This window comes from Streptomyces sp. GL_141 (genome assembly GCF_057834385.1).
Map to the genome: position 1 here is coordinate 1 of NZ_CM174402.1, position 115,343 is coordinate 115,343.

Genomic DNA, 115,343 nt, shown 5'->3' on the forward strand with positions numbered 1-115,343 from the left:
CGGACCTGGTTCCGCTGCGCTCCACCAGAATGAGGCCGGCTTCGCCGGCCTCAGGGATCCCGCGCTCCGCGCGGGAGGCGACCCCGTTTCACGGGGTCCGGGCCTACGGCCCGGTAAGCGAGTCCGCTCCGCTCCCTCGCCTGTGGCTCAGGCAGCATCCCGTCGATCGGGGTCCGCGTTCTGTGCAGCTGCATGCCTGTCCCGGCCACGCCTCTCAATCCCGGCGAAAAACCGCGCCACGCCACGGTTCACCGCGGGCTGGATGAGCTCAGACGCCGCGCCGAGGGCCAGGGTGCCACCTGCAAGCATTCCCCAGAAGGCCACGTTTCCAAGGCCCTTCGTCTCGGCGTCACCGTAGCAGTGGGTTCCCACGAGATACCCGCAGACACCGACTGCGGCGCCCAGGAGAAGTAGCGACCACCACAAACCTCGGCGATCTCGCCGCGTACCCGCCACTCTCATCAGCCCCCTGCGTTCAGCTACCCAGCCCTAGCCCTGAGGACCGTACGGGAACGCGATCCTACGCGGGCACGGTTCGGTCCCTCCCGCCCGAGGAATCAGGCAGATCGACCAGGTGGTGGTGGCGCCGAGCTGGTCGGCTTCGTCGGCTCAGGGCTCCCGCGCGCCGCGCGGGAGGTGACTCCGTTTCACTGGGTCCGGGCCTACGGCCCGTTGGGCGTCCGCTTCGCTCCCACCCTCAGTCCTTCCGGCTCCGCCTCCAGGACCACAGCCCGCTCCGCAGGCTGCCAGCAGCAACAAAGCAGACTGGCGCTAAGGTGCGTTCAAACGCACCTTAGCCGCCTTTAACGTGCGTTCAGAGTCACCTTAGGGCCCGCTGCGCGGGCGGCTGGCAACAGGGAGTCCGGTCGGGTTCACGAAGACATCGGTCGCATGCCACGCGTACGGCTGGGGCCCACACTGCTTCTTGACCCGACCGGCATAACTGAGGTCCCGTACACCCCCCAGCCTCCCAGAAACCTCCCCGCATAACCAGTCTGCTTCAAAATGAGAGCCAGATAGATACGGGAATGATCGGGTTAGTGCGGATGTCAAGTATCTATATAGATACAGAGGACCGGCTGCGCGGAGCGGGTTCTGGGCCCCATCTCCCAGGGGAGGATGGACTCATGGCACACCTCATGGTCGTAGCGGTCTCCCCCGCTGACCTTGACCGGCTCGACGCCCTGGTCCAAGAACAGCAGACCGCCGAGACCCGCTGGCAGGCCGGCGCCGAACAGGACGCGAACCTCCTCGCGCTGCGCGGGCCCGCACTCCGCGCGGCCCGCACGCGGATCCGCGCCGAACGCGACCGACTCCGCGAGACCGGCCAGCACCGCGTCAGCAGGCTCCACGCACTCGCCCCCGCGCTCCGCACCGAACTCGAACACCGCGGCCTGCTACGGAAGTGGGACCCAATCCCCCAAGGCGCCCAGAGGGCCGGACAGACCCTAGGAGGCACCGGACCCCACTCGGGTACCGGGCTCACCGCCCGGCTCGTCGTGAGCCTCTCAGAGGCCCTCTGGACACCCCTCCACCGCGGGGTCTACTGGACCAACCAACCCCACGTCCAAGCCCTGGAAACCTGGAAGGACGTGTGGCCCACCGGAACCGCCGCACCACCCGAAGCACACACCGAACGCACCCGGATCGCAACCCGCATCACCACCACCGGACACATCCTGCGCACCGCACTCCACCACACCCTCCACGGACGCTGAAGAACCGGGCGCCGCAGGGATGCGCGCGGCCCCGTACAGCGCACCGGAGCCGTGCGGTGGGCTACTGCGGGACGCTCACGGCGCAGTCCGGCCCGCGGGCCGGTCACGGCGGTACAGCTCGATGGTCGCCTCGCGATTTGCAGCGCTAGCGCTGCTTTCGGGTGACTCGCTCGGCCGGGATGTCTACGGTGCCGAGCCGGGCGGGAGTCCCCGAGGATGGCCCCGTGCCCCGTTCGCGGGGCATTTCCCGAAACTCCCCTCCACGCACCGCACGGCCCTGGGAACGTGGCTCCATGAACACCACCACCGGCCCTCGCCCGGCCGCCGAGCAGCGGGCGCAGCCGTGGTGAGGGCAGGCCGCTCGCGGGTCTGGCTGCTCGCCGGGAAGGTACGGATCCGGGCCGACAAGGTCACCGCGGTCACCCCGGCCGACGGAAGCCTCCACCTCGATGTCACCGGCCACCCCGGCGGGCTGATCCTCCAGTTCCCGCCCGGCGCGGAGCGCATGGACCGCAGGGGCCAGCCGATCGACTGGGCGGACGAACTCCTTCGTGTCATCGAGCAGGCCGCAGCCGAGCCGGTCGGCACCCTCATCACGTTCACGGCCGACAACGACGTCCACGCCGCCGGCTTCACCGCCCGCGCACTCACCGGCGACGAGCGGGCCGTCATCCAACCGCCGCTGCACCCGGTGCCCGACATCATGCCCCCACGCCCCATCCCCGACTCATGGGCCCGCCCAATCCCCTCTGCCGGCAGGAAGCCGGGGCCGCGCGCGCCCCGCTGAGCCTGCCCCGGGGTCTACAGGTTTACCTCGATGTAGTCGATGTCGGTGAACTCCACCAGGACGCCCTGAGCACGGGCACCGTTTGTCCTTGAAGTACGCCTCTTGGAGTCCTTCCGCGGCCATCGCCTGAAGCTGCGCTTCGGACGCGTCGGCGTCCTGCGCGGCGAGCAGCCGGGCCGCGAGTTCGAAGGTGCGCGATCCGGCCGGCGCATCCGGCCGTCGCCCGACGTGCCGGTGGCCGCGATGAAACCGAACCGGACACGGGTCTCGATGACCAGACCCGTCTGCTTCGCGGCCCGCTCCCTGGCGCGCATGCGCACCAGAGGATGCCACCGGCGCCGCACTTCGACCCGACCGCAAGCCCCTGCAAGGGCCGCTTTCTCCCCACTCCCCCGCAGTCAAGGCGGCAACCGCCATTCTCAATACGTCTGCGGGACTCTCATCCAACCTGCTGCACCACAGGTCAAAAACCCCTGGCGCCGAAAACAGCCCATGCCCGACCGCCTCATCGACTCGCAGGGTCACAGGTCAGAGAGGCAGCCTGTCAGCGGCCACACCGCAACAAGAACGAGAACGCACACACAGGTCTGCGACGCCTCCCCCGGAATGACAGCGACCCTTGAACGGATGCGGATCGACGCCCGCATTGAGGAACGCAACGTCCTGCACAACCTCCGCGCCCCGCGGGTCGAGCTCATCGGCGACCGGCGCGACCTCAGCCTGGCCCTGGAGTACGTCTACGAGGCCGCCGGTGCACCCTCACGGGGTGAGATCCAGGCCGAGTGCGGAAACCGCCACGCGCTCCCCCTGAGCACCATCGGCCGGATCATCTCCCGCAAGACCACGCCGATCGACGAGCAGCAGCTGCTCGCCTTCATCCACGGCTGCGGAGTCCTGGGGCAGGACGAAGCCTGGAAGGCCGCCTGGAAGAAGGTCTCCAGCTTCACCAGTCCCGAGCCCGAGATGCACTCGGAGAGCTACATCGGGAGTCTGGCGGCCGAACTGACCGCAAGCGCGGTCGACGGGATCTGGTCGAGCATGCTTCACAGCTACCGGGCCGACACCAAGCGCTCTCCGAAAAGGGGGGCACGCTTGCGCTCGGGCGGACCATTCCTTCGCCCCCTCGCCGCCAGCCATCCGCACCTCGCCCAGCAGTGGGACGCCAGAAACCCCGTGAGCCCCTACGAGGTAACGGCCACCAGCAACCGTCCGGTGATCTGGCACTGCGACGTGAGCGGGCACCGGTATACCGCCTCCGTCCGCAACCGCGTCGCTAAGGGCAGCGGCTGCCCCGCCTGCTCCCGACTGCACTCCAAGCCCTACAAGACCCGCTAGCCGGCGTACTCCCCGCCGCCACCGCCACGAACCACTCCGACGAGCGCGGGGCCCTCCATCGAATCTGGTGGAGGGCCCCGCGCCAGGCTGGGTCCGAAAGCTGATGTTAGGGGGTCAGGACGCCCGGTCGAAGGCCAGCGTCGTGTTCGGGCAACCGGCTGCGGACCTCAGCAGCGCCTCACGCTCGGCCTGATCCACCGCCAGAGCCCACCGATGCTTGGTCGCCACCCACTCGCCCCGACTGCTGGGCGATCCAGAGTAGGACGGAGGGGACCCTCACCACCGAGGAAGGCCGAACCATGGCCGCGGAAGACCCGCGGGCGACCCCCTGCGATGCGTGCGACGCCCACAAAACCTTGGGCGGCATCAACTCGCTCATTCACACACGGCCAGTTGGGAGCACGTCGCATCCACACTGACGAGCGGCGCCAACGGGTCGACGGCCCCCCACACCGGCATCGCCAAGACCGAACAAACGAAACGGCCCGACGGAGGAACCGACGGACCGTAACGACATTTCGAGGCTAGTTTCCCGCCGCTTGAGATTCCTTGCTACTTACTCACGGGAGCGATGGCAGAATTTCCCACCACGTCTTCAAACGGGGGTCCAAATCTGCTGTCGAAATCAGCCGCGAGATCTCCAACCCGGGAGAAAGAAGATCTTTTGCAGCTCTCATAGAGCGAATGCAGGATATGTCTCGAGTGCGCCAATCTACGGACAGAATCCGAGCCTCCTCGGCCGACACGGGAAGCTCCAGGAGAAGGATTTCGATCAATTGATACGGATCGAGAATTCCCCACCTGCCGTCCGGTCGGGCCTTCTGTAGAAGGACAAGGGAGAGATTTAGGCGGCGCACCACACTCTCGTGATGGTCAATCGCTCCCGAGGCCACGGCCGTTTCAAGAGCGTACGCGTATGCCGCCGCATACGTCTCCCAATTCTCGGCTGCATCGGTGTTGAAACCATCGGCCATGTTCATCGTAATTAGCTCGACGACACCCAGCCACTCCTGCGGCTCAAGATCACCCTGAGGAGGGTTACGTGAAGACAACACATCGGAAAGTGATCTCAAATCGAGAGACACAAGGCTTTCGAAGCCACTCACCAGAACTCAACCCCAGCTTCCGAGAATGCACCCCTGCCGACTTCGAGGCTTTCAATCGAAGGCCGGAAATGGCCACTATGGTTGTTAATTTCCAAACCAAAGTAGCCGTCCCGCGCAGAGCCCGCAACACTAGCCTCACCAGCCGCCCGAACCGGTGCTCCCCTACTCAAAACGGAATGATGGATTTCTTGACCCTGCACGAATTTTGGCACGACCACCAGACTTCCATCCTCCAGGACTGCCCATTTTATCTGTCCGGTATCAATGACAGCATCGAATTCAGGAGATCCGGGCCTGACGGGTGCGACTCCGAACCTCTCAGCCACCGCGAGCTCCGCAGCAAGTTTATCCGGCATTTGATTAGGGAACAGGCACTGACTGTTATGTACCAGAATCGGCGTGTTGCCGGCCAGTACATAATAGGTATGCAGGTCAGCCACGCTCAGGTTGTATGTCCGTACATGCTGATCGTAAGTGCGGTTTGCCGTTATGCGCGCCGCTCCACCGCTACTGGTTACGAGATCATCGCCTGGTAGAAGCTCACGAGCCGCAAGCCACTGCATAGACGAGCGGCTCCAGAAGGGGTGTTCGAAGGTCGCTGTTAGATTCGCAGAACCCGCCGATGTCTCTATCGTGAGCTCGTTGAACCGCCTATCCTTCTCTGTGACGATCTTCTGAGTTACCTTCTTGGGAGCCGTAGCCCCCGACAGAGGGTCCCCAGCAGTTACTTCGTCACCTTCCTGGATTTCTTCAATGTTTCGAGTGGAGCCATCCCCCATGAGTACCTTGGTGCCCGCGGGGAAGCACTCACACCCCACCCTGAGGGCGTCAGCTAGACGCCCTGCCATGTAGCGGGCAATTCGCATCTTATTCGACATTGACGTGTCTGCGGCGAGATCAAGACACGCTTGGAGATCTCTCTTCTCGAAACAGTTGTAGAAGTTACTAAGACCGAGACCTTGTTGCACAATTTTTTCGGTCAAGGGGCCGAGATTGTCGGCTATCTCGAAGAAGAGCATGCAACCTGGCCCCTTCTTCCAGCATTCGACAGCACCTTGCTGTTCAGGCTTGCACCCCAGGCCAGCAATATTGCATTTGTACAGATGGCGGGCCTGAGGACCGGGCTCGTTGGCCTTCCGGCGGGCTTCGGCCCAAAGGTCGGCCTGATGCTCGCGAGCTTCTACGAAGGCTGCTTCGGCGACCTTGCCTGCCGCCACAGCATCGTTGTTCGCGGCGAGATAGTTCTCACGAGCCTTTGCCGCCGATGCCCACGCCGTCTCTGCAGACGAACGGGCAGATCTGGCTGAAATGCTTGCGTCTGCTGCGGACGTTGAGGCGTTCTGGGCGGACTGGATGGCTTGGCTTGCGGCCGCGCGGGCTGTCTTCGCGGATGCGGCGGCTTTGGCGGCGGAGGCTTCGGCGTCCTTGGCGGACTTGGCGGCCTGTTCCTTGTACCGGTTGGCATCAGCGGCTGAGTCTGAGGCCTGCAGGGCGTAGCCCTTGGCTTCGGCTTCGGCCTTGCGTGCGATGGCGGCTACTTCGTTGGCTTCTGCGGCGTCCTGTTGTGCGGTGGCTGCGATGCGGGCGCCTTCGGCAATGAGTTGCTGGACGCGTTGTTGGTGGGTGAGCGAGAGGAGGTCTGCGCGCTGTGCGGCGTGCTGGCCGGCTTGGATGAAGGTGTGGAGTTTGTCGGTGGGGCCGTCGAGGGCGATGCGGGCGGCGGATTTGAGTTCGGGTCCGCCGCTGTCGACGAGTTGGGCTGAACGGATGCGCTCGTCCTGGATGCGGGCGGCGTCGTATCCGGTGCGGATGAAGGCGATGTACTTGTCGAGGTTGCCGGAGGCCAGGGCTGCGTTGCCGGCTTCGGTGGTGTTGGGGCCGGCGTCAGCGATGAGCTGGGCGATGTGGACGCGGAATTCTTCCTTTCCGGCCTGGTACTGGCCGGTGGTCAGGAAGGCGGTCACGGCTGCGGCGTCGCCCTTGAGGGCCTGCTCGGCGGCTGTACGGACCGGCGCAAGAGGGCTCTCCCAGGCCAGGTACTCGACCTGGGTGCGCTGGTCCTGCTGGTCGGCTTTGGTCCATCCGGTGCGGATGTAGGCGGTGATCTCGGTGTCGTTGCCGGCGAGGGCGATTTCGGCTGCGACCTTGCTCCAGTCGCCGCGGATCTTCGCCGTCTGCAGTGCGGCCTTGCGGGCCCGGACGGCGATCGCCTTGACGTCGGCGTCGGGCTTGGCTGCGTCCGTGGCCAGCTGCTTGGCTTCGGCTTCCAGGGCCGTGGACTGCTGGGCCCTCTGGGCTGCGGCAGCCTTCTGCTCGTCTTCGCGTGTCTTGAGGTCGCGTGCCTTGGCGAGCCCGGCGTTGGTGCGGCCCAGGAGTTCCTCGGCCTCGATCTCGCGTGCGATCACGTAGACGTTCTTGATCTTGTCTACTGCCGCTGACGCGGCGATGGCGGCGTCCGTGGCCGCCTTCGCATGGGCAGTGGACTGGGCCGCGGCTATGGCCGCTTCGCCTGCGTGCTTGGCTGCTTCATCGGCCGCGATGGCGGCTTTCTCCGCGTGGTCGGCGGCCGAGTTCGCGGCGTCGCGTGCTTCGCGGGCGGCGGTGGCTGCCTTGCGGGCCAGGCGTGCGGCTTCTCCGGCGGCGCGCTTGGCCTCGTTCGCGTGGCGGCGGGCCTCCGCGGCGGCGGTGCGGGCCTGTGCGGAACTCACGCCGGCCCTGTCCGCGGAGTCGCTCGCGGAGGTGGCGGCGTCTGCGGAGATGAGGGCGTTCTCTCCGGCGCCGATGGCCGCCTCTGCGGCGTCACCGGCGGCGTTCGCGGAGCGCTCGGCCTGCTCGGCGACCTTTGCCACCTCGCGGACGGCCTTCACTGCGGCGCGGGCTTCCTCGGCGGCCAGGCGGGCATCGCCTGCCTTGGTCGCGTCGGTTGCCGCGTCCGCCGCGGCGTTGCGTGCGCGCGTGGCAGCCCTGCCCGCGCTGGCAGCCGCGTCGGCGGCCTGCGCGGCGGCGTTCGAGGCGAGTCGGGCAGCGCCGGCGGCCGCGCGTGCGGAGCCGATGGCCTTCTGGGCTGCAGCGGCGGCCCCGCGGGTTGCTTCTGCCGCGCGGCCGGCAGCGGCGGCTGCGCGTACGGAATCGGTGCGTGCCTCTTCGGTTTCCTTCGCGGCCAGTTGGGCGGCGTCCTTCGCGTCCTGGGCGGACTTGACGGCGCGGGCGGAGGATTCCTTGGCTGCTTCGGTCTCCGCGGCGGCCTGTCGGCCGGACTCCTTCACCTGCTCGAGGAGCTGGGCGATGGTGGCGTGTTCCTGGTCCCGGGCCCGGGCCACGTGCTGTCCGACGTCGAGGAAGTCGCGGATGTCGTCGGCGGTCCCGCGCAGGGCGAGTCTGCCGGCGTCGCGGATGTTGGGTCCGCCGATGCTCAGGATCTGGGCGAGCTGGATCCGTTCGTCCTGGTCCCGCTCGGTGTACTGCCCCTCATCAAGGAACGCCTTGATGACCGCCGGTGTTCCGTTCTGGAGGGCGGCGGCGCCCTTTGCCTTCACGTTGGGGGTCGCGTTGGAAATGATCTGGGCGACCTTGACCCTCTGGTCCTGCTCGTAAGGGGCCTTCCAGCCCTCGTCCAGGAAGGCCTTCATCGCGGCAGGCGTGTTGGCTGCGAGCGCCTTGCTGGCTGCGTCCTGTGTGCCCGACCCGCCCATGCTGGCTACCTGCGCGACGGCCAGCCGGTCCTCCTGGAAGGCAATGGTCGCAACCTGCTCGAGGAAGGCCTTCACCTGGGCATCCGTGCCGGTCAGGGCAACTTCCGCCGCGGCCTTGACCCCAGGGCTACCGGCCTTCCAGAAGTCGACGACCCGGCCGCGCTCGGTCGGGGGGATCACATAGCCAGGCAGGTCACCGGCAGGGGCCTCGGCTGCCGCGGCCACGGGGGCGGCGCCCAGAAGCCCTGCGACCAGCGCGAGCGGCAGCGTGCAGCGGCCCCAGGCCCGCATCACGCCGCGCGCCCTTCCGGGCGGTCTGCGGCGGGGCAGTGTTCGTATCAAAGTCAACTCGTCTCATCATCCGGGCACTCGGCGCACGGGTGGTCATCTCAGGCAGGGGCACGGCGTTCTCACGTCACGCCAGAACGGGCAGTAATAGCGAATGGGAATGAGACAAGGAGAGTTCCATTCCCGCCACATGTGCCCACCAGGGAGGCCTCACCCGGTGCGGGAATCCTGCCATACGGTCTGAAGGTCTTTCAGGCTGGGCTCTCGGCACCGTGCTTGAACTGCACTGATGGTCCATGAATCCGCATAGATGTCCACATTGAATCTCACCCGAGCCTGGTGATCATCGTCACTTTAAACTTGATTGACAATGGTTCAGATCGAAGCGATTTTTGCTATTGCATCTTTACTTGGTGTTTAGGCGTTGGGCTCCAGCCCCAATCGCCCGATTTGTTCGCGGCCGCCTTTGGGGCCGCCTTCGGAAGGACCCCGCCCGGTGCTCACCCGCGCCCGCAAACTGACCCTCGCCACGGTGCTCTTCTCCGTGCTCGCCGCCTTCGGCGCCTACACCGCCACCGCATCGGCCAGCACACCTGCCGCCGTACCGGCAGCTGCCGAGCCCCCGATGCCCTTCGCGGTCGAGGACTTCTCCTACCCCAACGCCGAACAGATCCTTGCCACTGAGGGAATCAAGCTGATCCGCGGCGACGGACTGATCCTCCTTGCCGAGTGCGACAACGCCAAGGAGCAGATCCGCGTGCACTCCTACGCGGATGAGACGGCAAACCGGAAGGGGACGTACTGCTTCACCGCGCACGCCTCCACCGGGTACCTCACTCTCGAGCTCGCACGCGTCTTCGGCATCGACGCCGATGACCACCCGGTGAGCGCCGACCTGCGCGCCGGAAGCGCCACCTCCACCGTCAACGTCGCCGAGGACGGTTACCAGAGCGTTGGTGAGGGCCTGATCGGCGGTGCCCAAAGCGTCCTGGTCGAGCTTCGCGTTACCGGCTGACCCAGGCCATCAGGCCCCCTGCGGCACCACGGCCGCAGAGGTCTGCCGCCCGCACTTCTCGAAGAACGACGCTAGGAAGACCATGACGCACATACGTCCGCGCACCCGCTGGATCGCGGCCGCCCTGACCATCGCAGGCGCCACCGCTCTCACACCCTCTGGCGCCGCCCTGGCCGCCATCGGCACCCCCGCCGCCGCCGGGCAGTACACCAATGTCGTCAGGCTCAGCATCGGAGACGAAGCCAAGAGTCGTGCCTGCTCGGCCGTGCTCGTCGACGCGAGCTGGGTTCTGAGTGCGACCAGCTGCTTCGCGAAGACTTCCGGTGCGGCGGTCGTGGCGGGGAAGCCGGAGCTGAAGACCACAGCCAAGATCGGTGTGAGCACCAGTACGTTCGATGTCGTCAGCATCGTGCCCCACGGCAACCGCGATGTCGTGCTCGCGAAGCTGTCCCGGCCCGTTACGAGCAGCAGCATCACCCCCATCAAGCTCGCCGCTGCGCAGCCCGCCGTGAATGCTGCGCTGACTGCCGCCGGGTTCGGCCGGACGAAGGCCGACTGGGTGCCCGGGAAGGTTCACACCGCCGCGTACAGCGCCACCTCCGCCGACACCACCACCCTCGCTATCGCCAGCAAGGGTACCGACGCCATCTGCCAGGGCGACTCCGGCGGCCCGCTGGTCAACAGCGCGGGCGAGCTGGTCGGCATCAGCAGCCGGTCCTGGCAGGGCGGCTGCCTGGGCACCCCCGCCACGGAAACCCGCACCGGTGCAATCGCCTCGCGTACGGACGACCTCGTGGGCTGGGTGAAGCAGGAGATCCTGGCTCAGACGAACGGCTGGAAGACGGGCACCGTCATCCAGACCGGTGTGGGCATCTACCAGGGGATGCGGCTCTCGGACGGGTCCTGGACGGCGTTCACCGACATCGAGTCCAGGGCCAGTGAGATCGGGGCCATCAAGAACGCCGCCGTGACCGCCGGTGGCGTCGGCAGTGACACCCATGTCATCGCGGTGGGTGGCATCGATGCCAACGCCGGCCACCTGTACCACACCGTCCGCTCCATCGACGGGACCTGGACCGACTTCGGCGACATCAACACGGTCGTCAGCACCCCGGCCGACATCACCGACGTCTCCACCGTCTCCATCGGCAACGACCTCCACGTCCTGGCCGTCGCGGGCGGCAAGGTCTTCCACACCATGCGCAAGGCCGACGGCAACTGGACCCAGTTCGGCGAGGTCGCAGCCGCCGCAGGCCCGATCGGCACCGTGAGCGCCGTCGCCACCGCCAGCGTCGCCGGCCAGCTCCAGGTCGCGGCCGTCAGCGGCGGCAAGGCCTTCCACACCATCCGCAACACCGCAGGCAACTGGAGCAAGTGGGGTGACGTCGCGCAGGCCGCCAACGCGACCGGTCCCATCAACTACATCGCGATGGCCGGCGTCGGCGAAGACGCCCACATCGTCACCTCCACCGACAGCGGCGCCAACCAGTACCACGCCATGCGCAAGGCCAACGGCACCTGGGACCCCTTCACCTCCCTGACCGGCGTCTTCGGCTCGATCACCACCCGCTCCGTCAGCGCCACCCACGTCGACGGTGAGCTGCATGTCGCGGTCGTCACCACCGCCAACCAGCCTCTGCACACCATCCGCCACGCAAACAAGACCTGGGCGCCGACCACACCGGTGCCTCTGACCGGCATCAAGGGCAACACCGGCAACATCACCATCACCGGCACCCTGTAGGAAAACCGGCCCCGCAGTACCGGTCCGGGGTCGCACCTCCCCATGGGGAGGTGCGACCCCGGACCCGACGGGCCGGCAGGACGGGGAAACCCGTCCGCTATCCCCGCGGCAGTGCGAGGGCCGCCGCCGAGGATGCCCGCGCCTCAGCCGGCCCTCTTCTTCTTCTCAGGTCAGACGTTCAGTTTCCCGTGGGGGTAGCTCTTCATGTCCTTCAGCCCGCCCGACTCACCACCGCCCGCGGACCCGGCCGCAGGCCCCGCACACCAGCCGATCCCTGGGTATCCGCAACCGGGTTGGAACCCTCCGCCCGTGACGCCCCGACCGCCTCGCGGACTGTCCATCGCCACGATCGTGCTGCTCTCGGTCTCCGCCGCGTACGCCCTGTCCCTCATCGGCATCGGCCTCTACGTCCGCTCAGTACTGGACAGCGGTGAGTATCCCGACGCGGGCACCGCGGACAGCTTCACCCTGCCGGACGCGCTCATGGCCTTGGCCGCCCTCGTGCAGACTCCGCTCCTCCTGGCTACGGCGGCCGTCTTCATCACCTGGTTCTACCTCGCCCACAAGACCGCCAAGGTCTTCAGGCCCGACACGGCAACCCGGGCGAGCGGCTGGGCCATCGGCGGCTGGTTCATCCCCTTCGGAAACCTGGTCATCCCCGTCCGCGTCGCCAGAGAGACCTGGCACGCGAGCCGCCAACTCGCACCCAACGGCGCCGACCAGCCCACCTCGACCTCCTTCATCACCTGGTGGTGGCTGATGTGGCTCCTGTCCCTCCTCGCCGACCGCGTATACGGAGCCGTGTACGAGAGCGCCAACGACGCGGCCGGCCTCTCCGCGACGGGCACCGCCGCCGCAGTACAAGGTGCGCTGTCGCTCGTGGCCGCCCTCCTGGCCATCCGCTTCGTTCACCGGCTAGCCGCCCTTCAAACCCTCCGAGCAGCAACGGGACCCTACGCACCCGCGTAGAGCCGTGCCCGAGGCGGGGTCACTCTGCGATGAGTACCTGATCCATATCCCCGTGGTGCTCCTCTGCCGACGTAGACCGGGTCCATGTAGCTTCAGGACCAGGGGGATGAGATGAACTTCGACGAGAACGAACCGCAGTTTGTTCGAGAGGAGCGCTTCGCCGCAGAACGGGCCGAACGCAGAGAGGCACGCAAGGCTGCGTCGCTCGACTCGCGGGGAGCCCACCTCGGCGTGGCAATCGTGACCATCGCCCTGGTCCTGCTCAGCTGGAACGGGAAGCTGGTCGCTCTGGGCATCGTCGGCGGAGTCTTTCTGCTCTGGTTCTCCGCAGTCCTCGCATGGGCCTACGCCGACGGGGACCACGGCCGACACGCACTCCAGCGCGCGTACAACGTCACTTTCGGATGGGGTGACGGGTTCTGAGAACCAAGGCCACACCAGAGGGGGCATTTTGACGTTCGAGGTGTTGACATCTGCTCTGGCCCGGGATGGCTCCATCAGCGGGCCCGCGGCCTTGGCCGCTCTGCTGTCGGGTGCGCGGTGGGACGTCCCTTCGAATACGGCCTCGGCCCGCACGTTCTGGGCGATCTGGTGCGACCGGCTGGACGTGCTGGTGGAGACCGGAGAATTTGATCCGGTCCGGCTGGAGAGCCTGGCTCAGGCTGTGGACGGGCTCCACGATGTAGGAGACACGCGGGTGTACAACCTGAACCGAGGCGGCCAGGTCTTCCGGAGTACCTGGTCCTGATCCATCCGTAAGAACGTTGGCAGTCGCGTCGCGGTGGTGACCGCGTTCAGTCGCACGTGTGTTCGCGAGAGGCCGGCTGAAGGGCGGGAGGGGAACCTCCGTGTCCGGCGGGGCCGCCTCCGGTGGTGTCGCGATCCCGGTCATCACGCGTCTTCTCCCCCTCGGCGCAGCCCGGCGAGCGTAGAAGGGCGGCCGAGCTCCGCGCAGACGAACCCTCCATCCGGGCCGCGGGGGCGGCGGCCTGAGGATGTCTCGACGGAAAAGCCCCCGGTGCGGCCATCCGGCCGCCCCAGGGGCTTTTCCGTTGAGCGGGCAGGTCAGCCCGCGACCGCCCCGGTGGCAAGGCTCGACGCGGTGCCGGACATGTGGCCGGTCCGGTAGGCCGTCACCCTCAGGGTGATCCGCTTTCCGAGCTGGGCACTGGTCAAGGTGAACGTGGTCCCGGTCGCACCGGTGATCAGCTTCCCGTCCGCGTACCACCGGTAGGCGTACGAGGTGGGTGCCGGGGTCCACGTCCCGCGGCTCGCGGTCAGCACACTGCCGACCTTGGCCGTTCCCGTGACCGAGGGGGCCTTCGTCGCCTTGGGCGCGGCTCCCTTGACGAGCACGGCCGCGCTGGTGGCCTTCGCCGCCGGGTGCCCGGCCTTGCGTGCGGTCACGACCAGGGTGAGCTGCTTGCCCTGAAGCGCCGCCGGCAGGGTGTACGAGGCGGTCGTGGCACCGGCGATCGCGGCTCCGTCCGCCTGCCACTGGTAGGCGTAGGAGTCGGCGACGGGCGACCAGGTGCCGGTCGTCGCCGTCACCGTGCCACCGACGACCGCAGTGCCGGTGACGGTGGGGGCGGCGGTGGAGCGGATCGGAGCGACTACGGTCACCGAGCCCATGCCGTACTGCATGCCGTGCGCGAACACGCTCACGGACATCGGACCGAGCGGGGCCTTCGTCAGGTCCATGACGACCGTCATGCGACGCCTGTCGGGAGTGACGGAGGTGTTCGTCGAGCGGACCTGGAAGCTGCCGCTGGTCAACTGGACCGCGCCGTCCTCGCGCAGTGCGCTGCCCGTGACGGTCATGGTGACCTTGCCCCGGCCGACCGTGGACGGACCCACCGTGGCGACGGTCCGCTCGTCGGGACCGCAGAGGTACATGGCGCACGTCGCGTCGACCCGTACCACCGTGGAGGCCTGTGCGGGCTTCTCCGGCAGACCGATCACCAGCGTGCTGGGCCGGGGTCCCCTCGGGGAGACGTTCGGGAGGGTGCAGGTGTGCCCCTCACAGCCGTCCTTCAGGGTCGACCGGTCGTACATCCAGGGTGTCGGCGTCTGATCGACGGGCCCGGCAGGCGTGAACCGCAGGGTGAAATAGTCGTCCGTGGCCGTCGGGAGTACGGCGCAGATCGCCGTCTTCTGCTCGCTGAGGGTGGCGGTCAGCGGCCCGAACCCGTAGCTGACGTTCGGGACCTTGACGCACTCGGGGGCCGGGCCGGCCGCCGTGCCGATGCGCAGTGCGTCCAGCCGGTAGGCCGGTGCGGCGGTCTTGCCCTCCGGGACCTGGATGAGGACCTGATAGCGGGTGGAGCCGGTGACGGCGCAGCCTGAGCTGAAGTAGTCGCAGACTCCGTCGCCGTTCGCCGTGTACCCGATGAGCCGGGCAGAGCCCTGCGCGTCACGGACGTTCAGGTGCAGGGTGTCGGCAGCGTCGGCCGTGGTCACCTGGTGGCACAGGAACGTCCCCGGCTTGGCCGGCACGCCTCCGGTGGACGGGCCGCCCACCGCCGTGGTGGCGGTCGGGACGCAGCCGCGCGCGGTGGCAGTGACGTCGAGGCGGGTCAGGGCGAACTCGGCGGGCACGTTCTGGCCCCGGACCAGGACGGTGTGCGAGGCCTTGGCCGTCAGCGCACAGGTGGAGAAGGTGCCGTAGGACGCGCTGATGGAGCAGACCGGCTTGCCCTTCTCGTCGAGGACGTCGACATGGGCGTCCGAGTCGCCCGAGACCCGCTGAATCTGGATCAGCTCGTGCGCGGAGTGGCTGTTGGCGGGAATGGTCAGGCAGTCGGCGAAGACCTCCGTGCTGGTCTTCACGCTCATCCGGGCCGGCTTCCCCGTGAAGTCGCCGGGCAGGAAGGTGCGGCAGGCGCTCGGCGCGTCCGTGCGGTGGACGACGAGGTGGTAGACGCTGGCCTTGTCGGACGGGTAGATCTTGGAGACGAGGGCGCGGTACGGGGCGGTGCCGCCCAGGACGCAGGTGCCGTCATCCAGTGTGTTCGCGCAGAAGGCGGCCCCCTTGGCGTCGAGGACGGTGATTTCCTCGTCGTGGCCGTCGTTGTCGGACAGGACGGCGACGTGGGCACCTTGGGGTAGCGGCAGGTTCAGGCAGTCGACCTCACTGGACGAGGCGAGCGTGCCCTTGTGGTCGCGCGCGAGCGTGACCCCGCTCTCGCAGCCCGTCGTCCCAGTACGGGACAGGATGCGTACGGCGACGTCGGTGACCAGCGTGTACGGGGCGCCGGCGGCGAGCGGGCAGTCCTGGCCGTTCGCGCAGACGGTGGAGCCGTCCGCCGCGTACACGGTGATGTGGGAGATCCTGCCGTCCGCATCGATGGCGTCCGCGTCGTAGCGGCCGGTCGCGGCCGGGGTGAACGTCCTGCAACCGGTCTGGGGGGCGGCCTGCGCGGGAGCGGATCCGTACGCGGTCATGGCGACGGGCACGCAGCCCGCGGGGTTCGACAGGCGCCGGACCTTCAGGGTGTACGCGGCGGGGAAACCTTCTCTGGGCTCACGAACCTCGGCCAGGACGCGGTAGCCGCCCACCCCAGCGGGCAGGACACAGTCGGCACTGTCGCAGATGCGCTTGCCGGTGCCGTCCGTGATCCAGTGGATGAACTCTCCGTACTCGGCGAGCCCGAAGTCGGCCGTGATCCGCTCACCTGGGGCAGCGGTGAACGCATGACAGACGATGCCCACCCGGTCCACGGCGAGCCCCGTGGCCGGGGCGGAGTCGTAGCCGGTACCGACGACGGCCGGACATCCGGAAGCGGCCATCAGCGGGACGACGGCGACCCGGATTTCCATGGGCACCCAGGAACTGTTGCCGACCGAGAGCGTGTACGTTCCGGCCGCGAGCTGGCACCAGGTGCCGTCCCTAGGGTCCCCGCAGCCGACCCGCTTCCCGCCGGAGGTGAGTGAAGTGACGGCCTCCTGGTCGGAGTCGAGGAGCCGGTGCATGCCCGGCTTCGTCACGACGACCGTAAAGCAGGCCTTGCCCTCGGGCTCGATGGTGGCGCTGCCGACCGCGCTGCCCGGATCGCCGAGGGGCGCGAGCGCGAGCGGTGCGCAGGGTTCGGCGGCCGAACCTGCCGGGACCGGCCCCCGCTCAGCGGCCTTGTCCGCGCGGACCGGGCTCGCACGGCGCTGCTGCACCGGTTCAGCCTGCGAGGCGGGTGCGGGTACGGGTACGGGTATGGACGCGGTTGCCACGCTCGTGGGAGCGGTGGCCGGCGGCGCCGCGGCGAACGCGTTCCCGGCCGGGATGACGGGCGCCAGCAGCGCCGCCAGCAGAGTGGGTATCAGCAGCCGTCTCGCGGATCTGGAGCTTGCGCGCGAACGCGCGGAGTTGAGCACTTTGTTCCCCCCGAAGCCGTGTCGCCCATGTGGACGTCCACATGGGCGTCACACTGTACGGTCAGCCGCGGACAGGCCTGGCAGGGCCACCCCTCCCGGTTGACCAGGCGAAACGCCGAGATCCGGCCAAACCGCGGCCGCTCACAGGCAGCCGAGGATGCCCGGACGACGACGCGATGAAATCAGCCGGCTGCGGACCTCGCACACGCCCTGGACGTCGCGCCCTCCGCCGGAGGCGTTCCGCGTCCTCGGTCGTGGAGGGTGTCTCCAGCCATGGCAACAACAGCGGAGCGGGTTCCCGCCCCTCGTGCTCGCCCGGATGAGCTGAGGTCGTGTGAGGTCATGCCCGCGTGCGCGGGGAGCAGGAGGCGTTCGCCTGCAGCTGGCCGGGCTGTGAGGGGTCATTCCGTGTACGGGAGCCAGGCGTTGTTGTTCTCGTTGTACCAGTAGCTGTGGCCGGTGTTCTGGGCGACCGTGCGGAACGGGCGGCCGTGGTCGTCGATGCGGGTGGTGCCCTTGCGGTCGCCACTGCTCCAGGCCAGCTCCAGGTACCAGCTGACGTCCTGACCGAGTGTGGCGGCGTCGACGTTCAGCACCTGGGGGTCGGTGGCGGAGACCTTGTACGGGAAGTCGGTCGAGGGCGTCGGCCGCTCGCCCTCCTTGCCGGGTACGGGCCTGGCCCTCGGGGAGGCGTCGTCCAGGTTCACGGCGAAGGACGCCGGCACCAGCGTGCCGCCGCAACCGGAGCCCATGGTGTACGCGTTCCAGCCGGGAGCCTTGCGGCCGCTCACGACACGGACGTACAGCGCGTGCAGGACCGTGGCCTTGTCCTCGGTGCCCTGGACGGTCAGCTGCATGCGCAGGTGCCCCGCCGGGACGGCGTCCAGGGCCCGGGCCCATCCTTCGGTCGCCTGCCCGGCGGGGGGCGGGGGGACCGTGCCGGGTGCCTTGTCCAGGGCAAACCACTGGTCGCAGGGGCTGTCCCAGTTGTCGGGCAGGACGTTGACCGTGAACGGGGCGGTGGGAGAGGCCCCCTCCTGGGCGGTGGCCGGCGAGGTGGACACGGACGTCGCCGACGGGGACGTTGCCGAGGGGGACGACGGTCCGGGGCTGGACGGGAGTGCGGAATCGGACGTGGGCGTGGGCGTGGGTGACGACGACCCGCCGGACGGCAAGGCCGGGCCCGCCGCCACCCGCTCGCGCGAGGACGGCTGGGTGGCGCCGCGGCGCGTGTCCCCGTGACCCGTGTCCCCCATGGCGGAGACGGCGGCGGCGGTCCCCACCGCGGCGGTGGCCACGGCGGCCGCCACGGCGAGCAGCAGCCGACGACGACGTCGGGCCGCCGGTACGGAGGCCCGGGCGCGACCCGGCTCGATAAGAGCGGCGGGGGCATGTGCGGGTGCCTCCGGTACAGGCGCAGGGGCGGAGGCCTCCGCCGATGCCGGTGCCGGCGCGGGAGCGGGGGTGGGCACCGGGGCAGGTGCCTCAGCAGCGGCAGTTCCGCGCGCCGGGGTGGACTCGGCCGCGGACGCCGGGGCCGGTGCGGGGTCGGTCTCCGCCTGCGGCCGGACCTGCGAAGCCTCCCCAGCCACCACCGCCGATCCAGGCGGCACCTCCGGCGTGGCGTTACCGCCCCGCGGCGCCGCGGAGTTCGCCGCCGCCGGCCCCGGGGCCTGCCCCTCCGCCACCCCCCGCCGCCGCTCCACCAGCGCCAGCAGCCACTGCCGGTGCAGTGCGACCAGTTCGTCGGCCGAGGCACCGCAGACTCGGGCGAACCGCTCCACCGGGGCGTACTCCGTGGGCACCGCCGAGCCGTTGCAATAGCGGTGCAGCGTCGAGTTGCTGGAGTGCAGACGCTTCGCGAGCGTGCCGTAGCTGCGCCCCGAGCGCTCCTTGAACCCGCGCATCAGCTCCGCGAACCGCTCCGTCTCCGTGGCCATTCCACCCTCCCCCTCATCCCGGAAGCCCGTTCCAGGCTCGCCCGATCCCCCAGGTGAGAGGGCTCGGGAGCGTTACAGGGTTCCTACTATCCCGGCCCAGACGCCACTGGAACAAAACCGGCCCCACAGTTGCGTCATCAGCCCGTCGGTCCGCCCATCGGATCGGCGGTCGGATACGGCAGTCGCAACGGGAGGGTCCCCACCCGCCCCACCGGCCGCCCTCGGCCGCCTGCAGCAGCAGCCGACCGGAACAGCAGCCCCATGTCCCACCCAACGTCTCGTCAGGCGGAAAGCGGAAAGCGAAAGCCTCCGTCTGACGACCGCACCGATACGGAGAGTTCCCCATGCGCACCTACCGACTTCGCACCACCGCCCTGGCCACCGCCACCGCCGGTCTCGCTCTGGCCCTGACCGCCTGCGGCGGCTCGGACAGCGCCGGCGGGCCGGCCGCGAACCCCGCCGCGAGCAAGAGCGCGGACAAGCAGGTCTCGACCGGGACCGTGACGCCGTCCGGGGAGGGCGCCTCCGCCGCCCCGTCCGCCGGCAAGGGCACCGGAACCGGCACGGCCGCCGCCACCCCGGCGAAGGCCGGTTCGGGCGGCAAGGGCACGGGGGACACCACCGGTGACTCCTACGCCTACACCCACCCCTGCTCGGCGCGGAACCTGACCGTCAAGGTCTCTTCCCCGGCGGGCACTCCGGCCACCGTCCGCGTCATCACCGTGACCAACAACGGTTCCACCTCCTGCGGTCTGGACTACTTCCCCACCGTCGGCTTCAGCGCCAAGGGTGCCGCGCTCGGTCTCCAGGCCACTGCCCCCGGTGGTCTGGGCGGCGCCCCGGCGTACCCGCTGCACCCCGGCGCCACCGCGTACGCGGCCGTCAACCTCAACCCGTCGGGAGGCACCGGCCCCGTGGCCGACGAGGTCAACATCCTGGCCGACAAGGAGCACATGCCGAACGCGGACGGCGTCAGCCTCCAGCTCTCCAAGCCGGGCAGCGTCGCCAACCCCAAGGTCGGCCTGTACCGCACCAACACCCGCGACGCGCTGAGCGCCTTCTGAACGGAGTTCCGGGGCCGCGGCGGCCGCGGCCCCGGCCGTCCCGCGGGGTGTGTCGCCGGGCGGGCTCACCTGTCCTCCTGTGCTAGGAAACGCTAGATAACCGCCTCGCCGAACTCAGGGCAGTCCGAGGCGAGCTCAAGCCGCCCCGCCCCGCCGCGGGCGACGGGATGTCACCCGTGCGCTTGATGTGGTCGGCGCCCAGCAGCAGCCACTGCTGGATGTCGGCCTCGGGGAGGCCGATGTCCGGTACGGGGTAGAACTCGCCGAGACGCCGGGGCAGTCGGCCGGGCGGGTTCTCCGCGTAGGTTGCGCAACATCTGTTCAGCGACCAACAGGGCCCAGGGGCGGGTGTGCCAGGTGTGGCGCAGGTAGGCGGTGAGGGTACGGCCCGTCACCCGTTCGACTCAGGGTCGTTGGTGACGAGCCCGGTCGCATCCGCAGCGAGAAGGGCATCCGTTGGGGGCGGACGTCCCCTCGCCGATGCCGCTTGACCAGCCCGGCGACCTTGCCCGGCCGGGTCCTAGCAGTAGCCGTCCACCCTGGCGCCGGCTGGAGCGAGGTTGGGCCAGGGATGTCCTGCTCTGTCGGAGGCAGCGGACCGTAGGAGGTCAAGAATCGTGCACCCCGGATAGCCCCGGAAACTCGCGTAGGTGCCCCGGTAGTAGCAGTTCCAGTAGCTCACGACCCGCCGTTGAGTGCACGCGAAGAAGGCAGGGTTGTCCACGAGGAACTGCCCGTAGGCGAGGTGGCCGCAGGTGCCGGGCGTGGCGAGATCACGGAGCTCATCGCAGATGACGACCAGGATCTCCAAGACGTACTCGCCAACCAGCTGCACGACGAAGGGGACGACCCATGGGTCCGTGGAACCAACGACCTTCTCCAGGTGGCGCTGCCTGACCATGCCGTCGCAGTGCCTTGAGTACAGGCAGTGCAGAAGCTGTTGCTGGCGCGACGAAAGCGACGCCACCCTGTCAGCCGGCGGCTCGTGTTGTTGTAGAGGCGCCCGGGGATCACAACCTGCCGGCCCTCGACAGCGACCGAGAACGAGGCGTGCGGCTGGTGCCGAGAACCAGGCATCACCGCCAGGACCGCCTCGGCATCGCTTGCAAGCTCGGCTGGGAACGCCGTGATCAACGGATTGCTGCGATCGGAAAGCGGCTGCACGAGCCGAGCATATGCGGATGCCTCGGCCAGGTAGCCGGCATTAATGGCCCCACACCCGCCCAATCCGGCGAAGGTATGCGGTCAGCGCCCTAGTGAGCACTGAGCACTCGGTCTTCCGGTAGGCGGGGTCGGGTCACGTGTTCAGGAAGTTCCAGAGGACCGCGACTTCGTCAGAGTTCACGGCGATCAGCCCGGCGTCCCAGTCGTAGCCGCTGAAAGGGGGTAAGGCTCCGGAAGGGGTGCTCATGCCTGGACCAGCCCGGGACGCTTCGTCGGTAAAGCCACAGATCCAGTCCAGACCACCGAACTCGGCGGTCCACAGGCCACCGTGCTGGTCCAGGGCACGAGCACGGTGGCGTCGCGGAACTCCGCGAGCCGTTCCCGTCCCGCTTCCGCCGTTCCTTCGACCGACCCCGTCTCGACAACGGGAACAGCCGCTACGAGCACGGGCGCCACGGTCACCGGCGCTGCGGTCACCGGCGCCTCCGGAGGTGAGGTCAAACGCGCGGCCGCCTCCGCCCGCAACTGCATTCGTGAACCTCGACGGCTCGACGGCTCGACGGCGAACCCAAAGGGGATGCCGGCTCGAACAAACCAGAGCGCAGGGACGACCAGCCTCTACGCAGACCAGGCGGCGGGTACAAGGACGGGCTACCGGCTGCCCGGCTCGACCCGGGCCAGGACCGGCACTTGGGACCAACCTGCGGTGGGAGGCTTGGGTGGAGAACTCGCCGACTCCGCACCGGACGGACGACGCCAACATCATAGAAAGTTCAACGTATTTCAGAATCCCGCAGCGGCTTCCATCACGGCCAACAAGGATGCCGGCCTCTGCGGAACGGAGTAAAATGAACCACCTCTGGGAAATGTAGGGAACCCTGCCTGGCTCCGTCGTCAAATTTTTGACTACCCATGAGTTCAGGCCGCCCCCTCGGTCCACGACCATCGGACCGTCGCACATCGCACCACGCCAGGTCGTCGTCGCCGAGGATCCATTTCTTTCACATCGCTGGGGCAGTCATCATGAAACCCTCCATCGATCCGCACGCCCAGGGACCTTACGGCAGTGGTCCACCTGTTCCTCCGTCACATACGGCAGGAGCGTCGTCCTGGTTCACCTACGACGTGACCCGGTACCTGTGCGCGGCGATGCACACCGACAGTGCGCTCGCCCGCGAAGCCGTTTCGCTGGTCCTGAACCAACCTCGCCGCGCTGCAGCCTCCTCGCCCGGCATGGACCTCGCCTGCGTTCTGAGGCACGCCTTGGCTGCGCACCGTCGGCAGCGGCGCCGGGACATCGCACTCTCGCTCCTCCTGGTTGTCCTGCTCATTGCGTTGGGCGTGCTGGTGTACCAATCATCCAAATACGTCGTTCTGCCGTCCGCCTACGGAGTGTCTCTGCTCCTGGGCTATTTCATCGCTTGGATCATCGTGGCTGTCGAAATGTTCGACACGCATTACAGGGTGATATCTCGACAGCTGAAGCGGGAAAATTTCAACCCCAGAAACGCTCCGCGACCCCGGAACAGAAAGGACGCCGAACGGATCGAAGCGATTGAACTCCGGGACCGTGGCAACGTGATGATTTCCTCGGGATTCGACCCCTTCGTCGGACACGGTGGCACCTACAGCAGTTGGTCGTTCGCGTTGAACACCGCACGGCCCGAGACGGGCAAACAGATCGTCCCGTTCACCATCCACGATCTCAACGAACACATAACGGCCCGTGTCGCCGCTCTCCGGCTACCCGGAATGGAAATTGCCGAGGTGCTTCTGATAAACGGCGGGGACTTGCTCTTCGGAATCGACAATCGAACACGTTCCGAGGTGCTACGAAATCCGGCAGGGCCGCCCGCGGCTCATGTCTCGAAGACTCTCTTGCGTGAGCTGCGTGAAGTCGGCACGGCCCGTGCACGGCCCTATCTGGCGATCCGCGTCACCGGCTGGGGCGGCGAGCTGGTCAGCACCTTGTTCTTGAGATGCGCACTGCAGCCCCACAACGAGATAGCGTTCATTGAGGGCAACAGTTGCCTCCTCACGCCCGTGAACGAGAAGTACCGGGCCGTTGACTTGAGGCTGAACTCCCCCACCCTTCGTCAGTGGTTCTCGCTCTTGGGTCTGGCTGCACTTCGCGCCCCGCTGCAGCTGGTCATTGCTCCGCTCGCTTTGCTCGGCGATATTTCCGCACGGCTCTCTCAAGGGAGTGAGCAACGGCGCCAGGCGCGTCGGATCCGCGTAAACTCCTTCAATTACGGCGCCGAGTTCAGTGTCAGGGAGGCAGCGAGCAGCCAGCTCTACTACCGCTACTTCCAGATGCTCGACCGAGAGCTGTACGCCAAGACCGTCGAGCACCGCGTGCTGGACGCCCTGGCTCAGTTCCTGGAGGGGCACAACATAGATTCCCACGAACTGATCCAGAGGCAGACCACCATCTACAACTCCGGTCTGTTCGCAGGGCGCGACATCTCTGTCACCCGTTCCAGTGTCAAGGTCGGGTCCGGCAGTGGCGCCGGACGGGGCGGAATCCCTCAGCCCGTGAAATCGGGGTAATGGCATGTCGGAGCACGGCGTAAGCCACGTCAGCGGCATTCAGGCGGGTCGCGACGTGCGGATCGAGCAGAGCACGGTCGCCGTAGGTCAGTCCACGGCGACCGGCGCTCAGGCCCCACCCGAGTACGCGGCCGCGGTTGCGGAGCTGCGCAGAGCGGCAAGCCTGCTGGTCGGCGACCTCCGTGAGAACGAGGAACAGTACGAGGACGGAGCGGAGCTTGTTGCGGCTGCCGAGCGGGTCGAGGCGGAGCTCGACCGTGACGAACCTCGTTGGAACAGCATCCAGCGGTGGCTCGGCTACATCGCACCCGGCGTGCACGCGACGGCGTCCGTCGCCACCGACGTGGAGGCGATCCAACGTGGCGTGACGACTCTTCTCGCAGCCCTGTTCTGACGTCCTGATGCAGAGATCCCACGGTAGTTCTGCGTTCACGGACTGCGGGGCCGGCCTGAGAGCCCCCGGGCCGCCGGCTCCTTGGCCCGTGTCGCCTTCGCCGACTGACGACCTCGTGCGTGGTGAGAGGTGTGGGCTCCCGCCCTGCTGCGTGCCTCCCGCAGTAGGGGATTGGACGACCGCGATGTCCCGGGCGTGGGCAACCGCTTCGGGCTCGACCCGGGGCAGGACGCGAAGGGCGTGGTACCAGCCCGCGGTGGTCAGGCTCAGGTCGAGGAACCGCCTGGCCGGTTGCTCGTCGGCGCGTGCGTCAGGCGTGAGGACCAGGACCGTTTCGGGCTGCCAGGTCTTCGGATCCTTCCGGTCCGCGTAGTCGAGACCAGCGTCCTTCACCTCGTGGAGGAGCGGGCCGTACGGGAGCTCGCCATCGACCTCGACCTCGACCTCGGCCACGGCCACGGCAGGAAGGAGGTCGGCGAAGCGGCCCAGCAGGGTGCACATCGCCTGGGGCGACCTCCTGCCGGCGCGCAAGTCCTCGAGGAGCGGGAGGAGCAGCTCGCCCGACCTCTGCGTCTCGCGGTCCGCGAGCCCCGCGGCCACGGCGATCCGGGCCAGCCAGTCCGCACGCCGCCATTCCGCCTTCTTGCTGCGGTCCGTGGGAACCACGTGCCGGCGGAGGAGGTCTTCCGCGCCTTCCGCCTCCCCCGCGCAGGCCAGGGACAAGGCCTGGTCCAGGCGGCTCTTCGCGTCGCAGCCGTGGCCGAGCTCCGCCAACCCGAAGGCCTCGTCGGCCAGCCGTTCGGCTACGACCACCCCGTCGTCGTCCTCGGCATCCACGCCGTCGGCCTGTTCGCAGCGGTCCCCCGCGCCCCCGGGGAGAGACTGCTCCAGCGGCTCCAGAAGGCGGCCGACCTGATCCTCGGGCATCCCGATGTCGGTGAGGGCCGCGGCGAGGCGAGCGAGCGTGTGACGGAAGCCGAACTCCAGGTGGAAAGTGTCCGCCGGCGAAAGCGGTTCCGTGCGGGCGAGGAGCACGCCAACGCCGAGGTCGCGCCGGCCAGTACGGAGACGTTCTCCAGCGTCGGCTCCGCCTCCCACACCGCGCGGGCGTGCTCCAGGATGCGAGTGTGGAGCCGGTCCGCAGATCTGGGAAACGATCGCGGCTGTGGACTCCGCCCGGGCAAGAGTCCAACAGGCGCATCGAGGCGCGGGTTTTTGAACTCGGAGAACCCTGAACGTCGCATCGGTCCCGAACGCGCTCCTGACGGTGGACCTGGAGTGTCTGTATGGAGCGGGGAAGAAGGCCGCTCTGTCGGTCGCTGTCCGTCCGCCGGCCCAGGTATGGCGAGTGCTCTTCGCACTCCGGGTCCTACGGCACCTACGGCCGTCTAGCGGCCTGGCAGTCCCTGGCCGCGCTCGCCGGAAGCCCAGAAGGCGCCACCGCCGACGAGGTCGAAGCACGTGTGCGGGACTGCATCTGGCACCGCTTCGGCGCCGACACGAAGTGGTTCGAGCGAGTGGCCTGGGACATCGGCCTGGCCGTGCTGGCCGCGACTGACACTGACTGACGTACCCGTGGTCCGTGCGTTGAGCCGGTAGCCGACCTCACCCGGCGGCGGCTGCCGGCTGGGGTTCACCCGTCCGCTGACCGGGGACAGGCGCGACGGGACCGAGATCGAGAACCGGCCGTACGGGTTCACGTGCGTCCAAACAGCGGCGACAGCGCCCGCCGGCATCCTGCCGCCAGACGAACCGGCCGTGCCTGAGAGAATCCGTTCTCCGGCCTTCGACGATGGAGAAACAGCGTGCGTGGCTTCATACGGGGAGTGCTGGCGCTCCTCGTCCTGTCCTCCGCAGCAGCGGGTTGCACCAGTGGGAAGACAGGAGAGGCGAGGGAGACGCGGGAGCAGGGGCGGGCGATGCTCACCTCGGCGCAACTCGCGGACGCCCTCTTGGACGGCAAGCACTCCGGGTTCACCGTCATGCCCGAGCGATGGCCCATTCTCGAGGAAGAGGACGTCGTCACGGCGTCCGATCCGGCCTGTCAGCCGCTGGCCGACGTGGTGAGCGTCAAGCCCAGGCATCAACCCACCGGGACCGTCTGGGCCGTGCTCCAGGACAAGACCGGAAACTCCGGCGGGAGCGTCGTCCTCTCCAGTTTCGCAACGGGTGGGGCGAAGGACTGGATGAGCGAGCTGCACGCGGCTCTCACCGTGTGCAAGAGCTTCTCGGCCTCCTCCCAGCGCGGCTGGTCGGACCCGGTCACCCTCGCGGCGCTGCCGTCCGCCGACGTGGGTGACGAATCCGTCTCCTACTCGGTGACCGCCGACGAAGCTCCCGCAAAGCGGCAGATCATGACGATCGTGCGAACCGGTGGGTCACTGGCCGTCTATCTCACCCCCTCGGATGGACAACGGCCTCCTACTTCCCTCATGAAGCGTCAGCACGAGCAGCTGGCGGCAGCCGGCTGAACGCACCCCGACAGGAGCCGTGCACCCAGAAGCTTCAACGGTGCTGCTCGGACTTGGTGTAGAGGCGCTGGGCGAAGGGGCCGAGGGCCGTGCCGTAGCTGACCTCCTCGTCACTGCCTGCGTTCACCGCTACGACGCGCCCGGCACGGGATGCTCAGGAGACCACCGCTCCCCGGCCCGCGCCCTGAAGGGCCTTCGCAGTGCAGGACGCGCGCGGTGTACGGGTAGCCGAAGAAGCGGGTCCGGACACGAGGCGCCACCGTGAACGAGATCTTCTGCGCACCGGTCACCTCGGAGATGCTTCGTCCATCGCTGCCGGGGTTCATCTCCAGCATGGCGACGTCGAGACCTTCGTCCTGCCCTTGCTTGGCCATGCGGACGCTCCGTACGGTGAACCCGCCGAAAGGGCGCTGGCCATCGCGGTAGCCGGGTACGAAGTAGAGCCGCTCATCCCAGGTCGCGGCTTCGGACGGCTCGCCATCGGCCGATGTCCGGACGCCGTGCACGCCCACCACCGTCGTAGTGGGCCGGCGTTGGGTTGCGGGGCCGATCTCTTGCTTAACTTACGGGTCGACCCGTAAGGTAAATGCCATGAGCTCTTCTCCGCCCTCCAGGGGGCGACCCAGGGATCCCCGGTCGCACGAGGCGATCATCGGCGCGACGGTGGAGCTGGTGGTCGAGGTCGGCTACGCCGCCACCTCGATCGGGGCGGTGGCCGCGCGGGCCGGCGTGGGCAAGGACACGATCTACCGGCGGTGGCCGGGCAAGCCCGAGTTGGTCTTCGAGGCCGTCTTCACGACGACTGATGACGCTCCGCCCCCGGACACCGGCACGCTGGCCGGGGATCTGACCGTGCTGCTCCAGGGCCTGGTCGACGAGTTCCGCGCGCCTGCCGCCGCGGCGGCTCTCCCGGGGCTGCTCGCCGACTTCGCCGCCGATCCGGAACTCAAGGCGCGCATCCGCGGCGACTTCCTGGCCCCGTCGAAGGAACGGCTGCTGATCGTCTTCGAACGCGCCGTCGGGCGCGGGGAGATCGCGGCTGAAACGCCGGTGGACCTGGTCCTGGACGCGCTGGCAGGAGCCGTGTTCTTCCACGTAGGACTGGTCGGGGAGCACCCTGACCGGCAACTGGCCGCACGGCTGGCCGCTGTCGTGGCCAAGGGAATCGAGGTCCGATGAACGGCTGGCTTCTCGCGGCGGGTATCACCGCTGTCGGCGTCGCCGCAGTGCACGTCATCGGCGGGGGCCGCGATGTGGTGCGCCCGCTGCTGTCCTCGGGGCTCGCGGACGAACCCAAGCGCGTCCTGCACGCCGTCTGGCACATGGTGAGCATCGACTTGGCGCTGTCCGGACTCGCCCTGCTCTACCTCTCCCAGAAGGACGGTACGCCGGGGACCGGCCTGCTGGCGTGGTTCGTGGCCGCGCACTTCCTCGCGTACGCAGCCGCCTTCCTCGTCATCACCCTGTCCGTCGGCTGGCCCAGGCCACTGCTCCGCCTGCCGCAGTGGATCCTGCTCCTGCCCGTCGCGGTGCTGGCGGCGGCGGGCGCCGCGTAGCGCGACCGCATCCAGGGTGCCAGCAGGTACGACGCGTCGTCATGGCGCGGCAAGCCCGTGGTGCTCGTGCCCAGCGCCGGGCACGAGGAGGAGAGGATGCTCGAACGCAGCTCGCCGTCGAGGAAGGTGCCCGGAATTGTGCACAAGACACGGACTGTGTCGGGGGCACCGCGGCGGGCGCCCTCGGCCTTCGCGGCGGCTCGGCCTCGGCAAATGATCACCATGTCCGGGCGCTGGATCAACCAGGCGGCCAGTGGCCCGGCTTCGCGGGTCGGGAGCACACCGACCACGCGATGATCTTCGACGCCGGTCAAGACGGTGGAGTAGGTCTGGCCGCGACGGATCGCGAAGTCGTCGACGCCCCGTACCCGTGGCGTGCCAGGGAGCCCGCCAGGTACCGGTTCTCAGGAAGTCCGGCAGCCGGCGCCGGAGGTCCATGAGGGGGTGGGTGACGTTGATGGACAGGTCGTCGAGTTCGACGGACAGGGCTTCGCGGTGGGTCATCTCGGGGAGACGGCCTCCGTGGTGCGCTGGCGGACGTGGCGGTGCAGCTTGGTGGTCTGCAGGGGCCACCGTCCACCGCACGTCTCCCCCAACCCCCTGCTTCATGCTCACGCCGATGAGGGCGCGGCAGTGGGGCGGCGTGGCTGCCCTCCGGGAGGTCCGTCCGGGCCAGGACCCCGCGCCGGCCCACTCGCCGGTTCCCCGGTCAGGGGGCGTCGATGAGTACCCGGCCGTCGGTCGGCACGGTTGCCGCGAGTCCGTTCGCGTACGCGTTCTGCACGCGGGACCGCTCGGTCGCGTTGGGCACGGCGTTGGTGCAGGCCGTTCCGGCGCTGGACCCGGACATCAGCTGGGAGCACGGCCCCGGCTTGGTGTCCGGGAGACCCAGGCTGTGCCCCAGCTCGTGCGCGGCGATGCGCGTCTTGTCGTACCCCTGGCTCACAGCCTGCGCGCCGAGTTCGACTCGCACCTGTCGCCCAGGGCGGACCGGTCCGAGGGTGGCCTGCGGCCAGCCGGTGGTGGCCACGATAACGATCTCGGCCCGGACCCCGGGCGCGGCCTCCACCAGCCGAACGTTGCTGACGTTCGCGTTCCAGGAAGCGACCCCGGCCGTGATGGCCGCTTCCCAGCCGCCGGCCCGGCTGTCGTCGTAACGGAGCGTCACCACCGCAGCGGAGGCGTCCGGTAAGGCTGTGGGTGCCGCGGTCGCGCCGGTTGCAGCCGCGAGAACCATTGCGGCGGCGGCGGTGCCGACCTTCAGCCAGGTGCCCAGAGACATGGTCGTCTTCCTTCATGCGTGGGGGGACCCGGCCCCTCGGTGGAGCCGGGGCACTGGAGACGCCGCCACCGCCCGTTTGTGGCCGCACGTTCGGACAGCCGCCCCTCCGGAGCCCTAAGAAGGTAGCCCCGCACCCCACCAACCCGTCATGCACCTGCCAGCCAATTCCGGCAGGCACTCCAGCCGATGCCCGGTCAGCGGGCGCCACCGTCCGGGCGGCTCTCGCGGCCGCGTGCTCGGCGAGCGGGTTACGGCCGGACGCTCCGGCGCCGCCGTACGGCTCACGAACGGCCAGGCCGCAGGAACAAGGTGCGGACAGGCACACCCATGACAGCCAGCCGCTTTCGCGATGGGTGCCTGCCGGCAGAAGCTCGGCCAACCCGTGACAGTCATGATCAATAGCGCTGCGCGGCAGGGGCAGGAGCACGGGCAGAGGCAGGTGGTCGTCCTGTCCTGGCCGGGGCGCCCATTCGGTGCCGCCGCCGCACGCGTTCGCGCTGGGTTCCATCGCGGCGGCCAGTGGGCGGATCAGTTGCTCGCATATCTCTGGCGGCAGCAGGTCCGAGCAAGGGGTGGGGGTGGCGGGCAGGTCGCAGCAACCCACTACATATGCCCGGTGTGTCCCGAAAAGGATAGATGTTGAGTTGATGTAAACAATGATCGGATCGCCCCCCGGCGCCTCCCCCAAAAAGGAGTCAGACGATGAGGCCACTGCGCCGCCCCCGCCAGGCCGCTACCTTGCTCGCCGCGCCCGCATTCGCTCTCACTTTCGCCGGCCTGGCCGCCGCCCCCGCTCACGCCGCCACCATCGACGTCGCCTGCTCCCCCGCCGCCCTCATCGAGGCCATCACCACCGCCAACAGCACCCCCACCACCTCCGACACCCTCAACCTCGCCCGCGACTGCACCTACACCTACGCCGAGCAGATCGCCGGCCCCGGACAGGCCGCGCTCCCCCAGATCACCAGCCCCATCACCATCAACGGGCGCAACGCCACCATCACCCGCGACAACAACACCGGCAACGAGTTCCGTTTCTTCACCCTCCCCCCTGTCACCGGTGCGAACCTGACCCTCCGAGACCTTGCCCTCACCAACGCCAAGGCCGGAGGAGGCGCCCAGGGTGGGGCCATCCAGCTGGGGTTCGGCACCGTTGCTTCCCTTAACAACACCCGCCTCACCGGCAACGCCTCCGGCAACGGAGGCGGCGCCATCCACAACAGCAATGGAACCCTCCGCGTCGTAGGGTCCTACTTCAAAGGCAACAGGACGGAAGCCGGCCACGGCGGTGCCATCCTGAGCAGCGGCACCACGCGCGTGGACCTCAGCGTCTTCACCAGCAACTCCACCGGCCCCGTCAGCGGTGGCAACGGCGGAGCCATCTCGCAGAGCAGCATCTCCGCACCCTTCACCGTCACGGCGAGCATCCTCACCGGCAACGAAGCAAAAGGCCTGGGCGGCGCCATCCACAACAACAGTTCCTCCGCGACGATCTCCGACAGCCAGATCCGCAGCAACGACGCCAGAACCGGCGGGGGCATCGCCAACTTCGGCACGCTCACCATCAACATGCTCACGACCATCCGCGGCAACACCGCGAGCTTCTCCGGTGGCGGTATCTACAACTTCGGAACGCTCAATACCCGCAACACCGCCATCGACAGGAACGCGGTCACTCAAGGAACCGGCGGCGGCATTCACAACCAGGGTGACGCCACGCTCACCGACTCCCGTGTCACAGGCAATACCGCGGCCTACGCCCCCGCCGGCCTCCACAACGAAGGCGGAAGCGTCACCCTCAACCACACCACCATCGCAAACAACAACCCCGGCAACTGCGATCCCTCGAACCCCGCTGTCACTAGCTGTACTCACTAGGTCCCGGTCCCCTCGGGCGCGTACACCGTGTGAGGATCGCCGGTCCAGCTTCGGAGTGCTCCCGTCAGCCAGGGGTACGCCCAGCGCCCACCCGGAACGCGTCCGCGCCCAGGCCCAGATGGGGCCCGACGCCGGTGCGTGCCTGATGTCGTGGTCGCGGTGTTCGCTCCATCGCCCGTACCGAGGCGCAGGGGACGGCTCGGCCGCACGCTGATCGCGGGCGGCATCGCCGTGGTCCTCATCAGCGGCATCACGGCCGGATGCCTCGCCGCCACGGAGCGGTTCCCCGGCGACTCCATGGACATCGCCTGGAAGACCCCGGCGGACGACAAGGCCTCCAAACAGGGCAACGGGGCCTGGCTGGCCGGCGACACCCTGGTGCGGAGCCGTTCCGACGCGGTGACCGGCTACGACGCCGGTACCGGAAAGCGGGCCTGGGAGTACCGGCCGCCCGGCCGCTCCGAGATCTGTGCAGCCGAGGCCGACCTCGACAGCTCCGTCCTGCTCGTCACCCGCGACGACGAGACCCGGCCGGCCTCGTCCAAGCGGGAGCTCTGCACCGCCGTCGCCGCCATCGACATGAAGGACGGTCGAGAGATCTGGCGCGCGCCGATCCCCGCCGACGAGGGCCGGGGCGGTTCTTTCAAGCCCAACCCGGTGGCCGCGGGAGGCGGTTTGGCCGTACTCGCCGACAAGGGTCTGCGCGCCGTCGACGTACGCACCGGTGCGTCCCGCTGGACGGCGGCCCTTCCCGCGAACTGCGTCACGGGCAAAGCCGCGCCGGCCAAACGGCACGTCGCCGCCCTCCTCGCCTGCGGCGACCCCGAGAAGCGAACGAGCACCGGCATCCCCGTAGGCGCCGAACTGCACGCGACCGCCTTCGACCCGGCCACCGGTGCGCTGCTGTGGTCCACCCCGTTCGGCGATCGTGAGCCCGTCGGCTACGACGTGACCACGTCCGTCATCTCGGCCGACCCGCTGGTCGTGGGCTACGAGGACGGGGCCTTCCACTCCTTCGGCAACGACGGCCGCCCCAATCCGCCCATCGACTACATCGGCGCGTACGGCACCCTCGACGGCAAGAATCCGCCCTGGCCGGCAACGGACGGCACCCGGCTCTACGCCCTGGCCGGCTACTACATGAAGGGCGGCACCCGTCACCGCGCGGTCGCCTTCGACCTGGCCACCGGCCGGCAGGTCTGGAAGACCGGACTCGACGACACCCAGGCTCTCGGCCTGAACCTTCACGACGGCAAGGTCACGGTGATCGTCAGGACCAGCCCGACCTCGGCGCTCGGGCACAAGGACCTGTACGTCCTCGACGCCGCCACCGGCAAGGAGCGCGACGTCCGCAGCTTCCACGACGGCGTCTCCACGGCCAGGATCTTCGAGTACAAGGACCTGTTCATCGGCGCCGGCCTGAGCGACTACGTGCCGGCGGACCCCCCGTTCACGGCGTACGAACGCTCGTGACCCCGCTCGGACGTTTTACAACGGACCATCGAGGTGGGATCCGCCGCAGGAGAGTGCGGCGGCGTCCGGCCGGCCGGCGTGGCGGGGGCGGATTGGTATCCGCGCAGCCGTTCTCCTGAGCCGAACGGGAGATAGCCGTCGGAGACGGTGAAAATCGTGCACTGATCAGCCCGTGCCCGCCGTGTGCCCCGGGCACTGGAGGAGCCCCGGAAGGTGAGGTGGCCGCGGTGGTGGAGTCGTCGCTGCGGCCGGACAGACCCTGGTGGCGTTGGTGGTCGCCCAGTTCGCGGCCCGTATCCCGCTCAGCGGTTCCTCGTACCAGTGGGCCTCGCGGCTGGCCAACCCGAGGATCGGCTGGTGGTTCGGGTGGCTGACCTTCTGTTACCTGGTGATCGGCGTGGTGGCGGTCGACAACGCGCTCGCCAGCCAGGCGTTCATGCCGCTCGTCGACATCGCGCCGAACGAGGACGCCGCGCGCCTGATCACACTGGTGGTGCTGCTCGTCCAGACCGTGCTGGCCGTGGCTTCCACGCGGATTCGTCAGTCTGATCAACACGGTCGCGGTGGGACTCGAACTGACCCTCGTAGTGGTGGTGGCGATCGCGCTCGTCATCGCCGTGGCCGTCACGGGCGACGGCGCGGTCGGCAACCTCACCTCGCGTGGTGTCGTCGAAGACACCCCCGGCCATTTCGCGGTCGGCGGCGGGCTGATGCTTGCGATGATCATGGGGCTTGCGACCCTCGTCGGCTTCGACTCGGCGGCGAACCTGGCCGAGGAGGCCAAGGACCCCTTCCGCACCGTCCCGCGCGCGATCGTGGGGTCGGTCGTGGCGGCCGGGGTTCTGGGCATGCTGGTCCTGATCACGCTCACCGTCGCGATCGACGACATCCCCCGCATCAGCGCCGAGGGCTCACCGGTCGCGGCGATCATGCGTGACCAGCTCGGCGCGGCGATGGAGAGGACGTTGCTCGTCGCGATCGCCATCGCGTTCTTCGGCGCCGGGATCGTGGTGATGGTCTCGTGCTCGCGGCTCGTCTTCGCGATGTCGCGCGACGCGCGCTTCCCCGCCCACCGGCTGTTGCGGCGGGTCAACCCCCGCACGAGGACGCCGATCCCGGCGACCGTGCTGGTCTTCGCCCTGGGCGTCGTCCTGATGGTCGCCCTGCCGGGAGCCGCGCTGCTGGAGCTGATCACGGCCTCGACCATCCTCCCCGCGGTGACCTACGGCGCGACCATCGTGCTCTCCCTGACGGTGCGCGGACGCCTGAGCCGCAAGAAGGGCGCCTTCGACCTGGGACGCTTCGAACTACCGGTCGCCATCTGCGCACGACTGTGGACGCTCATCGCGTTGTTCGTTCTGGTGACCCCGAAGGAAGCCTTCGTCTCCGTGGTGATCGTGGCAGGCCTCCTGCTGCTCGGCGGCCTGTTCTTCCTCGGCATGCTGAGGTTCGGCCGCCAGGCCCTGGACCTGACATCATCCCCTCTGCCCTAAGGGATCTCCCCCACGAGACGCCGCACGTGCAGGTGACAGGTGACAGATCAGCCCTGTTGCCGATTCGGAGTCGGGGCCGGCTCGCTCTGGAGGCCGTGTTCGGGCGTTGCGCAGGCAAGCAAGCCACCAGAAGGTGGAGGCCCAGCCGTTCAACGCCGTGCGTCCGGTGGCTGCTTCCCGGGCCGAGCTTCGTACGACGCGCAGGGGACGGGGCCCAGCAGCTGGGCCGCCCCCGTCACTGGCCGGCAACAAGGGCCAACGGCTCACAATGCGGATCACCCGCAAACTGCGCCCGGTCATCGGCGGCCAGGCCGGAGAGGCGGGGGCGCGTCGCGGACCAGTTGCGGTGGGTTTTGGTGAGGCGTCGGTGTGACCGCTGCCTTGGGCGTGTAATAACGTTGTCCCGTCGCCTTCTGAGTGAATTCCTGGTTCGGGGTGGGGGAAATCGGTGAGTGCACGCATTCTGGTCGCCGAGGACGATGAAAAGCAGTCACGGCTCGTGCGGATCTATCTGGAGCGGGAGGGAAATTCCGTCCAGGTCGTGGCCGATGGGCGCAGTGCGCTGGAAAGTGCGCGGGCCGGCCGGCCGGATCTCATCGTCCTCGACGTGATGCTGCCGTACGTCGACGGGCTCGACGTGTGCCGCATTCTGCGGGCCGAGGGCTCCGAGGTGCCGATCCTGCTGCTCACCGCCCGGAGCACCGAGGAGGACCTGCTCCTCGGCCTCGACCTCGGCGCCGACGACTATCTCACCAAGCCCTACAGTCCGCGCGAGCTCACCGCCCGGGTCCGGGCGCTGCTCCGCCGGTCCCATACGGCCGGCGCGGGCGCCGCCAGGCCGGGCCCGTTGCGGGTCGGCGCCCTCGAACTGGACCCCGCACGCTTCGAGGTGCACGTCGCCGGACGGCCGGTGGGGCTCACCGCCAAGGAGTTCGCCCTCCTGGAGGTCCTCGCCCGCGAACCGGGGCGGGTCTTCACCCGGGCCCAGCTCATCGAGCACGTCTTCAGCCTGGACCGGGGCGTCCTCGAACGGACGGTCGACGCCCATGTGATGAACCTGCGGCGGAAGCTGGAGACGGACCCGGGGCGGCCGCGGCTGCTCGAGACGGTGTACGGGCGGGGGTATCGGCTCGCCGACGGCACCGGGGCGGGCGCGTGAGCTTCCGGGTCCGGGTGTTCGCGCTCTTCCTCCTCGTCGTGGTGACCGCCACCGCCGCGACCGCGTGGCTGACACTCGCTCAGGTCACCCGTCAGGTACGGGAGTCGGCCGCCGCCGATCGGCAGGTCGTCGCGGGGATCACCGAGGAGCTGAGGCAGTACGCGCTGGGCCACGGGACCTGGGACGGTGTCGGCGGGACCGTGCGGGCACTCGCGCGGGACACCGGGCAGCGGATCCGGATCACCGACGCGACCGGCACGCAGCTCGCCGACTCCGACGTGCTGCTCGGCCGTGAGCCCCGGGCCGGCGGCACCGCGGCCCCGCTGTTCGTCGATCCGCGCCCCGAACCGGTCTTCCCCGGCGGCGGATTCGTCCCCTCGCAGCCCAAGATGACGGCCTCGGCCATCGAGCAGTACACGCAGAGCGTGACGTACGCGGCCTGTCTGACCCGGGCCGGCCGGGCCGTCACCATGAGTGTCGCCGCCCTCGGCGTACCCGACTACGCGGACGCGGGCACGGGCCCGGCCGAGAGCGGTGCGGCCTGCACCCGGCCGGCCGCCGTCGGTGACCCCGCCGAGCTGCGCGAGAACGGCGCCGCCATCGAAGCCGCCTGCGGCCGCCTGGAGGGAGCCGCGCGCACGGACTGCCTGCGCCGGATGTTCGCCGAGCGGACCGCGAAGGTCGCCCCACAGCCGCTCACCGTCCGGCTCGGCGCGCTCGACGGCACCGGGCGCTCGCTGGCCGCCGGCCCCACCGCCGCCGTCGCCGCCGCCGTCGCCGCCGCCGCGGCCTTGGGGGCGCTGCTGCTGAGCCGGGCCGTGCTCCGGCCGGTCCGGGCGCTGACCGCCGCCGCCCGCGGGCTCGGCGAGGGGGACCTGGCCCGCCGGGTGCCGGAGGCCGGAAAGGACGAGATCGCCGAGCTCGGGCGCTCCTTCAATCGCATGGCCGGCTCGCTCCAGGCCAGCGAAGAGCGGCAGCGGCGCATGGTCGGCGACATCGCGCACGAACTGCGCACGCCGCTGGCCAATCTGCGCGGCTATCTGGAGGCGTTGCGCGACGGGGTCCTGACGGCCGATCCCGAACTGCTCGACTCGCTCCACGAGGAGGTGTTGCTCCAGCAGCGGATCGTGGACGACCTGCAGGACCTGGCACTCGCGGAGGCCGGCGTCCTCACCTACCACCGTGCGGGCGTCGACGCGCGCGTGCTGGCCGAGGCGTGCCGTACGGCGCACGGCGCCCTCGCCGCGGCGGCCGGGGTGGAGCTCTCGGCGGCCGTCCCGCCGGCGCCGGTACGGCTGTACGGCGATCCGGGGCGGCTGCGACAGGCGCTCAGCAACCTGGTGGGCAACGCGGTGCGGCATACGGCTCCGGGAGGCAGCGTACGGATCGAGGTGACCGAACGGGACGGGCTGGCGCGGATCGCGGTGAGGGACACCGGCAGCGGAATCCCGGCGACCGATCTGCCCCACCTGTTCGACCGGTTCTGGCGGGCGGACGCGGCGCGCGGCCGGACCACCGGAGGCAGCGGGCTCGGGCTCTCGATCGCCCGTCAGATCGTGGCGGACCACCAGGGTGGGATCGAGGTCGAGAGCGAAGTGGGGGCGGGAACGGTGTTCACGGTCGCGCTGCCCGTGCGGGGCGGCGCGAGCCCGTGACCCGGTCGGTCCCCCGGTCACGCGACGGACCACGTGACCAGGGGACCGGGTCACGTGGTCCGTGGACCGGTCACCGGCGGGCCGAGGAACGGGGTCAGCAGCGGGAGGTGGCTCCCCAGCCGTTCAGCAGGCTGTCCTTGATCCAGCCCTGGTACCCGGTCGCGTAGTTCCTGATGTGCGACCAGGTGCCGTTCTCACCGTCCACCCAGCAGTCGTAGCGCAGGCTGTGGCTCATCTGGGCCTGGCCGAGGGCAGTACAGCCGGTGGACGGACCGGAGCGGATGTTCACCGCGTTGGAGTTGGTGCCGCCGGTGCTGCCGTCCTTGACGCTCCAACCGGGAGTGCTGCACGCGGTCGCGCCGGAGGGCGCGGCGACGGCAGTGGCGGGCAGGACCATACCGCCGGTGGCTGCGGCGATACCGATGGCCGCCGCGGCGACCTTCATCCGAAGATTCATTCTGTCTCCCTGAACTCGTGGATTTTCCGCCGAGCTGGTGCGCCGGGCGGTCAGTTCGTTCGGGTACAGGAAGAAGAGTTGCCGTGAGGCGCGCTTTGTTCAATGCCTCACGATGCGCCCGGTCGCTTTTCAGAAATGTCCGGTGCGTATCATTCCGGGGGCCGCCGAAGGAGTCCGGCCATAGTGGCCAATTCTCTGTGGAATTCCGGTTGGGGCGATCCCCGGCACCCCTGGGCGAGAGCGGAACGATCCGCTTCTCAGGACCCTTCCGTTCCGGGCGGCGAAGGGCGGAATCGGGACGGCAGACGGTTCCCAGGGCATGTTGGCCGCTTCCGGACCGAGGTGGGGCCGGTTCCGCACGAGGGTGGGACGTTCCGTGTGACGGTGGGATGGGTTTCGTACGAGGGCGGGGTCCCGGCGGGCGGCCTCCGGGGCCGGGCGGGCGGCCCGGGACAACGGCCAGGTGCCGGACAGCGGTCAGGTGCCGGACAGGGCCTCTGTCGGGGCGAGCCGGCTGGCCCGTACCGCCGGATAGAGCCCCGCGATCATCCCGATCACCAGCGTCGCGGCGACGCCCGTGCCCGTCGCCCACACCGGCACCACCGTCGGCCAGCCCCGCGAGAGCGCGTACGCGGCCGTGATCACCGTTCCCAGGACGGTGCCGCCGAGGCCGCCGAGCAGCGAGAGCAGCAGCGACTCGGTCACGAACTGGATGCGGATCTGGCCCTTGGTCGCGCCGAGCGCGCGGCGCAGGCCGATCTCGGGACGACGCTCCAGGACGGAGATGACCATGGTGTTGCCGACCCCGACTCCGCCGACGAGGAGCGCCACCCCGCCGAGGCCGAGGAGCAGTCCGGTCAGCGCGGACTCGGTGGCCTCGCGGGCCGCGAGCGCGTCGGAGGGGCGGGAAACCTGCACCTCGCCCGAGGCCGCGGGGTTGGCGGTGGCCGCGAGCACCGACCGTACGGCCCCGATCTGCTGGTCCTCGGCCCTTACGTACACGGTGGACGGGTGGCCGTCGAAGCGCAGGTACGTGCGTGCGGCCGGCCAGCCGACGAGTGCGGCGCCGTCCAGCTCGGGGGCCAGCGGGACCGGATCGAGAACGCCGACCAGCGAGAACCAGTGGCCGCCCAGCCATACCCGGGTACCCGGGGTGTACACGTCGAGGCGCTGGGCGGCGGTCGCGCCGAGGACCACGGCCGGGTACTGCTCGGTCGTGGCGTCCAGCCAGCGGCCCCGGTCGAGCCGCCCGCCGACCACCGGGAGCAGCTCGCGCCCGGCGGCGAGCACGGTGAGCGACCCGGTGCGGCCGACGGCGATCCGCTCGTTGCGGTAGACGTGGGCATCGGTCGAGCCGGTGGCGGCGACGCTCTGCACGGGCGGGATCCGCCCCATCATGGCGGTCGCCTCCTGCGGCAGCCGCGTCGTGCCGCCCCCGAGCCGGCTGCCCGGGGTGACCCGCAGGAGATTGGTCCCGAGCGCGTCGAGCCGCCGGTCCACCTCGGCCTGCCCGGACCCGGAGATCCCGACCACGGCGATCATGGCGGCGACCCCGATGGCGATCCCGAGCGCGGACAGGAACACCCGCAGCGGCCTGGTCCGCAGCCCGGTGCTGCCGAGTCGCACGACGTCGGCGGGGCGCAGGCGTGCCGCCTGCAACCGCGCGCCACCGCGCCGTGCCGGAGGGGGAAGGAGCGTCATGGGGTCGCCTCGGGGCTGAGGGGCGCGAGCGGGCCGGAGGGCGCGTGCGCCTCTGAGGGCGGGTGGGTGGCTGAGGGCGGGTGGGTGTCGGGATGGGGGTCAGCGTCCGGGGCGTACGGGGCGGGCTCCGGGGCCGGATCCCGGGCGGGAGCGGCGGCCCCGCGGGCAGGTCCCGAGTCCGCGACCACGCGGCCGTCGCGCATTTCGATGCGGCGGGGAAGCCCGGCGGCGATCTCACGGTCATGGGTGATGATCACCACGGTCGTGCCGGCCCTGTGCAGTTCGCGCAGCAGGTCGAGTACGGCGGCGCCGGAGGCCGAGTCGAGGTTTCCGGTCGGTTCGTCGGCGAGCAGGACCGCGGGGTCGCCGACCACCGCCCGCGCCACGGCCACCCGCTGGCGTTCGCCGCCGGACAGCTGGTGAGGAAGGTGGTGGACGCGGTGGCTGAGGCCCACCCGGTCGAGGGCCGCCGCCGCGATCGCCCTGCGGCGGCGCGCCGGGACGCCCGTGTACAGCAGGCCGTCGGCCACCGCTTCCAGGACGGGCACGCCGATCGCCAGGTGGAACTGCTGGAAGACGAAGCCGATCCGGGTCGCCCGCAGCGCCGACACCTCGCGGTCCGACAGCGCCGCGACATCGTGGCCGTCGACCAGGACCCGGCCCGCGGTGGGCCGGTCCAGGCTGCCCATCAGGTTGAGCACGCTGGACTTGCCAGAGCCCGACGGGCCGACGATCGCGATGAATTCGCCGCGTCCGATGGTCAGGCTGACGTCCCGAACCGCCGCCACCCCGCCCGGGTACGTCTTGGAGACCGCGTCGAAGCGCACGACCTCCTCGGGGCGGTCCTCGGGAGGTTCCGGGCTCACTCGGGGAACCTCACCTTCATGCCCTCGCGCACGGCGGGCCCGGAGACCTCCACCTTGCCGTCGGCGAACAGGCCCGTCTGCACCGCTACGAACCTGCCGTCGGGGGTCTCCAGACCGTGGCCGCCCTCCGCGAGCGCGACGAGCGCGGCGACCGGGACGGCGAGGACGCCTCGGCGCTCCTTTCCCACGTACGAGACGCCGACCGGGCCGCTCTCCAGGCGGCCCAGGGCCTCTTGGTCGGCGATGACGACGGTCACCGGGACGGTCGCGCGCGCCGCATCGGTGCCGCCGCCCTGTCCGCCGCCTCCGTCCCCGCCACCTCCACCCCCGCTGTCGGGACCCGCGGTCGCGCTGGTGCCCACCGACGCCACCTCGCCCGGGGCCTCGCGCCCGTCGGGCAGCGTGACGGTGACCGCCGTACCACGGACGGCCCAGGACGCCTCCTGCGCCGAGGCGTTGACCACGACCTTGCGGGCCGTGCCGGTGTGGGTGAGCGCGTTCTCGCCGACCGCGGAGCCGAGCCGGACGCCGGCGTGGCCGATCCGGACCTGGCCGGCCGAATAGATGACGTCACCGATGCCGACCCGGCCGGTCTGGGGCAGGCCCAGGGACTTCTGCCAGCGCTTGACCGCCGTGGCGGTGCCGGCGGTGAACTCCTCGTCCACGGTGAAGCCGGTGTAGCCGAGCGCGGCGAGGTTCTGCTCGAACTGCATGACGTCCATGCCGCGCAGGGGGCGGGTGGGGGCGCCGGGAGCGGAGTCGGTGCCGGTGGCCGTGCCCGTACGGGTGCCCGTACTCGTGGCCGTGCCTCCGCCCTTGCCCGAGCTTCCGCTCGGTTCCGTACTGCCGCCCGAGCCACCCCCTCCCCGACCGTTCCCCGGCGTCGGCGTCGGCGTCGGCGTCGGCGTCGGCGTCGGCGTCGGCGTCGGCGTCGGTATCGGCGTCGCCGGCTCCTGGCCCAGGCCCAGTTCGCGGAACATCGGCAGCGCGCCGTACAGCAGCACCACGGGGCGGTCGTCCACGCGGAGCAGGGGACCGCCGCGGTCGACGATCGTGCCGGGCTCCGGCAGCCAGGTGACCGTGCCGGTCGCCTTGACCGGCAGCGGTATCTCGGCTCCGAAGCCCAACTGGCCCTCCACCAGCGTCCGTTCGATCAGGTTCTCCTTGGTCACCTGGACGGTGGAGTCTGAGCGGGCCGGGGCTCCGGGGTCATCGGTCCCGCCGCCGAGGCCGAGGGCGCCGACGACCGCGACCGCGGCAACGAGTGCGACGGTGCCCGCCACGAGGACGGTACGGCCGCGGCCGGGGCCGCCGGCCGGGGCGGCGATCCCCTCCGCCACCGCGTCGGCCGTACGTTCCGGCTCTGCCGGCTCCGGATCCGTCTGCTTCGGATCCGCCCGTTCCGGATCCGAAGGCTCCAGATCAGTCATGCCCGAAGTCCTGTCCATGCTCGGCCCCACCTCACTCCCATCCCCCAACCCCACCCCTGCTCCAGCCCCTGGTTTCAGCCCTTGCCCGGGCCGGTGTCGACTGGGTCGCCGATGATCGAGGCGCAGGCGCGGGTGGCCCGCTTGGCGCCGGCCGAGTTCTGGTCCCACATCGCCTTGCCCGAGTTGTCGTCCTCGGCATAGCCGTCGGGGCCCGGGTCGGGGAAGTCCGGGGCGCCGTTCTTCTGCATGCAGTCGGCGTAGTCGCGCTGGGTCTTGACCTGCGCGGGCGTGAGCTTGGGGCGCAGCAGCCGTTCCACCGCCTTGGGTACGGTCACCCGGAGGTCGGCGCACTTCTCGGAGGCGGTCCGGAACTTCGGGTCGCTCTTCAGCGCGCTACCGTCGCCCGTCTCGACCTGGCCCTTGGCGTCGGGGTCCGGCAGGTCGACGCCGTTCTGGCGCATGCACCCGACCCACTTGCGCTGGGCGTCCACGTACGCGGCGACCTCGCCCTGCGCGCCGCCCTGGCCGCCGCTCCCGGCGGTGCTCTCCCCGCCGGCCTGCGTCGCCGCGGGCGACGAGGTGCTGTCGCCGGCCGTCGGGATCTTCTTCGCGTCGTTCCCGCTTCCGCAGCCGGCCAGCGCGAGCGCCAGGACCGGCGCCGCGAGCGTCGCCATCAGCAACCGGTTGGTCCTCATGGGTTCTTCCACTCCTCACCTCGGGTCGGGCACGACCGTAGGGCGGGGTGATGAAGAACCTTTGAAGAACCTGTCAGGCGGATATGGGGTCACGTCCGGGCTACGTGTCCAGGTCAACGTCTCCCCCGGTCTCGCCGACGCACCCGCTCACACTCCCGGACGCACCAACCCGGACTCGTAGGCCACGATGACCAGTTGCGCCCTGTCCCGTGCGCCCAGCTTGCCCATGATGCGGCTGACGTGCGTCTTGGCGGTCAGTGGGCTGAGGCCGAGGGTCTCGCCGATCTCCGTGTTGTTGAGGCCGCACGCGACGAGGGTGAGGACCTCGCGCTCGCGGTCGGTGAGGCATTCGGGGCCGGCCTCGGGCGGCGCTGCCGTGGGGCTGCGCAGGAAGCGGGCGATGAGCCGGGAGGTCGGTCCGGGCGAGAGGAGGGCCTCCCCTGCGGCCACCGTGCGGATCGCCTCCAGGAGTTCGGCCGGACGCGTGTCCTTGACCAGGAAGCCGGAGGCCCCGGCGCGCAGGGCATCGACGATGTGCTCGTCCGTGTCATAGGTGGTGAGCACGAGCACCTTCACGCCGGCCAGATCCTCGTCCGCGGCGATCAGCCGGGTGGCCTCGATGCCGTCGAGGTCGGGCATGCGGATGTCCATCACCACCAAGTCGGCGCGTTCCTGACGGGCCAGCGCGACGGCCTCCCGGCCGGTGCCGGCCTGCCCGACGACCGTCATGTCCGGAGACGACTCGAGGAGCATCGCGAACGCGGCCCGAACGAGCGCCTGGTCGTCGGCGAGCAGAACGCGGATGGTCACAGGTTGCCTCCCAGCGGCAGTACGGCACTGACCTCGAAACCCTTGCCTGGAAGTGGCCCGGCGTCCAGCGTTCCGCCCACACTGCGCGCCCGTTCTCGCATGCCGACGAGCCCGAACCCCGGCGTGCCCCCGCCCGTGCCGGTCCCGTCGTCGGTGACGGTGACCCGCAGGGAGCCTTCCCCGGCGCGCACACCGACCCGGATGCCGAGGTCCTGTCTGCCGCCGTGGCGTACGGCGTTGGTGAGTGCCTCCTGCACGATCCGGTAGGCGGCCGCGCCGACGGCCGCGGGCGGCACCTCGTCGGTGGTGACCGTCAGGTCCACCTCGGCCCCGGAGACCCGGGCGGCCTCCACGAGACCTTGCAGCCCCTGCAGGTCGGGCAGCGGGTCGCGGGCGTCGCGGGTGCCGTGCTCGCGCAGCACCTCCAGGGTGGTGCGCAGTTCACCGCGGGCGGTTCGGCAGGTCTCGGCTATGTCGTCGAGCGACTTGGCGACGGCCTTGCGGTCCAGGCGCCCGGGGTCTGCGTTCAGGATGTGCGCGGCGACGGAGGTCTGCACGCCGATCAGGGTGATGCTGTGCGCGAGCAGGTCGTGCAGGTCTCGGGCAATGCGCAGCCGTTCCTCGGCGACCCGGCGGCGGACCTCCTCCTCGCGCGTGCGTTCGGCGCGTACGGCGCGCTCGACGACTGCGGCGACGTACTGCCGGTAGAAGCGCAGGGCGATGCCGATGAAGACCACGGCGAACACCCAGCCGGAGATGCGCAGCGCCTCGGCGGCCTGCTTCCTGTTGACGACCATCATGACGCTCAGCGCCACGGTCATGGCCGTGCTGGTGGCGAGCAGGGTGTACAGGGGCCGGCAGATGACGGCGACGCTGTACAACACGACGACCGAGACCGGGAAGGGAGCGGCGTGATTGTTGTCCAGGGCGTGGTACGGCAGGAGCAGGGCGCCTTCCGCGGCCAGCGCCACCAGCGGGTGGCGCCGCCGCCACAGGACCGGCAGCTGCGCCGCGATCAGCAGGAGCCAGCCCAGCGCGTCGGGCCGCCGGGCCGGGTCGGTGGCGAGGGCGAGGAGCACGGCCAGGGCCGTGAGGGCGAGGGCGAGCAGGACGTCCTTGCGGGTCACGTGCTGGGCGGTGCGCGGGTCGCGGTTGATCACCGTCATGATCCGGTCGCCTACATGGGGTTTGCGTTCTGCTTCGGGCACGGGTTCATCCTCCGTCACGTGGGCGCCCCTTCCACAAGGGAGGGGCGCCCACGGGGTTCACACGGGGTCGGGAAGGTGTCAGACGCGCTCCGGCTCCCGGAGCACGGCTTCAGGCGACGGTGCGTTCGACATCGGGCCGGGCCACCACACCTTCCGGCCGAGGGCGACGCTGGCGCTGGTGACGAGGTAGGTGCGGACGAGGAAGGTGTCGAGGAGCACACCGACCGCGATGACGAAGCCGAGCTGGACCAGCGCGACGAGGCCCATGTTCATCAGCACCGCGAAGGTGGCCGCGAGGACGAGGCCCGCGGAGGCGATGACACCGCCGGTGGTGCGCAGGGCGGTGAGCGCGGCCGCGGCGGGCTCGGCGCCGCCCAGGGATTCCTCCCGCATGCGGTGCATCAGGAAGATGCCGTAGTCGACGCCGAGGGCCACCAGGAACACGAAGGACAGCAGGCCGAGGGCGGGGTCGGTGCCCTGGAAGCCGAACAGCGGCTCGAACACCAGCCCGCCGATGCCGAGGGATGCACCCCAGACCGCGACCACGGCGGCGACCAGCACCAGCGGGGCGACGAGGGAGCGCAGCAGGACGATCAGGATGAGCAGGACGGAGAGGAGGACGATCGGTACGACGATCTTCTGGTCACGGGCGTTGGTCTTCTCCAGGTCGATCTGCTGGGCGCTGGGTCCGCCCACGAGTGAGCCGTCCAGCTTGTCGCGCAGGCTCTGGATCGTGCGGGTCTCGGCGTCCGTCTGCGGCAGTGCGGAAGCGACCACGGACACCTCGGTCCAGCCCTCCCCCGTCCGGCCGATACGGGCGGAGGCGACGCCCTCGGTAGAGGTGGCCGCCTCGAGGGTGGCTTCGCTTCGGCCGGCCGGAGTCATGACGGTGATGGGCTGGCTGGAGCTGTCCGGGTAGGCGTCGGCCAGGGTCAGCATGGCGGAGACGGACTCCGGCCGGTCGACGAAGGCGTCCTCCTGCTTGAGGTCGCCGGGCAGGTTCAGGGCGCCGAGGGCGAGCGCCCCCAGCGTGAAGGCGCCGGCGACGAGGACGGTCACCGGGCGGCGTCCGGCGGAGCTGCCCATCGCCGAGAACAGCGAGCGGCGCTCCTTGGGGGTGCTGCCGAAGGCCGGGATGAGCGGCCAGAACACGCGGCGGCCGGCCAGGACCAGGACGGCGGGCAGCAGGCTGAGCATGGCGATCAGCGCGCACAGCACGCCGACGGTGCCGAGGGGGCCCATGGCGCGGTTGGAGTTGAGGTCTGCGGCGAGCAGGCAGAGCAGGCCGACTGCGACGGTGCCGGAGGAGGCGATCACGGCGGGCCCGCAGCCGCGCAGGGCGGCCGCCATGGCCTCGTACGGACGCTCGATGCGGCGCAGTTCCTCGCGGTAGCGGGAAACGATGAGCAGGGCGTAGTCGGTGCCGGCACCGAAGGCCAGGATGGTCATGATGCTGGTGCCCGCGCCCGAGATGGAGGTGCCGAAGGCCTGGTTGAGGCCGTAGGCGACGCCCATGGCCAGGTAGTCGGCGATGCCGGCGACGATGAGCGGGATCAGCCAGAGCACGGGGCTGCGGTAGATGAGGATCAGCAGGATGGCGACGACGGCGACCGTGGTGTAGAGCAGGGGGCCGCCGAGGGAGTCGTACACCTTCTTGGCATCGCGGGTGACCGCGCCGGGGCCGCCGACCTCGACGGTGAGGCCATCGGCGGAGCGGGCGGTCTCCCTGATGTCGTCGACGAACTTGTTTCGCAGCGCGTCGTCGGCACCGGGTTCGTTGCTGACGACCGGATACATGAGCGTCGTGCCGTCCTCGGAGGGCACGCCCTTCGGGGTGTCGGTCAGCTCGTGCTCGGCGGCGATCTGCCCGATCTGCCGCTCGGCGGTCGCGCGGTCGGCGGCGGTGAGGGCCCCGTCGCGCTGGTAGACGAGGACGAGCTCGGTGCTCTCACCGCCGGGCAGCCGCTCCTGGAGTTTGGCCACCTGGGTGGAGTCGGCGTTCGCGGGCAGATAGTCGGTGACGCCGTCGCGCGTGACGTCGGCGAGCTTTCCGGCGAACGGCGCGGCGACCGCGAGCACGGCGACCCACAGCGCGAGCACCAGCCAGGGCAGTGCTCGTCGCTGTCTCTGTGTAAGTCCGGCCCCCATGTTCGGGCCTCCCTCCGGTCCTGATGTCTTGGTGTCCTTCCAAGACTCCCGGCGGGCGGAGGCCCGATCGTCGCGCTTGAGATCGAGTTCGCAGGTACTGCCGGGGGTGGCCCGGCGAGCGGATTACTCCCGCGGGAGTACGGACGGCATCGAGGGCCCTCGCTGAGGTCACCCAGCAGGTCGCTTCCCGCAACCTCGCGTCCCGGCACCCGAGTGACATCCCAACTGGGCGGCGAACGCCTTCGAAGCGGGTGACATGGCCACTGTCACGAGCAGCAGGTGCAGCCGGGCTCGCATCCGCACGCGTCCGTCCGAGCTGCTGCCGCCGCAGGGGGCTGCGCGTGCGCGGAGGGTGCGCAGCAGCCCTTGCCCTGCCAGGTGTCGCGGCCTTCCTTGAGGGCGATGGCGGCGATGACGAGGGCGGCGATGGGGTCGGCCCAGGACCAGCCGAGGGTGGCGTTGAGGAGCAGGCCGACGAGGAGGACGGCGGAGAGGTACGTGCAGAGCAGGGTCTGTTGGGAGTCGGCGACCGCGCTGGCGGAGCCGAGTTCGCGGCCGGCCTTGCGTTGGGCCGCCGAGAGGAACGGCATGATCGCGAGGGAGAGGGCGGCGATGACGATGCCGGGGACGGAGCGTTCGGCCTCGCCGGTCGCGGTCAGCGCCCGCACGGCGTCGAAGGCTACGTAGGCGGCCAGGGCGAAGAAGGAGACCGCGATGATCCGCAGCGTGGTCTTCTCCCGGGCGTCGCGTACGGCATGGTCGTCGGCGGAGAACTGCCAGGCGACCGCGGCGGCCGAGGAGACCTCGATGATCGAGTCGAGGCCGAAGCCGATGAGCGCGGTGGAGGAGGCCATGGTGCCGGCGGTGAGCGCGACGATCGCTTCGACGACGTTGTAGGTGATCGTCGCGGCGACCAGGAACCGGATGCGGCGGGCGAGCGCGTCGCGGCGGGCCGGGGACGGCCCCAGGGATATCGAGGTCATCAGCAGCAGCCCTGCGCGGCGGCGTCCGGGCAGGTCTGGTCGTTCTCCACCGCGACCACAGCGGCGAGCAGGTGATCCAGGGCGTGGCCCAGGCGGGCGTCGGCGAGCTCGTATCGGGTGCGGCGGCCGTCGGGGGCGGCGACGACCAGGCCGCAGTCCCGTAGGCAGGCGAGGTGGTTCGACAGTCTCGTTCGGGAGACGCCGAGCGCGTCGGCGAGGTCGGAGGGGTAGGCCGGCGCCTCGCGCAGCGCGAGGAGGACGCGGCAGCGGATCGGGTCGGCGAGCGCGCGGCCGAAGCGGGCCAGCACCTCGATGTCAGGGGCAACGGTGAGCACCCTCCGACAGTACAGCGACTCCTGAATTCACGAGATCATGGACTCTTGTCTCCTGGACGGGCATCCTTCCCTGACACATCAGCACGGATCAGGGGGCGCTCATGGAGTCGGTGGTCGTGGACGGGGTGCGGATCGCGTACGAGCGAACGGGGCGGGGCCGGCCCGTGGTGCTGGCCGGCGGCACGGGGATGCCGCCGGTGGCATGGGAGTTGTGCGGGGTCCGCGCGGACCTGGTGCGGGCGGGTTTCGAGGTGATCACCTATGCCGCACGCGGTGTTGCCCCTTCCGACGCGCCTTCGGCGGTGTGCTCGATGGCGGACCTGGCCGGGGACCTGGCGGGGCTGATGGACGCCCTGGACCTGAGCGGCACCGCGCTGGTCGGGTACTCGCTGGGGAGCTTCACCGTCGAGCTGTTGGCCCGTACCCGGCCCGATCTGGTGGCCTCCGCGGTGCTCATGGCGGGCGCCGGACCGGTCACCGGGGTCCTCGACGCGATGCTGGACGCGGAGGCGGAGCTGATCGCCGCGACCGGCCGTCTGCCCGCGGCGTTCACGCGCCTGCAGACCCTGCTCTCCAGCCTGCCGCCGGCAGTCCTGCGTGAGGACGAGGAGCAGACCCGCGCCTGGCTGGAACTGCTCGGAGCCCAGGAAGACCTCTGGACGTCGTCCGACGGGGAGGTCGGCCAGGCCACCGCAGCCGAAGCGTGGTTGCGCGACCCGCATCGCATGGCCGCGCTCGCCGACCTCGCCATCCCCGTGCTGGTGCTGGGCTTCGAGCACGACCTCTACTTCCCGCCGCACGCGTCGAAGGCCGCCGCCGACGCCCTGCCGCGCGGGGAGTTCGCGGTCATCGCCGGCGCTGCGCACGGAGGACTGCTCACCCACCCGAAGGAAACCGGCGCCGCGCTCCTCGCGTTCCTGACCCGCCAGTGACCAGGCCCCGATCCGGGCCGGCGGCGACACCCTTGGAAGCTCGTCGCCACCGGCGCGGGCCGGGATCCCTTCCCGCCGAACGGCGAGAGGGACCGGTGCCGCTCCGTCACCGGGCCTGCCGTTACTGGATGAACAGGCTCATGCCGGGGGCGGGGCGGAGGACCTGGCCCGGCAGGACGGCGCCCGTCACGCGTCCGTCGCAGTGGGGGCCCGACCACACGAAGGCGGTCTCGTCCGTGAAGTTGGCCACCTCCGAGGGCACGAAGTCACCCAACGGGTAGCAGCCGGACGGGTCCTGCACCGCGGCCCGGTCGATGAACAGCACCCCATCCGCAGCCTGTGCCGTACCCGGCGCCGCCAGCGCCAGCGTCAGCGCCGCCGCGCACGCCCCCAGTACCCGCGCCACGCGTCGTGTCTCGCGCATCCCGGCTCACCCGCCTCTTTCGTCTTCCCGTGACCGTTGCCGTCACCGAGGGTAGGGCATCGCTACCTAGTGTGAGGAATCGACGTCAGGCCGTCAGGTAGGCCCGGATGATCGTGATCTCCGACTTGTTGCCCGAGGCGTCGGTCACGGTGCCGCGGAGGGAGACGTGGCCGCCCTTCGCCGGGTTCTTGACCGTCGCCGCGCCGGATGCCACCGGGACCGTCCGCCAGGTGCGGCCGTCGTCGTAGGAGACCTGGACCGCGAGGGACTTCGGCTTGCCGCCGAGCACGGCCACCGGAACGCGGACCTTCCGGTCGGCCGCCGACGTGCCCTTCAGGGACAGCTCCGGGGTGAAGTGCACGGTGGAAACGGGGACCGTGGCCCTCTCGCCCTCCGGTGTGGCCTTCGAGCGGAACCACCAGGCGGCGGTCACCTTGGTCGAGGTCCGCGCCACAGTCTCCGCCCGGGTGAACGAGGTGACCAGCTTGTACGAGGCGTTCGCCGCCGGGACCGTGAAGCCGCCCGAGTCGGACAGCTCCATGTCCTGCGTGCCGATCACTTCGCCGTTGCGGTACAGGACGGTCTCCCCCCGGCCGGTGAAGTCGCGGCCGATGTGGCCGGCGCCGTCCGAGAGCAGGGGCGGCCCGCCGAACAGGTCGTTGTCCCTGCGGAACAGCGCGAATCCCCCTTCGGGGGCCATGCGCGGGCCGGACACCCCGACGCCGAACCGCTCCCGGTAGGTCTGCCCGGCCCGGTACGCGACCGACGCGGCCGTGGACTGGTTCTCGGGGACGGGGAAGCCGTCGGCGTCCGTCTGCGACTGCACGGTGGCCAGGTTCCACAGCACCCCGTCCTGCGCCGACAGGTGCAGCTTCACCGAGCCCGGAAGCGGCCGCGCGACGTAGGAGGCGCTCTCCCCCACGCCGTCGGGCAGCATGCCGCGCGCGATGACCTCGCCCTGCTTGCCGGGAACCGACGAACCCTGCTCGACCACGACCGTCGCGAGCTCGTCCCGCTTGAGGTGCTTCACGTAGCCGGTGTTCAGCCGCTGTACGGGGCCGCCCGCGACGAGGTGGTACTCCTGCGCCGCGCCGTCCGTCCAGTGTGCGTCCCACTGCTGGACCAGCGTGGTGACCGGTACCGGATCCATGCTCTGCCCCCGCCGCTGGAGCGCGGGGGCGGTCCCGGTGGTCACGTCCGGGCCCATGTGCGCCGTGCGCAGGCCGGTCAGGTTCCTGACCCACATTCCGAAGCCCGCGGAACCCGTGGGCAGCCGCAGGTCGTAGTTGATCGAGACGAAATCGAGGGCGGCCGACTTCGAGGGCACGGTGATGTCCACGGGCTCGGCGGTGCGTGCGTCGACGTTCAGGGTGGTGTCACCGCTGATGTCCAGACGTGGCCGCGCCATCCAGTCCATGCCCTGGGATTCGTCGTCCACGGCCACGTAGAGCTTCGAGTCGAGCATGTACGAGCCGCGGGGCACCCGCAGCGTGTGCGTGCCGCTCTCTTCTCCGCCCCCTTGCTTGCTCCCTTGCTTGCTCCCTTGCTCGCCGCCTTCCTCGCTGCCTCCGACCCACCAGAACTCCCGCTCGGCGGCGTCTCCGGTCATCCCCTTGAGGACGGCGAGGTAGCCCCCGGGATCCTTGCCGTCGCGCCCGATGTGCTTGACGGTCAGGTCGTACGCTTCCGCCTCGACCTCGATCGCCATCCCGGTGCGGACGCTCAGACCGCCCGGGCCGGTCGCGACCACGTACCCCGTGTACGTGCCGGGCGCCAGAGCATCGAGCCGGGAGTCGACCGTGATGCCCACGGAGGCACTGCCGCCCGCGGGGACGGTCAGCCGGGGTGCGTCGAACACGAGGAAGCCGTCCGGCGCCGTACTGCCGTCCGGGCCGGTGGCCGCGCCCGACAGGTCGAGGACGATCGGGTCGGTGCCCAGGTTCCGGTAGGTCAGCTGCTTCTTCTCCGGGGTGTCGTCCTGGTGCGGCCACCGCTGGGTGGCGTAGGACAGCGACAGGGGCGTCGCGGCGATCGGCTGGCGCAGGGCGTTGGCTACGGAGATCCGGCCGCTGCCCTGCTGGAAGACGCCGTACGCGCCCGGCTTCGTGGACCCGGTCAGGACGCTCTTGAGGTCGGAGCCGGTCCAGCCGGGGTGCTGCTGCTTGAGGAGCGCTGCCGCGCCGGCGGCGTGCGGGGTGGCCATCGAGGTGCCGGACATCGACATGTAGCCGTCCGGGTCCCCGCCTTCCCCGCCACCGGACAGGGCCGCCGCCGTGACGTCGACGCCCGGCGCGGTCACGTCCGGTTTGATCACCCCGTCGCCGAGGCGCGGGCCGGTGCCGGAGAACGGTGCCAGCACGTCGGAGTCGTCCACCGCGCCCACGGTCAGTGCGGCGTCGGCGCTGCCGGGCGAGTCCACCGTGCCGGATCCGTATGCGCCGCGGTTGCCCGCCGCGATGGCGAACAGCACGCCGTGTTCGGCGCTCAGCCTGTTCACGGCCTCTTCGATGGGGTCGACGCCGGGGTAGTCGGCGGCGCCGAGGCTCAGGTTGACGACCTGCGCGCCCTGGGCGACGGCCCACTCCATGCCCGCGATGATCCCCGAGTCGCCGCCGTACCCTCTGTCGTCGAGGACCTTGCCGTTGATGATCGAGGCGCCCGGGGCCACCCCCTTGAACTTCCCGCCCGACTTGGCGCCCGTGCCCGCGGCGATCGAGGCCACGTGGGTGCCGTGCCCGAACCGGTCCTTCGCATCCTCGGAGGTGGTGAAGTTCTGCTCCGCCACGACCTTCCCGACCAGGTCGGGGTGGGTGGAGTCGACGCCCGTGTCCAGTACGGCGATCTTCACGCCGGCGCCGTCGTACCCGGCTTCCCAGGCCCGGTCCGCCCCGATCTGACGAGTGGTCCTGTCGAGGGTCGCGGAGCGTACGGAGTCCAGCCAGACCTTCGCGATCCCGGGCGCCAGAGCGGCGTTCCCGCTGGGGGCCAGGGCGCGGGCCTGCGTGCCGGTCAGCGCCTGCCAGGCGCCGGCCGCCCCCTCGTCGCTCGCGCTGACCGCCGCCGCGCTGAGGAAGTCGTACGTACGGTCCACCCGGAGCCCGTCACCACCGCGCAGGGCCGACGGGCCGCCCGGCGCGAACCCCTTCTCGTAGCCGACGATCAGCCGCAGCCGGTCTCCGTCGCCACGGGCCCCGCGGTATTCTGGCCGGCTGAGTTCCGTGATGTCGAACAGCCGGGCGTCGAGCCGCCCCGCCAGGATGAGCCGCCGCGCGTCGGCGGGGACGAGGCTGGTCCGGCCGTTGTCCCGCTGCACCGAAACGGTGATCTTCTCGCGCCCCGGTGCGGGCTGGAACCCGACGGGGCGCCCGGTGCGGTCCACGGTGACCCGGTCACCGGTGATGAGCGTGAGCCGGGTGAGCCCGTCGGCCCCCCGGCCCTGCGCCTCCCCCGCAGGGGGAGCGGCGCCGGCAGCCGCGGCGGGCGTGGTGAGTCCCGCCGCGAGAGCGAAGGCGGCGAGTACGGCTGCGGAGCCCGCGCTCGCCCCCTTCCGCCTGATTCTGGGTATGCGTCGCACGTCGGTCTCCCCCTGGTCGTAGGTGAGCGCCGCTGACCGTCCCGCGGCTCCCACCCACAGGATCGCGAAGCAACCTCGAAATGTGATGATCCATCAACTGTCTGTTACCAAACGCTCATTCACCGCGCTGTGGGCGCGCATCCGCTGCACACGGCGGGTCCGAAACCAGTAGGAGCGGGCCGCGATGGTCAGGGCGATGCCGTAGACGGCGAAGGCGGGTATCCCGATCCAGCCGGCCAGCAGCGGGAGCCAACGCGGCACCCTCCAGCCGCGCCAAGAAGCGGAGCTGTCGAAACCCCTCAGTCCTGTGACATCCATGGCCATCGGGCCTCGCGGCCGGCCTCGACGAGGCCGATCATCCGGAATCCGGCGTCCGTCAGGCCGCCGAAGGTGTGCCGGTTGGGGCCGCCGGGGCCGTGGGCGGGCTGGTACCCCGCCAGGTTCCAGGTGTACACCGGGACGTGCTCCGGAACCGGTTCCGCCGGACCTCGGCGTCCCAGGTGGGGGCCCGTCTGCTCGTCGGTGACGATCAGGACCCTCTCGTGGCCCCGGTAGTGGGCGCGTACCGCCTGTGCGGTGTCGGTGCCCCCGAGGTCGTTGAACCGCTTGAGTACGTCCAGCACGGGCTCCCCGGACCGGAACGGCACCTGCGCGCTCGACGATCCGAACTCGACCAGGTCCGCGTCCTCGGCGCGCATCGCCAGCGCCGTGCCGAAGACGGCCGCGGCGTCCGCCCGGGTCAGGGTGGACCGCTCGGAGACGGTGCCGTAGAACATGGACCCCGAGCGGTCCACGAGGATCAAGGTCCGGCCGGTCAGGGCCGGCACGTTGGCCAGCGAGTGGCTCAGCGCCGTCTCCAGGTGCACCGACCAGCGCGCCGAGGATGCGTGGCGGTGGGCGGCCAGGTAGCGGAAGGGGAACTGCCGGGACCGGGCGACCTCCTCGGCGTCCGAGATCCGTGCGGCGACTCCGGCCGCCGCCTCGTCCGAGATCCCGGCCCCGTCGAAGTTGCGCAGGTTGCGCAGCAGCGCCATCGGTCCCATCGAGGGAATCACGGCTTCCCAGACGGCGGCGTCCATCGGTCCCTGGAGCCAGCCCGCCAGCGCCTCCCAGGTCATGCCCGCCGCGGCCAGCCGCTCGGCGCCGTCCGGCCCGGTGACCACGGCTCGCCGCTCGTCCGGCGGCAATTCCATCAGGGTCCCGTGTGCGGCGAGCAGCCGGTCGCCGGGCGGCGGAGCCGCGTCCTGCGGGTGGTGCCGGCGGTCCAGTGCGTGCCGGAACAGGCCGCCCTGCCAGGGCTTGGCCGGGTCGGGGGTGGCATGGACGAGGTTGAGGACGTCGCCGAAGCGGAAGGCCTTGGACGCGGTGTCGTACTTCAGCAGGGAGCGGGAGGAGTACAGCCGCCGAACGGCGTCGGCAATGCCCCGTTTGACGGGCTGCGGGACGTTCCGCCCGTAGGCCGAGGTCCAGTGGGCGAGCAACTCGCCGGGTTCGTCGGCACGTTGGAGCACGGAGTCGATGACGGACCGGTTGGACGGCCCCGTGCGGGACCCGGCCGCGAGCCGTGCCCTGACGTACACGGCCGCGCCGACGAGGGAGGCCGTACGCATGTTTCCTTCGCCGCGGAGCCAACGCAGCAGGCCGGCCGTCCATACGGGGTCCTGGAGGGCGAGTTCACCCACGAGGCGGGTGTACCGGTCGTCGCGTCCCGGGCCGCTCTCGTAGAAGGTCTGCTGGGAGACGAAGTTCCCGACGGCCAAGAGGAAGAGTTCCTCGCGCGGCTCCCGGACGAAGCCGGGGCCGCCTTCATAGGTGAGCGCGTGCGCCCCGGTGGGGTGATGGTGGGACCACTGATCGGGCCCGGTACGGGCTGCCGCGGCGGAGATGTTCGGGGACACGAGCATCTCGGACCAGATCTTCGACGTGCGCGGGGTGTAGCGAGGCAGGGAATCCCCCCGGATCCAAGGGCAATGGGGAGCCCCGTCCGAGACGTCCGACGAGGCGGAGGGACGGGCCGGGGCACAGGCGCCCGCGCCACCCCGAGATCAGAAGTGGCCGCGGCGTCACTTGGTTTCGGAAGGAAGTAGCCGCAGCCGAGCGCATCGGGGGACGCGGTCGCGCCGTCACCATAGGCAGGCCCGCACACCGCGTGCCAGTCAATTAAGCGGCGGGATCGGCTTGTCCCGGGCGCGGCGGACGGCGTCGGCCACCAGTCGAGCTGCCGGAGCGCCATAGTGCCGTCCGAGCTGCCCGAGAGCAGGTACCGGTCGTCCGGGGTGAGCGCGATGCCGTAGACGTCATCGGTGTGGCCGTCCAGGGTCCAGGGCACGGATCGTGGTCACTCCGCGGAGCCCGCCCCGCGGCGAAGCGCGCACCCGCCGGTCGTCGCCGTCGTCATCGCCGTCGTCGGCCTCGCCCATCGTCCCCATCCCGCGCCCCCCGGTCGAACGGTTGGGGCCCCGTGTGCCCGAACCGGGTGACGGGCCGGCGGCGGGGAGTCGAAGTCGCAGATGGTCCTGGCGGGAGTGCCTCCAGGATGTCGGCGGCCTCGGTGAGGGGGCGGCCGTGGAAAACTACCCATCCGGAATGCGCCCGACGGGCGACACCCGCCATGGCACGAGAGGGAGCGCCGTGTTCGTCACCATCGCCTCGGTCGAAGAGATCCTGGACCTTCGACAGCAGGTCCTGCGGCCCGGGCAGCCCCGCGAGAGCGCCCTCACCGAGGTCGACCTGCTCCCGGACACCTTCCACCTCGCCGCCCGCACCGACACCGGCGAACTCGCCGCCTGCGCCACCTTCAGCACCGAACCCCTGCCCGACACCCCCGCCTTGGCCTCCTACGCAACCGAAGGGGTGTGGCGGCTCCGCAAAATGGCCAGCGCACCGCACGTACGCGGGCAGGGCTACGGCGGAGCCGTACTGAGCGCCGGCCTCGACACCTGCGCCACGCGCGGCGGTCGGCTCGTCTGGTGCAGCGGCCGTCTCGCCGCCTCCGGCTTCTACCGACACCACGGCTTCACCCCCGTCGGCGACCAGTACACCGTCCCCGGCATCGGCCAGCACCACCACTTCGTCCGCCAACTCCCCTGAGACGAACCCCAGAAGCGGGCCGTCAGGAAAACGCCGGCTCTGGCGTGTTGCGCGTACTCAGGTGGCGGCGCTCAGACCTCGACCTGGATTTCGACGACGACGGGTGCGTTCCGGGAGGGTGAGTCCGGCCGCGGCGAGCCGTTCTTCCGGGGTGCCTGTGGCCACTCCGGTGGGTCAGCGGTCCTGGCGGAAGCGGTGGACGGTCGGGTCGTAGGCGGGGGCGGGGAAGCGGGTTCCGGTGATGGTGTCCGGGACGGGGGCGCCGGCGGTGGTGGTCAGCGGGATCCATCCGGCCCATGCCTCGACGGCGTCGTCCTTCGGTTCGTCGCGGGCGAAGCCGGCGCGGACCTTCATGGAGAACTCCTCGATGGGCAGGGTGAGGCACGCGGTGTAGTGGGCTTCCTCGACGCTGGGGCGGCGGGCGGCGTAGGGGCCGTCCAAGCGGCCGGGGACGACGCTTTCGACGACCCGGGCGAGTGCGTCGGCGCGTTCGGCCGGGTCCTCGATGGGGGTGGCCTTGCCGAAGACCATGACCGAGCGGTAGGCGGCCGAGTGGTGGGAGGAGGCCCGGCCCAGGATGACACCGTCGATCAGCGTTGCGGTGACGCACAGTGGCGCACCGGCGGCCGCGGTGGTGATGAAGCGGCCGAACGCGGAGCCGTGCAGGAGGAGCTGGTCGCCCTCGCGCATGTGCAGGGTCGGGATGACGACCGGCCCGTCCTCGGTGGCGAAGCCGACGTGGACGGCGAGGGCTTCATCGAGGATGGCGTACACGGCGTCGCGGTCATAGGTGACCCGCTCGGGGTAGCGCTGGGCGGTGGTACGCGCGGTAGCAGACATATCGGGCACTTTAGGTATCGTCCGACCGTCCGGCCGGGAGGTCGGGCCGCCGTTTGCCGCGCATTTGCCCGAACGGAGGCCATCTTCTGCGCGGTGGCCCGGACACGGCGGTTTCGCGAGAATCTCGACCTCCTTCAGCAGCCGCATCGAGCGCTACCGAAAGACGGGACCGTGTCGCTCCGTGCCGTCTGGACACAAGGCGGCGAAACGCCGGTCGAGTAGATCCAAGCAGTCATGAATCCCCGGTTTCAGGCCGGCGGCGCCCTCGCGCATCAGCGGGGCGGCCCGCACGTTGCGGCCGGCGGTGATCAGCAGGCGCCCGGCCGTGATGAACCACGGCCGCCATCCGTCGTCCGGGTGAAGGCGAGCGAACTGCTGTTCCGGTCCGCGAAACGACGGCCTGTTCCCGGGCAGTGAGAGACCGGGCCTTCGAGCACGGCGTCCTCGCCCCCGCCGAGCACCGCCGAGCACCGCCGGGAACCTCGCCCTGCCCGTCCGGTTGCTCACAACCGGCAATTGCCTTTGAAACGAACGGGATTCGCGCAGCGGCCGGGTAGTCGATAAGGTGCCAGGTCACGACCGCCTCCGGATTGAAACGCGGGCAGGTCAGGGTTCCGCCGCAGCTCGTGGCACCTCCGTAGCTGCCATGCCGGTACCTGCCTGCCCGGGTCTCGGGACACGGGGCGGCCTTCACGGCCGGACAGTCGGGTTCCGGTCGGCGGATCAGGAGGAACGAGTGGCACAGGTCATCGCCGAGGTCTCGAGGACGTTCAACGAGTTCCTGCTCTTGCCCAACCGGACCCGGACCGACTGCTCGCCCGCGACGGTCAACCTCCGTACGCCCCTGGTGCGGCACGTCGTCGGAGAGCCGTCGGCGATCGAGCTCGGCTCCCCGTTCACCTCCGCGATCATGCAGGCTGTCAGCACACCGGAACTCGCCATCGCGCTCGCACGCAACGGCGGTCTGAGCTTCCTGCACCACAACCAGTCGATCCAGGACCAGGCCGCAGCCGTCCGCCAGGTGAAGAACTTCAAGGCCGGATTCGTCACCAGCGACACCAACGTCCGACCCGACGACAGCCTGAGTCACCTGGTCGCCGTGATGCAGCGCACCGGGCACAGCACCGCCGCGGTCACCGAAGACGGCAGCGCCACCGGCCGCCTGCTCGGCCTGGTGACCTCCCGGGACTTCCACCCGCAGCGCCACGACCTCGACGGACCGGTGAGCGGTCGGATGACCGCCGTCGCCGACCTTCCGCACGCCGCGGCCGACACCACGCTCTCCGAAGCCAACGCCCGGTTGTGGGAGCAGCGGCTCGACTGCCTCCCCGTGCTCGACGCCGAAGGCCACCTGCAGTACCTGGTCTTCCGGTCCGACTACACCGACAACAAGCGCTTCCCGAACCAGGCCGTGGACGCGGCAAAGCGTCTGCGGGTGGGCGCGGGCATCAACACCCACGACTACCAGGAGCGCGTTCCCGCTCTGCTGGAGGCGGGCGCCGACGCCCTGTGCTTCGACTCCTCCGACGGGTACAGCGACTGGCAGGCGCACGCGCTGACCTGGGTGAAGAAGCACTACCCGGAGATCCCCGTCGGCGGGGGCAACGTGGTCGACGGCGAGGCCTTCACCTTCCTCGCCGAGGCCGGTGCGGACTTCGTCAAGGTCGGCGTGGGCGGCGGCTCCATCTGCATCACCCGCGATCAGAAGGGGATCGGCCGCGGCCAGGCCAGCGCGGTCCTGGACGTCGCCGCCGCGAGGGACGCCTTCCGCGATCGCACCGGCGAGTACGTGCCGATCTGCTCTGACGGCGGGCTGGTGCACGACTACCACGTGGCGCTGGCACTGGCGATGGGAGCCGACTTCGTCATGATGGGGCGTTACTTCGCCCGCTTCGACCAGGCGGCCGGCGCGAAGCTCCCCACCCGGGACGGCTTCGTGAAGGAGTACTGGGGCGAGGGCTCGAACCGTGCCCGGAACTGGCAGCGCTACGGGCAGGGAGGCCAGGGCCTGATCTTCGAAGAGGGCGTCGACGGCTACGTCCCCTACGCCGGCGACCTCGACGAAGGGCTCGCCGTGACCATCGCCAAGCTCAGGACCACGATGGTGTCCTGCGGCTCCGGCACTCTTCCGGAGTTCCAGTCCACGGCCCGGCTGACCCTGGTCTCCGACCAGAGCTTCCTGGAGAGCCACGCCAACGTCACCCTGCGCGACACCCCGCCGACCGTCGCCTGAGAGGCTGCCGAGAGGCAGGGATCGCTGCTGGTCGGAGGGGAAGATCGGTCGTGTCGCGCGATTCCTGCCGGCCGGCCGTGAGCGGGTAATGTCGTCCGGTCACGGACGGCAATCGGATCGTCCGTTCAACCCTGAGGAACCGACATGACTGATCTGAACTCGCTGCGGACGAGCCTTGCGTCAGGTGAGCACGAGTTCGCCGCCACCTTGGCCTTCGTCTCCGCGCACTACGCGTATGAGCCGCAGGCGTTCCGCAACGGGGAGCTGGAGAACGCCGCCGGGGAGAACGAGGGTTCCTGCAAGACGCTGGGACTGGCCCTGCTGGAAGGGCTGAGCGGCCAAGAGGCGCTGCTGGCCTTCGGTGAGCACTACCGCAGCGTGCTGGCGACGCCGAACGGCACTGATCACGCCAACATTCGCAACCTCATGGCCCATGGTCTGGCAGGGGTGAGCTTCGCCGCGGAGCCGTTGGCCCGCAAGAGCTGAACACGCCTGCACGCTCTTGCTCGTTAGCAGGAGGGGCCGCTACCGGCGACCGGTGTGTGGGGGTTCGCCGAGGATCCCGAGCAGGCGGCCGTCCCCGCCCGCACCACCCCGTCGTCGACGATGACCTTCGGCAACCCGGGCAACAAGCCCGTCCTGGGGCGTTGGGACGGCGGCACCCGTCGCCTACGGCGACACGGGCGACACGAGCGACACCCCTGCGGCCCCGCTCCGTGCGCCGGTAGCGGACGCATCAGTTCAGTGCCCGCCGGTAGAAGGCGATCTTCTCGCGGACGTAGGCCTGCTGGCCGCGCAGGTGGTCGATCTGCTCGTCGACCTGCGCGTCGTGCTGCTCCAGCAGGGCCAGGCGCTCGGCGAAGGTCCCGTCGCCGTCGCGGACGAGTCCGGCGAAGCGCCGCATCTCGGCGATCGGCATTCCGGTGTCGCGCAGGCAGCGCAGCACGGCCAGCCACTGGAGGTCGTGCTGGGTGAAACGGCGGTGGCCGGTGTGCGAGCGGTGGACGGTGCCCAGCAGGCCGATGCGTTCGTAGTACCGGAGGGTGTCCAGGCTGAAGCCGGATCGTTCCACCGTCTCGGCGGGGGTCAGGTACTCGGTCGTGGGTGCGCTCATGCGGGGATCATGCCATCGGCGGTGACGGGCCGCCGAGGGGTTTGACCTGGACCGCGCTCCAGGTGGCACGGTTCCTTTCACCGCTCCCGGCGCCCAGCGCCGACGGTCCGACACCCCCGCCCCCTTCCTCAGAGGAACTCCCATGCGTTTCCGTACCCTTGGCCTGCGCGCGGACGGCGCCCCCGGCCCCAAGGTGAGCTCGCTCTGCCTCGGCACCCTGCCGTTCGGCACCCGCATCGACGAGCAGCGCGCGATCGAGCTGCTGGACCGGTTCGTCGAGCGCGGCGGCACCTTCATCGACACCGCGAACTGCTACTCCTTCTGGCTCGACGGTGCGAACGGCGACGAGAGCGAGCTGGTGATCGGACGCTGGCTCGCCGCACGCGGCAACCGGGACGAGGTCGTACTGGCCAGCAAGGTCGGCGCCCGGCCGACCGGTCCCGGTGAGTGGCCCGGCACCGCGGAGGGGTTGTCGGCGGCAGCCGTCCGGGCCGGTGTCGAAGGCAGCCTCAAGCGGCTCGGCACCGACCGGCTCGACGTCTTGTACGCGCACATGGAGGACCGCCGGCCCGCGCTGGCGGAGACGGTCGCGGCGTTCGGCGGGCTCGTCGCCGACGGCACCGTCGATGTCCTGGGCGTCAGCAACCAGGTCACCTGGCGCATCGACCGGGCCCGTGCGCTGGCCCGCGAGCAGGGCGGGGCCGGGTACAGCTGCGTACAGCAGCAGTACACCTACCTTCGGCCCCGGCCCGGGGCGACCTTCGGTTCCTGCGAGCACGCGACGCCGGAACTGCTCGACTACGTCCGCAGCGAACCCGGTGTCACGCTGCTCGCCTACACCTCCCTGCTGGCCGGCGCGTACACCGACCCCGCCAAGCCCCTTCCGAGCGGCTTCGACCACCCGGGCGCCGCCGCCCAGTTGGCCGCCCTGGCCGACGTGGCGGCCGAGACCGGCGCCACCGCCAACCAGGTCGTCCTCGCCTGGCTGCTCGGGGGCGATCTCCCCGTCCTGCCCGTCGTCGGCGCCTCGACCGTCGGCCAGCTCGACGAGGCCCTGGACGCCGTCGACCTGGACCTGACCCCGGCCCAGCGCGCCCACCTCGACCGGGCGTAGGGCCTGAACTCGACGTCGTCCTCCCGGCACCGGCGGGGCGGCGGCGGGGACTCCCGGCCGGTCTGGGCCCGGCCGTCTCCAGGACTGCGCACGGGACGTCTGCCCGAATCGATCAGGAATCGAGAAGCGCGGCTCGCGGAACGCCTCTAGCCTGCTCTCCATGGACCTCACCAGTGCAAGGAGCACGGCATGAAAGCGCACGTCAGCTCGATCCTTCTGGGCGTTCGGGACATGGACCGGGCCAAGCAGTTCTACACCGAGGGGCTCGGCTGGAAGATCCAGAGCGATTTCGGCATCTCGGTGTTCTTCGCCTCGGACGGCGCCTCGCCCGTCGGCTTCTACAGCCGCGAGGGCCTCGCCGACCAGGTGGGCACGGACCAGGAGGGCAGCGGCTTCAGCGGACTGGTTCTGACCTACGTCGTCCGCAGCGAGGCGCGGGTCGACGAGATCCTGGCGGAGGCGCAGAAGGCCGGCGCCACGGTTCTCAAGCCCGCCGGCGCTCTGCCGTGGGGTGGGTACGGCGGCACCTTCGCCGACCCGGAGGGCTACATCTGGAGTCTGGGCTACAGCGACCAGGGAACCGACCAGCCCTACGCCGAGTAGAGGCGAGCTTCCTCTCACAGGGGTCCGGGACGGCGGGGCGCGTGCCGCTGCCGTCCCGGACGGCTGTGACCCCGTGCGCGTTGCGGGAGCGGCAATCGGAGTCCGGCGGACGGGATCCGCGGTGAACGGCACGACGAACAGGAGAAGATCGTGAAGTTTCGGTCCATCGTTGAACCACCTGAGCCCATGCGGGGTCTGGAAGTTCCGCCCGAGGTGGTGGCGGCGCTCGGCGAGGGCTCGCGGCCGCCGGTGACGATCACGATCAACGAGCATTCCTGGAAGAGCCGGGTCGCCCTCCTGCGCGGCCGCCACCTGATCGGCCTCAGCCATGCCAACCGGCGCGCCGCGGAGGTGGAGATCGGCGAGGAGATCGAGGTCGAGCTGGAGCTCGACACCGAGCCGCGCGTCGTCGTCGAGCCTGCGGACTTCGCCCAGGCCCTGGACGCCGACCCGGCCGCCCGGGCCGCCTACGACCACCTCACGTACAGCCGCAAGCGCGAGCACGTGCGCGCCATCGAGAGCGCGAAGAAGCCCGAGACGCGCCAACGGCGCATCGAGACGGCCATCGCCACCCTGCGGGGCTGACCCCCGAAGGCCCGTCCCGCTCCTCAGCCGGTTGAGTCGGGTACGACGCCGGAGGCCGGGTCGATTTGGCGGAGGTGGTCGGCGGCTTCCGATGTGCGGGGGTTGTTGAGCCGGACGAGGGCCTCGTGAGCGGTCGTCAGGACCGTGTGGGCTTCGTGGGTCCGGTTGAGGTGGAGCAGGACGATGCCGAGGTCGAGGCGGGCCGGTTCGCTCCAGGCGGGCATCCGCGCTGCCTCGAAGTGGGTGAGGGCGTAGCGCAGGAGGTGTTCCGCCTCGCTCCCGCGGTTGAGGGCGGCGAGGTCGTTGCCGATGTGCTGGCGGGTTGCCGCGAGGTAGAGGCCGATCAGTTCCGGGGGCTTTCCCGGGACACCGGTGCGGCAGATGGCTTCGCTGCGGCGGTGGATGGCCAGGGCCTCCTGCGCGCGACCGGTCTGACGCAGATGCTGGCCAAGGGAGTTGAGGGCGGTGAGCTCGGCGAGTCGGCTCTCCGGGCCGGTCTGCTTGCCGAGGTGGTCGGCGGCCTCGCGGAGCCAGGTGATGGATTCGCCGGTTCGCCCGAGCCGGTGGAGTGCGCCCGCGGCGTAGCCCAGGGCCCAGCCGACCTGGAGCTGGTCGCCGCTTTCGCGTGCTGCGGCCAGGGCCGCCTGTGCGGTGGTCAGGGCGGCGGCGTGGTCGTAGAGGCACATGTTGTAGGCCCAGGCCAGGTAGTTGAGGTGGACGGCCTCGTCGCGTTTGCCGCCCAGGGCGCGGGCTGAGTCGACGGCCCACTGGAAGACCTGGGCCCATGCCTCCCAGTGCGGGGTGCGGTCGGAGAACCAGTGCATCGCCTCGGCGGTGTCGATGACCTGTTGGTGCAGGCCCCGGGCTTGGGCGCGGCCCAGGGCGGCGAGCCACTGCGCCTTCTCGGCCTCCAGCCAGAGCCGTGCCTGTTCGTGGTCGGCGGGTGCGGTGGCGGGGTCGGGATCGGTGGCGGGGCCGGTGTCGTGGTGGGGTGCGGTGTCGAAGAGCCGGGCTGCGGCGGTCGCGCGGCGCAGCATCCAGAGGTCGGCCCGGTTCTGGGCGCCTGCGGTGTGTGCGGGCTCGTCCTCTTCCGCGAGTTGCTCGGCGGCGAAGAGCCGGAGGAGGTCGTGGAAGCGGTAGCGGTCTGCGGTGGGGTGGGGTTCGAGCAGCCCGGCGTCGGTGAGGTCCTGGGCGCATCCGGCGGCCTGGCGCAGGGGCAGTCCTGCCAGGAGGGCGGCGCTCCGGGGGCTGAAGTCGGGGCCGTCCGCGAGCGAGGCGCGGCGGAAGACGGTGCGGGTGGGCGGGGGCAGTTGCCGGTAGGACAGGGTGAAGGCGGCGCGGACCCGCAGCGAGCCGGCTTGCAGGGTGTCCAGGCGTGTCGTGCTCTCGGCGAGCCGTGTTGCGAGTTTGGCGAGGTGTTCGCCCGGCTGGGCGGCGAGGCGTTGTGCGGCGATGCGGACGGCCAGGGGCAGGTGTCCGCACAGGTCGGCGAGGTCGCGGGCGGCCTGGCTCTCGCGGCTCACCCGTTCGGGTCCGATGACGCGGGTGAGGAGTTCGACGGCTTCCTCGCGGCGCAGCAGGGTGAGTTCGGGGCGGTGGACCGCTTCGAGGCCGGCCAAGGTGTTGCGGCTGGTGACGAGGGTGAGGGAGGGGCCGTGGCCGGGCAGCAGGGGGCGGACCTGGGCTTCGTCGGCGGCGTTGTCCAGGAGCAGGAGGATCCGCCGGTCGTGCAGTAAGGAGCGCAGGAGCCCGCTGCGGTCCTCGGTGGTGGTGGGGATGGCGTGGTCGGCGGCGCCGAGGGCGCGCAGGAGCCGGGCGAGGGCGTCGCGCGGCGGAGTGGGACGGGGGTCCATGCCGCGCAGGTCGATGGCGTACTGGCCGTGCGGGAAGTGGGGGGTGAGGGTGTGGGCGGCGTGGACGGCGAAGGCGGTCTTGCCCAGGCCGGGCTGTCCGGTGACCACGGCTACGGGCGGGTGAGCGGGGTCGAGGTGGTCGACCAGGGTGCGGAGCCGGTTCAGGGCAGGGCCGCGGGCGGTGAAGTCGCCTAGATCGCGCGGCAGTTGGAGGGGATGGTGCGGGACGGGCCGGGTCGCCGGCCGGATGGCGGGCACGGCTTCGCGGCGGGGACGGGGCCGCGGGCGGCCGAGGCCGGCGGTGTGTTCCAGCGCGGCGGCGGCCGCACCGTCCAGGCCCAGGGCGGTGACGAGGGCCTGTACGGTGCGGCGCTGCGGCCCCCGGGAGCGTCCTCGTTCCAGGTCCGAAAGGGCCCGCACGCTCAACCCGGCGGCCTGTGCCAGTTCCTCCTGGCTGAGCCCCGCACCCGTTCGCAGAGCGTGCAGGCGCGCGGCGAACCCCCCGTTGTTCATGACTCGAATCCCCTGGTCAGCGTGGCCCCCCGAGTCGGCGGGTCCTACCGGCAGAAGTATGCCAAGGCGACGGACGTGAGGGGTGCCCGGATCAGGCCCGTGGGGTCATCCGCGGGTCGGGCAGACGTCCTGCGTGACCTTGCCGGCCTTGCCGCCGGTCGTCGCCGGGTCCAGGGTCAGGCACTTGCCGGTCCACTGGTTGATGAAGTAGAAGGCGCGCCTGCCGCCGTACTGCTCCGCCGGCATGACCTCCCAGAGCTGGTTGGACGAGGCCCACCGGCTCTCGCAAGGCCACCAGAACAGCTGCATGCCGTTGCCGGGCGGCACTCCGAGGTTCCACGGGATGGTGAGGCAGTTGCCGTTGCCCGCCTTGATCCAGTAGTAGTTCTTGCTGTCGTACGGCGGCAGGGGGACCGTCCACTGCTGGCTGCTGGGCGCCGGGCTCGCGCAGGCCCGCTGCGTCATCACGCCGCCCGTGCCGTCGGGGAAGTTCTCGCCGCGCACCATGCAGCGGTTCGGGGCGGTGGTCTCGTAGGTCTGCCCGATGAACTGCCTGTTCGAGGTGACGGTCCACAGCGCCGGGTGCGGCGCGAAGATGTGGGCGTTGCGGTTGAGTTCGTTGACCACGGACATCGGGGTGACGCCACTGGTGTCGCTCTGCTCGTAGAAGTTCACCGCGACGTAGTTCGGGTTGTGGCCCGCGGCGGGACGGCAGTCCTTGTCGATGCGGTTCTTCAGGGCCGAGCCGTTGTCGCCCGGCGCCTTGGCCTCCGGGTTCGGCACGCTCGAGTCGAACTGGTTCATGGTGAACAGCGGCGTCAGGGCCGTGCCCGGCATGGGGTTCTGCCCCACGGGGTTGCTGTTGCGCGACGCGCAGCCGCTGGGCCGGCCGTCGTAGTCGTAGAGCGTCTCCACCGTACGGTTCCAGGTGTACATGAGGCGCCCGTATTCCTTGGTCCCGTCACTGGACTTGACCGGAACGTCGTCGCCCCACCTGTCCTGGAACACCACCAGGCGGCGGTTGTCGGAGACCATGTCACGCAGCCGCGGCCAATTCCGCTTGTCGATGTCGTACTGGGTGGGCGAGAACAGCAGGTTCTTGGCGTTCTCGGACTCCAGTACGTCGGTGACCGCCTGGGTGAGCGACGCGCGGCTGGCGTAGTTCTCCAGGAAGATGGTGACCACTTCGTCCGGGTGGGCCTTGAGGAAGTCCACCACCCTGCCGAGCCCGGCGCGAAAGGTCTCGTGGCAGGAGAACGTGGAGTGGCACAGCATCAGGTCGACGTTGCCCTCCTGGTCGTAGGCGATGTCGTAGGTGTCGAGCATCAGCCCGCGCACGCCGTCGTCCAGCTGCCGGGAGATGGTGCGCGACTGGTTCCGCGGCGGCACGATGCCCGAGTCCGCGTAGGAGTTGTGGGTGGTCAGCGACGACCACTGGTCGAGGCGGGCGTCTCCGTACTTGCTCCCGGACGCCGCCACGGCGGCCGTGGGGGTGGGCAGCGTCGCGGCCAGGAAGAGCAGCGGCAGGACGGGTAGGGCCAGCCTTCGCAGTACGCGGAAGCCTCTTGCAAACATGTCGTTCCCCAAGGTCAAGACGGTCGTCGGAACCGGAGCGTGCGTGCGGTACCGGTTGCCGGACGGCGGTGTGCGCGACCGCGGTGTGCGCGGCCCGGGGCACCATGACGCCAGGCGGCCCGGCCCGCCGTCCGTTCCGCGTCGAGCCAACACCGTGGGCAGGGGGCCGGACCATGCGGTTCCACCGGCAGAAGTAGGTCCCGCCTATTTCTGCCGGTGGAACCGCGGGACCGGGCCCCCGGCTCGGGGACGGCGAGTTCAGTACGTCCGGTAGCCCGGCTGCCCCAGGATCTCGGCGATGCTTCTGGTGGCGCTGTCAGGGACACGGAAGGGGTACCCGGGTTGCCGGTCGGGCGGGGCGATCAGCAGGCTGTGACCCACAGGGAGCTGATGTTGTCGTTTCGGTTGTACTGGGAGGTGTTGCCCTTTAAGGAGCGCCACCTGGACATCACAAGATCCACCTTCGGTTGGGAACAACTGGACTCCTTCCCTCCACTAGCGCAGCCGGAAACCGGGAACCACATGCGAGAACAAGCCTTTGAGGGAGCGGCGGGGCTTCGTACCTCAGGCTCGTAGGCCGGCCCGTCGCAGTGCGACCTTGGCGAGATCGGCGATCACTGGTTCGTCGCCGCGGCGCCAGGCATCGGCCAGTCCTCCAGCAGGGGCGGGCACCGCGGCGAGATCGCCCAGGGGGCCCGTCAGGGCCCGTAGCGCGAGCAGGTCGGCGCCTCCGGGGGCCTCGAAGAGGCGGCGCGTGGCGGTACTCCGCCGGATCCAGCGCAGACGCGGCGGGAGCCACAGCAAGAGGACGAAGGTGACCGGTACGACGATGAGAGCCGTGGTGGTGAGGGTGGCGACCTGGCTGACGGTGTCCTGAAGCGACTGTCCGGCATCGGCGAACCCGGTGCTCGCGTCGGCCGCGGACTGCAGCGGCGTCTTCAGCAGGTCACCGACGAGCGGCACCTTCGAAGCCGCGTTCCCGGCGTTGCCGAGTTCGGTGGCCAGGCTGTCGCCCGAGCTTTCGACCTTCCGCCCCGGCTCGGCCAGCAGCATGATCGTGCTGCGGACCGCGAGGGCGAACAGCACCGCCGCGGCCACCAGGAGCACGGCGAGCAGATCCGCGAGCAGCTGGCGGTTCCGACGCGCTGGGGTCTGGGCGTAGATACGCATCGAGGAGGCTCCCGTTCGTGTCGCGGTGGCGAGGGCAGCGGTCCCCCGTCCGGAGAGGAACCGTCGGTCGCCCACCACGCACTCGACTCTTCCACCGCGCTACGCGGCCAAACCCCCGACGCACCGCCACCGCCGCCCACCACCCCGCACGAGACTGCCATCGGCCGAACAGCCTGATCATCACGCCGCCTCAGGCATTCATTTCCGGCCGGTTCGGGGGCCGATCAGCCGTGCTCGGCCAGTGGGCTTCCCAGGAGTTCGGCGCCCAGCGGGGTGACGGTGTGCACCACGGATTTACCGCGTCGGCTCGTGGTGATCAGATGCGCGTTGCGCAGTACCGTCGCGTGCTCGCTCGCCGCTGCGATCGACACGTTCAGGCGTCGCGCCAGCTCGGTGGTGCTGCACCCTTCGGTGGCCACTTTCAGGGCGGCGGCACGCGTACGTCCCAGCAAGGCGCCCAGTGACGGGTCCTCGGTCTGCTCCGCACCCCACAACGCGGCCCCCGCCTGCACGTCGCCTACGGTGGGAATGGCCAGTGTCGGCGCCGAGGTCTCGTCCTGCGAGTCCCACAACAGTGCCGGGTCCCGCCACAGGAAGACCGTCGGCGCGATGACGAGCCCGCGCCCCCCGAGGTGGACGTCGACGTGCCGGTGGTAGCGCACCTCCAGGACGGGCGCCCGCCACCGCACCAGCGGGACGCACATCCCCTCCAGCAGGCGTTCGATCCCGCCGTCGAGCAGCGTCCGCGCGAAGGTCGCCCGTACGCCCTCCACATGGGATCTCGCCCTGTTCCAATAGGGAGCGACGATCGCCTCGTTGCAGGCGGCGAGCCCCGCGGCGAAATCCCTGCGGGCTTCGAGGTCGCCGGACGCCAGGTTCCGGGCCCACGACAGCTGCGAGGGGTGGAAGGCGATGTGCTCGAGCTCGGTCCGCAAGCTGGCGGCCGATGCCCGCAGCAGGTTGTCGATGCCCTCCTCGACGGACGGCGTGTCGCCCATCAGTACCGTCAGGTCGATGTCCGGGCCGTCCATGGCCATCAGGCTCGTGAACGGGCGGGCCCGTGCACCCAGCCGCCCGCGGACCGCCTCCTGCCAGGGGCGGAAGGGCAGGGCCGCGGCGGCGCAGCCGCCGCGCAGCAGCCTCAGGCCGTACGTCGTTTCCGCGGCCGCCCCGATCGTCGCGGCCACGCGGGTCCGAGCGAGATCCTCGGCGGTGAAATGAATGCGCAGCACCGAGCATCCTCCATCGCTGTGCGCCCCGGCGCCACTTGATCGCCCAGCGCAGTCTGCGCCCTGGCTACGCCTCCGTCCAGGACCTGTTTCGGCCAAGATCCACAGCTCCGGTCCTCGGGTGCGGCGTGGGGCGGTTCGGCACCGGTACCGGCACCGTCAGTGGTTCGGCGCCGGGGCCGGGTCCTGTTCCCGGATCGCCCAGGGAGATCCGTACGCGGTGAGCAGGTCCAGGAAGGGGCGGGGCGCCATGGCCTCAGGGCCGAGGACCCCGGACCCGGTCCAGACCTCGCCGGCGAGGAGTTCGAGGGCCACCACCGGGTTGACGGCGGTCTGCCAGACCACGGCCTGGGAGCCGTACTCGCGCATGGACCACTGGTTGTCCACCACGTGGTAGAGGTACACCTCGCGGGGCAGGTCGTTCTTGGTGCCCTTGACCCAGGTCCCGGCGCAGGTGCGGCCGGTCATCCGGTCCCCGAGGGCCGCCGGGTCGGGCAGGCAGGCGGCGACCACGTCGCGCGGGGAGACACGGACCGGGCTGCCGTCCTCGCCGCGGACGGTGACCGGTTCGGTGGAGTCCAGGCCGAGCGCGTGGAGGGTCTTGAGCTTGTCGATGAAATCGTCGCCGAGGCCGTACTTGAAGGTGACCCGGCGGGCTCCGACCCAGCGCGGCACGAGGAGGACCTCCTCGTGCTCGACGTTGACGCACTCGACGGGGCCGATGCCCTCGGGGAAGTCGAAGACCTCCGGCTCGCTGAACGGTGCGGTGGTGAACCAGCCGCGCTCGCGCTCGTACACCACGGGAGGGTTCAGGCATTCCTCGATCGTGGTCCAGATGTTGAAGGACGGGGCGAAGTCGTAGTCCTCGACGGCCAGATCGGCCCCGTCCCTGATGCCGATCTCCTCGATGTCGTCGAAGAGTTCCTCGGCCGCGTAGCGGGCGAAGACGTCCGAGAGGCCGGGCTCGACACCCATCCCGACGAGCGCGAGGCGGCCCGACTTCTCCCACTCCGCGGCCCGTTCGAACTGCTCGTCGCCGAGCTTCACGCCGCACGTGCCGTACGGATCCGCGGGGTGCGGGCGGGACAGGGACATGGCCATGTCCACGTAGTGGGTGCCGGCCGCCAGCGCGGCGTTGAACAGCGGCATCACGAACCGCGGGTCGGTGGCGTTCATCAGGACGTCGCACCCGTGCTCGGTGAGCAGCCGCGTGATCCCCTCCTCGTCGGAGGCGTCCGCGCGGCAGGCGCTGAAGCGCTGCTCCGCCTCGCCCAGGGCGGCGACCGCGGCCTCGGCGCGGGCCAGGTCGTAGTCGGCGACGACGAAACGGTCGAAGAAGCCGCGGCGGGCGGCGATCTTGGCGATGGCGCTGCCGACACCGCCGGCACCCACAAGCAGAACACGCATGACGAGGTCCTTTCCCGGTGGGGCGTGTGCCCCAGGAGGCTGATGGAACCGCCTGCCGAGAGTTAAGGTCAATGGTGTTGGCATAAGGGCCGAACGGTCCGGGAGGAGTGTCCGCGATGCCGAAGGACGTGGTTCCGGAGGAGGCCCGCCGCCGCCGTCGGCCGACCCGGCAGGGCACGGTGCTCTCCGAGCGGCTGATCGTCGAGACGGCGCTGCGGATGGTGCGGGAGCACGGAAGCGCGGGCCTGAGCGCCCGGCGGCTCGGCACCGCCCTGGGCGCGGACCCCAGCACCCTCTACCGCTACTTCGACGGCATGGACGGGCTCACTCTGGCCATCGGTGAGGAGCTCATCGGCCGGGCCCTCGCCGGCTGGGTCCCGACCGGGCGCTGGCGCGAGGATCTGCGCACCCTGGGCCTGCGCATTTACGGTGCCTACCTCGCCCATCCGCAGGCCGCCCTGCTGACCACGAGCCGGGTGACCGGGCGGCCCCGGGAGATCGCGGCCGACGAGGCCATCCTGGGCAGCCTGCGCGGCGCGGGGTTCGGCGATGAGGCCGCCGTGCGGATCTACCACGCCTACATCGACCAGTGCCTGGCCTTCGCGGCGCTCGACGCGGGATCCCTGGCGCTGACGGAGCAGGCCCGGGAGTCCGATGAGGAGCGGTGGGAGTCGACGTACGCCCGCCTGCCGGCCGGGGCGTACCCGAACATCGCCGCCACCGCCGGGCTCCTCGCGGCCCGGATGCCGCACAGTGCCTATCCGGTCGCGCTGGACATGCTGCTCGAGAGCGCCGAGCGCGAGCTGACCAGCTCGCGACCGGGCCGGGCAGGGCGGGGGCGAGGAGCGAGCCCGACGGGCTGATCACCGTACCGGGGGCGACGGGGCCGAAACGGCACAAGTCGCCTTGACGGGCCTCTCGTTCCGGCCATGCGCTGCGCCTATCGGCCGACCTTCGGTCCACCGCGCTCCGCCCGGCCCGATCGAACTACGATCATGGAACTTGCCCACCCGGGTGGACTGATGAAGCCGGAGGCCTCCGTCATGCCCTCAACGCCCCTCGCGGCCCTGGAGACGGAGAGGTTCCACGCCTACGGCGCCCGCCACGTGGACGAGTTGAGCCACAGATTCGGGATTCCGGGCCACCTCTCCCGGTCCATCAAGTCCCTCGCCTCCGTTCTGCCGTTCCGGGTGAACGAGTACGTCCTCTCCCAGCTGATCGACTGGGGGAACGTTCCGGACGATCCGATCTTCCAGATGGTCTTCCCGCAGAGCGGGATGCTCCGGACCGAGGACGAGCTGCGGCTGGCAGGCCTCGTGGACGATCCCGGCGCGAGGAAGGAACTCCGGCTCGCGGTCCAGCAGATCCGAAGCGGCCTCAACCCCCATCCCTCGGGCCAGAAGCAGCTCAACGTCCCCACCCTGGACGGGGATTCGGTGCCCGGCCTCCAGCACAAGTACCGCGAGACCGTCCTGTACTTCCCCGGCCAGGGACAGACCTGCCACGCGTACTGCACCTACTGCTTCCGGTGGGCGCAGTTCGTGGGGGACGCCGATCTGCGCTTCGCCGCCCCCGCGCCCGACGGCCTCGTGGACTACCTGGGCCGGCACCCCGAGGTCGACGACGTACTCGTCACCGGCGGCGACCCCATGATCATGTCCACCGAGCGGCTGCGCGGCCACCTCGGCCCCCTCCTGGGGGTGCCCCGTGTGCGTACCGTCCGCATCGGCACGAAGTCGGTCGCCTACTGGCCCCAGCGGTTCGTCACGGACACGGACGCCGACGACGTGCTCCGGCTCTTCGAGGACGTCGTGGCAGCGGGGAAGAACCTGGCGCTGATGATGCACTTCACGCATCCGCGAGAGCTGGAGTCCGACCTCGCCCGCCGGGCCATCGCCCGGATCCGGTCCACCGGCGCGATGGTCTACTGCCAGGCGCCCCTGGTCGCCCACGTCAACGACGACCCGCGGACCTGGAGCGCGCTGTGGCGCGCGGAACTGGCCGCGGGCACGGTCCCGTACTACATGTTCGTCGAGCGGGACACCGGCCCGTACGAGTACTTCAAGGTGCCGCTCGCCCGTGCCCACGACATCTTCCGGTCCGCCTACCGGACCCTGCCCGGGCTCGCCCGCACGGTGCGCGGGCCGGTCATGTCGGCCACGCCCGGCAAGGTGGTCGTCGACGGAGTCACCGAGACCGCCCGGGGCCGCTTCTTCCAGTTGCGCATGCTCCAGGCCCGCGACCCGCAGCTGGTCGGCCGTCCCTTCCTGGCCCACTACAGCGAGGACGCCGCCTGGCTGGACGAGCTCGAACCCGCCGACGACACGCCCCCGGACATCGCCGCGGCCCTGCGGGGCGGAGTGCGGCGGCAGTCCGCGGACGGATCGTAGAGGGCTGGAACGGGCCGGGATCGCCGGCCGGCCACCGGCCCGGTCCGCGGCGGGTACCGCCGTTGCGCGATCACGGACCTCGTCGTCACTGGCCCCGAGGGCTGACGGTGTCCTCGCCGGAGAGATCGCCGCTCCTCCTGGCCCGCGCGTCGGCGACGACGTAGGGCAGGCCGGGCAGCAGCAGGACCGGCGCCGCCCACAGCGGCAGCGTGAACAGCGCCCCGTCACCTGCCAGGAGGAGGGTGAGTATCGCGGCGGGCAGGGCTGTGACGAGGCCGAGCCCCCAGCTCGCCCACAGGCCCAGGCTGCCGCGCCGCAGCTCCCAGACCACCGTGGCCACACCGAGGACCATCCAGAAGACCAGGTCGTCGGCGGTCACGGCGAGCGTGGTGCTCCAATGACGCAGGTGGGAGAAGAGCAGGACGCAGCCGAGCATGAAACAGGCCAGGGACACGATGCGCAGCGCCCGCCGGGAGAGCGGGGCGCGCGCCCGTGCCCATGCCGCGGCGAAGCCGCGGACGTCCCGGCCGACGACGTCCTGTCCCGTGCGGCCGGCGGCCTGCGCGTCCTCCAGGTGGGCGGAGAGCTCGTCGAGCATCTCCCGCACGGACGCGTCGTCGATCCCCCGGTACTCCCAGTTGCTGCGGCAGGCCGCGAGTATCCGCGCGTTCGTCATGGTGTGGTTCCCCCCGTGGGTTCCGTGGCGGTCAGGATGCGTCCCACCTGCCCCGCGAAGGCGAGCCAGTCGGCCCGGCCGCCGCTCAGCTCGGCGTCCCCCGCCCGGGTCAGGCGGTAGTACTTGCGCGGGGCGCCCCCGCTCGAAGAGGCGGCGCGGTAGGAGGAGATGAGCCCCGCCCGCTCCATCCGCGCGAGCAGCGGATAGATACTGCCGTCGCTGACCAGCTCCAGCCCGCCGGCGGCGAGCGCCTCGGCGAACTCGAAGCCGTACATGGGCCGTTCGGCGATCAACGACAGAAGACACAGGTCGAGCACTCCCCGCAGGAGCTGGCTGCGCCGTTGGTCGCCGGCCGCAGGCAGTTCCTTTGTCATGCGGTACAAGATAGTTAGTGAGTATCTTGTACCGCAAGAAAGTGCCGTACGCGGGCTCTGTCAGCAGGTCTTTCGGTAAGGGAGATCCGGGAGGTAGGTGTGCCAGTCGGACCGGGAGAGGCCTGCTCCTGCGCGGGTGCAGACGGATTCCGCGAGGTGCTCCGGGGCCACCTGGTGGGTGCGGACGGTGCTGTGTTCGCCCGCGCTGTGCAGGGTGTGGCCGTCGGGTGAGAAGGTGACGGCGACGATGCCGTCGCCTGGGGTCGGCAGCGGTGGTCCCAGGGGCCGGCCCGAGTTCACGTCCCAGAGCCGGAGGGTGCCGGAGGCGCCCGCCACGGCCAGGGTCCGGCCGTCGGGGGAGAAGGCCAAGGCCGTTACGGACCTTGCGGAGGCGAGGCCGATCTCGTCGGACCCGGCCGGGAGGGTCGCCAGTCGCCGCTCGGCCTCCCCGTCCCACAGGGTGACCCCGCCCGTGGTGTCACCGACCGCCAGGCGCGTGCCGTCGGGGCTGTAGGCCATCACCCCGCCCGGTTCCATGGCGGGGCCCCGTTCGGTGCGCCGGCCGGTGGCGATGTCGAAGGTGTTCGAGGAGGTCGCGAGCAGTCGGCCGTCGGGGCGGACCGCGACCGGGGCGGCCCGGTCGCTCCCGCGGCTCACCACGGAGGACGTCCGGTCCTTGGTGAGCTCCTGAGACCCGGTCCGGCGTCCGCTCGCCACGTCCCGTACGTCCAGGGTGTCCGCGCCCGCACGGGTCGTGAGCAGGGACCGGCCGTCGGGCGAGACGGCCATTCCCGTGATGGGCATCCGGGCGGCGGCCGAGGGTTTCGGGTCCGCGGGGAGCGGGCGGGCCTTGTTCGCCGGCACGTCCCACAGGGCCGGCTCCTGCGCGGTCTCCCGCTGTCCGCCCCCGGCGTCGGAGCCTGCGGCGGAGTCGGTTCGGGCGTGGGCGAGGGTCTGTCCGTCGGGGCTGAGCGCGAGGAGGACCCGGCAGTCGTGTTCCGTGGGCGCTCCGGTGGATCCCGGTTCGGCTTTCGGGCAGTCGGCCGGCGGGGTACGGGCCGTGCGCCGGCCGTCGGCGACGGCGTAGGCCTCGAGCCAGGTACTGGAGCCCTGCCTGCGGTCGACCGCGACGGTCTTGGCGTCCGCGCTGAAGGTGCCCGTGGATGCCGGTTCGGGGTTCCAGTCCGGGGTCGTGGCCGGTCCGTACGAGATCGAGCGCACCATGGTGTCCCCGAGCCGGCGTTCGGTCAGGTACCGGATGACGCCGTCCTTCGGGTCGATCCGGAGCTGGGAGGCGGCCCCGTTGGCGAGGGAGTAGCGGAAGACCGGTCGTTCGGGCGTGGCGAGGCGCCACATCAGGATCTCCCGGCCGTCGACGGCCGCGGCGAACCGGCCGTCGGGGCTGGTGGTCACCTCGGTCAGCCCCGGGTGGTCGATCCGGCCCGGTTCCCGGCCCGTGACCGGATCCCACAGGCTCAGGCCGCCCGGTGCCCGGGTGAGGAGGACGGCGCCTTCGCCGGTGAAGCGGAACGAGTCGACGGCGCACCCGCCGGGTCGGGCGGCGGGCAGCTCCGTGCCGCGGGCCACGTCCCACACCCTCAGGGGCACGTCGGCCCGTTCGAAGGGGCTCACCGCATCCCCTCCCCTGGTGCACAGGGCCAGGTGGCGTCCGTCCGGGCTCAGTTCCCACATCGGATACCGCCCGGTCGGCACCTCCAGCAGGGTGCGGCCGCTGCCGGCGTCCCGGAGCGAGAGCCGGCCGACGGCGCCGTCCATCTCCTGGTTGGCGAGGACCTGTCCGGCTGCCGTCCAGGCAACCGACGGGCCCGCCGGCCGGGGCGCGGCGTCGAGCGGCGTCCCGGACACCAGGTCCAGTCGACGTGCCCCGTTCCCGGATCCGGGCCCCGTCTTCTCCCGGGACCCCTGCACCAGGACGGTGCGGCCGTCCGGGGAGATCCCGCGGAACAGCGTGCCCTCGTCGAGGGTCGTCTGCGGTCCGATCGCCGTCCTCTTCGTGACGTCCCAGGCGCGTACGGAGTCCACGTCGACGGTGACCGCGGTCCGGCCGTCCGCGCTCAGCCGGACCGGGAGCGCGGGGTGGGAGGTCCAGGGCCCCGCCTCGTCGGGCACGTCGTAGGCGTCGGACTCGGCCTGGGCGGACGCCGCCAGCAGCGCCGACCGGGTCTCGGCGGTCTCTGCGACCCGCCAGGCGGCCACGCTCAGCCGCATCGCCAGCGCGGGGTCGGAGCTCCGCAGGCCCTGGGCCACGGCTGCCAGCTGTCCGGCGGCCAGTTCCTGTCCTTTGGCCTTGCGGATCTCGGCGTCGACCCGCTGGCGGACGTTGTCGCGGCCCTGCTGCCAGGCGGTCGTGCCGGCCACCGTGAGGAGGACGAGGAGGAGGGCGACGACGGAGGTGACGCCGCGACGGATCCGGCGCGTGCGGGCGCGGGACGCGAGGCCCGCACGCAGGAACTCCCGTTCCGTCGGGATCAGCTCGGCGGAACGGCCCGCGCCGTCCGCGAACGTGGCCTCGGCTTCGGCCAGTTCCCCTCCGCGCAGGAGCGCCCCGGTGTCGCGCCGTCGGGTCAGCCAGTTCTGGGTGGCCTGGGTCAGCCGGCGGTGGCGTCGCAGCCGTTCGCGGTCGGTGTCGATCCAGTCGCGCAGCCGCGGCCACGCGGTGATCAGGGCCTCGTGCGCGAGGTCCACGACGTCCCGGTCCAGGGTGACGAGCCGGGCCCGGGCCAGCCGGTCGAGCACGGCCCCCGCTTCGGCGGCCTCCGGCGAGTCCGGGGGCACGAGGGTGTCGCGGGGTACGGGCCGCCGGGTGTCGGGGGCTCCGTCGCCGGGGGTGATCAGGTTCAGCAGGAGGCGGCGCGCGACGGGGGCGCGGTCGGGCCCGAGCGCCGCGTACACCTCCTCGGCGGTCTGGGCCAGGGCGCCGCGCAGACCACCGGCCGCCTCGTGCCCGGCCAGGGTCAGGGTGCGCCCGCGGCGGCGCCGCCAGGTCTCCAGCAGGGCGTGGGAGAGCAGCGGCAGGCTGCCGGGTTCGCGGGTGACCTCGTCCACGAGCCGGGCGGTGAGGGCGCGTTCGACGGTGAGACCGGCCGCGGCCGCGGGGCGCACGATCGCGCCGCGCATCTCCTCTGCGGTCAGCGGGCCCACGGGGAGGGTCGCGGCTCGGGCGGCCTCGGCCAGGGCGGGGTGGGCCAGGCAGTTCGCGTAGAAGTCGGCGCGCACGGCGAGCACCACGCGGATCCGGCTTGCGGGGCGGCGGGCGGCGAGGAGGGCCGCGAGGAAGTCCCGCCGTTCGTCGGGGTCGGTGCAGAGGGTGAAGACCTCCTCGAACTGGTCGACGATCAGCCAGGTCTCGCCGTCTCCGTCGGCCGGGGTGAGCACCGGCCCGTGGGTGCGCATCGGGTGTTCGCCGGGGGTGAGGACGCGCAGGGCCGCGGCGGGTGGCAGCGGCGGCGCGGAGCGGCGCAGCCGCGGGATGAGGCCGGCCCTCAGCAGGGAGGACTTGCCGCTGCCGGAGGGGCCGAGGAGGACGCCGAAGCGGTGTTCGGTGACCAGGGCCGTCAGTTGGTCGGTCAGCTGTTCCCGGCCGAAGAACACGGCCTCGTGCTCGGGTTCGAAGCGCGTGAGGCCGCGGTAGGGCGCAGTGCCTGCGCCGTCGGCGCCGAGGTCGAGGGAGGCCAGGGCTTCGGTCGCGGCTTCGGCCTCGGTCGCGGCTTCGGCCTCGCGCCAGCGTCGTTCCCATTCCGTCCGGGCGCCGCCGCACGCCTCGGCGTAGGCCAGCGCCACGGGCAGGCTCGGGAGCCGGTTCCCGGCGGCGGCCTGGGAGAGCGCCGTCACCGAATAGCCGGCCCGCGCGGACAGTTCCCGGTAGGGGACGGAGCCGGCCGCGCGGCGCAGTGCGCGGAGCTCACCGGCGAACCGGGCGGTCGGACCAGCCTGTGGATCGAGCGCCTTCTCCGGCCTTCCCACACCACTGCGCACGCTGCTCCCCTCCCCCGGGGTCAAGATCGTTTCCACCGTAGGCGGGGGCACCAGGGGCCACAAGAGCCTCTTCGGCCACGGAAAACAATTGTTCAGCCGCCCGGATCGAGGCTGCTGAACAATGCGCGAGCCGGTGGACTGCTGCCGTACCCCGGTCGCCGAGCGGCCCGGACGGCTCGCCCTTCCCACTCCCCGCCTCTCCCCCTAGGGGCCGGTGGGACACGGGCCGTCCGGGCCCCGGCGACCGGCGTCACCCCACCGCCACGCACACACCGCGTACGACACGTGCGCCACGTGCGCCACACGACGGGGCGCGCTCCACGGCTCCGGCCGCCGTGCGCGCCTTCCACAGGAGCAGAGTTGTTCACACGGACCCACAGGGCTCGACGCGCCGCGGGGGCCCTCGCCCTCGCCACGGCCGTCGTCGCCCTCAGCACGGGGCTGACCGGCCCCGCGGGGGCGGCACCCGCCGCCTCCCCCACCAGGAGCACCACGGACACCCCCGTGACCGTCACGCTGATCACCGGTGACCGCGTGACCGTGAACGGCAGCGGCGCCGTCGTGCGCTTCGAGCCCGGCAAGGGCCGTGAGCGCGTACCGGTACAGATCGAACGCGCCGACGGCCGCACCCTGGTCCTGCCCGCCGACGCCCGGGGCCTGCTCGCCGCGGGCAAGCTGGACCGGCGCCTCTTCGACGTCACCACGCTCGCCGACCCGACCCTGCGCGCCCTGCACCGCGGCGCACTCGGCCTGATCGTCCAGTACGAGGGCTCCGCCGGAGCGGCGCGCGCCGAGCTGCGGTCCGCCGCGGGCAACGGCGCGGGGCCCGCCCTGCAGACCGTCAACGCCGAAGCCGTCAAGGCCTCGCCCGCCGACGCCACGAAGGTCTGGGAGGCCTTGACCGAGCCCACCCCGCGGGGCCTGCGCGCCACCGGCGCCGGCATCGGCAAGGTGTGGCTGGACGGCGTCCGCAAGGCGAGCCTGGACAAGAGCACGCGGCAGATCGGCGCCGACCGGGCCTGGCAGGCCGGCTTCGACGGCACGGGCGTGAAGATCGCCGTCCTGGACACCGGTGTCGACAAGACCCACGCGGACCTGAAGAGCCAGGTCGTCGGGGAGAAGAACTTCTCCGACTCCCCCGACGCCACCGACCGCGTCGGCCACGGCACCCACGTGGCCTCCATCGCGGCCGGGACCGGGGCCGCGTCCGGCGGAACGCTCAAGGGCGTCGCGCCCGGCGCCAAGGTGATCAGCGGCAAGGTCCTCGACGACCGGGGCTACGGCAGCGATTCCGCGGTCATCGCGGGCATGGAGTGGGCCGTCGCCGAGGGCGCCGACGTCGTCAACCTCAGCCTCGGAAGCCGGGACTTCCCCGGCGTCGACCCGGTCGAGGCCACCGTCGACCGGCTGTCTGCGGAGAAGGGCGTCCTGTTCGCCGTCGCCGCGGGCAACGACGGTGCCGGCGAGTCCACGGTCGGCTCTCCCGGCAGCGCCGACGCCGCCCTGACCGTCGGCGCCGTCGACTCCAAGGACGTCCTCGCGGAGTTCTCCAGCCGGGGCCCGCGCGTCGGCGACGGAGCGGTCAAGCCCGACGTCACCGCGCCCGGCGTCGGCATCGCCGCCGCGGCGGCCCCGGGCAGCCGGCTCGACACGGACCCCGGGGCCCAGCACCCGGCCCCGGGTTACCTGAAGCTGAACGGCACCTCCATGGCCACCCCGCACGTGGCCGGAGCGGCAGCGCTGCTCAAGCAGAAGAACCCCGGCTGGACCGGAACCGAGCTCAAGGGCGCGCTCACCGCGTCCACGAAGGACGGTTCGGTCGGCGTCCAGCAGCAGGGCACGGGCCGCGTACAAGTGGACAAGGCCCTCACCCAGACGGTGATCACCGAGCAGGCGTCGGTGTCCCTCGGCACGGCCCAGTGGCCGCACGCCGACGACGTGCCGCTCACCAAGAAGATCGCCTACCGCAATCTCGGCACCACCGACATCACCCTCGACCTCTCGGTGAGCGGCACCGATGCCCGCGGCAAGTCCGCCCCGGCCGGGTTCTTCGCGCTCGGCACCAACAAGGTGACCGTGCCCGCGGGCGGCCGGGCCGAGGTCGACCTGGCCGCCGACACCCGGCTCGGCGACACCGACGGCGCCTTCTCCGCCTACGTCACCGCCACCGGCGGCGGCCAGTCGGTGCGGACCGGCGCGGCGGCCGTCCGTGAGGCCGAGGCGTACGACGTCACCATCACGACCGTCGACCGCGACGGCGGACCCGCCCGCGAGTTCGCCCACTCCCTGTTCGGCATCGGCGGCGCCGCCGACGGCATATGGACGGGCGTCAGCAACGAGTCCGGCTCCGGTACCCTGCGGCTGCCCAAGGGCACCTACGCCCTGCACGGCGCCGTGTACCAGGACGGCTCGGACCTCACCAAGGGCGTCGACTGGCTGGTCCAGCCGCGGCTGGAGGTCTCCGGGACCACCACGGTCACGGTCGACGCGCGCACCGCGAAGCCGGTGGACATCACCGTTCCCGGTCTGGCCACGGCCGACTTCGCCCTGCCTTACTACCAGCAGGCGGTCGGCGAAGGCCACCTCGGAAACGGCTGGGTCCTCCCCAAGGGGTACACCGGGTTCCGCTCCGCCCACATGGGGCCGGCCGTGACCGACGGCTCGCTCACGCAGAGCTGGCTGGCGACCTTCCTCAAGGGCCCGGCCACCCAGTACTCCGTTGCCCTCGGCGGCGTGACGAACCGTCTCGCCACCGGGTACACACGGCACGTGAAGGCGAACCAGCTGGCGAAGCTCTCCGTCGACATGGGCGCGGCCGCCCCCGGCAAGTCCGGCTTCGCCTACGCCGCCCCCACCCTGCCCGGCATGCCTCAGGGCGACTTCTACGGGGCCGTCCAGCCCGCTCCCGGCACCCGTACGCTCCTGCTCTCCGCCCTCGACGGCGCGACCTGGCGGAGCGGGTTCTGGCAGCTCGGCGCCCCCGACGCGGACGGGAACCAGCGCATCGAGGCCGACCAGGCCGCCCTGGATCCGAAGCGCTACGCGGCGGGCTCCTCCCACCGCGAGACCTTCAACACCGGAGTCTTCTCACCGCTCCTGGGCAAGGGCCTGGGTGTGTTCCGCACCGCGCCCGACCCGGAGACGGGCCGGCAGACCATCACCGCCGCGGTGCCCCTCTCCAGCGACGGCGCGGGACACGCGGGCTCCTCGTCCCTGACCAAGGCCGCCACCACCCTGTACCGCAACGGCATCAAGGTCGCCGAGAACGAGGACCCGCTGAGCGGCTGGGAACCCTTCACGGTCGACGGCGCCGACGCCGAATACCGGCTGGCCACCTCCGTCGAGCGGTCCCCGGACATCTCCCCCGTCTCGACCCGCATCGACACGAGCTTCACCTTCCGCTCCGGTCAGGTCGCCGACCGGACCGCGCTCCCGGTCTCCACGGTGCGCTTCCGGGCCCCGCTCGACATGGCCTCCCGCGCCCCGGCGGGCAAGGTCACCCGGATCCCCGTGACCGTGCAGGGCGCGGCCTCCGGGAAGAACCTCAAGTCGCTGACGGTCTCCGTGAGCGAGGACGGCGGCACGACCTGGAAGCAGGTCAAGGTCACCGACGGCGCGTTCTCCGTCCGGAACCCCGCGAAGGACCGGGGTATCTCCTTCCGGGCCCAGGTCACCGACAAGCAGGGCAACGTCTCCGAGGTCACGGTCATCAACGCCTACCTGGGCAAGTGATCCCGCTTCCTTGAGCCGACGGCTCCAGGGGGAGGCCGGTACCCGGCCTCCCCCGAACCCGCCCGTCCACCCGACAGCCCGCCCGCCCGCCCCGATAGGGGGCGGGCGGGCTGTCGGCCGTCCAGACGGCGGGCAGCCACTGGCCCGCCGCTTTCGCATTCGCCCGTCCACCGGGTACTTTCGGCACAGTCCATCCCAGGTCGGGTCTCAGGAGGTCTCGGTGCCGGCGCCCGACGAAGGTCCGGGCGCACGCGAGCAGGAACCGACCCGGCTGCGTGTGCTGATCGCGGACGACAGCTTCCTGATCCGGGAGGGGCTGAGCCGGCTCCTGGAGCTCAGTGACGCCGTCGAGGTCACCGGCACCTGCGCCGACGAATCCTCGACCGTTGCCGCCGTCGCCGCCGCCCCGCCGGACGTACTGCTCTGCGACATCCGGATGCCGCCGTCGTTCACCGACGAGGGAGTCCGTCTGGCCGACGGCCTGCGGCTCTCGCATCCGGGCGTCGGCGTGGTCCTGCTGAGCCAGGAACGGCACGTCGACCTGGCCGCCCGACTGCTGGAGTCGGGAGCGTCCGGTCGCGGCTACCTCCTCAAGGACCGCGTCCACGACCTCGACCTGCTCGTCTCCGCCGTGCGATCGGTGGCCAGGGGCGAGTGCCACATCGACTCCGCCCTCGTCGAGGACCTGGTACGCCGGCGCCGGACCGAGACCTCGGCCCTCGACGCCCTCACCCCGCGCCAGCGCCAACTCCTCGCGGACATCGCCGAGGGCAGGAGCAACGCCGCCATCGCCCGCGACCGCTTCCTCTCCGTGCGGGCCGTCGAGAAGCACGTCAGCGAGATCTTCGGCCGACTGGGCCTCACCGGTGACGCCGACATCAGCAGGCGCGTACGGGCCACGCTCCTGTACCTCGACACGCACCGCCGATGACCGCAGCCGTGCTCGCGACGGTCGGCGTGGTCCTGGTGCTGCTGGCCGCGGCGCTCCTGGGGCGGCGCCCGCAGGACCGGCGGCTCGCGTGCCTGCTGGCCCTGCTGTGCGTGGCCTACGCGGTGCGCGGGCTCGGCGCCTCGGACAACCCGTTGGTCTTCGGCCTGGGCAGGGCCCTGGGGCAGCTCGCCGAGTTCGTCCTCGTCTGGGTGATGCTGAGCTTCCCCACCGGACGGCTCCGGTCGCGGGCCGACCGTGTCATCGTGGCCCTGAGCGCCTTCAGCGCCACGGTGCTGTGGCTGCCGACCGTCCTGTACTCGGCCACGGTGCCCCTGCCCGGCCCGCTCGTTCCGTGCGCCCCTGACTGCCCGCGCAACGGACTCCTCATCGAGAACCTCCCGCAGGTCTCCGACGGATTCCTCACGGCCTTCCGCTGGCTGAGCGCCGCGATCCTGCTCGCGGCCGCGCTCTCCCTCCTGGAGCGGCTGGTCCGCTCCAGTCCGGGTGCCCGCCGGACGCTGGCACCGCTGCTCGTCGTATCCATCCTGCGCACCCTGGCCGTAGCCGTGTTCGTCGTCACGAACGGCGCGCTGCCGTCGGGGCAGATGCTGGTGCCGTTGTTCTGGGCGGTGCCCCTCGCCATGCTCCTCGGCCTGCTGCTGGCCCGTCTCCACGCGGCGGGCGTGCTCCTGCGCCTGGTGTCGGGGCTCCAGCACCGGCCGGACGCGGACGCGCTGCGGCAGGTCATGGCCACGGCGCTGCGGGATCCCGGCCTCGACATCTTCTACTGGCTTGCGGACCGCTCCCGGTGGGCGGACTCCGCGGGGGCGCTCCACCAGGAGGTCCCGCTGTCCCGTCCCGGGCAGGCAGTGACCCCTGTCGGCGGGAGCGACGGGCGGCCGCTCGCGTGCGTCGTGCACGACGAGGTGCTGCTGGACCAGCCCGCGCTGCTGGCGGCCGTCACCCAGAGCGTCCGGATGACGCTGGAGACCAATCGGGACGCGGCCGAGCTGGCGCTCTCGGGGGCGCGGATCGCCGACGCGCACAGCAGTGCGCGCCGGGTGATCGAGCGGGACCTGCACGACGGCGCCCAGCAGCGGCTCATCGCACTGCGGATGAAGGTGAGCGTCCTCGCGCGGCTGCTGCCGCAGGACGCGCGGCGCGCCGCGCAGCTGGCCGCGGAACTCGGCCCGGACGTGGACGCCGCACTGCGGGAGATCCGGGACGTCGCCCATGGCACGGGACCCTGGATGCTGCACGCGGAGGGGCTGGCCGTGGCCCTCTCCGACGCGATCGGGCGCTTCCCGGAGGCGGTGTCCCTGCGGGCCGAGGGCATCGGCCGGTATCCCGGTGCGGTGGAGAGCGCCGTGTACTTCACCTGCGTGGAAGCCGTACAGAACGCCGTCAAGCACGCGGGGCGGAGCAGCACGGTCGCCGTCGAGCTGACGGACGACGGGCATCGCCTGTCGTTCTCGGTACGGGACGACGGACCCGGCCTGTCGCCCGCGAACCCGTCACCCTCACCCTCACCTTCACCCTCGCCCTCACCCGCCGGGGTGCCGCCCGCCGGCTCGGCCGGACCCGGTGGAGCGCACGGCGTGGGTCTGGCCAACATGCGTGCCCGCATGGCGGCCTGCGGCGGAGAGGTGAGCATCGTCGGACGCCCGGGGGAAGGCACCGAGGTGTTCGGTCAGGTCCCGCTGCGGCCCGAGGGCAGCTGACCCGGCGGAGCTCGCGCGGCTCCGTGGCCCGCCGTCGCGCCCGCCCCCCGAAGACACCAGAAAACCGAACCCCCCTGGTACGGGCCACTGCCTTGGGCGGCCCTCCGGCTTCGGCGAGGCTTCGGCCGACGACGAAGTCAGGAGACCTCCATGCTCAACCGCGTGCACAAGCGATGGCTCGTCCCGGTGGCGGCCGCCGCCCTTGCCGGAGCGCTGGCCGCCGGCATGCCCACCGCCTCCGCGGGCACCCCCTCACCGCGGGCAGACCGCGTGCCGACGCCGGCCACGGCTGCCCCGTCCCTCGTCGGGGGACCCGGCAGCGACTGCTTCTGGTACTACGGCGGGATCGGTGCGGATCCTCTGTTCAACATCGCCTACCCCGACGCCGGCGCCGTCTACTGGGCCGCCTACTACCGCCGCCCCGAGGGATCGAAACTGACGCTGGAAGGCACCTACCCGCACGCGCGGTACTTCTCCTTCATCTCGTACGACCGCCTCGGCCAGCCGGTGGACGGCATCGCGGACTACCAGATCGCACCGGACCGGGGCTCCGCCAACCCGTACTCCCCCGGTGCCCGGCGCAACACTCCCGCGAAGAAGCGCGGCTACACCGTGTCGTTCGACCACGCGGCCAACTTCGACGCGGCCACCGGGAAGCCCGAGTTCACCATCCGCGACCCGCGCAACGACGAACCGCAGCGCAACGCCCTGCGCACCATCCCCACGGCCTCCCTCGGCCAGACGCCCCTGGGCGTCGAGACGGGGTCGGACGGCGTGCGGTACGAGACCGACCTCGTCCTCATGCGGGTGTACGTCCCGGACCGCGGCAAGGACATCACCGGCGGCGTCGGGATGCCCCGGCCGGCCCTGACCCTCGCCGACGGGACGAAGCTGACCGGCCAGGCCGCCTGCGACGCGATGGACTCCGAGTCGAAGGACCACACCCGCCTCAACAACGGCGCCACCCGTCTGCCGGAGCCGTCGTCGATGACCCTGAGCGAGGCCACGTACAGCGCCCTGCGGTATCCCGACCGGATCCCCGACGGCGCAGACATGCTGCCGAACACACCGGGCGTCCAGGTCCAGGTCTTCCCTCCGACCGGTCCGAAGACACCGAAGTCGTACCCGAGTCCGCCGCCCGGCGTGCTGTTCCAGACCAAGCGTGCGGTGGGCCCCGCCTTCCCCGCCGCGTACACCCCCGGCGACGGTCGGGAAACCTCGCGGACGACCAAGTGGACGGCCCAGTACGACCGCTCGTACCTGCTGCAGACCTGGACCGGTGACGACGCGGTCGGAGCGAATCCCGCACCCGGCCGGACGGGCGGCGGTTTCTTTCCGAACATCCACAACAACTACATGCGCACCGTCCTGAGCGGCAAGCTCGGCCAGGTGGCCGTCGTCAAGGGCAAGCTGCCCACCGCCGTCGCCACACATGACCGCGACCCCGTCATGGGCTCCGGCCAAATGCGCTACGCCTCGTTCTGCGTCAACGAGTCCGTGTACACCACCCGCGTCATGGGCTGCGCGTACGACGAAGAGGTTCCGGTGGACAAGAACGGCACCTACACGGTCGTCGTCAGCCTGGACCAGGACCGGCCGCGGAACGCCCGCCCGGCGTGCGGGGTCGCCTACATCGAACGGACGGCCCGCGGCGACGGGTACCAGGACCAGGACTTCGCCTGGTTCCAGATCCGGAACATGCTGCCCGACACCGGCTTCCGGCAGGCGGTCCAGAACACGAAGGTCCCCGGGGACGAGGCCGCGGCGATGGGGCCCTACCTGCCCGACGTCACGTACATGAGCACGGACCAGTTCGAGGCGAAGGGCTGCGCGCGCCGCTGACCCGTACCCAGGAAGAGGCCTCCCCGGCACGGTGCCGGGGAGGCCTCGGGCCGGCCGCGGGACTCAGATCATGTTCTTGTAGATGTTCCAGCCGGTGCCGAACTTCACCCGGGCGGTGAAGGTCGCGGTGCCGGCGTTGCCCGTCGAGGTGTAGAGGTACATCTCGCCGTTCGGGAGGCGGCCGAGCACATCGCCCTTGCCGTCGCCGTCGATGTCACCCGGCACGACCAGCATGTCGTACACGTTCCAGCCGGTGGCGATCTGCTCCCTGGCGGCGAACGGCGCGGTGGACGTTCCCGTGCCCTTGTAGAGGAACAGCCGGCCGGAGGTGTCCCGGGCGAGCACGTCGGGCCGCCCGTCGCCGGAGTAGTCCCCGGCTCCGACGACCGCGTTGTAGGTGTTCCAGCCGGTGCCGACCTTGATCCGCGCGCCGAGCTTCGTGTACACCGCACCGTCGCCGGGGTGCAGCCACAGGACACCGGCGGAGTCGCGGCTGAGCAGGTCGCCCTTGCCGTCGCCGGTGAGGTCACCGGGGCCGACCATGAGCGTGTAGTTCCACGACGTACTGATCTTCTGGCCGCGGATGTACAGGTCGCTGCCGATGTTCTGCACGTAGCTGGCGTGGTTGTGGCTATTGAGCCCGGTGGCGTAGGTGTTGCGGGAGCCGGAGGTCTCGGTGCCGACCGCGGTCGGCGGCGTCAGGTAGTCGCCGTTGGCCAGGGCGTCGTACTTGACCAGGGTGTTGTTGGCCTGGGTCATGAGGTTCTGCGCCTTGCCGTACAGCTGCGTGGTGCCCGCGCCGATCATGAACTTGTTTCGTTCCCACCCGCTGCCGTGGTAGACGGGTGCGGCGAACTTGCCCCCGCCGATCGACTTGTAGAAGTACTGCAAGCCGTCGCGGTTGCGGGCGATCAGGTCGCTCTTGCCGTCGCCGTCGACGTCGTCCGGTCCGCTGATCACGTTGTACGCGTTCCAGCCGGTGCCGACCTTGACGCGGGGCTTGAGCGGGGCGGTGGCACTGCCGGATCCCTTGTGGAACCACAGCTCGCCGGTCAGGGTGCGGGTGAAAACGTCGCCGAGGCCGTCTCCGTCGGCATCGCTGGCGCCGACGATCTGGTCGTAGATCCCCCAGCCGGAGCCGACCTGGACCCGCGAGTTGAAGGGCCTGCTGACGCTTCCCGTGCCGGTGTACAGCCACAGCAGGCCGGCGTGGTCGCGGGCCAGCAGGTCGGGGCGGTGGTCCCCGGTCACGTCGCCGGTGGCCACCACGCGGTTGTATATCTGCCAGCCGCGGCCTGACCACAGGGGCGCCGACGTTTCCTTCACGCCGGCCTCGTAGAGCGTGAGCACGCCGTCGAAGGAGAGGGAGAGCAGCTCGGGCCTGGTCGTGCCGCCGACATCGCCGACCGGCAGCAAGTCCTTGAACGAGGCCTGGGGGTCGGTCTTGTGGATCGCGTAGTCGCTCCAGGCGGAGATCGACGACAGGTAGACGCCCGTGCTCTGGTCGTACTCCATGACGATCATGTCGCTGATGCCGTCGCCGTCGACGTCGTGCCGCGGCTTGGCGGCAGCGGCCACCCGTGCGAGGGACGTGGCGCGGGTGGGCAGGACGACGGTCGGGTACCCGCCGTCGCGACGCTGCGCGTCGTCGGGGGCCGACTCCGTTGCCGGTGCCGGTGCGGCCGCCGCCGGCCGCGCGAGGGTGGAGGCGGGAGCCGGATGCTGCGGTGCGGCGGTGCTCGGGGTGGCGGAGAGGGCGGCGGCTGTCAGGGCGAGTAAGCTCCCGGCGGCCAGGCTGCGCAGGCGTCCGCGGTGCGGTGTAGTCAAGATCCCCCCTGAGGATCGAGCCGTGGGGGCCTGCCCGGGCACGTGCTGCCGTATGCCCCGGAACACGCGTCCGTGCGTGAACGGTCCCCCACTTCCGTCCGTTCAGCGTAGGCCCTGCCACTGACAACGGACGGGGTCGCTCCGGGTGTTCCGACGACCGCCGGTGGAGAGGGGCGAGGGCGAACTCCACCCCCTTTTCCACCCCTGGGTCCAGGTGTCGCGGGCCGACCGGTAGCAGCCTGGAGGACATGACAACGACCGCGTGGATCACCGACATCGCCCTCATCCTGATCGTCTTCCGGCAGCTTCGGGAAGGACGGCTCGACCTCAGGTCCTTCCTGATCCCGCTGGGGATCGTGGCCTTCGTGGCCTACTCCTACCTGGACACCGTCCCCACCGCCGGCAACGACCTGACGCTGATCGCGGTCCTGATGGGCGCGGGCGCCGCGCTCGGCATCGCGGGCGGCGTCTGCACCCGGATCCGGACCGTCGACGGGCACGTGCTCATCAAGGCCGGCATGGTGTCGGCGGTCCTGTGGGTCGTGGGCATGGGAGCGCGGATGGGCTTCCAGCTGTGGGTCGAGCACGGCGGCGGCGCCCAGGTCGCCCGGTTCAGCGTCACCCACCAGATCACCGGCGACAAGGCGTGGGTGGCGGCGTTCGTCCTCATGGCCCTCACCGAGGTGGTCACGCATGCCCCCGAACAAGAGCCCCGCGCGCCCCGGGACGGCAGCTTCCCCGGAGGCGGCCCCGCAGGCGCACGGCCGCGCTGCTGGCCCGGGCCGTGCCCGAGAACGCCGCGACCCAACGGTTCACCCCCGCCTGGCTGGCCGCCGGCGTCCTCGCGGCGGCCACCCTGATCGGTGTGAGCAGCAGTGGAACGGGTTACCTCTTCGCCTTCTTGCTGACCGGTCACATCGGATACCGGCTGGAGGCCAGGTGGGCCCTGGCCCTCGCGGGACTCTGCAGCGTGCTCTGCGCCGGCGTCCTGTACCTCCACCTCGGGCCGGGAGACCAGCAGCTGCCCTGGGTGGTCGGCCTCGCCACCGGCGCACCCGTCCTGATCGGCATCCTCAACCGCAGCCAGCGCCAGGCCGTACGGGCGGTGATCGCAGCGTCCGAGTCGGCCGAACGCGCCGCCCGGGCCGAGGCGCGGACGGCCGTGCTGAGCGAACGCGGCCGGATCGCGCGGGACGTGCACGACGTACTGGCGCACTCGCTGGCCGGGATCAACATGCAGCTGGAACTGACCGACGCGCTGATCGACACCGGCGACCTCGAGAAGGTCCGGGAGGCCAACTCCAAGGCCCACGACCTGGTACGGGAGAGCCTGAAGCAGGCGCAGTGGACCGTTCACGCGCTGCGCGAAGACGCGCTGCCGCTCGTGGAGAGCCTGGCCGCGATGGTCGAATCCTCCGGTCACCACGACGCCCTCACCGTCATCGGTACGGCCCGCCAGGTCCCGGTCCAAGTGACCCAGAACCTGTTGCGGATCGCCCAGGAGGCGCTGACCAACGCCGCCCGGCACGCGCCCGGAGGAGACGTCCGCGTGGAGCTGACGTTCGCCCCGGCATCGACGACGCTGAGGATCCGCAACCGCCCCGGCACCCGAGAGGCGCACGCGGGCCCCGGCAGCGGAATGGGGCTGATCGGCATGCGCGAACGCGTCGCGCTCCTGAACGGAACCGTCACAGCGGGCCCGGTCACCGAGGGACCGGACCGGGGCGGCTGGCACGTGGAGGCAGTGATCCCGGGATGAGCGAACCGACCGAGGAGCAGCAGAAGTTGAGGGTGGTCGTCGCCGACGACCAGGCCGCCGTCCGGGAGCCGCTCGCCGCGGTGCTCGGCCTGTCCGGGGACATCGACGTCGTCGCGTCCGCCGCGGACGGAACCGAGGTGCTGGCGGCGGTCGCCGCGGGACCCGTGGACGTCGTACTGATGGACCTGCGGATGCCGGTCATGGACGGGATCGAAACGACCCGCCGCCTGAGCGAGCGGTACCCGCAGGTGGCCGTGGTCGTCCTCACCACGTTCGCCGACGACGACTCGATCCTGGGCGCGCTGGGCGCGGGAGCCCGCGGGTACCTGACCAAGAACGCGGGTCGCCAGGACATCACCCGGGCCATCCGGGCCGCCGCGGCCGGGCAGTCCGTGCTCGACCGCGCCGTGCGGGACCGGCTGCTCGCCACCGCCAGGACCACGGCCCCGAAGACCTCCGAGCCGGGATCCGCCCTGCCGCAGGACCTCACTCACCGCGAGCGCGAGGTGCTCGCGCTGATCGGCCGGGGCCTGCCCAACCGGGGGATCGCCGAGGAGCTCTTCATCAGCGAGGCCACCGTCAAGACCCACATCAACAACCTGTTCGCCAAAGCGGGCATCCGCGACCGGGCGGCCGCCGTCCGGCGCGCCATCGAGGCGGGTCTGGCCTGACGCCGTCCCGCCCCTCCTTCCTTGGGCGGCTGCGGGCTCGGAGGCCGCTCGCAGCTCCCTGAAGGCGTGCCGCAACCCTGTTCACGCCCTTTACCTACTGGTAACTTGCGGCGCGGTTACCACCGGTAACGCATATCCCCCTGTGATCCATCGAGCGAATCCGAGGGACTCATGCACCGCATCGCCATGGGGAAGCTGGCAACCGCCATAGCCACCGCCCTGGCCGTCACCGCCATGACGGCCTCCACGGCCGCGGCCGCCCCGGCCGCCCCGTCGACAGCGACAGCGGCGGACGACCCGTTCTACACCTACGACGGCAGCGCGCCCTTGTCCTCGTACGCACCCGGCACCGTGCTCAAGACCCGGACGCTGCAGTACCACGTCCTCGGCATCCCGACGCCGGTCAAAGCGGTCCAGCTGCTCTTCCGCACCGTGGACGCCCAGGGCCGCCCGTCCGCCGGGGTGACCTCGGTCGTGCGCAGCCTCACCGGCGACAGCGGCAGAGCCGTGTCGTACCAGTCGTTCTACGATTCCCTCAACCCGGCGGACTCGCCGTCCCGGGCCATCGCCGGGGACGTCTCGCTCGGGGGCCTGATCGCGAACGGCGAGTCCCTCCTCCTGGTGCCCCTGCTGCTGGCGGGCTACAACGTCATCATCCCGGACACCGAGGGACAGAGCGCCGACTTCGCGGCCGGCCCGGAGTACGGAACCACCACGCTGGACTCGATCCGGGCCGCGAGCCGGTCCCCGGAGACCGGCCTGAACTCCGCCACCCGGATCGGCCTGGCCGGCTATTCGGGCGGAGCCATCGCCACCCACTGGGCGGCCGCCCTCGCCCCGGGCTACGCGCCGGACGTCGACAGCAGGCTCGTGGGCTACGCCGAGGGCGGGCTGCTCGTCGCCCCGGCGCACAACCTCAAGTACGTCAGCGGCAGCTCCGTCTGGGCCGGTGTCGCACCCATGGCCGTCCTCGGGGCCGCACGCTCCTACGACATCGACTTCGCGCCCTACCTGAACAGCTACGGCCAACAGGTGTTCAAGGAGCTCGAACGCGGGTCGATCATCAACGCCCTGGGCCAGTACCCGGGACTGACCTGGAAGAAGATGGTGAAGCCGCAGTACGCGAACCCGAACTCGGTGCCCGCCTTCGTCGAGGCGGTGAACAAGCTCAACCTCGGTTCGGCCCCGACCCCCAACGCCCCCGGGTTCATCGTGCAGGGCGGCGGAGGCGTCCTGGAGGGCACCTTCAGCAACCTCCCGGGCATCGGAAGGGGTGACGGGGTCATGGTCGCGGGAGACGTGCGCGCGCTGGCGCGGCAGTACTGCGCCAAGGGCGGCACCTCGCTCAAGTACCAGCAGTACGACCTGCTCAGCCATGTCGGCGCCGCCGTGCCGTGGGCGCCTTCCGCCCTGGGCTGGCTGGGCGACCGGTTCGCGGGCAGGACGGCTCCGTCCGACTGCGGCAGGATCCCCGCGGGCAACTCGCTCGCACCGGAGGTGCCCGTACCGGCGTCGTAGGGCCCGGCCGTGACAGCGCCGACGGGCCGGACCGGGTGATGCCCGGGTCCGGCCCGTCGTCCGCTCGCCCCTACAGGTCGAGCTGGTACTGGACCGTCGTGTGCGTGGGCACGTAGTCGAGGCTGTCGCTGATGCGCCTCATGTGCGTGTTGCTGTCGGCGGTGTCGGTCCGGAGGCCGCCGAGTTCTGGATGGCGCTCGCGGGCTTGCCGGATCGATTCGGCCTTCATCCATCGGCCGAGGCCGTGGCCGCGGTGCTCGGGCAGCACGCCGGTGCCGTAGTGCTGGCCGTCACCCGTGCCGTTGCCGGGGACGACCAGTTCCGTGAACCCGGCGATCGAGCCGTCGACCGTGTCGATGGCGACGACCGTGTGCAGCTCGTCTCCGCGGTCCCGAACGGCCTTGGCCGCGGCCCGGACCCGGTCCACGTCCCAGATCGTGATGCCGTGGTCTGTGTCTTCCATGGGCATGTCGTCCATGGCGCGGCGCGAGGCGGCGAACGTCCCGGCGAGGTCGTCGGGGACCGCTCCCCGCCATGACGCCAGCCGGTAGCCGGGATGCGGACGCCCGATGATCCCGGCCAGGGCGGTGAGGTCCACGTCGGCCAGGGACAGGCGGGCGAACCTCAAGGTGAGCACCTTGCGGAAGCCGTGGGACGGCAGGAAGCGATCGCCGGGCGATCCGGCCTCGGCCTGCGCGCTGACGCAGCGTCGGGCGTTGTCCCGGGCGGCGGCGACGGCCGTGTCGAGGAGCCTGGAACCGACGCCCTCGCGGCGCTCCACGGGGTGGACGTGGAGCGTCAGTTCGGCCAGGTGCTCTTGTCCGCCGTCGAACAGGCGCAGGAAGGCCGACCCCACGGGGATGGAATCGGCGTCGGACGCCAGCCATGCGAGGCGTCGGCTGTGCGCCCCGTGAGCGGGGTCGGTCAGTGGAGTGATGCGAAGCGACAAGGTGTCTCCGTGGTGAGGAGGCGGCAGAGGGCAGTACGCGGGTTCGCCAGCTGGGCACTCGTGCGCATGTGCTCCACACCTCCTCGTCGACGGTGCCGGTCCGGAAGACGATGGACGGCTCGGGCGAACCTAGCCGGACCATCGATTCCTCGGCAAAGGATTAACGGGGAGTCCCCGCACCGCCCCCCACGTGCCGTCAGACCGCCGGCGCCGGAACGGGCACGGGACGCGCTGCCGCCTCGGCCATGTCTGCGGCCGGCAACGATTCCATTGCGCCGGCAGGCAATCTGGCCAAAAGACTTCCGGCGTGATGCGACATGTGAAATTTTACATGTCACACATCAGTCGCCCGTGTATCCCAGCACGCGGCCACAACGGCCCCGGAGGCCCCCGCAGATGCATCCCTTCCGGATAACGAAGGCCAATACGCGCAGACTTCCCGCGCTGGGCGCAGCCGTCTTCATTGCGCTCGGCCTGCTCGCGCCCCAGAGCCAGGCCGCCTCCGCCGGCGCCACGACCCCGGCCGGTGCGTACGCACGGGGAACCGCGGCACCGGCGCCGCGGTCGATCCCGGTCCCCAAGTCGCCCGATGCGATGAGCAACGGCTCCCGCTTCCGGATCTCCTCGCAGGACAGCACCGAGGAGTCCGCCACCGCCCCCGCGCCGACCGTCAAGCCCGTACAGCCGGCCAAGTCCGGCAAGGACGGCCAGCGGTCCTCGGCCGCCGCCGGGGACGAGTGCGGTGACCTTTCCGGCGTGATCAACGCGACCGGCGCCACCCTGGTCCAGCAGCTCAAGGCGCTCCCCCGGATCACCTGTACGTACCCGCTGTTCAGCCTCACCGGGGAGAACGCGCGCAGGGCCTTCAACGAATCCCAGATGGTGACGGTCGCCAACGCGCTGCGCGACGCCTCCGCGACCTACTCGGGCAGCAACAGCGCCGCCGTCGGGCAGCTGGTGCTGTTCCTGCGGGCCGGCTACTACGTGCAGGACAACAACGGCGACGTCGTCGGCCCCTACGGCACGGCGCTCGACGGTGCCGCGCGCGGCGCCCTGGACGCCTTCTTCGCCTCCCCGCGCAGCAAGGACGTCACGGACGCCAACGGTGAGATCCTCAACGAGGTCGTCACCCTGATCGACAGCACCCACGCGGCCGGACGCTACGCCGGCGTCGTCAAGTGGATGCTCGCCAGCTACGACGGCACGTGGCCCGGTCAGATGAACCTCGCGATGCAGCACGTCGAGTGGGTCGTCGAGAACGGCTTCAAGGCCAAGAACGACGACCGCGGCTGGCGGGCCGCCCTCAAGGCCGACCCCGCCATCCTGGACACCTGGGCCGGATTCATCACGCGCAACAGCGCGCAGCTCAACCGCCTGGACGTCGTCAGCAACGTCGGCCGCTTCCTCGGCTACTCCCTCGACGTCCCCGAGCTCAAGGAGCGGGTCCGCCCGCTGCTGAAGGACCTGATCAACCGCTACCCGAACGTCGGCCCCACCGCGCCGATCACCATGAACCTGGGCTGGTACACGCGCCAGTACGACAGGAACAACTGCGCGGCCTACGCCATCTGCGACCTGGGCGAGCGCGTGCTCCCGGCGATCCTGCCGATCCAGCACACGTGCACCCCGGGCCTGAAGATCCGCGCCCAGGACATGTCCCCCGGGCAGCTGGCGAGCACCTGCACCAGCCTGGTCAACCAGGACGCCTACTTCCACCGGGTCATCGGCGACAAGGGCGCGATCCCCGGTGACGTGAACACGAACCTCGAGGTCGTCGTCTTCGACGACTACACCAACTACTCGCTGTACGCCTGGGCCATCTACAACATCGACGTCGACAACGGCGGCATGTACGAGGAGGGCAACCCGGCCGCCGCCGGCAACCAGGCCCGCTTCATCGCCCACGAAGCCCACTGGCTGCGCCCGGACTTCCAGATCTGGAACCTCAACCACGAGTACACCCACTACCTCGACGGCCGCTACAACATGGCCGGCGACTTCGAGGCCGGCATCGTGACGCCGACCATCTGGTGGGTCGAGGGCATCGCCGAGAACATCTCCTTCGGCTACCGGGGCGAGCGCAACGCCGACGCGATCGCCGAGTCCGGCAAGAAGACCTACAAGCTCAGCGACCTCTTCGACACCGTCTACGGTCAGGACGCCGACCCCGAGGTCAACTCGAACCGTGTCTACCGCTGGGGCTTCCTGGCGGTCCGCTACATGCTCCAGGCCCACCCCGCCGACGTCGAGACCGTGCTGGGCAAGTACCGCGCCGGTGACTGGAACGGTGCCCGCACCTTCCTGAAGCAGACCATCGGCACCACCTACGACGCCGGTTTCGCCACCTGGCTGACGACCGCCTGCGCGACCAACGACTGCGGCCCCCTGCCGGAGGCCCCCTCCACCCCGCTGTGCACGATCAGCGACCCCCGCCAGTTCGACAAGAACTGCCGCCGGGACAACCTCGCGGCCACCGCCGGCAACTACAGCTACCACTTCGTGTACCTGCCGGCCGGCGTCAAGCAGCTGACCATCACCAGCGGCGGCGGCACCGGCAATGCCGACCTGTACTACGGCGGCAGCAGCTGGGCCACCACGAGCAGCTACCAGGCGAAGTCCACCAACGCCGGCAACGGAGAGACCCTGACGGTGGACAACCCGCCTTCCGGGTGGGTGTACTTCAGCCTCGCCGCCGCCCAGGACTTCACCGGGGTGAGCGTCTCCACGCAGTCCAAGTGAGCCGGTCCGCCGGGTCCTGAAGGGGACGGCGGTCCGGACCGGAGCAGCCCCAGGTCGTCGACCTGGGGCTGCTCGGCATGGCGCGGGCAGGTGTCAGCAGGTGAGCGTGACCTCGTGGACCACCGGGCTGGCCGCGCGGGGGAACGCGGCCACGCCGAAGGTGCCGCGGACGGTCGAACCGCACGCGGCGGTGCCTGCGGGAGCGCGCACCTCGAGGGTGGCACCGGTGAAGAGGACCGGCTTGACCTGCGTCTGGGGCGCCGCGGATCCGACGACCTCCACCGACAGGGTGGTGAGCAGTTCCTTCACGGGGGGCTGCGGGCTGCCCGGGGAGGGCGGGCCGGCAAGTCCGACCTTCCCGTAGAACGTGACGGTCGTACCGGTGATCTCCGCGCACACCCGTGTGGCCAGTCCGGCCTGGAGGCCGGAGGTCCCGCAGGAGGTAACCGTCTCGATCAGGTCCGCGGAGGGGGCGGCGGCGGCCGGGGTGATCGTGCAGAGGACCAGACCCATGGCACTGGCTGCGAGCAGGGCTAAGCGGTTCATCGCGGTTCGTTCTCCTTGTGGTGGAGCGCCGTCCAAGGGTTCTCGGCCGGCGCTTATGACATGTGATATTGCACATGTCATTGGAACGGAACGTGTTCGCTATCTGAACTCCGCCGGGCAGCAGTACGACACTCTGGCCCCGGATCGGCTCCCACCGGGCCGTACGGCAGCAGGGCCCGGGCCGCGCATCGCGGTCCGGGCCCTGCCCCGTGCGGTGCCGCCCTGCGGCGGCGGTGCGTCAGTTCTGGGCGGCGGCGACGTCCGCCGGCCCGGCACCCTCTGCTTCGGCTGCCTTCTCGCGCATCTTGCGCACCAGCTCGGCCTTCTGGTCGGCCGCACCCTGGCGGTCGAGGTTGCGGTGCGGACCGTTGTTCTGGCGTTCGGCGCGGGACTGCCGCTTGCGCTGGCCGCCACCCTGGCCCACGGGGTTGTTGATGTTCTTGCTCACGGTCACGGGTTCTCCAGGTAATGATGTGAAGTGATCTACGGATTCAGCGGTGAGGGACGGGCGGCGACGTCGAAGAACGTCAGCAGAGGCCCATCACGCTCTCACTCGTAAATCGGCGTCTGGAAGAACATGACAACGTTACCCGGTTCTGCGGGTCCGGCACACCAACCCTTTCGCCGCCCCTGCGCCGGCCGGGGTTACAGCGGGTCTCCGAGGGGGCCGTACTCCTCTTGGAGGTTCTCGGCCCAGTGGGCGGCGAAGTCCGGCTGTGTGCCGTCGGCGTCGGTGAAGCCGTACTCCTCGTACAGGCCCCAGGTGGCCAGGGCGCGTCCGGTCTTGGCCATGATGCCGGGGTCGGCGGCCAGGGCGGCGACGGCCCGGCCGAGGTAGGCCGGGGTCTCGGAGTGGGCGAAGTTCGGGTCCTGGGCCGCGCCGTCGCGCCAGTTGGCCTCGGTGACACCGAAGTGTTCCAGCAGGGCTTCCGAGCGCAGGAAGCCGGGCGTGATGGCCACGGCCGCGACCCCGTGGGGCTTCAGCTCGGCGGCCTGGGCGACGGCGAGACGGATGACCGCGGACTTCGCCAGGTCGTAGAAGAAGGTCCCGCGGTAGCGGGCGGTGTTGCCGTCGGTGACCTCCACGACCAGGCCGCTCTTGCGGGCGACCATGAGGGGGAGCGCGAACCGGCTGGTGATGACGTGGGTCTCCACCGCCTGCCGCAGCAGCCGTAGACCGGTGTCCAGGTCCTGCTCCCACACAGGGTGTTCCCAGTCGGTCAGCGGGTCTCCGCCCCATACGGAATTCACCAGGATGTCGAGCCGCCCGTCCCGTTCGGCGGCGATCCTCTCGACGAGGGCCTGCACCTCGCCGGGACGGCTGTGGTCGGTTCGTACGGGAATGCCCAGGCCGCCCGCCGCGGTGACCTTCTCGGCGGTCTGCTCGATGGTTTCCGGGCGGTCCAGGTCGGAGCGCCCACCCGTACTGCTGCGGCCGGTGACGTACACCGTGGCGCCGGCGGCGCCGAGCTCGACAGCGATGCCCCGTCCGCCGCCCCGGGTACCGCCGGCGACCAGGGCCACCTTTCCGGCCAGCGGGCGGGCGTCGGTCAGCGGGCGTGCGTCGGTCTTCATGATTCCTCCAGGTCGTGGCCGTCTCGTCCGCGTACCAGGAACAGGGCTCCCCTTCCCACGGCACCCGCGCGGGAAGGGGAGTCGGGACGATCCCCGGTCAGCGGCGGCCGGCGGCCAGGGCGACGAGGAACTGGCCGCCGCCAGCCTGGACGTCGGCGGTCACCGGCATCCCCGGTACAAGTCGGGAGAACCGGTCCACCAGCCAGTCCGCCGCCTCCTGGGCGTCCTTCTTGGTCGGGCAGCGGCCCACCATCTCGCGGCCCCCCTTGCGCTCCAGCCTCTCGGCGACGGCGATCAGCGGCGCGGGTTCGACCACGTACAGGCGCTCGGGCCAGGCGATGACCACCTTGACGGCGCCCTTGCGGCTGTTGCACCCGCGGTGCGCGAGCCGTTCGGCGACCTTGGCCTTCCGGTCGGCGGTCCGGCTGTCGACACTGGGACCCCGCGGGTCGTTCACCGACTCGTCGGGGTCGACCGGTTCGTCACAGACCCAGCACCGCCAGCCGTCACGCTCGGCCACATCATCAAGGAGACTCATCCGAGCAACGTACCTGCCCGGCCACCACCCCGCGCACCACGGCCCCTGCCTTCGGGAGAGCCGGGGCGCGCCGCGGATCAGGCCGGCGGCCGGGGTGGTGGGGTCATCGCCCATCGGATCGACCGCGTCAGGGCCTGACCGGACAGGCGTACGCAGGTGTCCACCGGGGCGGTTGCGGGGCGCAGGCCGAGCATGCCAGGCGCCCACGGGGGCAGCAGGGCGATCGCGTTCGCGGCGAGCAGCGCGTACGGAGCCCTGGCCGGCCAGGGCAGTGGCGGGTGGCGGAGGAGGAAGCGGGCCGCCTCGAGCGCTTCGGGCGTGGCCCGCAACTCCGGCCGGTATGCGGCCAGAAGGGCCATGAGCGAGGCCCGGTCGCGGGGTGGGTCCACCACGCCGAGGGCTGCCGCCACCCTCGCGGTGTCCGCGACGTAGGCATCGTATCCGGCCGCGTCCCACGGGTGTGCGCCGAAGCGTTCGTGTGCGCGGAGGAAGCTGTCGACCTCCGCCGCGTGCACCCAGCCCAGCAGGTGCGGATCAGCCGCCCCGTAGGGCTCGCCCTCCGCCGTGGTGCCCCGCACCCGCTCGTGGACCGCCCGGACGCCGTCGACGGCGAGCTGTGCGTCCCGCGCCGTGCCGTAGGTGGTGACGGCGAGGAAGGTGCTGGTGCGCTGGAGCCTGCCCCACGGGTCGCCGCGGAAGCCGGAGTGCGCCGCCACGGCGGTCATGGCGAGGGGGTGCAGGGACTGCAGCAGGAGCGCGCTGAGGCCTCCGATGAACATCGAGGCGTCACCGTGGACCGTGCGGATGGGGCGGTCGGGGCCGAACCAGCGGGGGCCTGGTGTGGTGTGGATCCGTGCGCGGTTGGCGGGGCCCGAGGGTCCCGCGATCCGGCTGAACAGCGTCGAGCCGAGCCGGCCCCGTAGGGTCCGGTCGCCGGCGGAGGGCTTGTTCATGGTGGTGTCCTGCCCGCCCGGAGCCCGGTTCAATGCTTCGGGCGGGTCCGGGCGGAACGCCTCGGGAGGAACCCCCGGGGGAACGCCTCCGGTGGGTGGGGTCACGGGTGGTCGCCCTCGTCCGTGGCGCGGCTGAGCCCGCCGGGCCACCATGCGGCCGGGCCGATGTCCCGGACGAGGGCCGGTACCAGGAGGGACCGGACGACGAGGGTGTCGAGGAGTACGCCGAAGGCCACGATGAAGGCGATCTGGAGCATGAACGCCAGCGGGATGACGCCGAGCGCGGCGAAGGTGGCGGCGAGGACGACGCCCGCGGAGGTGATCACACCGCCGGTGGCCACCAGTCCTCGCAGTACTCCCCGGCGGGTGCCGTGCAGAAGGGATTCCTCGCGGACGCGGGTCATCAGGAAGATGTTGTAGTCCACCCCGAGGGCCACGAGGAAGACGAAGCCGTAGAGCGGTACGGAGGAGTCGGTCCCGCTGAAGCCGAGGAGCCGCTGGAACACGAGCGCGCAGACGCCCAGGGTCGCGACGAAGCTGAGGGCGACGGTGGCGACGAGGAGGAAGGGCATCAGCACCGAGCGGAGCAGCCCCACGAGGATGATCAGGATGATCACCAGGACGACGGGGATGATGAGCGTGCGGTCCTGCTCGGCGGTGCGCCGGGTGTCGTACTGCTGCGCGCTGGAGCCGCCGACGATCGCGTCCGCGTCCGGTACGGCGTGGACTGCCTGACGCAGTCGGACGACGGTCCGCTGCGCCGCCCGGCTGTCCGTGGGTGCGTCGAGCGTGACGTCGAGGCGGGCCCTCCCGTCCACCACGAGCGGTGTGCCGCCCCCGGGCCCCGGCGCGGTGAAGGGGGTGACCGCGGCGATGCCTTCGGTGTGCTCGGCGGCCCGCGTGACCTGGTCGAGCCGGTCGGCGTCCGCGATCACGACGGCCGGATTGCCCGATCCGCCGGGGAAGTGCTCGCCCAGGGTCTGCTGGGCGGCCACCGACGGGGCGTCGTTCACGAAGATCTCGTCCAGTGGCACTCCCTTGGCGTTGAGCGTGGGGGCGAAGGCGGCGCAGGCCAGGAGGACGGCGAGGCTGAGGGCCCAGACCTTGCGCGGGGCCCGGTCCACGACGGCCGCCACCGCCTTCCAGATTCCGTGGCCCGCCCCGCCCTCGGCGGTGTGGCCGATCCTGGCGGGCCAGTAGGCGGCGCGGCCGAGCAGGACGAGGACGGCGGGCAGGAAGGTGAGGGTGCTCAGCACCGCGCACACGATGCCGATCGCCCCCACCGGGCCGAGGGCGCGGTTGTTGGTGAGGTCGCTCAGCAGCAGGGCGAGCAGGCCGAGGGCGACGGTGCCCGCGCTCGCCGTGATGGGACCGGCCGACCGGCGCAGGGCGGCCCGTACGGCGGCGTACCGGTCCGCGCGGGCCCGGAGCTCCTCGCGGAAGCGTGCCGTGAGCAGGAGGGCGTAGTCGGTGGCCGCGCCGATCACGAGGATCGAGAGGATGCCCTGCACCTGCCCGTCGACGCGGACGATGCCGCGGTCGGCCAGCCCGTAGACGATCGCGCAGGCCAGTCCCAGGGCGAACACGGCCCCGACGATGATCACCACGGGGAGCAGCAGGCTGCGGTAGACCAGCAGGAGGATCAGCAGGACGGCGACGAGGGCAACGGCCAGGAGGAGTCCGTCGATTCCGGCGAAGGCATCGGCGAGATCGGCCTGGCTCGCAGCGGGTCCGGCCAACTGCACGACGGTGCCGGGGACCTTGGCCGCGGCCGCCGCGATCTCCTCCAGGGTGCGGGGCAGTTCCTCGCCGAGATCGGGCTCGACCCGTACGACGCCCTGCAGGGCCCGGCCGTCGGCGGAGAGAACGGCGGCGGATGCGGAGGCGGGGCCCGGCCGCAGGCCCGCGCCGCTCAGACCGGCCAGGGCCCGCGTGGCCTCCTCCTGCTGCCGGGGTCCCAGGTGCGCGCCCGGTGTCTTCGCCGTCCACACCACGATCACCGGCAGGCTCTCGTCCTGCCGGAAGGCCTTCTGCGCCTCGACGACCCGGGTGGACTCGGCGCTGCGGGGCAGGAAGGCGGTCTGGTCGTTGGTGGCCACCTCGCCCAGCTTTCCCGCGTACGGGCCCAGCCCGCCCCCGACGAGCAGCCAGACGGCGACGAGGACGACGGGGATCAGCCATCGGCTGAACCGTGGTGCGGCGGACATGGCGCTCCCGGGTATCCATCGAGCTATCTCAACGGTTAACAATCTCAATGATCGAGATAGATTACCTGACCGGCACGACGTCAGCCAGGAGGGGCGGGGCCGGCGAGGTCGCTCGTACACCCCTGTATTCGCCGGGAAGGGCCGGTGCGGATGCGGACCGGCCGGGGATTCAGCGCCCCGGAGCTCGCAGGTCGCCGAGTTCCTCGTTCATGGCGGCGAGGAACCGCAGGGCGACCGCGAGTTCCTCCTCGCTGAATCGCTGCCGGGCGCTGTCGGTGGCGTCGGCCAGAGGCATGAACGACGCGCGTGCCGCGGCCCTGCCCTGGTCGGCGTAGCGGATGTGGATGACGCGGCGGTCCTCGCTCTCCCTGGAGCGGGTGATGTGCCCGGCGCGCTCCAGCCTGTCGAGGCAGGCCGTGACGGCGCCCGAGGTGAGGCCGAGGTGCTCGCGCAGCCGGCCGGGGGTGAGGGGCTCGGGGCTGTCGAGGACGACGGACAGCGCCTGGACGTCGGTCGGGTGCAGCCCCTGGCCGTGCGCGAATCCGTGGACCAGCCGGTTGATCTCGCCGTTCAACCGTCGCAGTTGCACGGCGAACGCATGGAGACTCACCTCACCGTTCCCTTCCGGGACACCTCCGCCGGCTTTTCGCACATCCGTATTGGCCACGGGGTCAGCGTATAGAAGCCAGCCCTCCGGCCTCGTGCGCGATCGAGGGAGTGCTGCATTCGAGTGGACTTCGGAGCCGGGACCCATGCGGAAGGCCGCCGGCACCGAAGGCGCATTGGACGTGTCGCGGGTGTCGTGACACGCCGCAAACGTCTCCCACCAGGAGTGCTCATGCATGCTCGGTTCCTGCCCGCCCTCGTCTGCACCGCCGCTGCCGCCGCTCTGGCGGTACCCGCTCTCGCCATCGCCGACGGCCATCGGCCCGTAGAGCGGACTGCGGCGAAGCCGGCGCTGCACGCGATCGGGCTGACCGCGGATCAGCGGCTCGTCGAGTTCGACGTCGACAAGCCGGGCCGGACCTGGGACCTGGGGAAGATGTCGGGCCTGTCCGGGGACATGAAGATCGTCGGGATCGACTTCCGCGTCCAGGACAAGAAGCTCTACGGCGTCGGCGACCGGGGCGGCGTCTACACGCTCAGCACGAAGTCCGCGAGCGCCGTGAAGGTGTCCCAGCTGACCGTGGCCCTCGCAGGCAGCTCCTTCGGCGTCGATTTCAACCCGGTGGCGAACCGGCTGCGGGTCATCAGCGACACGGGACAGAACCTGCGCCACAACATCGACGACGCGGCCGCACCGCTCACCACGACCACGGACGCACCGCTCACCAACCCCACCGTGCCGCCCTCCACGGCACTCGGCGTGACCGGGGCCGCGTACACCAACAACGACCTCAACGCGGCGACCGCGACGACCCTGTTCGACATCGACACCACGGCCGACCGGACCTCGATCCAGTCCCCGGCCAACGCGGGCACCCTCTCCCCCACCGGGAACCTCGGAGTCGACGCAGGGACCGACGCCGGCTTCGACATCTACTACAGCCCCGAGAAGTCCGCCAACAGCGGCTACGCGGCCCTCGGCGCTGCGGGCGCCCGGCGGCTGTACGGGGTCGACCTGTTGACCGGCGCGGCACGCGACCTCGGCGCCTTCCCGAAGAACCGGCCGGTCACCGACATCGCCCTTCCCCTCGACCAGCACTGACCCACAGTCCCTCAATTCCCGTACGAGGTCACTCGTATGCCCGACCGTTCCCGTCGGAAAATACCTGGGAAAAGGTCCCCCGGGTCCGCCCGGGAAGGCCTCGTGCGCGCCTCCGGCGGGGGGCGTGCGCGTCGCGGACAACGGGCGGGGCCTGCCCGTCGAGGTACAGGAGCCCGGCGGTAAGACGGGCGTCGAACGCGAGCTGACGGAATCGGCCTTCGGCTCCGAGCCCCGCACCGGCTACCGGATGTCCGGCGGGCTCACCGGCCTGGGCCTGTGCGTGGTCAACGCGCTGTCGAGCCGTCTCACGGTCGAGGTCCACCGGGACGGCCACCGTTGGACCCAGGAGTACGAGAAGGGCGTTGCGCTCACTGCCCTGGTGAGGCACGAGGAGAGCGGCGGACACGGCACCGCGCTCGCGTTCCTGCCCGACGCCGACATCTTCGAGACCACCCTGTACTCGTTCGCCACGTTGTCGGAGCGCCTCCGGGAACTGGCCTTCCTCAACGAGGGCCTGGCCGTTTCGCTCACCGACGAGCGGCCGGAGCGGCCGGCCCGCCATCACCACCCGGACGGTCTTCGGGCCTACGTCGCCCACCTCAACCCCTACCCGCCGAGTTTCGTCCACTCCCCCGCCATCGCCTTCGAGTCGGAGAGTGCGGGAGAGGGTGAGGAAGGGAGCGAGGGGGTCCTCGTGCAGGTCGCCATGCAGTGGAACACCTGGTCCTCGGGAGAGTTCCGCTCCTTCGCGAACAGCACCCGCACTCTTGAGGGCGGCGCCCACGAACAGGGCTTCCGTACCGCGCTCACGGACCTCTTCAACGACTACGCACGCCGTCGGCGGCAGCTGTCCGCAGACGACGCGGACATCACGGTCGAAGCCGTTCACCGCGGCCTGACCGCGGTCGTCTCCGTACAGCTCGTCCGTCCCGTCTTCGACGGCGCCACCAGGACCAGGCTGCGCAATCCCGAAGCGGACGCCTCCGTCCAGGAGGTCGTCCGTGGACACCTCGGCGACTGGCTGGAGCGCAACCCGAACGAAGCCGCGGCCGTCCTCCGCCACATCCTCGACCGCTCCAACTGACGCAGGAAGTGGTGGTGGTGGAGGAGGGCGGCGCTGCCATGGCGCTCGACGAGGGCGGCCGCTACTGACGTCCTCCAGCCGGTCCTTGTGCGTTGCGGCGGAGGGCGTCGCGCAGGCGGGAGGCCTGGGTGACCAGGCGGGAGCGGCCGGGGCGGGCCGCGGCTTCGACGAGGCCCACGGGCTCGGGCGACTCCGCTCCCGACTGCTCCACGCAGTCGGCTGCCGTCGCGAGGAGGTCCCCCGTACCCCGCGGGTCGGCCCGGCCGGTGAGCAGCACGGGGAGCACGGCGGCCAGGACGGCCCAGGTGGTCGTGCAGGCGCCGGTCGCGGCGGCGGTGCCCAACGAGTCGGCGAGCCGGTTGGGTTTGACGGTGCCCAGGTTCAGGAGCTCGCCCAGGTCGCTGCCCAGGCGCCCTGTGTCCAGCTCTTCGCGGGCCGCGAGGGTGAGCAGCGCGTCCACGGCCCGGAGCCGGTCCTCGGGGTGGCGGGCGCCGAGGCCGGTGGCCACGGCGAGGTGCAGGGCCGGACCGGCGGGTCCGCCGGCCGCGGCGAGTCCCGGGAGCGCGGCGAGGCGGCCGCGCCCTTCGCCGAGTGCGCAGGCCGTGATCTCGGGGAGCCACCATGCGGCCAGCGTCTCCCGGTCCTCGGGCAGGGTCGCGATCAGCAGGTTCTCGTCCCTGCCGTCCCAGCAGCGGTCGGCGGCCTTGCGGGCCTGCGCCAGCTCGTGGAACGCGTCCGGGAACTCCCGGAGCAGGGTGGTGCGTTCCGAGGTGTCGAAGGCGAGGTGCGCCGGGGTATCGCCGTACGCGTACGACACGGCCGGTGCGGTGCCGCGGGTGAGGGCCGCGGCCTCTCCGGCTTCACCGAGCCAGGCCGCCAGCCTGTCCCCCTCCGGCGTGCGGAGGGCTGCCGCGGCGGGCAGGGCGCGGGGATCGCGGCGGACCCGCAGCAGAGCCTGCCCGAAGTCCACCGGGGCGGGCCGCTCGCCGAGGCGCTCGTACTCGGCGAGGCGCTCGACGAGCACCTGGGGATCCAGGGTGCCGCTCTGCCCGGTGGGGGTGGCGAGCAGGAAGGGCAGCGGCCGGGTCGTGAGGTGCCGGGCGGCTTCGGCCAGGCGCGCGTGGTGGGCGACGGCGAACGCCGGGTGGTGGCAGTCGCTGCGCCAGCTCGCGAGCACCTCAGGTGGTTCGCCCGTCGGCTGCGCGTCCAGGACGGCGGCGGCGACGTGTGCGAGTCCGGCCAGTTCGCCGGTGTACCAGTGGGCCCGTTCGGGGTCGAGCCACCACTGGTCGGCGAGCGCCGGGCGCAGTGCCGCGGCGAGGGCCGCACGGTCCCGGTGGGCGTGGCGGACCAGCCCGTCCAGGGCTCGCTCGAACTCCTCGACGGTCGTGGCGCGGGAGTTGATGACGGCGGCTACGAGTTCCACGGCCTCCGGTACCGTCCCGGGGGCCGGCGCGAGCGGGGCCGGGGCCGGGGGCGGCGGGAGGATCTCCTGGTAGGGAGCGGTCTCGTCCGCGGGGGCGGCGGCGTCCTGCCCGAGGAGTCCGACGGCACGGGTCCGGTGCGCCGGGCTCAGCGACCGGGCCTGCCCGGCGAGTTCGGCGTGGAGTGCGGGGTCGTCCGTGAGGTGGGCGGCGGCCAGCTCGAGCGCCCGCTCCTGGACGTCGGTGTCGGGGTGCCCGAAGGCTTCGCCGAGCACCGGCAGCAGCTCGGGCGCGGCCGCCGGGTCACGGCGGAGCTCCTTGCCGATCAGTACCAGCTGGGCGCGGACGAGCTTCCTCTCCGGGCGGAAGAGGACGGCTGCCGACATCTCGGCCAGCAGCCGGGGGGTGAGGTGGCCCGCCGCGGCGAGGCGGGCCAGTGTCCCCTGGGCGTGCCCGGCCACGGCGGACGGGGCATCGGCGGTCAGCGCGATCCAGTCGGCGGTGCGCTCGCGCTCCTCCTCCTCGGTCGGACGGAGCGCCTGCCAGATGGCCCGGTAGGGCTTCAGCTGCCGGTACGTGCCGCCGCGCAGCAGGCGGGCCGTGCATCCGTCGAGGAGCCCGGCACGGTCCACGGTGCCGGCCGTGGCGAGGCCTGCCAGGGCTGACGGCCAGTGGTGGGGATCGTCCGGGTCGCAGCGCTGCCTGAGGGACCGGACCGGCTCGGCGGTTTCGAAGAGGTACGGCACGAGGGTGGTGACGTGGGGGTCGCTGCGCAGGGCGTGGTCGAACGGGGTGAGGGAGGACTCCGCGGCCGTCGCCCAGGCCTCGACGCAGCCGTCGGTGGTGGGCATCGGACAGCCGGCGAGCCGGACGAGTTCGGTGATCAGCGGGTAATCCTGCTCGGCGGTGGAGGCCCGGGCGGCCAGCCGGTGGGCGAGGTCGCCGAGCCACTGGGGGTCCCGGTCAGCCAGGACGTCGAGCAGGACGCCCGTGGGCAGCAGCTCCCAGAGGCGCAGGTCCCGGGCGCTGATCCAGGCGGCGGCCGCTGCCGCGCCGGTGTGGCAGCCGGCTCCGGCGACCAGCAGGGCCTGGTTCACCCGGGCGCGTTGCCGCCAGTCGTCCCAGCTCTGGGCGCGCAGTTCGCCGCGCATCTGCTTCAGACCGATGAGCAGGTTCTTTCGCTGATTTCGGTCCAACGGCTTGAGGAGACCGGGCAGTTCGGCGATGCGTCCCCTGCGGACCGCTTCGATGACGCCGTCGGTGGAAACCATCTCGGGGGCGGAGGCGGTGTTCATCGGGCGGCTCCGGTGGACGCGGCGCTGGTGGCGGCGCTGGTGGCGCCGGCAGCGGTGTCGGTGGCGGCCCGGAGGGCCATTCGGGTGGCGAGGGCATGTTTGCAAGGTCCCCGGCGGCCGCGGTGGTCGGCCCACCACTGGCAGGTGCAGCTGAGGGCGCCTCCGGACTCGCGCACCTGGTAGCGGCGTTCACCGGAGGCCACCACGGAGGTGCCGGAGCGGTCCAGGGTGACCGCGCCGGCCCCGAGCAGCGCCCGGGCGGCGACGAGGCGCGGGTTGTGACGTTCGGCTCGCCGGGCGTCGTAGGGCAGCTCGCGGTGGAAGTACGCGGCTTCGGCGATGTCGTAGCCGACCCGTCCGGCGGTGCCGAGGCGGGTGAGTGCGGCCCGGACCCGCTCGACCGGGAGGCCCGACTGGTCGGCGAGGTCGGCCGGGTCGATGCGGGGTTCCCAGGCGAGCAGGACGGAGATCAGTTCGGCGTCCTCGGCGGCCGCGTCGGTGGCGAGGGCCTCCAGGACGGCTCCCTCGCCGGAGAAGCCGCGGGCTGCCTCCGGGGAGAGGGTGAGGGTGAGCCGCATGCCGGGCAGGCCGATCTCCCAGGCGGAGGCCGTGGGGTGGGCGCCGTCCGCCGCGGGACCGTAGACGCGCAGGCCGGTGGCCTGGCGCAGGACCCGCTGGAGTGCGGCGAGGCGCTCGGGACCGGGCAGGCAGACCGCGCCGGGGACGGGCCGGGTGGTGGGGCGCAGCGCACGGCCCGCGGGAACCACCCAGAGCTGGCCGCCCGCGCCGCCCGTCTTGGTGCGCGGGAGGGAGCGCAGGAAACGGGCCGTTTCGGCGGCGCCCAGTTCGGCACGCAGGTCGAACCCGGTGGTGATGGCCTGGGATTCGGCGAAACCGCGCAGCCAGCGGTCGGGCAGCGGCACCTTCTTCTCGACGACCGCGCCGTCCAGGGTGGTGACCGCCATCTCGTCGGGGCCGACCCGCAGGTGCAGCGGATCGTCTCCGGTGAGCCGGGACAGGGCCTCGCGCAGCGGATTGTTGACGTCGACGTTGGTGGTGCCGTGACCGGTGTCGGCGCCGCGCAGACCCTCGGGCAGCACGTCGAGCCGGGCGTACACACCGCAGCAGCCGGAGAAGGATTCAAAGCGCAACCGGTCGCCGTTGCCGGTGACCACCGGATCGAGTGAAGCCCGCAGGGTGGGCCGGTGGTAGCGCGCCGCGGCCACGTCCGCGACGGCGAGCAGCGCGCGTGCGGCCGCCTGAGGGGCACTCAGGAACCCGGCGAAGAACTGCGGGTGGGCCTCGGCCCCGGCCGGGGTCAGGCCGCCCGCGGTCTCCAGGCCGAGGGACTGCCCCGTCCCGGCGGAGGTCAGCGAGGAGGGGCGGGCGTAGGCGAAGGTGTGTGCGGTTCGCGTCATGAGCGGGACGTTAGGCGGCCCCACTGACAACGCCGCCGGGGCCGCCCGGGTCGTCTAGATGATTGATTCCAAGGCCTTAGTGGTCGTAGGCGGTCAGTGATCGGATGACTGGTCCACCGGTCTTGTGGTTGTGCCAGATCGCGGCGGTTAGGGCGAGGAGTCGCTGTAGGACGCGCACGGTGACCCCGGCGGGCGTGCGGCCGCCGTGCCGTTCGAGGTCGAGTTGTCCCTTGAGGGTCTGGTTGACCGACTCGATCAGCTGGCGCAGTGGCTTGAACAGCTCGGCTCCGGCCCGCTCGGGTTCACCCTTGCGGGCCGGCCTCAGCAGCCGGACGCCCAGGTCGGCGAGGTCCCTCTCGAAGGCACGGCCGTAGTAGTTCCTGTCCGCCAGCAGCGTCGGTGGTGGCCGGTTTGCGAGCAGGCCCGGGTCGACGTGGAAGATGTCCAGCAGCACTTCGCGTTCGACGGCCTTCGCTCCGGTCAGCGCGAAGGCGATGGGCAGGCCGTGCGGAGTGCAGACCAGGTGCAGGCGCAGGCCCCAGAAGAACCGTGAGTGGCTGGAGCAGTAGCCGTACTCGGCCCATCCGGCCAGGTCGGAGCGTTTCGAGGTCTCGCGGGAGCGTCCGCACTCCACGGGTGTGGAGTCCACGATCCACACGTCATCGGTCCACAGGGCGGTGTCGGTGGCCAGCTCACGCAGGACCTGCCTGACCAGGCCCGACGCCCGTCGCAGGCGCTTGTTCCAGCCTGGCTGCTGGGGCAGGTACGGGAAGAGGTGCCGCAGGTGAGCGTGGGCGTGGCGCAGCCAACGGGCCTCGGAGACGAAGCCCAGCAGGGCCTGCATCACCGCGAGGGTGACCAGTTCCGCATCGCTGAGCTTCGGCTCCAGGCCGACCCGCGGGCGCCACGGAGCAAGATGCGGCGAAGCCTTCAAAAGGTCATCGACCCGCACGTACAGTGCAGTTGCGAGGGTGTCTATCTCGGTCGTCACAAACTGAGATTGGGCACCCTCGCGTCCGTACGGCTACCCCTTGGAATCAATCATCTAGACGGGCTCCTCGTACAGCTCGATCTCGGAGGGCCCGCGATCCAGGAGCAGTTCGAGACGCTTCTCCATGGCGGCGAACCACTGGCCGACGTCCGCATCAGCGTCGTGGAAGAACCAGGAGTCGAAGCTTCCCGCGGCATCCAGGACGGGTTCGGGCTCGTAGCGGAGTTCGCAGTGGACCTGTACGTAGTGGTCGTGCTCGCCGTCGTCGTCGTTGACGCCGAACTGCCGGGTGAGGTCCAGCGTGAACATCGGTCGCCCGGTGGAGGCGTACGTACCGTATTGGAAGAGCAAGCCGTCGGACTCGGGGCTCGGCACCGCGCCGAAGCGGTGCCGCGCGAATCGCACCCAGGCCGGCCATGTGGCTCGCGTGGTCGACTCGATCGTTTTCGATCGCCCCACGGCAAGCTCGTCGCGCAGCAAGGCGAGGGCTTCCTCCCCCCGTGGTTTCTTGGGCACTCCGGCTCTCCTCGTGTCGTGGGTCAGCACCTTAACGTCGGCGGCCACTGGTACTTTCCCGGTGGCCGTGCAGGAGAACGAGGAGGTGGTACCCGTGAACGCAGTTTCGACATGGGTGCTCCCCTCCGAGGTCATGGTCGGACGATAGGTCGTCCGGGAGCGCCTCTCTGACACTCCCGAAAGGCACGACGATGGAATTCACTTCTGAGCAGCGGCTCGACGACGGCGTCCTCGAGCGCGAGTTCACCCTCGGCGAGATCCCCGGCACCCTGTGGACGCCCGAGTCCGCCGTACCGGTCCCGCTGATCCTGATGGCCCACAACAACGGCCTGCCCAGGAACCAGTCCCGGCTGGTGGCCCGGGCCCGGCACTCCGCGGCGTCCGGCTACGCGGTGGCCACCATCGACGCCGCCGGGTGCGGTGACCGGCCCCGTTCCGCCGCCGACGAGCAGGCGCGCGACGAACTCCGCCGGGCGATGCGGGCCGGCGAACCGGTCGACGAGATCTTCGAGTCCCTGGTCGGCTCGCTGGTCGAGAAGGCCGTCCCGGAATGGCGGACCGCCCTGGACGCACTCCTAGCGCTGCCCGGGATCGGCGGCCCGGTCGGGTACTCGGGATGGATGGCCGTCGGCATCCGCCTCGCGGCGGTCGAGCCGCGCATCGCCGCCGCCGGCTTCTTCGCCGGGGGTTCGTGCCCCGCGCCCAGCGCGAGGAGGCCCGGCAGGTCACCGTTCCGCTGCTCCTGCTGCTGCAGTGGGACGACGAGGGGAACCCCCGGCAGCGGGCCCTGGACCTGTTCGACGCCTTGGGCAGCAAGGAGAAGACGCTGCACGCCAATCCGGGCGGGCACACCGGCACACCGTGGTTCGAGGTGGAGGACGGCAACCGGTTCTTCGGGCGGCACCTGAAGTAACACCGGGCGACGCCGGCCTGGAACGAGCCGCGAGCGCCTCGCTCTGCTCGCACGTGAGCACGTGAGCACGTGAGCACGTGAGGAGGGATCCCCGCGGCGCGGGGAGGTGCGGGCGGTCAGGCCGGCGTCTGCGCTCGGGGTGCTGCGCCCGCGGTGGTCATGGGGGGTGAGGCGTACTCCAGAGCGGTGGAGAGTTCTTCCAGGGCGGCGAGGAGGAGGGTTCCGGCGCGGTGCAGCATGCGGTCCGCCTCGCCCCCGGGGTCCTCGTCGTGCCAGGTGTCGAGTGCGGCGCGGACCGGTTCCCAGCTGGGAACGCGGTGGTCCCGTACCGCACGGTCCGCGTCCTCGGCGGACTGCCGCAGTGCGGTGGCCAGGGTGGCCGCCGAGGGGAGGCGGGGGCTGCCGGGGGCGGGCAGGTGGGCTTCCAGGAGCATGGTGACGTGGGCGAATTCGGCGAGGGCCTGTTCGGCTCCGGCCTCCGCGGTGCGGGAGAGCCCGCCTTGGCGTACGGGCTCCTTCTCGGCCAGGGCCACGGCGCCCCGCCAGGCGAGGACGGAGACGCGGGCGGACAGGACGGCTTCGCGGGTCTCGCGGGCGGTCCGCGGGGTGGGCTCGGCGTAGTGGCGTACGACGGTGGCGGCGTAGAGGAGGTCCGCCTTGATCCAGTCGGCCAGGCGGGTGCGCAGTCGGGGGGTCTCCCAGGCGGGGTAGAGGGCGTAGGCGAGCATGGCCAGGCCTCCGCCGATGAGGGTCAGGATGAGGCGTGCGGGCACGGATTGGTCGAGTCCTACGCGGCCATGGCGAGGGTGAAGACGGTGTACGCGGAGGCGGCTGCCTGGACGGGTGCGTAGCCGGTGTACATGAAGAGCAGGATCAGTCCGCCGCAGATCACGGAGAGGGTTCCGGATGCGAGGGGTCCGGGGTGGGCGAGCTGCACGACGGTGCCGGCGATGATCAGACCGGCGACGGTGCCGCCGAGGCGGGCCGCGGCGGGGCCGTAGGTGTGGGAGAAGCCCGGGCGCAGGATCAGGAGGGCGACCAGCGGGACCCAGTAGGCGTGTCCGAAGGGCAGGGCGCGGCCGATGAGGTCACCGACCACGACGACGACGGTGGCGCGGACCGCGTGCCGGAACACCGGGGAGTCGTGGTGCAGTTGTCCGCGTACGGTCCGGACGGCGTCCTTGGCCTCGACGCGGAGGGGCGGGCGGACGAGGGTGTCCCCGTCGTCCGGCCGGCGGTTCTCGCCGGCCCGGCCGCCTCCGTCGCCGCGGGCCGTTTCGGCCACGTCGCGGAGCAGGGCGCGCAGCCGGGTGGCCGACTGCTCGGCCGCGCCGGTGAGTGCGGGGCCGTCCGGGGGGATCTCGATGGCGGCGAGGGCCTGCGGCGGGAGTTCCGCGGGGCGGCCGCGGCGGATCGCGTCGGCCGCGGTGTCCAGGATCGCGGCCGCCGCGGTGAGCAGTTCGCGGGCCCGGGCGCGGGCGGGGCCGTCCTGGGGGCCGGCGGTGACGGCGGGGTCGGCGAGTGCGGCGAGCACCGGGCGGATCCGCTCGGCGAGGCCCCGTGCGCCGTGCAGCTGGGCCGGGCGGCGGCGCATCTGGCGGGGGCTGAGCGAGGCCGCCTCCCGGGCCTGGGCGAAGGGGCCCGGGGTGAACGGGGCGGCGGGGTCCTCGCGGAGCCGGCGGGCGTAGTCGGCCTCGGCGGCCAGGGCGTCGGCGAGCGCGTCGCGGTGCCGCCCCCAGCGGCGGATGGGGAAGAGCACCACCAGGACCGCCTGCACGAGGCCGCCCGCGGTCATCAGCGCGGCCTGCCCCAGGGACTGCGTCACGGTGGCGGGCAGGGTCACGGTCACCAGCATGACCGCGGCGTTGGTCGTGCCGAGGCTGCCCGCGTTGGCGCCGAGCGACCAGGCCATGCCGCCGAGGAAGGTCCACAGGGCGACCAGGAGGAGGAAGAGGGGGAGGTAGCCGCCGGTGAGGTAGCTCAGGAAGCTCGTGACGCCGAGGGTCAGCGCGGAGATCACCGGGAGCACGGGGTCGGGCCGCCAACTGCGCTGGAACACCGCGATCCCGCCCAGCAGGGCGCCGTAGGCGGCGCCCGCGGCGGCGGTCCCGCCGAACAGCCACAGTGCGACGGACCCCGACAGTGCCAGACCGGCGGTCGCGCGCAGGGTGACCAGCGGTTCGAGCCTGGTCCGCTCGATGCGCAGGCCGGCGCGGGCGGTGTCCTTCAGTGTGCTCGTCCAGCCCATGGGGCGAGAATATGTCGTAAACATGGCGATATCTCCGTGAAACTCTCCCGAGTGGATGGCGTCCGCAGTGCGTCGGTGCGCGGCCTCGGCGATGCCGGGGGCCGCGGCCTCAGGCGGCGGCCGTACACCACGGCCTCAGGTCGCGGCCGGCACCACGGCCGGCGCCTCGCCGGGCCGGTGCTCGCCGATCAGGGAGCGCAGCCACTTCGAGCGGCCGAGCATGACCAGGCCCGCGAGACCTTGGCACCGCCCGCGGCTCGCGAAGAGGCGAGGGCCATGACGAGGAAGGAGAGGCCCGCCAGGGCGAGCGCCCCGGCGAACCTGCCGGGGGTGGAGAACCTCCGGCCCGCGTGCACCCAGAACAGTGCGAACAGCGGCGCCAGCGCGATCCCGAACACCGAGGCGATGGACTGGGTCCAGCTCGTCGGCATCGCCCAGCCGAAGAGGTTCAGGTCGACCTTCCCCGCGGCGAAGAGGTTCAGCGCACTGCCCGCCTGGTCGTAGATCATCCAGAACAGCGCGGCGGCCGCGAAGAACCACATGTACGCCTTCAGCAGCATCCGCTCCTCCGGCGTGATGGCGGGGCTGCGGTACATGTGGGCCTGGTAGCCGATCGGGACGACGATTCCGGTCACCGTCAGCGCGTACGTGCCCGTGTCGAGTTTCACCAGGCCGGTGTCGGCGGCGAGCAGGACGAGTGCCGCGACGGCGACGGCGACGGCGACGGCGACGGCGACGATCCCCCGGCGCGCAGCAGGTTGCGGCGTTCGCGCCGGGTGAGGGGGACGGCACGGGGCTCCTCGTAGGTCTCGGCCGTCCGCTGCCCGCCGAGGGCGAACTGCGCGAGGCCGAAGGCCATGCCGATCGCGGCGGCGGCGAAGCCGAGGTGCCAGTCGACCTGCTCGCCGAGGTAGCCGACGATCAGCGGGGCCACCAGGGCGCCGAGGCTGATGCCCATGTCCCTCCGGGCCCCGAGGAAGCGGTCCGCGACCCAGCCGCCGGGCAGCGCGAGCAGGCCGATCGCGGCCATGTAGACGCCCTCAACCGCCATCGAGCGGTTCGCGTCGAAGCCCATGCCCCCGGCCGCCTTCGAGGCCGCGAAGAAGTGCACCAGGATGGCGACCATGCCGTAGGAGCTGAAGCGCTCCCACATCTGCGGTCAGCCCCGGAGCCGGCCCGCCGCCAGGGCGTCCTTGACCTCGCGCGCCACGCGGGCCGCGTCGTCCGGGTTGTGCACCACATCGGTGTGATTCATGTCGATGACGAGGACCTCGCTGGCCGAGTAGTGCTCGTTCACCCAGTCGTCATAGCCGGCCCACAGCACGCGGTAGTACTCGACGAGGCTCTCGTCCTGCTCGAAATCGCGGCCCCGCAGCCCGATGCGGTGCAGCACCGTCTCGAAGTCCGCCTTGAGGTAGACCATGAGATCGGGCGCCTTGCGGTAGGGCAGGCCGTCGATCTCGCGCATCATCTCGCCCAGCAGCCCCTCGTACACCCGCATCTCGAGGGAGCTGATCCGGCCGAGGTCGTGATTGACCTTGGCGAAGTACCAGTCCTCGTAGATCGACCGGTCCAGGACGTTGTCGCCCTGCTTGTACGCCTCCTTGATCGCGGCGAACCGCGTCTGGAGGAAGTACAGCTGGAGGAGGAAGGGGTAGCGCTTCGCCTCGATCTCCTCGGGGCTCGCCGTGTAGAAGAGCGGGAGGATCGGGTTGTCTTCCACGCTCTCGTAGAAGACTTCGCTGCCCAGCTCCTTGGCGAGCAGCTCGGCAACGCTCGTCTTGCCGATTCCGATCATGCCTCCGACGCAGATCACTGGCATTCCTCACTTCTCCCTGGGGGTCTTCTGTTCGCGGGCGCGTGGGCCGGGCGCCCCCACCCCACTGAGACGCGTGTCGGCGGTCGCTCGATTCCCCATGATCTTCGGATCTTCATGATCAGCGTCATGCGGTCCCCGTCCGGGCCGGGGCCCGGACGCAGGAGGTCCTCCTCGACGAGCCGGACCGGCCGTTCCGTAGGTGCCGCGGACAGCGACGAGCCACCGCCCCGCGGCCGCCATGAAGCATAAATGATGTTCGGCCGGAGAAGTCCTCGCGTGTTACTTGACGGTAGGCAATGATGGCGGGCGACCATCCACACGGCGGAGGCTGAGGCAGCGGTGACGACTTTCGACGAACCGACCATCGTGCACGCGTTCCGGGACGACGCCCTGGGAGAGCACGACGCAGTCGGTCTCGCCGCGGCGATCCGGCGGGGCGAGGTCTCCCCCGCCGAGGCCGCCCGGGCCGCCGGGGATCGGGTGCGGGCGGTCGACGCACGGCTGAGTGCGGTCCAGGTGCACGTGGACGGTCCGGTACGCGTGGACGGTCCCGTGCACGCCGCCGGCACGGGCGGCGCCTTCGCCGGGGTACCGACCTTCGTCAAGGACAACACCGACTACCAGGGCCTGCCGACGGGCCACGGCAGCGCCTCCTTCCGGCCGAGGGCCGCCAAGCAGCACGCGCCGTTCACCCGGCAGCTCCTGAGCAGCGGGGTCACGGTCCTGGGCAAGACCCGGCTGCCCGAGTTCGGGTTCAGCCCGACCACCGAGTACGACGGTGCGGAGCCGGTCCGCAACCCGTGGCACACGGACTACTCGGCGGGCGGTTCCTCGGGCGGCAGCGCGGCACTGGTCGCTGCCGGTGCCGTACCGATCGCGCACGCCAACGACGGCGGTGGCTCCATCCGCATACCCGCGGCCTGCTGTGGACTCGTCGGCCTGAAGCCGAGCCGTGGACGGGTCGTGGCGAGTGCCCTGGGCCGCCAGCTGCCG

The 115,343-nt window shown here is 71.1% G+C and carries 87 protein-coding genes and 6 pseudogenes (1 of these 93 running past the window's edge); 41 read left to right on the plus strand and 52 right to left on the minus strand.

What is annotated here, in order from left to right; translation table 11 throughout:
- The first annotated feature begins 1,127 nt into the window (after positions 1-1,127).
- Positions 1,128-1,718 carry a hypothetical protein gene (locus AC3IX6_RS00005; RefSeq protein ID WP_489368072.1) on the plus strand — a complete coding sequence of 197 codons (591 nt, stop codon included), beginning with the start codon at positions 1,128-1,130 and terminating at the stop codon, positions 1,716-1,718.
- A 343-nt stretch (positions 1,719-2,061) separates the two neighbouring features.
- On the plus strand, positions 2,062-2,505 hold the full coding sequence (locus tag AC3IX6_RS00010; protein ID WP_489368073.1) for a hypothetical protein: 444 nt from the start codon (positions 2,062-2,064) through the stop codon (positions 2,503-2,505).
- A gap of 14 nt (positions 2,506-2,519) precedes the next feature.
- Here AC3IX6_RS00010 and AC3IX6_RS00015 read toward each other — a convergent pair whose 3' ends face one another.
- Positions 2,520-2,819, minus strand: a complete 300-nt coding sequence (locus AC3IX6_RS00015; protein ID WP_489368074.1) for a hypothetical protein — start codon at positions 2,817-2,819, stop codon at positions 2,520-2,522.
- A 313-nt stretch (positions 2,820-3,132) separates the two neighbouring features.
- Here AC3IX6_RS00015 and AC3IX6_RS00020 point away from each other — a divergent pair, with 313 nt between their 5' ends.
- Positions 3,133-3,840 (plus strand): zinc-ribbon domain-containing protein, encoded by a 708-nt coding sequence (locus AC3IX6_RS00020; protein WP_489368075.1) that lies wholly within the window; start codon positions 3,133-3,135, stop codon positions 3,838-3,840.
- A gap of 560 nt (positions 3,841-4,400) precedes the next feature.
- On the opposite strand, the gene AC3IX6_RS00025 is transcribed toward AC3IX6_RS00020, so the two are convergent.
- Entirely contained in the window at positions 4,401-4,946 is a 546-nt protein-coding gene (locus tag AC3IX6_RS00025) for a hypothetical protein (RefSeq protein WP_489368076.1), read from the minus strand.
- Positions 4,943-8,929, minus strand: a complete 3,987-nt coding sequence (locus AC3IX6_RS00030; protein ID WP_489371697.1) for a polymorphic toxin-type HINT domain-containing protein — start codon at positions 8,927-8,929, stop codon at positions 4,943-4,945. The genes AC3IX6_RS00025 and AC3IX6_RS00030 overlap by 4 nt, the downstream gene beginning before the upstream one ends.
- 493 nt (positions 8,930-9,422) lie before the next feature.
- On the opposite strand from AC3IX6_RS00030, the gene AC3IX6_RS00035 reads away from it, so the two are divergent.
- From AC3IX6_RS00035 to AC3IX6_RS00050, 4 genes are all read left to right on the plus strand, one after another.
- Entirely contained in the window at positions 9,423-9,941 is a 519-nt protein-coding gene (locus tag AC3IX6_RS00035; RefSeq protein ID WP_489368077.1) for a hypothetical protein, read from the plus strand.
- Between the two features lie 82 nt (positions 9,942-10,023).
- Entirely contained in the window at positions 10,024-11,685 is a 1,662-nt protein-coding gene (locus AC3IX6_RS00040) for a S1 family peptidase (RefSeq protein WP_489368078.1), read from the plus strand.
- A gap of 309 nt (positions 11,686-11,994) precedes the next feature.
- Positions 11,995-12,654 carry a DUF4328 domain-containing protein gene (locus AC3IX6_RS00045; protein ID WP_489368079.1) on the plus strand — a complete coding sequence of 220 codons (660 nt, stop codon included), beginning with the start codon at positions 11,995-11,997 and terminating at the stop codon, positions 12,652-12,654.
- 111 nt (positions 12,655-12,765) lie between these two features.
- Positions 12,766-13,077 (plus strand): hypothetical protein, encoded by a 312-nt coding sequence (locus AC3IX6_RS00050; protein WP_489368080.1) that lies wholly within the window; start codon positions 12,766-12,768, stop codon positions 13,075-13,077.
- Positions 13,078-13,719: 642 nt separating this feature from the next.
- Here AC3IX6_RS00050 and AC3IX6_RS00055 read toward each other — a convergent pair.
- Both AC3IX6_RS00055 and AC3IX6_RS00060 read right to left on the minus strand, forming a co-directional pair.
- Entirely contained in the window at positions 13,720-16,821 is a 3,102-nt protein-coding gene (locus AC3IX6_RS00055) for a hypothetical protein (RefSeq protein ID WP_489368081.1), read from the minus strand.
- A 602-nt stretch (positions 16,822-17,423) separates the two neighbouring features.
- Positions 17,424-18,962: a helix-turn-helix domain-containing protein gene (locus tag AC3IX6_RS00060; protein WP_489368082.1), complete on the minus strand. Its 1,539-nt coding sequence runs from the start codon at positions 18,960-18,962 to the stop codon at positions 17,424-17,426.
- 344 nt (positions 18,963-19,306) lie between these two features.
- Between AC3IX6_RS00060 and AC3IX6_RS00065 the strand changes: the two genes are divergently transcribed.
- Positions 19,307-20,026, plus strand: coding sequence for a DUF4232 domain-containing protein (locus AC3IX6_RS00065; protein ID WP_489368083.1), 720 nt, complete (start codon positions 19,307-19,309; stop codon positions 20,024-20,026).
- A 154-nt stretch (positions 20,027-20,180) separates the two neighbouring features.
- Here the strand turns inward: AC3IX6_RS00065 and AC3IX6_RS00070 are convergent.
- Positions 20,181-20,406 (minus strand): annotated as a pseudogene (locus AC3IX6_RS00070) (contact-dependent growth inhibition system immunity protein); the annotation flags it as partial.
- A 140-nt stretch (positions 20,407-20,546) separates the two neighbouring features.
- Positions 20,547-21,190: pseudogene (locus tag AC3IX6_RS00075) on the minus strand (hypothetical protein).
- 1,125 nt (positions 21,191-22,315) lie between these two features.
- Here AC3IX6_RS00075 and AC3IX6_RS00080 point away from each other — a divergent pair.
- Positions 22,316-23,740, plus strand: a complete 1,425-nt coding sequence (locus AC3IX6_RS00080; RefSeq protein ID WP_489368084.1) for a hypothetical protein — start codon at positions 22,316-22,318, stop codon at positions 23,738-23,740.
- Here AC3IX6_RS00080 and AC3IX6_RS00085 read toward each other — a convergent pair.
- Entirely contained in the window at positions 23,676-25,169 is a 1,494-nt protein-coding gene (locus AC3IX6_RS00085; RefSeq protein ID WP_489368085.1) for a hypothetical protein, read from the minus strand. The two genes, AC3IX6_RS00080 and AC3IX6_RS00085, sit on opposite strands and share 65 nt — an antisense overlap.
- 251 nt (positions 25,170-25,420) lie before the next feature.
- On the opposite strand from AC3IX6_RS00085, the gene AC3IX6_RS00090 reads away from it, so the two are divergent.
- Positions 25,421-25,702, plus strand: a complete 282-nt coding sequence (locus tag AC3IX6_RS00090) for a DUF6183 family protein (protein ID WP_489368086.1) — start codon at positions 25,421-25,423, stop codon at positions 25,700-25,702.
- 237 nt (positions 25,703-25,939) lie between these two features.
- Positions 25,940-26,605 carry a hypothetical protein gene (locus AC3IX6_RS00095; protein WP_489368087.1) on the plus strand — a complete coding sequence of 222 codons (666 nt, stop codon included), beginning with the start codon at positions 25,940-25,942 and terminating at the stop codon, positions 26,603-26,605.
- Positions 26,606-26,715: 110 nt separating this feature from the next.
- Here AC3IX6_RS00095 and AC3IX6_RS00100 read toward each other — a convergent pair whose 3' ends face one another.
- The gene (locus tag AC3IX6_RS00100; RefSeq protein WP_489368088.1) at positions 26,716-27,120 is read right to left on the minus strand and encodes a trypsin-like serine peptidase; all 405 of its coding nucleotides are present in this window, start codon (positions 27,118-27,120) and stop codon (positions 26,716-26,718) included.
- A gap of 76 nt (positions 27,121-27,196) precedes the next feature.
- Between AC3IX6_RS00100 and AC3IX6_RS00105 the strand changes: the two genes are divergently transcribed.
- Together AC3IX6_RS00105 and AC3IX6_RS00110 are read left to right on the plus strand one after the other, a co-directional pair.
- A complete protein-coding gene (locus tag AC3IX6_RS00105) occupies positions 27,197-27,784 on the plus strand; it encodes a TetR/AcrR family transcriptional regulator (RefSeq protein ID WP_489368089.1) in 588 nt (195 codons plus the stop codon).
- The gene (locus AC3IX6_RS00110; protein WP_489368090.1) at positions 27,781-28,161 is read left to right on the plus strand and encodes a hypothetical protein; all 381 of its coding nucleotides are present in this window, start codon (positions 27,781-27,783) and stop codon (positions 28,159-28,161) included. Before AC3IX6_RS00105 ends, AC3IX6_RS00110 begins: the two co-directional genes overlap by 4 nt.
- A 709-nt stretch (positions 28,162-28,870) precedes the next feature.
- Here AC3IX6_RS00110 and AC3IX6_RS00115 read toward each other — a convergent pair.
- Entirely contained in the window at positions 28,871-29,443 is a 573-nt protein-coding gene (locus AC3IX6_RS00115) for a snapalysin family zinc-dependent metalloprotease (RefSeq protein ID WP_489368091.1), read from the minus strand.
- A 738-nt stretch (positions 29,444-30,181) separates the two neighbouring features.
- Between AC3IX6_RS00115 and AC3IX6_RS00120 the strand changes: the two genes are divergently transcribed.
- The 6 genes and pseudogenes from AC3IX6_RS00120 (at position 30,182) to AC3IX6_RS00145 (ending at position 37,101) form a co-directional block, all read left to right on the plus strand.
- A complete protein-coding gene (locus tag AC3IX6_RS00120; RefSeq protein WP_489368092.1) occupies positions 30,182-31,321 on the plus strand; it encodes a hypothetical protein in 1,140 nt (379 codons plus the stop codon).
- A gap of 138 nt (positions 31,322-31,459) precedes the next feature.
- Entirely contained in the window at positions 31,460-32,794 is a 1,335-nt protein-coding gene (locus AC3IX6_RS00125) for an outer membrane protein assembly factor BamB family protein (protein WP_489368093.1), read from the plus strand.
- Between the two features lie 271 nt (positions 32,795-33,065).
- Positions 33,066-33,269, plus strand: a pseudogene (locus tag AC3IX6_RS00130) (amino acid permease); the annotation flags it as partial.
- 88 nt (positions 33,270-33,357) lie between these two features.
- Entirely contained in the window at positions 33,358-34,287 is a 930-nt protein-coding gene (locus AC3IX6_RS00135; RefSeq protein WP_489368094.1) for an amino acid permease, read from the plus strand.
- A 448-nt stretch (positions 34,288-34,735) separates the two neighbouring features.
- Positions 34,736-35,446, plus strand: coding sequence for a response regulator transcription factor (locus AC3IX6_RS00140; RefSeq protein ID WP_489368095.1), 711 nt, complete (start codon positions 34,736-34,738; stop codon positions 35,444-35,446).
- Positions 35,443-37,101, plus strand: coding sequence for a sensor histidine kinase (locus AC3IX6_RS00145; RefSeq protein ID WP_489368096.1), 1,659 nt, complete (start codon positions 35,443-35,445; stop codon positions 37,099-37,101). The genes AC3IX6_RS00140 and AC3IX6_RS00145 overlap by 4 nt, the downstream gene beginning before the upstream one ends.
- Positions 37,102-37,195: 94 nt before the next feature.
- On the opposite strand, the gene AC3IX6_RS00150 is transcribed toward AC3IX6_RS00145, so the two are convergent.
- The 10 genes from AC3IX6_RS00150 to AC3IX6_RS00195 all read right to left on the minus strand — a co-directional run bounded on the left by AC3IX6_RS00150 (position 37,196) and on the right by AC3IX6_RS00195 (position 47,734).
- Positions 37,196-37,558, minus strand: a complete 363-nt coding sequence (locus AC3IX6_RS00150) for an SH3 domain-containing protein (RefSeq protein ID WP_489368097.1) — start codon at positions 37,556-37,558, stop codon at positions 37,196-37,198.
- Between the two features lie 477 nt (positions 37,559-38,035).
- Positions 38,036-39,259 (minus strand): ABC transporter permease, encoded by a 1,224-nt coding sequence (locus AC3IX6_RS00155; RefSeq protein WP_489368098.1) that lies wholly within the window; start codon positions 39,257-39,259, stop codon positions 38,036-38,038.
- A complete protein-coding gene (locus tag AC3IX6_RS00160; RefSeq protein WP_489368099.1) occupies positions 39,256-40,125 on the minus strand; it encodes an ABC transporter ATP-binding protein in 870 nt (289 codons plus the stop codon). The genes AC3IX6_RS00155 and AC3IX6_RS00160 overlap by 4 nt, the downstream gene beginning before the upstream one ends.
- On the minus strand, positions 40,122-41,555 hold the full coding sequence (locus AC3IX6_RS00165) for a peptidoglycan-binding protein (protein ID WP_489368100.1): 1,434 nt from the start codon (positions 41,553-41,555) through the stop codon (positions 40,122-40,124). Before AC3IX6_RS00165 ends, AC3IX6_RS00160 begins: the two co-directional genes overlap by 4 nt.
- Before the next feature lie 74 nt (positions 41,556-41,629).
- Entirely contained in the window at positions 41,630-42,250 is a 621-nt protein-coding gene (locus AC3IX6_RS00170; protein ID WP_489368101.1) for a hypothetical protein, read from the minus strand.
- Positions 42,251-42,397: 147 nt separating this feature from the next.
- Positions 42,398-43,060, minus strand: a complete 663-nt coding sequence (locus AC3IX6_RS00175) for a response regulator transcription factor (RefSeq protein ID WP_489368102.1) — start codon at positions 43,058-43,060, stop codon at positions 42,398-42,400.
- Positions 43,057-44,226, minus strand: coding sequence for a sensor histidine kinase (locus AC3IX6_RS00180; protein WP_489371698.1), 1,170 nt, complete (start codon positions 44,224-44,226; stop codon positions 43,057-43,059). Before AC3IX6_RS00180 ends, AC3IX6_RS00175 begins: the two co-directional genes overlap by 4 nt.
- Before the next feature lie 120 nt (positions 44,227-44,346).
- A complete protein-coding gene (locus tag AC3IX6_RS00185; protein WP_489368103.1) occupies positions 44,347-46,416 on the minus strand; it encodes an MMPL family transporter in 2,070 nt (689 codons plus the stop codon).
- Between the two features lie 266 nt (positions 46,417-46,682).
- Positions 46,683-47,399, minus strand: a complete 717-nt coding sequence (locus AC3IX6_RS00190) for a cation efflux transmembrane domain-containing protein (protein WP_489368104.1) — start codon at positions 47,397-47,399, stop codon at positions 46,683-46,685.
- Positions 47,399-47,734 (minus strand): ArsR/SmtB family transcription factor, encoded by a 336-nt coding sequence (locus AC3IX6_RS00195; RefSeq protein WP_489368105.1) that lies wholly within the window; start codon positions 47,732-47,734, stop codon positions 47,399-47,401. Before AC3IX6_RS00195 ends, AC3IX6_RS00190 begins: the two co-directional genes overlap by 1 nt.
- Before the next feature lie 101 nt (positions 47,735-47,835).
- Between AC3IX6_RS00195 and AC3IX6_RS00200 the strand changes: the two genes are divergently transcribed.
- Positions 47,836-48,666, plus strand: a complete 831-nt coding sequence (locus AC3IX6_RS00200; protein ID WP_489368106.1) for an alpha/beta fold hydrolase — start codon at positions 47,836-47,838, stop codon at positions 48,664-48,666.
- A gap of 121 nt (positions 48,667-48,787) precedes the next feature.
- On the opposite strand, the gene AC3IX6_RS00205 is transcribed toward AC3IX6_RS00200, so the two are convergent.
- From AC3IX6_RS00205 to AC3IX6_RS00220, 4 genes and pseudogenes are all read right to left on the minus strand, one after another.
- Positions 48,788-49,090 (minus strand): hypothetical protein, encoded by a 303-nt coding sequence (locus AC3IX6_RS00205; RefSeq protein ID WP_489368107.1) that lies wholly within the window; start codon positions 49,088-49,090, stop codon positions 48,788-48,790.
- 85 nt (positions 49,091-49,175) lie between these two features.
- Complete coding sequence (locus AC3IX6_RS00210) at positions 49,176-52,664, minus strand: S8 family peptidase (RefSeq protein WP_489368108.1); 3,489 nt, start codon at positions 52,662-52,664, stop codon at positions 49,176-49,178.
- Positions 52,665-52,963: 299 nt separating this feature from the next.
- Positions 52,964-54,568, minus strand: a complete 1,605-nt coding sequence (locus tag AC3IX6_RS00215) for a TROVE domain-containing protein (RefSeq protein WP_489368109.1) — start codon at positions 54,566-54,568, stop codon at positions 52,964-52,966.
- 338 nt (positions 54,569-54,906) lie between these two features.
- Positions 54,907-54,993, minus strand: a pseudogene (locus AC3IX6_RS00220) (WD40 repeat domain-containing protein); the annotation flags it as partial.
- Positions 54,994-55,295: 302 nt separating this feature from the next.
- On the opposite strand from AC3IX6_RS00220, the gene AC3IX6_RS00225 reads away from it, so the two are divergent.
- Positions 55,296-55,754, plus strand: coding sequence for a GNAT family N-acetyltransferase (locus tag AC3IX6_RS00225; RefSeq protein ID WP_489368110.1), 459 nt, complete (start codon positions 55,296-55,298; stop codon positions 55,752-55,754).
- Positions 55,755-55,928: 174 nt separating this feature from the next.
- Here the strand turns inward: AC3IX6_RS00225 and AC3IX6_RS00230 are convergent, their stop codons facing one another.
- Positions 55,929-56,594, minus strand: coding sequence for a pyridoxamine 5'-phosphate oxidase family protein (locus tag AC3IX6_RS00230; RefSeq protein WP_489368111.1), 666 nt, complete (start codon positions 56,592-56,594; stop codon positions 55,929-55,931).
- Between the two features lie 736 nt (positions 56,595-57,330).
- On the opposite strand from AC3IX6_RS00230, the gene AC3IX6_RS00235 reads away from it, so the two are divergent.
- Positions 57,331-58,827 carry an IMP dehydrogenase gene (locus AC3IX6_RS00235; protein ID WP_489368112.1) on the plus strand — a complete coding sequence of 499 codons (1,497 nt, stop codon included), beginning with the start codon at positions 57,331-57,333 and terminating at the stop codon, positions 58,825-58,827.
- 144 nt (positions 58,828-58,971) lie between these two features.
- The gene (locus AC3IX6_RS00240; RefSeq protein ID WP_489368113.1) at positions 58,972-59,313 is read left to right on the plus strand and encodes a HopJ type III effector protein; all 342 of its coding nucleotides are present in this window, start codon (positions 58,972-58,974) and stop codon (positions 59,311-59,313) included.
- 250 nt (positions 59,314-59,563) lie between these two features.
- On the opposite strand, the gene AC3IX6_RS00245 is transcribed toward AC3IX6_RS00240, so the two are convergent.
- Positions 59,564-59,941, minus strand: a complete 378-nt coding sequence (locus tag AC3IX6_RS00245) for a MerR family transcriptional regulator (protein WP_489368114.1) — start codon at positions 59,939-59,941, stop codon at positions 59,564-59,566.
- Between the two features lie 142 nt (positions 59,942-60,083).
- Between AC3IX6_RS00245 and AC3IX6_RS00250 the strand changes: the two genes are divergently transcribed.
- The 3 genes from AC3IX6_RS00250 (at position 60,084) to AC3IX6_RS00260 (ending at position 62,243) form a co-directional block, all read left to right on the plus strand.
- Positions 60,084-61,055, plus strand: coding sequence for an aldo/keto reductase (locus AC3IX6_RS00250; protein WP_489368115.1), 972 nt, complete (start codon positions 60,084-60,086; stop codon positions 61,053-61,055).
- A 189-nt stretch (positions 61,056-61,244) separates the two neighbouring features.
- Entirely contained in the window at positions 61,245-61,658 is a 414-nt protein-coding gene (locus tag AC3IX6_RS00255; protein ID WP_489368116.1) for a VOC family protein, read from the plus strand.
- A gap of 186 nt (positions 61,659-61,844) precedes the next feature.
- Complete coding sequence (locus AC3IX6_RS00260) at positions 61,845-62,243, plus strand: YdeI/OmpD-associated family protein (protein ID WP_489368117.1); 399 nt, start codon at positions 61,845-61,847, stop codon at positions 62,241-62,243.
- A 23-nt stretch (positions 62,244-62,266) separates the two neighbouring features.
- Here AC3IX6_RS00260 and AC3IX6_RS00265 read toward each other — a convergent pair whose 3' ends face one another.
- The 5 genes from AC3IX6_RS00265 to AC3IX6_RS00285 form a co-directional block, all read right to left on the minus strand.
- Entirely contained in the window at positions 62,267-64,609 is a 2,343-nt protein-coding gene (locus AC3IX6_RS00265; RefSeq protein ID WP_489368118.1) for an ATP-binding protein, read from the minus strand.
- Positions 64,610-64,714: 105 nt separating this feature from the next.
- The gene (locus AC3IX6_RS00270; RefSeq protein ID WP_489368119.1) at positions 64,715-66,184 is read right to left on the minus strand and encodes a phosphoinositide-specific phospholipase C-related protein; all 1,470 of its coding nucleotides are present in this window, start codon (positions 66,182-66,184) and stop codon (positions 64,715-64,717) included.
- A 564-nt stretch (positions 66,185-66,748) separates the two neighbouring features.
- Entirely contained in the window at positions 66,749-67,354 is a 606-nt protein-coding gene (locus AC3IX6_RS00275; RefSeq protein WP_489368120.1) for a hypothetical protein, read from the minus strand.
- Positions 67,355-67,578: 224 nt separating this feature from the next.
- Complete coding sequence (locus AC3IX6_RS00280; protein ID WP_489368121.1) at positions 67,579-68,586, minus strand: ArsR/SmtB family transcription factor; 1,008 nt, start codon at positions 68,584-68,586, stop codon at positions 67,579-67,581.
- Positions 68,587-68,742: 156 nt separating this feature from the next.
- Complete coding sequence (locus AC3IX6_RS00285) at positions 68,743-69,990, minus strand: saccharopine dehydrogenase family protein (RefSeq protein ID WP_489368122.1); 1,248 nt, start codon at positions 69,988-69,990, stop codon at positions 68,743-68,745.
- A 116-nt stretch (positions 69,991-70,106) separates the two neighbouring features.
- Between AC3IX6_RS00285 and AC3IX6_RS00290 the strand changes: the two genes are divergently transcribed.
- Together AC3IX6_RS00290 and AC3IX6_RS00295 are read left to right on the plus strand one after the other, a co-directional pair.
- On the plus strand, positions 70,107-70,853 hold the full coding sequence (locus tag AC3IX6_RS00290) for a TetR/AcrR family transcriptional regulator (protein WP_489368123.1): 747 nt from the start codon (positions 70,107-70,109) through the stop codon (positions 70,851-70,853).
- A 180-nt stretch (positions 70,854-71,033) separates the two neighbouring features.
- Entirely contained in the window at positions 71,034-72,380 is a 1,347-nt protein-coding gene (locus tag AC3IX6_RS00295) for a KamA family radical SAM protein (RefSeq protein WP_489368124.1), read from the plus strand.
- Positions 72,381-72,465: 85 nt separating this feature from the next.
- Here the strand turns inward: AC3IX6_RS00295 and AC3IX6_RS00300 are convergent, their stop codons facing one another.
- From AC3IX6_RS00300 to AC3IX6_RS00310, 3 genes are read right to left on the minus strand one after another with little or no spacing between them, the layout of a single operon-like run.
- Positions 72,466-73,056 carry a hypothetical protein gene (locus AC3IX6_RS00300; protein WP_489368125.1) on the minus strand — a complete coding sequence of 197 codons (591 nt, stop codon included), beginning with the start codon at positions 73,054-73,056 and terminating at the stop codon, positions 72,466-72,468.
- Positions 73,053-73,430, minus strand: coding sequence for a PadR family transcriptional regulator (locus tag AC3IX6_RS00305; RefSeq protein WP_489368126.1), 378 nt, complete (start codon positions 73,428-73,430; stop codon positions 73,053-73,055). Before AC3IX6_RS00305 ends, AC3IX6_RS00300 begins: the two co-directional genes overlap by 4 nt.
- 60 nt (positions 73,431-73,490) lie before the next feature.
- The gene (locus AC3IX6_RS00310) at positions 73,491-77,426 is read right to left on the minus strand and encodes an nSTAND1 domain-containing NTPase (protein ID WP_489368127.1); all 3,936 of its coding nucleotides are present in this window, start codon (positions 77,424-77,426) and stop codon (positions 73,491-73,493) included.
- A gap of 360 nt (positions 77,427-77,786) precedes the next feature.
- On the opposite strand from AC3IX6_RS00310, the gene AC3IX6_RS00315 reads away from it, so the two are divergent.
- The 4 genes from AC3IX6_RS00315 to AC3IX6_RS00330 all read left to right on the plus strand — a co-directional run bounded on the left by AC3IX6_RS00315 (position 77,787) and on the right by AC3IX6_RS00330 (position 85,652).
- Positions 77,787-81,158, plus strand: a complete 3,372-nt coding sequence (locus AC3IX6_RS00315) for a S8 family peptidase (protein WP_489368128.1) — start codon at positions 77,787-77,789, stop codon at positions 81,156-81,158.
- A 220-nt stretch (positions 81,159-81,378) separates the two neighbouring features.
- A complete protein-coding gene (locus tag AC3IX6_RS00320) occupies positions 81,379-82,089 on the plus strand; it encodes a response regulator transcription factor (protein ID WP_489368129.1) in 711 nt (236 codons plus the stop codon).
- Positions 82,086-83,810, plus strand: a complete 1,725-nt coding sequence (locus tag AC3IX6_RS00325; protein WP_489368130.1) for a sensor histidine kinase — start codon at positions 82,086-82,088, stop codon at positions 83,808-83,810. The genes AC3IX6_RS00320 and AC3IX6_RS00325 overlap by 4 nt, the downstream gene beginning before the upstream one ends.
- 150 nt (positions 83,811-83,960) lie before the next feature.
- Positions 83,961-85,652 carry a hypothetical protein gene (locus tag AC3IX6_RS00330; RefSeq protein WP_489368131.1) on the plus strand — a complete coding sequence of 564 codons (1,692 nt, stop codon included), beginning with the start codon at positions 83,961-83,963 and terminating at the stop codon, positions 85,650-85,652.
- A 63-nt stretch (positions 85,653-85,715) separates the two neighbouring features.
- Here the strand turns inward: AC3IX6_RS00330 and AC3IX6_RS00335 are convergent, their stop codons facing one another.
- A complete protein-coding gene (locus AC3IX6_RS00335) occupies positions 85,716-87,479 on the minus strand; it encodes an FG-GAP repeat domain-containing protein (protein WP_489368132.1) in 1,764 nt (587 codons plus the stop codon).
- A 248-nt stretch (positions 87,480-87,727) separates the two neighbouring features.
- Here AC3IX6_RS00335 and AC3IX6_RS00340 point away from each other — a divergent pair, with 248 nt between their 5' ends.
- The 4 genes and pseudogenes from AC3IX6_RS00340 to AC3IX6_RS00355 all read left to right on the plus strand — a co-directional run bounded on the left by AC3IX6_RS00340 (position 87,728) and on the right by AC3IX6_RS00355 (position 91,427).
- Positions 87,728-88,339 (plus strand): hypothetical protein, encoded by a 612-nt coding sequence (locus AC3IX6_RS00340; protein WP_489368133.1) that lies wholly within the window; start codon positions 87,728-87,730, stop codon positions 88,337-88,339.
- Positions 88,240-89,238, plus strand: a pseudogene (locus AC3IX6_RS00345) (sensor histidine kinase); the annotation flags it as partial. The gene AC3IX6_RS00340 and the pseudogene AC3IX6_RS00345, both read left to right, overlap by 100 nt.
- Positions 89,235-89,909: a response regulator transcription factor gene (locus tag AC3IX6_RS00350; RefSeq protein ID WP_489368134.1), complete on the plus strand. Its 675-nt coding sequence runs from the start codon at positions 89,235-89,237 to the stop codon at positions 89,907-89,909. The pseudogene AC3IX6_RS00345 and the gene AC3IX6_RS00350, both read left to right, overlap by 4 nt.
- A gap of 171 nt (positions 89,910-90,080) precedes the next feature.
- A complete protein-coding gene (locus tag AC3IX6_RS00355; protein ID WP_489368135.1) occupies positions 90,081-91,427 on the plus strand; it encodes a lipase family protein in 1,347 nt (448 codons plus the stop codon).
- Between the two features lie 70 nt (positions 91,428-91,497).
- Here the strand turns inward: AC3IX6_RS00355 and AC3IX6_RS00360 are convergent, their stop codons facing one another.
- Positions 91,498-92,376, minus strand: coding sequence for a GNAT family N-acetyltransferase (locus AC3IX6_RS00360; RefSeq protein WP_489368136.1), 879 nt, complete (start codon positions 92,374-92,376; stop codon positions 91,498-91,500).
- 396 nt (positions 92,377-92,772) lie between these two features.
- Between AC3IX6_RS00360 and AC3IX6_RS00365 the strand changes: the two genes are divergently transcribed.
- Complete coding sequence (locus tag AC3IX6_RS00365) at positions 92,773-95,115, plus strand: M9 family metallopeptidase (RefSeq protein ID WP_489368137.1); 2,343 nt, start codon at positions 92,773-92,775, stop codon at positions 95,113-95,115.
- Between the two features lie 93 nt (positions 95,116-95,208).
- Here the strand turns inward: AC3IX6_RS00365 and AC3IX6_RS00370 are convergent, their stop codons facing one another.
- From AC3IX6_RS00370 to AC3IX6_RS00400, 7 genes are all read right to left on the minus strand, one after another.
- A complete protein-coding gene (locus AC3IX6_RS00370) occupies positions 95,209-95,661 on the minus strand; it encodes a hypothetical protein (RefSeq protein ID WP_489368138.1) in 453 nt (150 codons plus the stop codon).
- A gap of 238 nt (positions 95,662-95,899) precedes the next feature.
- Positions 95,900-96,115, minus strand: coding sequence for a DUF6243 family protein (locus AC3IX6_RS00375; RefSeq protein ID WP_489368139.1), 216 nt, complete (start codon positions 96,113-96,115; stop codon positions 95,900-95,902).
- Between the two features lie 191 nt (positions 96,116-96,306).
- Entirely contained in the window at positions 96,307-97,236 is a 930-nt protein-coding gene (locus tag AC3IX6_RS00380; RefSeq protein WP_489368140.1) for an SDR family oxidoreductase, read from the minus strand.
- A 97-nt stretch (positions 97,237-97,333) separates the two neighbouring features.
- Positions 97,334-97,774 carry a hypothetical protein gene (locus tag AC3IX6_RS00385; protein ID WP_489368141.1) on the minus strand — a complete coding sequence of 147 codons (441 nt, stop codon included), beginning with the start codon at positions 97,772-97,774 and terminating at the stop codon, positions 97,334-97,336.
- Positions 97,775-97,851: 77 nt separating this feature from the next.
- A complete protein-coding gene (locus tag AC3IX6_RS00390) occupies positions 97,852-98,727 on the minus strand; it encodes an oxygenase MpaB family protein (RefSeq protein WP_489368142.1) in 876 nt (291 codons plus the stop codon).
- A gap of 101 nt (positions 98,728-98,828) precedes the next feature.
- A complete protein-coding gene (locus AC3IX6_RS00395) occupies positions 98,829-100,934 on the minus strand; it encodes an MMPL family transporter (protein WP_489368143.1) in 2,106 nt (701 codons plus the stop codon).
- Positions 100,935-101,103: 169 nt separating this feature from the next.
- Positions 101,104-101,601: a MarR family winged helix-turn-helix transcriptional regulator gene (locus AC3IX6_RS00400; protein WP_489368144.1), complete on the minus strand. Its 498-nt coding sequence runs from the start codon at positions 101,599-101,601 to the stop codon at positions 101,104-101,106.
- 171 nt (positions 101,602-101,772) lie between these two features.
- Here AC3IX6_RS00400 and AC3IX6_RS00405 point away from each other — a divergent pair, with 171 nt between their 5' ends.
- Both AC3IX6_RS00405 and AC3IX6_RS00410 read left to right on the plus strand, forming a co-directional pair.
- Positions 101,773-102,642: a DUF4394 domain-containing protein gene (locus AC3IX6_RS00405; RefSeq protein WP_489368145.1), complete on the plus strand. Its 870-nt coding sequence runs from the start codon at positions 101,773-101,775 to the stop codon at positions 102,640-102,642.
- 124 nt (positions 102,643-102,766) lie between these two features.
- On the plus strand, positions 102,767-103,726 hold the full coding sequence (locus AC3IX6_RS00410; protein ID WP_489368146.1) for a hypothetical protein: 960 nt from the start codon (positions 102,767-102,769) through the stop codon (positions 103,724-103,726).
- 61 nt (positions 103,727-103,787) lie between these two features.
- On the opposite strand, the gene AC3IX6_RS00415 is transcribed toward AC3IX6_RS00410, so the two are convergent.
- From AC3IX6_RS00415 to AC3IX6_RS00430, 4 genes are all read right to left on the minus strand, one after another.
- A complete protein-coding gene (locus AC3IX6_RS00415) occupies positions 103,788-106,445 on the minus strand; it encodes a DUF7824 domain-containing protein (protein WP_489368147.1) in 2,658 nt (885 codons plus the stop codon).
- On the minus strand, positions 106,442-107,863 hold the full coding sequence (locus AC3IX6_RS00420; protein ID WP_489368148.1) for an SWIM zinc finger family protein: 1,422 nt from the start codon (positions 107,861-107,863) through the stop codon (positions 106,442-106,444). Before AC3IX6_RS00420 ends, AC3IX6_RS00415 begins: the two co-directional genes overlap by 4 nt.
- A 76-nt stretch (positions 107,864-107,939) precedes the next feature.
- Positions 107,940-108,854 (minus strand): IS982 family transposase, encoded by a 915-nt coding sequence (locus AC3IX6_RS00425; protein ID WP_489363493.1) that lies wholly within the window; start codon positions 108,852-108,854, stop codon positions 107,940-107,942.
- 54 nt (positions 108,855-108,908) lie between these two features.
- Positions 108,909-109,370 (minus strand): hypothetical protein, encoded by a 462-nt coding sequence (locus AC3IX6_RS00430; RefSeq protein ID WP_489368149.1) that lies wholly within the window; start codon positions 109,368-109,370, stop codon positions 108,909-108,911.
- Between the two features lie 191 nt (positions 109,371-109,561).
- Between AC3IX6_RS00430 and AC3IX6_RS00435 the strand changes: the two are divergent.
- Positions 109,562-110,283, plus strand: a pseudogene (locus AC3IX6_RS00435) (dienelactone hydrolase family protein).
- A gap of 116 nt (positions 110,284-110,399) precedes the next feature.
- Here the strand turns inward: AC3IX6_RS00435 and AC3IX6_RS00440 are convergent.
- The 5 genes from AC3IX6_RS00440 to AC3IX6_RS00460 form a co-directional block, all read right to left on the minus strand.
- Complete coding sequence (locus AC3IX6_RS00440; protein WP_489368150.1) at positions 110,400-111,056, minus strand: hypothetical protein; 657 nt, start codon at positions 111,054-111,056, stop codon at positions 110,400-110,402.
- Between the two features lie 14 nt (positions 111,057-111,070).
- Positions 111,071-112,531 (minus strand): FUSC family protein, encoded by a 1,461-nt coding sequence (locus tag AC3IX6_RS00445; protein ID WP_489368151.1) that lies wholly within the window; start codon positions 112,529-112,531, stop codon positions 111,071-111,073.
- A gap of 188 nt (positions 112,532-112,719) precedes the next feature.
- Positions 112,720-113,199, minus strand: a complete 480-nt coding sequence (locus AC3IX6_RS00450) for a POT-type proton-dependent oligopeptide transporter (RefSeq protein ID WP_489368152.1) — start codon at positions 113,197-113,199, stop codon at positions 112,720-112,722.
- Entirely contained in the window at positions 113,196-113,684 is a 489-nt protein-coding gene (locus AC3IX6_RS00455; protein WP_489368153.1) for a POT-type proton-dependent oligopeptide transporter, read from the minus strand. Before AC3IX6_RS00455 ends, AC3IX6_RS00450 begins: the two co-directional genes overlap by 4 nt.
- A gap of 6 nt (positions 113,685-113,690) precedes the next feature.
- The gene (locus tag AC3IX6_RS00460) at positions 113,691-114,353 is read right to left on the minus strand and encodes a deoxynucleoside kinase (RefSeq protein WP_489368154.1); all 663 of its coding nucleotides are present in this window, start codon (positions 114,351-114,353) and stop codon (positions 113,691-113,693) included.
- Between the two features lie 336 nt (positions 114,354-114,689).
- Here AC3IX6_RS00460 and AC3IX6_RS00465 point away from each other — a divergent pair, with 336 nt between their 5' ends.
- Positions 114,690-115,343, plus strand: partial view of an amidase gene (locus tag AC3IX6_RS00465; RefSeq protein ID WP_489368155.1) — the beginning only. 780 nt of this gene lie beyond the right edge of the window; 654 of the gene's 1,434 nt are visible here — the first part of the coding sequence; it begins with the start codon at positions 114,690-114,692; its stop codon lies beyond the right edge, outside the window.

Coding starts and splice junctions, on each gene's coding strand:
- AC3IX6_RS00380 (WP_489368140.1), bottom strand. CDS start 97,236: ATGAAGACCGACGCACGCCCGCTGACCGACGCCCGCCCGCTGGCCGGA.
- AC3IX6_RS00185 (WP_489368103.1), bottom strand. CDS start 46,416: ATGGGGGCCGGACTTACACAGAGACAGCGACGAGCACTGCCCTGGCTG.
- AC3IX6_RS00250 (WP_489368115.1), top strand. CDS start 60,084: ATGCGTTTCCGTACCCTTGGCCTGCGCGCGGACGGCGCCCCCGGCCCC.
- AC3IX6_RS00260 (WP_489368117.1), top strand. CDS start 61,845: ATGCGGGGTCTGGAAGTTCCGCCCGAGGTGGTGGCGGCGCTCGGCGAG.
- AC3IX6_RS00415 (WP_489368147.1), bottom strand. CDS start 106,445: ATGAACACCGCCTCCGCCCCCGAGATGGTTTCCACCGACGGCGTCATC.
- AC3IX6_RS00455 (WP_489368153.1), bottom strand. CDS start 113,684: ATGTGGGAGCGCTTCAGCTCCTACGGCATGGTCGCCATCCTGGTGCAC.
- AC3IX6_RS00005 (WP_489368072.1), top strand. CDS start 1,128: ATGGCACACCTCATGGTCGTAGCGGTCTCCCCCGCTGACCTTGACCGG.
- AC3IX6_RS00015 (WP_489368074.1), bottom strand. CDS start 2,819: ATGCGCGCCAGGGAGCGGGCCGCGAAGCAGACGGGTCTGGTCATCGAG.
- AC3IX6_RS00390 (WP_489368142.1), bottom strand. CDS start 98,727: ATGAACAAGCCCTCCGCCGGCGACCGGACCCTACGGGGCCGGCTCGGC.
- AC3IX6_RS00370 (WP_489368138.1), bottom strand. CDS start 95,661: ATGAACCGCTTAGCCCTGCTCGCAGCCAGTGCCATGGGTCTGGTCCTC.
- AC3IX6_RS00150 (WP_489368097.1), bottom strand. CDS start 37,558: ATGAATCTTCGGATGAAGGTCGCCGCGGCGGCCATCGGTATCGCCGCA.
- AC3IX6_RS00275 (WP_489368120.1), bottom strand. CDS start 67,354: ATGCGTATCTACGCCCAGACCCCAGCGCGTCGGAACCGCCAGCTGCTC.
- AC3IX6_RS00245 (WP_489368114.1), bottom strand. CDS start 59,941: ATGAGCGCACCCACGACCGAGTACCTGACCCCCGCCGAGACGGTGGAA.
- AC3IX6_RS00155 (WP_489368098.1), bottom strand. CDS start 39,259: ATGACGCTCCTTCCCCCTCCGGCACGGCGCGGTGGCGCGCGGTTGCAG.
- AC3IX6_RS00405 (WP_489368145.1), top strand. CDS start 101,773: ATGCATGCTCGGTTCCTGCCCGCCCTCGTCTGCACCGCCGCTGCCGCC.
- AC3IX6_RS00395 (WP_489368143.1), bottom strand. CDS start 100,934: ATGTCCGCCGCACCACGGTTCAGCCGATGGCTGATCCCCGTCGTCCTC.
- AC3IX6_RS00265 (WP_489368118.1), bottom strand. CDS start 64,609: ATGAACAACGGGGGGTTCGCCGCGCGCCTGCACGCTCTGCGAACGGGT.
- AC3IX6_RS00190 (WP_489368104.1), bottom strand. CDS start 47,399: ATGACCTCGATATCCCTGGGGCCGTCCCCGGCCCGCCGCGACGCGCTC.
- AC3IX6_RS00340 (WP_489368133.1), top strand. CDS start 87,728: ATGACAACGACCGCGTGGATCACCGACATCGCCCTCATCCTGATCGTC.
- AC3IX6_RS00325 (WP_489368130.1), top strand. CDS start 82,086: ATGACCGCAGCCGTGCTCGCGACGGTCGGCGTGGTCCTGGTGCTGCTG.
- AC3IX6_RS00290 (WP_489368123.1), top strand. CDS start 70,107: ATGCCGAAGGACGTGGTTCCGGAGGAGGCCCGCCGCCGCCGTCGGCCG.
- AC3IX6_RS00110 (WP_489368090.1), top strand. CDS start 27,781: ATGAACGGCTGGCTTCTCGCGGCGGGTATCACCGCTGTCGGCGTCGCC.
- AC3IX6_RS00365 (WP_489368137.1), top strand. CDS start 92,773: ATGCATCCCTTCCGGATAACGAAGGCCAATACGCGCAGACTTCCCGCG.
- AC3IX6_RS00230 (WP_489368111.1), bottom strand. CDS start 56,594: ATGTCTGCTACCGCGCGTACCACCGCCCAGCGCTACCCCGAGCGGGTC.
- AC3IX6_RS00420 (WP_489368148.1), bottom strand. CDS start 107,863: ATGACGCGAACCGCACACACCTTCGCCTACGCCCGCCCCTCCTCGCTG.
- AC3IX6_RS00040 (WP_489368078.1), top strand. CDS start 10,024: ATGACGCACATACGTCCGCGCACCCGCTGGATCGCGGCCGCCCTGACC.
- AC3IX6_RS00050 (WP_489368080.1), top strand. CDS start 12,766: ATGAACTTCGACGAGAACGAACCGCAGTTTGTTCGAGAGGAGCGCTTC.
- AC3IX6_RS00165 (WP_489368100.1), bottom strand. CDS start 41,555: ATGACTGATCTGGAGCCTTCGGATCCGGAACGGGCGGATCCGAAGCAG.
- AC3IX6_RS00170 (WP_489368101.1), bottom strand. CDS start 42,250: ATGAGGACCAACCGGTTGCTGATGGCGACGCTCGCGGCGCCGGTCCTG.
- AC3IX6_RS00115 (WP_489368091.1), bottom strand. CDS start 29,443: ATGTCTCTGGGCACCTGGCTGAAGGTCGGCACCGCCGCCGCCGCAATG.
- AC3IX6_RS00200 (WP_489368106.1), top strand. CDS start 47,836: ATGGAGTCGGTGGTCGTGGACGGGGTGCGGATCGCGTACGAGCGAACG.
- AC3IX6_RS00205 (WP_489368107.1), bottom strand. CDS start 49,090: ATGCGCGAGACACGACGCGTGGCGCGGGTACTGGGGGCGTGCGCGGCG.
- AC3IX6_RS00285 (WP_489368122.1), bottom strand. CDS start 69,990: ATGCGTGTTCTGCTTGTGGGTGCCGGCGGTGTCGGCAGCGCCATCGCC.
- AC3IX6_RS00215 (WP_489368109.1), bottom strand. CDS start 54,568: ATGCTCGTGTCCCCGAACATCTCCGCCGCGGCAGCCCGTACCGGGCCC.
- AC3IX6_RS00350 (WP_489368134.1), top strand. CDS start 89,235: ATGAGCGAACCGACCGAGGAGCAGCAGAAGTTGAGGGTGGTCGTCGCC.
- AC3IX6_RS00300 (WP_489368125.1), bottom strand. CDS start 73,056: ATGACGAACGCGCGGATACTCGCGGCCTGCCGCAGCAACTGGGAGTAC.
- AC3IX6_RS00460 (WP_489368154.1), bottom strand. CDS start 114,353: ATGCCAGTGATCTGCGTCGGAGGCATGATCGGAATCGGCAAGACGAGC.
- AC3IX6_RS00020 (WP_489368075.1), top strand. CDS start 3,133: ATGCGGATCGACGCCCGCATTGAGGAACGCAACGTCCTGCACAACCTC.
- AC3IX6_RS00295 (WP_489368124.1), top strand. CDS start 71,034: ATGCCCTCAACGCCCCTCGCGGCCCTGGAGACGGAGAGGTTCCACGCC.
- AC3IX6_RS00065 (WP_489368083.1), top strand. CDS start 19,307: ATGCGCACCTACCGACTTCGCACCACCGCCCTGGCCACCGCCACCGCC.
- AC3IX6_RS00270 (WP_489368119.1), bottom strand. CDS start 66,184: ATGTTTGCAAGAGGCTTCCGCGTACTGCGAAGGCTGGCCCTACCCGTC.
- AC3IX6_RS00255 (WP_489368116.1), top strand. CDS start 61,245: ATGAAAGCGCACGTCAGCTCGATCCTTCTGGGCGTTCGGGACATGGAC.
- AC3IX6_RS00330 (WP_489368131.1), top strand. CDS start 83,961: ATGCTCAACCGCGTGCACAAGCGATGGCTCGTCCCGGTGGCGGCCGCC.
- AC3IX6_RS00180 (WP_489371698.1), bottom strand. CDS start 44,226: ATGACGGTGATCAACCGCGACCCGCGCACCGCCCAGCACGTGACCCGC.
- AC3IX6_RS00445 (WP_489368151.1), bottom strand. CDS start 112,531: ATGGGCTGGACGAGCACACTGAAGGACACCGCCCGCGCCGGCCTGCGC.
- AC3IX6_RS00240 (WP_489368113.1), top strand. CDS start 58,972: ATGACTGATCTGAACTCGCTGCGGACGAGCCTTGCGTCAGGTGAGCAC.
- AC3IX6_RS00355 (WP_489368135.1), top strand. CDS start 90,081: ATGCACCGCATCGCCATGGGGAAGCTGGCAACCGCCATAGCCACCGCC.
- AC3IX6_RS00090 (WP_489368086.1), top strand. CDS start 25,421: ATGGAGCGGGGAAGAAGGCCGCTCTGTCGGTCGCTGTCCGTCCGCCGG.
- AC3IX6_RS00305 (WP_489368126.1), bottom strand. CDS start 73,430: ATGACAAAGGAACTGCCTGCGGCCGGCGACCAACGGCGCAGCCAGCTC.
- AC3IX6_RS00105 (WP_489368089.1), top strand. CDS start 27,197: ATGAGCTCTTCTCCGCCCTCCAGGGGGCGACCCAGGGATCCCCGGTCG.
- AC3IX6_RS00030 (WP_489371697.1), bottom strand. CDS start 8,929: ATGCGGGCCTGGGGCCGCTGCACGCTGCCGCTCGCGCTGGTCGCAGGG.
- AC3IX6_RS00060 (WP_489368082.1), bottom strand. CDS start 18,962: ATGGCCACGGAGACGGAGCGGTTCGCGGAGCTGATGCGCGGGTTCAAG.
- AC3IX6_RS00385 (WP_489368141.1), bottom strand. CDS start 97,774: ATGAGTCTCCTTGATGATGTGGCCGAGCGTGACGGCTGGCGGTGCTGG.